We start from the raw sequence: 113631 nt of genomic DNA, 5'->3' as shown, positions 1-113631 counted from the left end.
GTGGCGCAACTGCCGCAGACGCCGGCGCGCGACGTGCAGTTCGTGTCGCTGCTCGGCGGCCTGACGCGCAAATTCGCCGCCAACCCGTTCGATGTGATCCATCGCCTGGCCGAGCGCACCGGCGCCGAAGCCTATCTGCTGCCGGTGCCGGTGTTCGCCAACTCCGTCGCCGATCGCCGCGTGCTGATGCAGCAGTTCGGCATATCGGACGTGTTCGCGCTGGCGCAGCGGGCGTCGCTGCTGTTCGTCGGCATCGGCCAGATCCATGCCGACGGCTTCCTGGTGTCGAGCGGCATGATCAAGCCGGACGAGGTCGTCGAGCTGAAGCGCGCCGGCGCCTGCGCCGATCTGCTCGGGCATTTCTTCAACGCCCAGGGCGAACTGCTCGATCTCGATCTTTCGGCGCGCGCCACCTCGATGGCCGCTGCCGATCTGAAGAAACACCGCATCGTCGCCATCGGCGGCGGCGAGGCAAAGATCACGGCCCTGCGCGCGGTGCTGCGCAGCGGCTTCCTGAACGGTCTCATCATCGATGAGGTAACCGCTCAGGCATTGGCGACCGACAAGCCGGAGAAAACATCCGGCAACTCCAAGAACAAGAGTCGGAAGGGCAGGTAACGCGAACACGTTTCTACAAAAAACAAAGGGAGGGTTGAATGTACGATCGTGAGAAGAATCTCTTTGCGGCCTATGCCGGCAAGCGCATCAGCCGGCGTGATCTGCTCGACGGCGCTGCCAAGCTCGGCATCGCCGGTGTCGCCGCCAATGCCGCCTTTGCCTCGGCGATGTCGAGGGCGATGGCCGCTGACTTCAACTGGAAGGCCCATAGCGGCAAGACCGTCAAGCTGCTCTTGAACAAGCATCCTTACGTCGATGCGATGATCGGCGACATCGAGGCGTTCAAGAGCCTCACCGGCATGAACGTCACCTACGACATCTTCCCCGAGGACGTCTATTTCGACAAGGTGACGGCGGCGCTGTCGTCGAAGTCCGATCAGTACGACGCCTTCATGACCGGCGCCTACATGACCTGGACCTACGGTCCGGCCGGCTGGATCGAGGACCTCAACGCCTACATCAAGGATCCGGCCAAGACCAATCCGGCGTTCGCCTGGGACGATGTGCTGCCGGGCCTGCGCTCCTCCACCGCCTGGGACGGCGTCGCTGGCTCCGAGCTCGGCTCCGGCAAGGCCAAGCAGTGGTGCATCCCGTGGGGCTACGAGCTCAACAACATCACCTATAACCGCAAGATCTTCGACAAGGTCGGCGTCAAGCCGCCCACCAATCTCGACGACATGCTGGAGGTCGCGGCCAAGATCACCAAGGACGCTGGCGGCCCCTATGGCGTCGGCGTGCGCGGTTCGCGCTCGTGGGCGACCATCCATCCGGGCTTCCTCTCGGCCTACGCCAATTTCGGCCAGAAGGACTTCGTGATGGAAGGCGGCAAGCTGAAGGCCGCGATGAACACCAAGGCCTCCAAGGACTTCCACGAGAAATGGGTCAAGATGATCCAGGGGGCGGGTCCGAAGAACTGGTCGACCTACACCTGGTATCAGGTCGGCACGGACCTCGGCGCCGGCGCCTCCGGCATGATCTTCGACGCCGACATTCTCGGCTACTTCATGAACGGCGGCGAGAACAAGGAGCGCGGCAATCTCGGCTACGCGCCGTTCGCGGCCAATCCGGCCGCGAAGGCACCGACGCCGAACGTCTGGATCTGGTCGCTGGCGATGTCGAGCTTCTCCAAGCAGAAGGATGCGGCCTGGACCTTCATGCAGTGGGCGGCCTCCGTCGAGCACGATCTGTTCGGTGCCCGCAAGATGGATTTCGTCAATCCGGTCCGCGCTTCCGTGTGGAAGGACGGCGAATTCCGCGACCGCATCGCCAAGTCCTATCCTGGCTATCTCGAGCAGCATGACCTGTCGGCACCAGGTGCGAAGATTTACTTCACGGCGCAGCCGCTGTTCTTCGACCTCACGACGGAGTGGGCGGCCTCGCTGCAGAAGATGGTGGCCAAGGAGATCAGCGTCGATGAGGGCCTCGACAAGCTTGCCGAGAGCATCAACCGTCAGCTGAAGCAGGCCGGCCTCGGCTGAGGCCGCGCCGCATCTCCCATGACCGCCTGCCGGCCCGGATGCTCCCCACAAGCGTCCGGGTCGGCCCCATCCCGCGCTGATGTGATCACGCCTGTCATGAGCATGGCCCAACTTGTCGAGACCAAGGCGACGCCGCGCCGCACGAAACGCTGGCGCGGCCGGCTGCTGCCGTATCTGCTGAGCCTGCCGGCGCTGCTGGTCTGCATCGCCATCCTGGTGCCGTTCGTGACCGCTGCGGTCTATTCATTGCAGCGCTACCGGCTCAATCTGCCGTATCTGCGCGGCTTCATCGGCATCGACAACTATATCGACTTCCTGTCCGATCCGGCGTTCTGGAACACGCTGCGCATCTCGCTGGTCTATACCGCGGTGACCGTCATCGCCGAGCTGCTGCTCGGCCTCGGCATCGCGCTGCTGCTGCGACGTCCCACGCGCTTCCACAACGCCGTCTCGATCATGCTGCTGCTGCCGCTGATGACGGCGCCGGCGATCGCCGCGCTGATGTGGAAGCTGATGACCAATCCGAGCTTCGGCATCCTGTCCTATCTGGTCGGGCTGCTCGGCGTGCACGACTTCAAATGGGCATCCGATCCGTCGACCGCGCTGTTCACCGTCGTCCTGGTCGACGTCTGGGTCTACACGCCGTTCATCATGATCCTGCTCCTGGCTGGTCTGCGCTCGCTGCCGCGGCAGCCGTTCGAGGCGGCGGCGCTCGACGGCGTGCCGGCGAGCTTCGTGTTCTTCCGCATCACCCTGCCGATGCTCGCGCCCTACATCATCACCGCCTCGCTGTTCCGGCTGCTCGATTCGATCCAGCAGTTCGACATCGTCTATGCGATGACGCAAGGCGGGCCAGGGGACCGGCTGATGGTGTTCCAGGTGCAGGCGTATCTCGAGTTCTTCCAGTACACCAATGTCGGACGCTCGGCGGCGCTGCTGATGATCCTGTGGCTGATCACCAACATCCTGTCGAACATCTTCATCAAGAACTGGTTGCGGCTGCGCGCGCGCGCCCACGGTCACGCCTGAGGGAGAGACATCATGGATCACTCCAGTCTGGCAGGGCGCATCTTCCGTGGCATCGCGCTTGCGTTGGTGCTTCTGTTCTTCATGTTTCCGATCGTCTGGATCCTCCTGATGTCGTTCCAGACCAATGAGCAGATCCTGCGCATCCCGCCGCGCATCCTGTTCGAGCCGACGTTCGCCAATTATGAGGCGCTGATCTCGGGCCAGCTCAAGACCGCCGCCGGCAATCTGCAGCTCACCTTCATGCGCAATCTGATGAACAGCTTCGTGCTGTCGAGCGCGTCGGTGATCCTGGCGCTGCTGCTCGGCGTCCCCGCGGCCTATGCGTTCGCGCGTTTCAAGTTCCGGCTCGGCGAGACCATCGCCTTCACGCTGCTGTCGTTCCGCTTCGCGCCGCCGCTCCTGGTGCTGCTTCCGCTGTCGCTGTACTACCAGCAGCTTGGCCTCAACGACACCTATTTTGGCATCGTCTGGGTCTACCAGCTGATCGCGCTGCCGCTGATCCTGTGGATCGTGCGCGGCTATTTCGAGGACATCAGTCCGGACATCGAGCACGCCTACCGGCTCGCGGGGCATTCCTGGCGCGAGGCGTTCACCCGCATTGCCGTGCCGCTGGCCGGGCCCGGCATCGCCGCGGCGGGCCTGCTGTCCTTCATCTTCTGCTGGAACAACTTCGTCTTTGCGCTGATCCTGGCCTCGGCCGACAAGCAGCCGGTAACGGTCGGCGCATTGGCCTTCGTGACGGCGTCCGGTATCCAATACGGCCAGATCGCCGCCGCGATCGTGCTGTCGGTCACCCCGACATTGCTGCTCGCGCTCTATGCGCAGCGCTATCTGGTCGAAGGTCTCTCGCTCGGTGCAGTGAAGGGTTGAGGATACATGGCGCGTCTCGAACTCCAATCGGTCGACAAGAGCTTCGGCGCCGCAAGCTGCGCCAAGGGCGTGTCGCTGACGGTCGAGCCCGGCGAGATCGTCGCGGTGTTCGGCCCGTCCGGCAGCGGCAAGACCGTGCTGCTGCGGATGATTGCCGGCATGTTCGAGCCTGACGGCGGCGACATCCTGGTCGGCGGCCGCTCGATCGTCGACGCGCCGCCGGAGCAGCGCGGCATCGGCATGGCGTTCCAGAATTTTGCCCTGTTTCCGCACATGAGCGCGCGCGACAACATCGCCAGCGGGCTGCGCGCGACGGGCGCGGCCGACATTGCGGTCAAGGTTGCGGCAATGAGCCGGCTGTTGAAGATCGAGCATGTGCTCGGCCACAAGCCTCGTGAACTGTCCAACGGCCAGAAGCAGCGCACCGCGCTGGCGCGCGCGCTGATCGGCAATCCCGGGGTGCTGTTGCTCGACGATCCCTTGCGCAACGTCGATGCCAAGCTGCGCTATGAGATGCGGTTGGAGCTGCCGAGCCTGCTGCGCAGGAGCTCTGCGGCGGTGCTTTACGTGACGCAGGACTATCGTGAGGCGATGGCAATCGCCGATCGCATTGCCGTGCTGATCAATGGCCGCCTGGTGCAGGTGGCGCGTCCGGAGGAGATCTATGCGCGGCCGGCGTCGGTCGCCGTGGCCCGGCTGTTCGGCGATCCCAGCATCAATCTTGCCGAGGTCACGCCGGTGGCGGAGCAGGGGCGGCTGACCGCATCTGTTGCCGGGACGCTGATCCGGCTGGATGCGGACGGCGTGCCGTCCAATATGCGTGAGCGTTGCTGGCTTGGCGTCCGGCCCGACGATGTCGTGGTGACGCGTGATGGCGGCGAGGGTGTGATCCCGGCGCGGATCGTCGCGGTCACGCCGATCCACGAGCGCGCCGTGGTGCTGCTGCGCTTCGCCGACGGATCCGAGTGGCTGGCGGCGCAGGCGCCCGAGGCGCTGGAGGCGCATGCCGACGAGGACGTGTTCGTGCGGTTCGCGCCGGAAGCGGCGTTGCTGTTCGACCACGCCACGGGCGAGCGCATCGGCCTGGCGCCGCGGCGGCAGGCGGCGTGAGGATCGGGGATGGGCATGCTCGAAATCCGCAACGTCGACAAGGTCTATCACAGCCGGGGCAAGCCGCCGGTTCATGCCGTGCGCGCGCTCGATATGGAGGTGAAGGCCGGCGAGATCGTCGCGCTGCTCGGCTCTTCCGGCTGCGGCAAGACCTCGACGCTGCGCATGATCGCCGGCTTCGAGAGCGTCAGTTCAGGGTCGATCGCGCTGGCGCAGCGGACGATCCATGATCTGGCGCCGGCGAAGCGCAAGGTGGCGATGGCGTTCGAAGGCTATTCGTTGTACCCGCCGCTCACGGTGCGTGAGAACATTGCGTTCGCGCTGAAGGCGCGGCAATTGTCGCGCGCCGAGATCGCGCAACGCGTTGTCAGCATTGCCCGCCTGGTGGAGATCGAGGACATTCTCGATCATCATCCCCACGCGCTTTCCGGCGGACAGCAGCAGCGGGTGTCGCTGGCCCGAGCGCTGGTGCGTGATGCCGACCTCTATCTGCTCGACGAGCCGATGGGCCAACTGGAGCCGCAGCTGCGTGCCGTGCTGCGCGGCCGCATCAAGGGTCTGCTCGCCGAGCGCGGCATGACGGCGATCTTCGTCACCCATGACCAGACCGAGGCGAGCGCACTTGCCGATCGCATCGCCGTCATGGAAGACGGCGTGCTTCAGCAGTTCGCCAGCGAGCGGGAGCTGAAGAACCGCCCGGCCAATCTGTTCGTCGCGAGCTTCATTGGCGAGCCGCCGATGAACCTGATGGAGACTGTGGTGACGCAGGAGGAAGGCGGGTTCCGCCTGTCTGTGGGCTCCGATGTTGCCTTTCACATCCCCGGGCAGACGTTGGACGCGGCGGGACAGCAGACGCTGGTGCGGGCCGATCGGATCAAGGTCGGCATCCGGCCGCAGCGGATCGCGATCGGCAGCGGCGAGGCGCGGCTGCGCGTGGTCTCCAACCAGTGGCTCGGCGATCAGTCGCATATTGCGGGCGAGTGCGCCGGTCATCTGCTGGTCGGCGTGACATCCAGCAAGGTCGCGGCGCGACCGGGCGACGTCGTGCCCTGCGCGCTGGAGTCACGCCATCTCCATATTTTCGGCGCCGACGGCGTTTGCGTCCGCCACGCGGAGGCGCGCTGAACATGACCTCGGCTGCGATCCGCAACGTGATCATCGGTATCGACGCCGGGACCTCGGTGATCAAGGCGGTGGCGTTTGCGCGGGATGGACGCCAGCTCGGGGATTTCGCGATTCCCAACAGCTACGCGACGTTGCCGGGCGGCCGCGTCGAGCAGGACATGGCGCGGACCTGGACCGACACCGTCGCGGCCTTGCGCGGCCTGGGCGGCACGCTGCCGGATCTGTCCCGTCGCGTCGCCGCGATCGCCGTGACCGGGCAGGGCGACGGCACCTGGCTGATCGATGCGGACGGCCATCCCGTCGCGCCCGCGCTGCTGTGGCTCGACTCGCGCGCGGCAGGGTTCGTCGAAGCCTTCCGCGGCGGCGAGCGCAATGCCGCGCACTATCAGCGCACCGGATCGGGGCTCAACGCTTGCCAGCAGGGGGCGCAACTGGCCTGGCTGCAGGCGCATGACGCAGAGATGCTGGGACGCGCGGGTACGGCGTTCCACTGCAAGGACTGGCTCTACTTCAAGCTGACCGGTGAGCGGGCCACGGACCCGTCCGAGGCGACGTTCTCCTGCGGCGACTTTCGCAAGCGCGGCTTCGACGGCGAGGCGGCGCGTCTCATCGGCATCGCTGGTTCCGCGCGCCTGTTTCCAGATGTCGTCGATGGTGTCACGACGACGCATGGCTTGACCGCGGCGGCCGCGGCGGAGACGGGCTTGCCCGAGGGCGTGCCGGTGTCGCTCGGCTATGTCGACGTGATCTGCAATGCGCTCGGTGGTGGGCTATATGATCCCACACCCGACGTCGGCTGCACGATCATCGGCTCGACCGGCATGCACATGCGGCTGGCGAACAGCGCCGACGCGGTCAAGCTGAATGCCGAGGCGACCGGCTATACGATGCCGTTCCCGGTGCCGAACCACTATGCCCAGATGCAGTCGACCATGGCTGCGACCTTGAACATCGACTGGTTGCTCGATGTCGCGCGCGGCGTGCTCGCTATGGAAGGCATCGCCCGGTCGCGCAATGATCTGATCCGGCGGCTGGACGAGCGCGTGCTCGCGGCGAAGGCGGGCGACCTGCTCTATCATCCCTTCATCTCCGATGCTGGCGAGCGCGGACCATTCGTGTCCCACGAGGCGTCTGCGCAACTGGTCGGCCTGCGCACCCGTCACGGCTACTGGGATCTGATGCGCGCCGTGATGGAGGGACTGGCCTTCGCCGCACGCGACTGCTACGCGGCGATGGGACCGCTGCCGACGGAAATTCGCCTGACCGGAGGCGCGGCACGCAGCCGCGCGCTCGGCGCAATTCTTGGCGCGGCACTCGGCAGCACGATTCGAGTCTGCCGTCGCGAGGAAGCCGGCGCGTCGGGGGCGGCGATGATCGCCACGGTCGCGACCGGACTCTACCCGGACATGATGATCTGCGCGGAGGAATGGGTGAGACCGTATCTGGATGAGCCGCAGGCGCCGGATGCGGCGCTGGCGGAGCGCTATGCGCAGCTGTTCCCGGCCTATGTCGAGGCTCGCCTCGCGGCGCGGCCGGTGTGGAAGCAGCTTGCGGCCCAGCGTGCAGGAGCCAATCATGTCTAGCTCCATCGCCATCATCGGCGACCGCTTCATGCTGCCCTCGGTGTTCGCCGAACGCATCACCGCCATCTGCGGCGACGGCGTCGACATCCGCATGCTCGAACAGCCCTGGCCGGACGAGCCGATGGAGCATGGCTATGCCGGCTCCAAGCTCGATGGTCTCAAGGAGTTCATGGGCGATCCGGATGAGCTCGCCGAATTCATCGGCGAAGCGCCGCTGCTGGTGACGCATCTCGCGCCGATCTCGCGCGCGATGCTGCAGCGGCTGCCAAGGCTCAAGTTCATCGCGGTGTCGCGCGGCGGTCCGGTCAATGTCGACATGCAGGCGGCGCGCGATCATGGCGTGCTGGTCGTCAACACGCCCGGACGAAATGCCAGCGCGGTGGCGGAGTTCACCATCGGCGCGATGCTCGCGGAGACCCGTCTGATCAGGAGCGGTCACGAGTCGATGCGGGGCGGGGAGTGGCGCGGCGATCTTTATCGCGCCGACCGGACCGGACGCGAACTCGGGGAGATGACCGTCGGCATCGTCGGCTATGGCGCGATCGGCACGCGCGTCGTGAAGCTGCTCAAGGCGTTCGGCTGCAGGATCCTTGTGACCGACCCTTACGTCCAGCTCAGCGCACAGGACCGCAACGACGGTGTCGAGCACGTCGCGCTTGCCGATCTTCTGGCGCGCGCCGACGTCATCAGCCTGCATGCCCGCGTGACGCCGGAGACCACCGGCTTCATCGATCGCGAGGCGCTGGCGAAGATCAAGCCGGGGGCGATCCTGATCAACACCGCGCGCGGTCCGCTGGTCGACTACAAGGCGCTGTTCGAGGTGCTCAGCTCGGGACGGTTGGCCGGCGCGATGCTCGACACTTTTGCGGTCGAGCCGGTGCCGCCGGACTGGCCGCTGTTGCAGCTCCCGAATGTCACGCTGACGCCGCACATCGCCGGCGCGTCCGTGCGCACCGTCACCTTTGCCGCCGACCAGGCGGCCGAAGAGGTTCGCCGCTATCTGGCCGGCGAGCCGCCGCTCAATCCCTGCTGACGACGAAAGGTTTTCGACATGAATCGCGAGGAACGGCTGATCCGCGAGAACATCATCGCCAAATGCCGATGGATGAATGCGTCGGGGCTGAACCAGGGCACTTCGGGCAACATTTCCGCCCGCTACAAGGACCGCATGCTGATCACGCCCTCGGCGACGCCCTATGACTCGATGAAGCCGGAGATGATCGCCTCGATGCCGCTCGAGGGTGAATACGGTTCCTGGGAGGGGCCGTTGAAGCCCTCGACGGAATGGCGCTTTCATCTCGACATCATGCGCGGCCGTCCGGATGTCGGCGGCGTCGTTCACACGCATTCCACCTATGCCACCGTGCTCGCCATCGCGCGCAAGCCGATCCCGGCCTGCCACTACATGATGGCGGCGTTCGGCGGCACCGACATCCGCTGCGCCGGCTATGCGCGGTTCGGCACGGCCGAATTGTCCGAGCTTGCGCTGGAGGCGCTGGAAGGCCGCAACGGCTGCCTGCTGGCCAATCACGGCATGATCGCGGTCGGCGCCAATCTCGACAAGGCGATGTGGCTTGCGGTCGAGCTCGAGACCATCGCGAAGCAATACTACCTGTCGCTCGCCCTCGGCCAGCCGCACATACTGGGTGACGCCGAGATCGCCGAGACGGCGCAGGGCTTTTCGACCTATGGCCTGCAGGAGCCGAAGGCGAAAGCGGCAAAGCCGGCCAAGGCTGCGACGAAGGCGCGTGCCGCTGCGCGCAGCAAGCCAGAGAAGAAGCGCAGCAGCAAGCGATGAATGCGACGGTCTCACGCAGCGGAACCGATCACGGTCTGTTGGACCTCGCCGTGATCGGCGGCGGCATCAATGGCGCTGGTATCGCCCGAGATGCCGCCGGCCGCGGCCTGAAGGTGCTGCTGTGCGAGAAGGACGATTTTGCGCAAGGCACCTCGTCGCGATCGGGCAAGCTGATCCATGGCGGCTTGCGCTATCTGGAGTACTACGAATTCCGCCTGGTGCGCGAAGCGCTGATCGAGCGCGAGGTGCTGTTGGCCTCGGCGCCTCACATCATCTGGCCGATGCGCTTCGTGCTGCCGCACTCGCCGGAGCAGCGTCCCGCCTGGCTGGTGCGCACAGGGCTGTTCCTCTACGACCATCTCGGCGGCCGCAAGCAGCTGCCGGCGAGCCGCAACGTCGATCTCGCGCACGAGCCGGAGGGCGCGCCGCTGCGCCCCGAGTTCCGGCGCGGCTTCGAATATTCCGACTGCTGGGTCGACGATGCCCGGCTGGTGATCCTCAATCTCGTCGATGCCGCGCAAAAGGGAGCCATCATCCTGCCGCGCACCCGCGCCGTGAGCGCACGGCGTGAGGGCGATGCCTGGCGTCTGGAGATGCGCTCCGAAGACGGCGAGGTTCAGATCGTCCGAACGAAGGCGCTGGTGAATGCCGCAGGTCCCTGGGTGCAGGACGTGGTTCAGGGTGTCGCCGGGCTCAACTCCGCGCACAATGTGCGGCTTGTCAAAGGCAGCCATCTCGTGGTGCCAAAATTCTGGAGCGGATCGCAGGCCTATCTGCTGCAGAACACCGACCGCCGCGTGATCTTCGTCAATCCTTATGAGACCGACCTGGCGCTGATCGGGACCACCGACATCGTGCATGACGGCCGCGCAGACGACGTCGCTGTCGATGGTGCCGAGATCGACTATCTGCTCGCCGTGCTCAAGCGCTATTTCCGGGCCGCGCCGGGCAAGGGGGATATCATTCACGCCTTCTCCGGGGTGCGGCCGCTCTACGATGACAACGCCGACAATCCGTCGGCGGTGACGCGCGACTACGTGTTCGAGATGCATGGTGCGCCCGGACAGCCGCCGTTGCTGTCGATCTTCGGCGGCAAGATCACGACGTTTCGCCGGCTCGCCGAGCAGGCAATGGAACGTCTCGCGCCGTGGTTTCCGCAGATGGCGCCGGCATGGACGGCGGGCGCGCGTCTTCCGGGCGGCGATTTCGGCGTGCCGTTCGATCAGTTCCTCGCCGATCTCGCAGGCGCCTATCCGGGATTGCCGCGCGATGTAGTGGCGCACTATGCGCGGCTCTACGGCACCCGTGCGCGCGATCTGCTCGGAGCGTCCCGCAACGTCGGCGATCTCGGCCGCCATTTCGGTGCCTCGTTCTATGAGCGCGAGCTCGTTTTCCTGCGCGAGCAGGAGTGGGCCGTCACGGCCGCCGACGTCCTGGACCGGCGCACCAAGCATGGCCTGCATCTGAGCCGCGCCGAGCGCGAGGCGTTCGAGCACCAGCTTTGATCGCGCCTTGACGCGTCGAGCCCCTCCGCGACCGCCGCAGCGCTTGGCGGGCGCCGATGACACGCCCCGGCAAACCGTGCTATCGAGCGCCCGCGATATGGATCGCGACGCGCCAGGAGACGCGGAATTCGGCACAATCCGGACCTTCGCCGATGCCCCCTGCGCCGATCGATTCACAATCAAACCGCCCGACGACCTCCTGAATTCGACGCCATGCCGGACCAGATCAAAGCGAGAGCCGACCATCGGCGCGGTCCGCGGCAGGAAGGCATCGTCGACGCCTGGACGAGGTTCGCGTCCGGCTCCTGGATGGACCGGCGCTGGACTCCGTGGATCATCGTGCTGAGTGGCCTCGTGCTGGCGCTGCTGTGTGATGCCTTCGTGGCCCACATGCTTTCCGTCAACTATCGGGAGACCTATCGGACCACCGAGGCGGCCAACGGAGATCTCGCCCGCGCGCTCGAAGAATACATGTTGCGCAACATCCAGGGCGTCGACGTGCTCTTGAACACGACGATCGACAGTCTCAAGCAGGACCCATCGCTGCTCACTGCCGGCAACCCGGCCCTGATCGGCGAGTTGAAGCGCAGGGTGGTGCCGTACCCCGCCGCGGGCGGCATCGTCGTGCTGGACGCGGACGGCAATCTGCTCGGCGACAGCGCCGGCAACGGAGTTCCCGGCCGTGAAAACAATTTCGCCGATCGGGCCTATTACAAGGTCCAGCGCGATGACCCCGGCCGCGGTCTCTTCATCGACGTGCCGGTGGCCTCGCGCGTGAACAGGGGTCGGTTCATCGCGGTCAGCCGCGCCTTGATGATGCCGGACGGACGATTTGCCGGCGTGATCGTCGTGGCGGTGGACTACGAGAATCTGCGGCAGTTCTTCCTGTCGCTGAACGTGGGGCAGCGCGGAACGGTGACGCTCTATCGCGACGACGGCACGATCCTGCTGCGCTCGCCGCATGCCGACGATTTCGCCGGCCGCAACGTCGGGTCCAATCGCCTGTTCAGCCTCTATCTCCCGCAGGCGCCTCACGGCAGCTTCGAGGGCAGCGGCATGACGGACGGGACGTCGCGGAGCATCAGCTATCGGCGTGTCGCCGGCCTGCCGCTGGTGGTGACCGTGGCGCGCGACCCGGTCGAGTATCTGGCCGGCTGGAAGAACAATGCGCTGTACTACAGCGCCATCGCCGCCGGCCTCAATCTGCTGATCGCCGGATTCGGCCTCGTCCTGGCGCGGCAATGGCGGCTGCGCGCGGCCTCCGAGCAGGCGCTGCGCGACAGTTTCGAGCAGCACCTGCTGGTCACGGAGAACGTGCCCGCGCTGATCGTCCAGGTCGGCGCCGATGGTGACATCCGCTATGCCAACCGTGTCGCGCGCGAATGGTATGCGCAGCCGTCCAGCGGGGTCGGTCGCAGCCGGCGGATCGACGACTACATCGACCCCGCGCGGCGAGACGAGGTGAGGCCGAAGATCGAGGCCGCGCTGGCCGGCCGAACCGCGGGCGGTGAGGAGAAGATCGCGTTTCCCGACGGCCGTGAACGCTGGTGCGAGACCATTCGCGTGCCGGATCGCAGCCAGGATGGCACGGTGCGCGGCTATTTCGTGCTGTCGGTCGACATCACCGAGCGCAAGCGCATCGAGGACGAACTGCGTCAGGCGCAGAAGATGGAGGCCATCGGCCAGTTGGCAGGAGGCATCGCGCACGACTCCAACAACATGCTGGCGGCGACGCTCGGCAATCTCGATCTGCTGCTCGACGCGCTCACGCCCGGCGAAAGCTCCCGCCGCAGCATGGTCGAGCGGGCGATCGAGGCGGCGGAGCGGGTCGCCGATCTCAACCGCCGGCTGCTCGCCTTCGCCCGCAAGCAGGCGCTGCAGCCGCAGGTCACCGACGTGAACCAGCTCGTCAACGGCATGACGACCATCCTGCAGCGGACGCTCGGCGAGAACATCGAGATCGAATTGGCGCAGGACCCGATGCTGTGGCACTGCCTGATCGATCCGACGCAATTGCAGAACGCGCTGCTCAATTTGGCGCTCAATGCGCGGGACGCAATGGACGGCGGCGGGCGCCTGACGATCGCGACGACGAATGCCGTGCTCGACCAGCCGCTCGACGACGGCGACGAGCGCATCATGCCCGGCGACTACGTGACGATCGCGGTGTCGGACCTGGGGGCCGGCATGCCGCCCGAGGTCGCGCGCCGCGCCTTCGAGCCGTTTTTCACCACCAAGGAATTCGGCAAGGGCAGCGGCCTCGGCCTCAGCATGGTCTATGGCTTTGCGCGGCAATCGGGCGGCACGGTGCTGATCGACAGCCGGGTGGCGGAAGGCACATGCGTCACGCTGTATCTGCCGAGCGCGGGGCCGGGCGCCACGGGCCGCGCGCGCGCTGGCGCAGCGCGGCTGGCGCGGCCGCAGACCGGCGAGCGGATCCTGGTGGTCGAGGACAATCCGCTGGTCGGCGCGATGGCATCGACCATGCTGACGTCGATGGGCTACAGCCCGGTCGTCGTCACCCATGCGGCAGCCGCGATCGCCGCGCTGGAGCGGCCGGACCCGTTCGCGCTGCTGCTGACCGACATTCTGCTGCCGGATGCCATGACCGGCATCGACCTGGCGCGCGAGGTGCGCCGCCGATGGCCGGAGCTGCCGATCGTCTTCATGTCCGGCTTCGCCGACCCCTCGCTGGTGCCGGAAGATTTCCGCGCGACGAGCAGGCTGCTCGCCAAGCCGTTCCGGCTCGGCCAATTGTCGGAGGCGATCGTCTCGGCCCTGGCCGGCAGGAAGGCGACGTGAGCCCTCAGCGATCATGCGGTGAGCGATCCCGTGTTCGCCCCGATCGACAGCACCGTCCGGACAAGTCGTTTCCGCCTCGCGGCGCGCAGGGCGTCCGAGCTGTGCCGGTCGTTTCGCCCTCTCGACGACGAGGGCGCGGGGAATGCCGGGTGCTGGCCGCACCCATGGCCCGCCTGCGAACAAGAATGCAGGCGGCAGGAACCACAGGTTCAGCCGAGACATCCCGGCATTCCCCGCGCGATGGTTTTCCGGCTTATACGTCCTCTCCCCGGGGACCGGCTGTCTTGCCCCCGTCACCCGCGCAACGCGAAAGCGTTGTCGCGAGCTTGGCCTCAGCATCGGGAGGCCAGGACCCTACGATTTCGCCGGCGCAACGGCTTCGTTCGTCCGCATGACCTTCGTCACGCTGCGAACCACTGCGCCCACCGCATCCCACCCCTCGTCTCGTGACGATCGCGATACGCCCCTCGTGCCGAGGCGGGACGGGGAGATACAATCATGATTTCCGATAAAGCGAAAGAGGAATATTTTCCGCGTGGGGACTGGACAAGGGTGATGTGATTGAGTCGACAGAAAAAACCGAACACTCAGCGCATCAACTTTCCCCGAGAATACCACGATGCAGAGAGCGGCCGGCCCTGAGCCGCGTGTCTGGTTCGGGCGAGACGGACGACGGCGCCAAGCTTGGGGCAGTTGACGATCTAAGGACCAATGCCCGGGCTAGAGATCCCCGTCGGACGTACTCATTGAGCCGCTCATCGATTGGCGACTTGCAAAAGCCTTGTCCAAACGCTCAGTACCATTGATCGCGTATCACAGACCCGCCTGCCAGTTGCGGACCACTTCGAGGCAGTCAGCCACGACTCGATCGAATGGTTGGTCCGCGTCGATCACGGCGTCAGCACGTAGTGGGAGTGTGTCTTGCAACTCGGCTTCGACGTGATGGGTCGACGCACGCACAAAGTCTTGACCATCCTCCCTTGATTGAACGCGGACGTTGCGCGTTCTCTCGGCGGCCCCCAGATGCAATAGGCGCGTCTTGGATGGTTTGCTCAGCTTGGCAAGTATCTCAAGAATCGCCACATGCCGGACGCCGTCGATCACAAAGTTGTCACCTGGCTGAAAGCCGCTGGCTGCAAGTACGTCGCGGCAAAATGCCACTGAATCGTCTTTGACCCGTTTCTGACCAAGGTCTTGCAACGCCTTGCGGTCGTTTGGATCGCCGCCAAGACGAGCGATCTCACTTCGCAAGTAGTCGCCAAACCCCATTCGCCCGCAGCCCAGCGCTGCGGCAACCGATGTGCTTACACTGGATTTGCCGCTACCGATCTGGCCCGAAAAACAGAGTAGCAAACTCATGCGAAGTTAAATGTCATCTGACGCGATCGCAGGGACACCCAGCCCCGCCGGTCACGTTTATCACAGCTTACCGGCAAGATTGAAGTGGGCGAATCGAGCTCAATCAATGTTGCAAAAAGAGCATCAGCACGGGAGGACCAAAATTCATCGTTCGCGCAGATACCTGCGCCAAAGCGATCTCGGATATGAACGAGCGGCTCGTGGCCGAGGTCGTAGGACCAGATACGCCTCGCAAGCGCGAGGCCGCAGATCGGCCCAGCCACCGCCTTGAGTAGAATGATGTCGCCATCGTAGATCTCTCCGTAAGGCGCGCACCGATTGCGACTGAAGCGGGACTCTATCGTCTTCTCGCCGGAGAGAACCATGGAGAGGAACGGCTCGGCAAAGATTGCAAGATGGATGCCGATCCGGCTCGTCGGCTGGACCGCGCTTGAGAGATAAGTCAGCCAGAAATGGTGGCCATCGACCTGCTCCAGGAGTTCGTTTAGCTCCACCTCCACGCTACACTCCGTTCCGTCGCATTTGTCGGCCCATTGCCCTCTTCTTGCGCCTCGATCGCCGCGAGGGCCCGCAGCTCGGTTGCGATTCGCTCAAGCGTCTCACGCTCGCGAATGGTGCCCCAGAGCCGAGGTTGGACGCCAGATCCTATTGCTTCGCCAGCGCACGAAATTGCCGCCTCAAGCACAAGCTGTGGATTATCTGTGTGAAAGATGCGATTTCCGGAGGTCCAGACTTTCGCCAGTGGACGGCGTGGATCGCGGCGGCTTACGGTTGGTAAGATATCGCCGTCGACCAACGATGTCAGACTTGCCTCGTCAGAGTTCGTCTCGTCAGCTCTCCTTATGAACAGCCGCATGCGGCCGATGCCAACTTCACGCCATTCACGACGGCCGACTGAGGATACCGGAGGCGGCCTTGTCGATGCGTAGGCCTTTCTGAACACAACGAGGTCGCCGCGGCGCCACTGCGGCGGCGGATAGATGTCGGCGGCGGCCAGGGCGTTGCGTTCGAAGAAGGGCGTTTCATAGCCGATAGCCAGCGGCGAATGGTCTATCACGACGAGTCCAAGTCGTCGGGCGAACCTCACAATGATATGCCTGTCGGTCTCCGCACTCGGCCGCGCGCCGGTGGGGGCTAGGCTGATCAGGACGACGCCTCCGGGGCGGCACGCATGCGCAGCGGCCGAAAGCATCGGACGCACGAAATCAAGGTACCAGGGTGGATCGAGAAGGACTGCATCGGCGCTCTCGCGGGGTAGGCCTCCGCTGCAGAACGCTATCGATAGCGGAGATCCAGTGGCGCGATTGAGTGCGAGGACACGATCGGTGATCCTGTTGCTCTCGGCGAGGAAGGCTAGGCGTCGGCCGATAGGCAAGGTCAACGCCTCGATGGCAAGGCCAGGCGTTCCGAACAGAAGTAAGTCGCCTTCGGCGGGCGTCAAGTCGGCCGCGCGATTGAGCAGAGAACGTGCAGCGTCAGGCGTGAATCGCCATTCGTAGTCCAATGGGTGCGGAAGCGGTAACAGCGATCGACCCTCGGCCACAGTCGTAGTGGTGATGGCCGCCTCTCGGCGAATTGAGGTCGCAACGGCAGCGTCAATTGCCTCGTCGCCTACTAGCCGCTCGACCGAAGCCAGGACCTCGGTTGGATACACACCAGGCAGCCCCCGCAAGAGCGCCGCAAAACTGATCGCGCCATCTGTGATCGCTGCCTTGGTCGCGATATCGACCCGTGATGCGAATGAGGCCTGCGACAAGGAGCGACGTGAAGCGATCATGACGGCCTCGTAAGAAGCGGCACGTCACAGATCGGCAAAGCTCGCATCTCTGGAGGAAAGCGGCGCTCAAGCTCACTGGTCCAGGCTGCAATAGCTTCCTCCTGGACAACGAGGCTTCTCTCACGAGCATCATCACGAGCGAGACGCTGTTCGACCGGCGTGAACACCTGGATCCGCAGGGGAATCACTCGGAGCGGATAGTTCGGATCAATTGCCTGGAGGCGGTCGATCAAGTCGGCGACGCAGTGAGCGACACCATCATCGTGTGGCGACGTCAACGTCACATATCCGTAGACGTCTAACCCCAGTTCCAGCACCCGCTGAAGTACCTCGAATTGGCGATTGTAATCCTGAGGCGCGGCGCGTGTATTGAAAGCGAACGAGCGGCTATCGAAGCCCTTGATGCAGCAAACGCGACCATAATTGCGGTAGCGACGCAAAAGCGCTAGGTCGTCAGGCGACAGAGCGTCGAACAGATAGGTGGTGCTAAGGTTGTCGTCCGTCCAGAGATAAGTTGTTTCGGCGAGGCCGACGTCGGCGAGCGCTCGCATCATCCAAGGCGTCCACTCGGGCACCAGGTCCGGTGATCCCCCCGAGAGGTCGATGATCCGAGGGCCATCCGGGATTTGACGATATAGGTCGACTAGTTCCGCTGCCGTGAACCACTCTGAGCGGCTGAGATCGGCTTTCAGTAGCTCCTCCGGAACGAAACAGTACCAACAGCGCCATGCACAGGCCGCGTTCTGAAACACCAGCGCGGTCATCATGTCCGGAACCGGTGCGATACCTAGCGCCCGGCAGGCCGGCGCAAGCGGGAGCGGATTCGCCGGCCAGCCCCTGGCCGTCGCCAACCGGAAATGGCGGACCCGACCGTATCCGTTGCAGTTGGCCGGAAGTGTGAGGTCGGCCTCCTGGCCCGACCCGGCGAGGCGAGAGATCAAGATTCGGCCGCCTTCGACGTCAATCGCCCGTGCGCGTAGTCGCGCTGCGAAGCGCTTGGTGTCGATGGGCTTGGCCGCGATTGTCACGGATGTGGTCCCTCCGATTCGGGCGGCAGGTCCCGGCGGCGGAGCGGCACCTTCATCGGCTCAGCCGCTAGATCGGGCAGCTTCTCATCGAGGAAGAGGTCCACGAGGGTGGCGCAATAGTCGAATTCCTCCGCTGTCAGGGGCCGACCTTTCGGAATGTTATGCCAATACTGAAGGCATGTCCGGCAGCATGTCGCAGTCGCGTGCTGCGCGTAATAGATTGCATTGCCTTCGAGGGGGGTCTGGCGACCGTCGCGAGGCGGCTCGGCGACCGCCAGATATTTTTCAAGGCGGTCGCGGGCGGCGCTCTTCAGCGCAATGCGTCCCTTTCGTTGGGCGTGGCGCATTGCTTGTTCGTCAACGGGACGATGAAAAAAGTGATGACGTATCAGCTCATGCTGAAGTGCTTCGAAGGTGTGCGCTGCGTCGCCCTTGTTACGACGGTGCAGGCGCTTCCAGTCGACTAGGTCTGCCCCGCACGCTCGGCATTTGCCGCGCTGATCAGGCGTCATCTTCTTCAGCTGCTTGAAGCAGTGCAAGTCGTTATCGCAATCGGTCGACGTGCACTTGATGTCGAGCGGCGCAGGTTTCTGAAATTCGGGCATGGCAGACCTCAATGCAGCGCTCGATCGAGCAACTGTCGATCGAGCTCGTTGTCGATGTCATAGGGGAAACGCTCGACGAAGACGTCGCGCGCAATCGTCCAGGGGTCGCTGTTATCCGCCTGCAAATTGGCTGCCGTGCCCCACCAGTTTACGCCCTGCCAGGAGAGACGGAAGGCGAGGTAGTTGGCCAACGCACCAACGCTCACTCGATTCTTCGCCGCAATCGTCGGGACGACGCTTTTCAATCGCTCCACCGAATTACGCGCAGCTTGGACACATGCCTGCGCCAACGTTTCAGCCTTACCGTCGAGCACGACTTCGCCGGCAAACTGGCTGGCGGCGATCTCCTCATTCGAATTGCGTCGTTCGGCGGAGGTCTCATCCGCCTCGATCACCTCCAGTGTAGTGGCCTCAGGGCGCTGGCCAGCATGAAAGAGTTCGTGCAGCAGATCGAACAGCCATCGTGCTTCGTGCCTAGACTTTTGTTTCAGTACAACCGCGTTGCGGCCGCCGTAGCGCCAGCAAGCGCCATGAAAAGTACCACGATCGCGAAGCGGTAGAACAACGACACCAAGATCCCAAGCGGTATGAAGCGCACTTCTAAGATCGACGGTCTTGTAGGTGTCCTGAATGCGCCGATGCATGGCTGCCGGATCAGTTGGGATTTCGGTCTTGGGCAGTGATCGTGCCCCCTTGAGCGCGACGACGACGAGATAGTTCGCGTAAGCAGCATAAAGGCTGGTTGTTGCCTGGGCGCGGTTTGCGGGCATCTTGAACCGTGCTTCGGCCGCAGCGAAGCGCGGCGCGACCAGCGCCTGCGGGCCGAAAACATTATCGCGGCTCCAACCGAAAACGCGCTCCAGGACCGTGCCTGCTCTAGCAGTCAAGGTATAGTCGTCGTCCTCGCTAGCAACCTCGCCGCTGGCACGCGCCGCATCGGCCGACGGCAACAACCGCGTCAACAGAAACTCGCGATCAAGTCCGACCTGACGCAGCTTACTGACGAGCCCACCGAAGCTATTGGGAGCCACAGGCAGAAGAATGTCGTTCGTAATGCGCACACCCAGCGCATTGGCGATCTCCCGCAGGCGCTGATAGCTGGCAGATGCGTAGCGCTCGGCCTCGTAACGCTGGATTTGCTGTTCCTTGAGTCCAAGCCGGTCCGCGAGAGCCTTCTGGCTGAGTCCGCTCGCGATTCGCGCCCGGATAAGGCCGTCGGCAAGTTCGTCGAACGAGCTTATCGAGATCACCGACAGGTCGGCGGACTTCAGGCGATCATATTCGGCAAGCTCAGCCTGCAGGTCAGCGAGCTGGCTCTCCATAGCCTCGCGTTCGGCCTGAAGCAGGCGCGGATGCACGTCCGTTCGCGACGGGCCTTTGATCATCTCGCCGATGGCCTTGCGAAAACGGTCGGCCTCGCTCCGTGTGATTTTGTACTGCCGTTCATTGGTGATCATGGCAGGCTCCCAAGGTCGATGTTGACGACGCCTTTGGGCACGCCGTTACGGTCCTTCATGAAGAAGTCGCGGTAGAGCACACCTGGGGCGGCGAGGGACGATGCCGGAAAGAGCTCACCTAGATATTTGGATTTCATAGCCGCTCGACCATTTGTGAAATCAAGCAGCACGGGGTCCAGACGATAAGGATCGACCCCTCGTGTATCCCAGGCTCCGTCATAGTCCTCCGGCAAGTCCTTCAGTGAAACGAAGCTTCCGTCGAGCAGGACCGACCGACAGCCTGCGGCGGCGAGATTTTGCAAGGCCGCCAGCAGGCCTCCGACGAGGCGGGTGCGGTGGCCATTGCAGCCGAAACGCGGCGCAACCTCGCTCCAAGGTGCATCGTGCACCCCGGGCGGCAGGTAGCCGGTCGATGAGTCGGCGTCGGGAAGCATGACACAACAATATCATTGTGTTAAATGTTCGTCAAGTGTTCTTATTCTGAGCTCGCCTTGACCTATTACGTAAGTCGACGACGGTTGCGCGGTCGCTGGGCGGACAAGCCGGAGACGCGCCTCCATGAGGATTTCAGCGTCGGACGACCAAAAGCGGGACGCCTGCCGAACGCTCGCGAGGTGCGGCCTGAAGAAAAAATTCCCTCCTAAAAAGGTCCGCGCGTGATGAGCACAGTTGATCGTGCAGCAGAGCGCTATGGGTGCGGCGAAGACCCCAATAGGAGACTCCTGGCCGTCACTCCACCGCATCCTTCCTCGCGATCCGGTGCAGCTGCTCGAACAGATCGGCCTGCTCACTCGTGCAGAGACACACGCCCTGCGCCGACTCCGCCTCGCCGGCGTTGAGGTAGGCGTGGCCCATGGTGCTGTCGAGATACATGCCGTCGCCCTCGTGCAGGATCTCCGGCGCGTAGAACTCGGTGTGGACGGCGATGGTGCCGCGGGTGACGAGGAAATACTCCTCGCCGCTGTGGCGGAGCAGGGGGCCGAACTCCTCGAGCGTGCGGGCGCGCACCTCGGCGATCATCGGCACCATGCGCTTTCCGATCAGGTCGGTGCATTGATAGGTGTAGGTGTAGAACCTGGTGTTGACGATCTGGCCCTGGCCGGCGCGGCTGACGCTGCGGCGGGCGGTCACCGGGCGACCCGCCTCGGGGCGCGGCGTCGTTGGGCTGAACAGCTCGGCGATGTCCATCTGCAGGCCCGAGGTGAGCTGCAGCAGCTTGTCATAGGTCAGCGACATCAGGCCGTTCTCGACCTTGGACAAGGTCGACAGCGCCATGCCGGTCTTTTCGGCGACCTGCTTCAGGGTCAGGCCGCGCGCCTGCCGGGCCGCCTTCAGGCACTGGCCGAGCTGGGAGTGGGGGCCTTCGGTCGACGCGCTGATGGCGGTGTCTGTCAAAGCGATCTCCGGAAAATCCGTTAGCGGATCAGGCGTGTCGAGATCCGAGCAGCCCGGACAATCTCGGCCCATAGAGCAGGAAATTCAATCGGGTGCTCCAATGTCCGAAGGTCATGCGTGGACAGCGGTGGAACAATGCGTTTTCGGGTCGTGCATTCGATTTCCTATATGCTAAATAGTTTTCCGAAACGGAAAAGAGAAGCCCCGTGGAATCGATTTGCGACAAGACCGCCGTCGAGCTGGTCAAGCTGTTGAAAACAAAGGCGATTTCGCCGGTCGCGCTGCTCGACTCGTGCCTGGAGCGGATTGCGGCGGTGAACCCGGCCGTCAACGCGGTGGTGACCCTGGACGAGGCGGCCGCCCGCGCGGCGGCCGAGGTCGCCGAGGCCGAGATCGTGAGGGGCGAGGACCGGGGGGCGCTGCACGGCCTGCCGGTGCTGATCAAGGATACCCAGGACACCGCCGGGATGCGCTCCACCTATGGCAGCCCGATCCTGGCCGACAACGTGCCGGCCGTCGACCAGGCCTCGGTGGGCCGGCTGCGCGCTGCCGGGGCAATCATCTTCGGCAAGACCAACACGCCGGAATGGGCGGCGGGCGGCAACACCCGCAATCCCGTGTTCGGCGCCACCGGCAACCCGTTCGATCCCGCGCGCTCGGCCGCCGGCTCCTCCGGCGGCTCGGCGGTCGCGCTCGCCTGCGGCATGGCCCCGCTCGCCTCGGGGTCAGACACCGGCGGCAGCTTGCGCAATCCGGCCGGCTTCTCCGGCATCGTCGGCATGCGCCCCTCCTACGGCCTCGTCGCCAGCGAGAAGCGCGCCCATGGCTGGTCGTGCCTGTCGACCGACGGGCCGATGGCGCGCGATGTCGCCGACACCGCGCTGATGCTGTCGGTGATGGCGAGCGACGATGCGCGCGATCCGCTCGCCTACACCCTGCCGGGCGAGGCCGTGCGCGGCGCGCCGTCGCGCTGGGCCGTGTCGCCGGCGGTCGAACTCAAGACGCTCAGGCTCGCCTTCACCGAGGATTTCGGCTTTGCGCCGACCGAACAACTGATCCGCCGCGCCTTCCGCGCGCGGGTGTCGCGCATCGCGCCGCTGTTTGCCGACGCGCAGGAAGGCGCACCGGATTGCAGCGGCGCCGACGAGACCTTTGCGGTGCTGCGCGCCTCGCTGTTCCTCACCCAGCACGGCAAGAATTTTCGCGAGCGGCCCGACATGCTCGGGCCGAACGTGCGCGCCAATGTCGAGGAGGGGCTCGGCTACAGCCTCGAGGATTTTTCGCGTGCGAGCGCCAACCAGACCCGCATCTATCGCGCCTATCAGGGCTTCTTCGCACGCCACGACGTGCTGATCAGCCCGACCATCACCTTGAGCCCGCGGCCGTGGGCGGAGCTGTATCCGGCGGAGATCGACGGCGTGCCGACGCGGTCGTACTTCCACTGGCTGGCGCTCGCCTACGCGGTGACCCTGGCCGGACATCCCGCGCTCAGCCTGCCGCTCGGCCTCGACGACAACGGCCTGCCGTTCGGCCTGCAGATCGTTGGTCCCCGCGGCGGCGACGCGCTGGTGCTCGGCGTTGCCGCGGCGCTGGAGGCCGCGTTCGCCGACGATGCCGAACTGCGCCGTCCCCGGCCCGATCTCGAAAGGCTCGCGTCGCTGCCGCCGCTGGCGCAGACGCCCGGCTTCATGGCGTGGGATTGAGGCGGCACTCATGATCACTACATCCTGGAGCGACTAACGATGTCCGACGCCCCCTCATGGCCGTTCTCGCTGGTGCGCCGCGCCGGCGGCCTGGTGTTCCTGTCCGGCGAGATTCCGGTCGCCGATGACGGCAGCATCCCCGAGGGCATCGCGGCGCAGACCGACCTCGTCTTCAAGCACATCGCGGAAACGCTGGCCGGCGAGGGGCTGACGCTCGACGACATCGTGTCCTGCATGGTGCACCTCGCCGACAAGGCGGATTTCGCCGCCTACAACGAGGCCTATCGCAGGCACTTCAAGGATCCGCTGCCGGTCCGCACCACGGTGCAGGCGCAGATGATCGCGGATGTGAAGATCGAGGTCACCGTCGTCGCGGCGGCGCGGACCTGAGCAGGAGTGATGACGATGCAAAGCGCGATCGTTCTCGGTGGCGGCATGGTCGGTGTCGGCACGGCGCTGCACCTGCAGAGCCGTGGCTGGTCAGTGGCGCTGGTCGACCGCAGGGAGCCGGGCCGCGAGACCAGCTACGGCAATGCCGGCATCATCCAGAGCGAGGCCGTCAGGCCCTACGCGATGCCCTATGATATCGCCGGCGTGCTCGACATCGCGCTCGCGCGCACCAACGACGTGCACTACAGCCTCGCGGCGCTGCCCTATCACGTGCGACCGCTGCTGCAATACTGGTGGAATTCGTTCCCCGCGCGCCACGAGGTGCTGACGCGCACCTATGCGCAACTGATCGCGCGCGCCGCGCCCGAGCACGAGCCCCTGATCCTCGCGGCCGGGGCCGGCAACCTCGTGCGCCGCGACGGCTTTCGCGTGCTGCACCGGACGCAGGCGCAGTTCGACAAGGAGGCGAGGGAGGCCGAAGCGGTCGGCAAGGCGTTCGGCGTCAAGTTCAAGCTGCTCAGCGCCCAGCAGCTGAAGCAGGCCGAGCCCGGGCTGATCGACAGCGGCATCGGCGGCCTGCACTGGCAGGAGCCGTGGACCGTGTCGGATCCCGGCAGCCTGGTCGCCTCCTATGCCGAGCTGTTCACGCGCCGCGGCGGCAAGCTGCTGCGCGGCGACGCGACCACGCTGGCGCAGGCGGGCAGCGGCTGGGCCGTTACCACCGCGGAGGGACGCATCGAGGCCGAGGCCGTGGTGGTCGCGCTCGGGCCATGGTCGCCGGAGTTCCTGACGCGGTTCGGCTACGACATCCCGATGGTGCGCAAGCGCGGCTATCACCGTCACTACACCGGCGGCGCGCCGCTCGATTTGCCGCTGCGCGATGCGGCGCGCGGCTATCTGATGAACCCGATGGCGCTCGGCGTGCGCATCACGACCGGTGCCGAGCTGTCATCGCCGAATGCGAAATCGACCCCGGTTCAGCTCGGCAAGGCCGAGGCTGCCGCGCGCCAGCTCATCGATCTCGGCAAGCCGGTGGAGCCCGAGCCGTGGATCGGCACGCGGCCGTGCATGCCCGACATGCTGCCGGTCGTCGGCCAGGCGGCGCGTCACAAGGGCCTGTGGCTGCATTTCGGCCACGGCCACCAGGGCTTCACGCTGGGGCCCGCGACGGGCCGCATCCTCGCCGAGCTGATGAGCGGCGAAGCGCCGAGCGTCGACGTCGCCGCCTGCGCGCCGGCACGTTTCGGCGCATAGCTGCGAGCGCCGTTGCAGCCCTGCAATTGCAGGCTGCAGCGGCGCCCGCCGGGCAGTCCCTTGTTTACCAAGCGTGGCTGTTCTGGGCCGTTCTGGCGCTGCAAAATTTCCACTTCACGAATTCGCAAGCCCGCTCTCCTAGGGTGACGCCGGTTGGACCAGGACGCGGGGGCGAAACGCGTTTCGTGAGTTCTGTCGTCGGCCAGTGATCCGAACATCATGTGGGGGAGCAGATGAACTTCACGGGCCTCATGTACCGCTTCATCTCGAATTTCGTATTTCTCGCGGCCGTCTATCTCAGCCTGAACTACGTCGAGAAGTACCAGAACCGCGCCGTCCTGGCGCTGGTGGTGCTGATCTATGCCGGCATGCGCGCCGTCACGGTGGTGCGCACCTTCCACTTCTTCGGACGGATCGAGAAGATGGAGTCGGACGTTCGCCGTCTGGCCGGCATGCTGGGCGACGGGCCGGTGGGGCAGGTGGTCTCTAGGCAGGTGGTGTCCGACGTCGGATCGCTGCGCAAGGACGGCGAGAAGAAGTCCTACATGGACCTGTTCTTCCTGGCGGCCACCGTCATCCTCTGCGTCAGCAAGCTGGTCTCGAGCTGATCGCGCGCGGCGCGGGCGAATTGTCCCGCGTCCTCACCTGCAACATCTGCGAATGTTCAGCGCCGCCTGAGGCTGGCGAGGCGCACCGGGCGCGGCGCCGGCTTGGCGGCCACAGCCTTCGGGGCCGGGCTCTCGAGCCGGGCCAGCTGGCGCCGCTGCGCCGACAGCGGCGCGACAGGCGGCCATGCGAACAGATCGGACGCCGGCGCTGCCAACGCCGGCGCCGCAAGCCGCGGCGCGAGCGGCGGACGCGGCCATGCCGGCTTCTGCACGACACGCGCGACGGCCGCCGGCACGTTGAGAATCCCGAAATCGTCCAGCCTGGCGCGGGCCCCCGTATCGGCGCCAGCGAGATCGACGGGCGCGATCTTGGGCCAATGCGCCACCGGGGTCTCGTCCGACGGGCGGTGCACCAGCCAGTCCTCGGGCTCGGTCGGCGTCGCCGGCCGGTCCGGTGTCGCCGCCACGACGTGGACGATGCGGTAGTTCTTGGCCTTGAGCTCGGCGAGGATCTTCGGCAGCGCCGTAGCGGTGCGCGCATGGATGTCGTGCAGCAGCAGGATGCCCTTGCCGCGCGCCTCCAGCCGCTTCATCGCGAGCTCATAGACCTTGGCCCCGGAGATGTTGCGCCAGTCGTCGGCGAGGAAATCGGCGCTCCAGACCTGCAGGCCGAGCGAGGCGGCGTAGCTCTCCACGGCGTCGCCGCGCAGCAGGCCGGGCACGCGGAAGAATGGCGACAGCGCCGACGGATCTGTGAGCGCCGCGGTCGTCCAGGCGATTCCCTGGTCGACCTCGGGCTTGACCTGGTCGAGCGTCATCTTGTTGAAGCTCAGCGGATGGTTCTGGCTGTGGGTGCCGATGGTGTGGCCGGCGGCCGCAAGCTTCCTCACCCCCTCGGGATCGGCCTTGGCCTGGCGGCCGATGGTGAAGAACGTCGCCTTGACGCATTGATCGGCGAGGATCTGCAGCACCTGATTGCTGTATTTCGGCAGCGGGCCGTCGTCGAAGGTGATGACGACCTCGTGATCTTTCAGCGGCAGCGTCTCTTTGTACTGCATCGCGCCGATGCGCGGATGCTCGCGCGGATCGACCACCAGGACGCGCGACGTGCCGAGCGCGTTCGGATGCCCGGGGCAATCGGCTGCCGATGCCGCCGATGATCCGACACTGGAGGCGAAGCAGGCGACGGTGCCCAACAGCACCGCGAGCCATGTTGGCCGTCCGACGCAAGCCCACCGACGATCACGCATCACGCTGCTCACATTCCCTTCACCGTCCCGACGCCTTCGGCCAGGGTCTTCGACGCTCGATGATGTGTCGCAGCCGCGCGGAAGGGGCAAGCGACCACCAAGACATAGCAGGGATGTTCGGCTGTCGCGAGATGACATCGTTCCGGGTTCCGGTTTGCCTGCGGCTGTTGCCGGATTGCAAGCGGCAGAAATCGCCGCGATCACGGCCGTCGAGCGTAGACAGCGGCCCTGAACGACGGATTAACCACCTTCGTGCGGCGGCGTCGGCGCGGGTGAAGGGCGCTCGCTACGCTGCTCGTGATGCACATCCGCCGGCTGCTTCGGAACCACATGGACCACGCGATAGCCGTGGTTCTTCAGGTAGCGCAGGAACGCGGGCAACATGGCGACCGTGCGCGGCTGCGGATCGTGCAGCAGGATGATGCCCTTGCGCGCCTGGCTCAGCCGGGCGGTCAGCAGCTTCAGCGTCTGCTGCGGTGACATCGGGTTCCAGTCGCTGGCCCAGAGATCGGCCCCGAACACGACGATGCCGCGCGACTGCAGCAGGTCGAGCGTCGCCGGTGTCGATTCGAAATAGGGGAAGCGGAAGAATGGCGTCGACGGCGTGGTCGTCTCCGCGCCGTTGAGCGCCCTCTCGTCGGCGGCGATGCCGCGATCGATCTCATCGACGGCCTGTTCCGGCGTGATGTGCGCGAGATTCGCATGCGTGAAGCTGTGATGGCCTATGGTGTGGCCTTCGGCCGCGATCTTCCGCACCCACGCGGCGCGGCGCGACGCAGGCTCGCCGACCAGGAAGAAGGTCGCGCGCACGCATTCCCTGGCGAGCGCGGCCAGCACCTTGTCGGTCATCGGCGGCGACGGGCCGTCGTCGAAGGTCAGAACCACTTCGCCGTCATGCAGCGGCAGCGTGTCCGGGAAGCTCTTCAGTCCGACGCGCGGATGTGTCGCGGCGTCGACGGTGAGAATGCGCGACGTGCCGAGCGTACCTTCGCGCGGGCATGCGGCAGGCGCGGCCGCGGTGACGTCAGCCGCGAGCAGCGCCGCCACGACGCCGGCCGCGTTTACCCATCCCGTCATCGATCGCCAAGGCTGCATCTTTTCCCGTTGCGCTCGCTGTTGCCGATTATGTAATGCGTGAAAGCACAAATCAGACCATTTGCTCTGAAATCAAGCGCGTGAGGCACGTCATGAACGAGACATCGGACGTTGCCCATGCTGATGCCACTCTACGCGATCGCGCGCCGATGCGCACCGAATCCGGCGAGATTCGCGCCGAATTCATCGCGGCCATCACGGCGGCCATCGCCGCCGAGGACGAAGCGTTCCTGCGCGCCGAGGTCGCCGAGCTGCACGAGGCCGATCTCGGCGACCTGATCGCGGCGCTCGCACCGGACGACCGTGTCCGGCTGGTCGAGCTGACCGGCACGGATTTCGACTTCTCCGCGCTGAACGAGGTCGACGACGCGGTCCGCGAGGAGATCCTCGAGGAGCTCGAGCCCGCGACCGTCGCCGAGGGCGTGCGGGAGCTCGAATCCGATGACGCCGTCGAGCTGTTGGAAAGCCTCGACGAGGAGGACAAGGAGGAGATCCTCGAACGCCTGCCGCCGTCCGAGCGCGACGCGCTCGCGCGCAGCCTCGACTATCCCGAGGGCTCGGCCGGCCGCCGCATGCAGAGGGAGTTCATCGCGGTTCCGCTGGGCTGGACGGTCGGCGAGGCCATCGACTACATGCGCGAGACGCGGGATCTGCCCGAGCGGTTCTACGAGATCTATGCGGTCGACGACGCACGGCATTGGCAGGGTGCGGTGTCGCTCGATGCGCTGCTGCGCGCCCGCCGCCCGGTTCCGCTGGCCGATCTGATCGACGAGGACCGCCGTCGCGTCACCGTCACCGACGATCTGGCCGAGGTGGCGCGGCTGTTCGGCAAGTACAATCTGGTCGCGGCGCCCGTGGTCGATGCCGAGAACCGGCTGGCCGGCGTCATCACCATCGACGACGTGGTCGATGTCATCGAGGAGGAGGCCGACGAGGATTTCAAGGCGCTCGGCGGCGTGTCGGGCGACGAGGAACTGTCCGACAGCGTCTGGACCATCGCCAAGGGTCGCTTCAACTGGCTGCTGATCAATCTCGCCACCGCGTTCCTGGCGTCATCGGTGCTCGGCCTGTTCGAGGACCAGTTGCAGCAGATGGTGGCGCTCGCCGTGCTCGCGCCGATCGTCGCCAGTCAGGGCGGCAATGCCGCGACCCAGACCATGACGGTGGCGGTGCGCGCGCTGGCGACGCGGGAGCTCGGGCCGAACAATGCGATGCGGGTGGTGATGCGCGAGGGGCTGGTCGGGCTCGTGAATGGCCTGGCCTTTGCGCTCGTCACCGGCATCGCCGCCGTGGCGTGGTTCAAGACGCCCGGGCTCGGCATCGTGATCGGGCTTGCAATGATCTCGAATCTCGTCGCGGGTGCGCTGGGCGGCATTCTGATCCCGATGGTGCTCGAACGGGTCCGGGCCGACCCCGCCGTCGCCTCCGGAACCTTCGTCACGACGGTGACCGATGTGGTCGGTTTCTTCTCGTTTCTCGGCATCGCCACGCTCTGGTTCGGCCTGAAATAACCCCGGCGCCTGAACGACTTATATCGTTAATCCGGCCTTAACGTGGTTCGGCGAGACTGTCGCTCGACACGGAGTCGGACGATGCAACGCTTGCGGCTGAAGGCAGATGGACGGATCGTGGAGCTGCGCGACGGGGAGGAGATTCCGCTGGCGCCCGCGGCTCCGCTCGAAGTGCGCGATCTCAGGCGGCGTGTGCATCTGACCCAACAGGAATTCGCCGCCAAGCTCGGTGTGCCCGTCGAGACCATCCGCAATTGGGAGCAGGGCAAGCGCATGCCGCGCGGCCCGGCGCGCGCGCTGCTCACCGTCATCGCGCACGCGCCCGAGACGGTGTTCGCGGCTTTAGCCAAGACTTAAGCCCACCACGGGCCGTGCGTTGGCAACGCCCAGCGTGTGCCTACATAATGTTGCACGCGCTTTGGAGTGCACGGCCATGCTGATGATCGAGGCCAATGGTGCCAGGATCCCCGCCTTGGGTCTCGGAACCTGGGAGCTGCGTGGCCGCGCCTGCAGCCGCATCGTCGAGCAGGCGCTCACCCTCGGCTACCGGCACATCGACACCGCGCAGGTCTATGAGAACGAGCACGAGGTCGGCGAGGGCCTGCGTGCGTCCCGCGTCCGGCGCAACGAGGTGTTCCTGACGACCAAGGTGTGGACCACGCATTTTGCGCCGCACGATCTCGAGCGCTCGGCCAAGGAGAGCCTGGTCCGGCTGCGCGTCTCCGAGGTCGACCTGTTGCTGCTGCACTGGCCCAATCCGCACGTGCCGCTGACCGAGACGCTCGGCGCGCTGGCCCATGCCAAGACGCTCGGGCTCGCACGTCATATCGGCGTGTCCAATTTCACGGTCGGTCTGCTCGACGAGGCAGTGGCGGCATCGCCGGAGCCGCTGGTGTGCAATCAGGTCGAGTATCATCCCTATCTCGATCAGACCAAGGTCCGCGAGGCCTGCGCGCGCCATGGCATCGCGCTCGTCGCCTACAGCCCGATCGCCAAGGGCAGGATCAAGAACGATCCGACCTTGACGCGGATCGGCCGCGCCCATGGCAAGAGCCCGGCGCAGATCTGCTTGCGCTGGCTGGTGCAGCAGAACGTCGTGCCGATCCCGCGGACCTCCAAGATCGAACGGCTGTCCGAGAACCTCGACGTGTTCGATTTCGAGCTCTCGGAGCAGGATATGGCCGACATCTTCGCGATGGGCAGCCCCGAAGGACGGATGACCAACTTCGCCTTTGCGCCGAAATGGGATTGAGGGCGGCGCCCGCGCATTTGTGCTACAGCCTGACATGACAGGGAGCGGCCGGCGGGCCGCACGACGGCGGCTGCCGCATTCTCTGCCGATGATCAGAGCGATGGCGCGCCCGCGCCTTCGCTCATGCGCGGGCGTAGTGAAGCAGCATGGAACGTTGGCAGTTCATCCGTTGGGGCATCGCCGCGTCCGTGCTCGCGCATCTCCTGATCGCCGGTGGGGTCGTGGTCTCGACCTCGGTCCGGCCTTACGAGCTGCCCAAGAGCGACGAGATCGAGGTCAACATCGTCGACGCTGACGAGCCGCAGAAGACGCCCGAGCCCATTGCCACGCCATCGCCATCCCCGACGCCGGATCTGGTGCTGCCGCAGCCGGACCCGAGCGCCTTGCCCGCGGCCGCCGCACCGCCACCGCCCAGTCCCCCGCAGGACGCCAGGGAGACCCCCAATCCTCCGATGCCGCCTGCGCCGGCGGCAAAACAGCCGGCGCAGGCTGCATCGCCCAAGGCGGTGAAGACGGCCGCAAAGGCGGAGAGCAAATCCGCCGTCAAGCCGGCGCCGCCCGTGCCGGCACCTGCGCCGACCTATGTGCCTCCCGAACCGGATCTCACGGTGAAGTATGGGGTCATGCTCGGTCTACCCGAGCCGCTGTCACCGTTGCCGCGTCCCGGCGGCCCGGAGGACGGCAAGGACGCCGGGCCGACCGCGACGACGAACCTCGCCGCCAATCTGGAAGCGGCCCTGCGGCAGAAGGTCAGGAGCTGCGCGCGGCTGCCGGCGTCGCTGTCGCTGTCGGACAACGTGCTCATCAGGCTGCGCTTCGGCATGACACCGGATGGACGGCTGGCGACGGAGCCGGAGGTGATAGAGGTCGTCGCAGCCTCCAAGGCGATCCAGCTCAAGGAGAGCGCGGTCCAGGCGTTGAATGCCTGCCAGCCCTACGCGATGTTGCCTCCCGATCGCTACAACGAGTGGAAGGTGATCGAGATGTCGTTCACGCCGCAGGATTTCGCCCGCTGATCTACCCTGCGGCCGGCGACGGCACGGGGGCGGGCGCGTGGTCTGGGCGTAGCGCTTGTGTGTCGACGCAACGGCCGATCATCCTGTATGCGTCGCCCATAGCATGAGCGTCGACGGCGCGGCTGCGCGGGCCGTCCACGCCCAACACGGAGACGGTGCGACATGACGCTGAAGCTGGTGATCGGCAACAAGAACTATTCCTCATGGTCGATGCGGCCGTGGCTGGCGCTGCGCGGCTGCGACATCGCCTTCGATGAGATCGTGATCCCGCTCTACACCGCCGATCCCGCCGACAAGGCGCGCATCCTTGAGCATTCCCCGGCCGGCAAGGTGCCGATCCTGATCGATGGCGCGATCAGCGTGTGGGATTCGCTCGCGATCATCGAATATCTCGCCGAGCGCTTCCCGCAGGCGGGGCTGTGGCCCGCCGATGCCGCTGCGCGCGCCCATGCCCGATCCGTCTGCGCGGAGATGCACTCCGGCTTTCCGGCCTTGCGCAACGAATGCCCGATGAACCTGCACCGGCCGGTGCGGCCGGTGGAGCTGTCTGCCGATGCCAAGGCCAACATCGCCCGGATCGAGGACATCTGGCGCGACTGCCGTGCCCGCTACGGCCATGGCGGGCCGTTCCTGTTCGGCCGCTTCGGCGCCGCCGACGCCATGTTCGCGCCGGTGGTCACGCGCTTCCACAGTTTCGCCATTCCGGTCGCCGCCGAAACCCGCGCCTACATGGACATGATGATGGCGATGCCGGCCTTCGCGGCCTGGGTGAAGGACGGCCTGGCGGAGGACTGGGTCATCGAGCGGGTCGAGAACATCTGAGCGGTCTCGTCCGTTCGCGATTGGGTCCGTGGTGGACGAGCGAACCCCGACCCGCTCGTCCAAGAATACCGTTTGCGGGCCCATCCCGTTGAAGACTCTCGCAATCTCCGCGTTTGCCATGTCGTGAGGTCGCTGGTCAGGGCGGGCGGCGGCGTGATATAAGCGCGATATTTATAAAGACACGCCGGCCCGGGCAGCGGGACCAGGGGCTCTTGCCGGCATGCGAGCAGGAGAGGGCGTTGAAACACAAGTTCCCCATTGGGGCGACCGTCTATTTCACCGCGAGCAACGTCTCGCGTCCGGCCGCCACAGGCACCTACGAGATCATCCGCCAGCTTCCGACGGAAGACGACGACTGCCAGTATCGGATCAAAAGCTCGACGGAAGCCTTCGAGCGGGTTGCCAGAGAGAGCCAATTGGCCTTGTCTTGAAGATGACGTGCCGCGTCGGCGGACGCGGCCGCCGGAGACATGGCCGAAGCGAGAGGGGGAGTTGCCACGCGTTCGGGAGCCGTGGCGCGAGGCGATGACGATTGCTGCGCGATCCCTTTGGGGATAGCGGGTAGCTCCACACCATCCGGCGCCCGCAGGCGTATGGAATCGTCTTATTGTCTTGGTGGGGCCGCAATCGATCGGGTGATCATTTGAATTTGATGATCGTTTCACGGCCGTCCCATGTAGGGACGCCATCGGGGCCGTTTTCGCTGGCCCGCGTCAGGAACAAGCGCGCATGAACTCGACCTGGCCTTCCTCGTTGGATCAGCTCTTGAACTCACCGGCGTTCCCGATGTGGCTCACCGTTGCCGCGGCGGGTTTCTTTGCACTGGTCGTGCTGATGACGCTGCTCAGGGCCGAGAAATCGGTCGCCAACGGCGCGCTGACGGTGATCACGCTGCTGGCGGTCGGGATTGCGGTGGCGTCGATGATGCGGAGCCAGGATGCGACCCCGCGTGGCGCCAATGGCGATCCTGCGGTGACCGCCTCCGTCGGCCTCTCGGTACCCGCCCTGGCCTGCGTGGATGATCTCGCCGGCGATCTGGTGCTCGCGAATTGCGAGAAGAGCCTGTTCGGATCGGCCGAGATGACCGCCGCGGCCGTCAGTTATGCGGCGGGCATGCTGAGCCGGCTGTCCCAGGTGGGCGACGTCGCCAGCGCGAACAAGGTGATGACCGCGGAGCTGCTGGCGCTGCGCCGCGCCGTCGAGCGCGATCGTTATGGCCTGATGGCCTATGTGCTGCTGACACGCGACCGCTGTACGCCTAGCGATTGCGTGATGTTCCGTGCCGTGGGTGATCGCCAGCAACTGATGAACAACATGGAAGGGCGGACCTATGAGGGGCTGGTGACGCGCTACGCCTCGCAGTGGAATGCGGCGCCGGGCCAACCGGCCGCTGGAACCTTTGCGGGATTGGCGCCTCCAGGGCTGGCGCCGTCGGCGCCGAACGGCAAGCCGACGACCGCCGAATTTCCCAGCTCGGCGAACACCCCGCCGGTCAGCATCATGAATCCCGAGCCGACGGCCTCGACGCGCTCGGTCGCCCCGGCAGCCGCCGCGCCGAAACCGCCGACGCAGCTTGCGCCGCCCGCAGCCCCACCGACCGTGGCTGCCAGCCACGCCCAGGCGCCGCCGGCGGCCAAGAAGGCCGCGCCGAAGCCGAAGCCGGCCGCTGCGGCGCCTCAAGCGGCGCCTGAGGCCGCCGAGCCGGCCGCCAACAACGAATAGATCCCGCTGGTCGAACCGCCATCATGCCTCTGCACCTGATCAAGCTCGCCGTCGGCTGCGAGTCCGTGAAAGAGCTGAAGGAGTGGATCGCCGAGCGCATGCTCGCGGCCAAGAAGAAGGGCCTGCCGCAGCAGCACGTCCATGTCACGCGGATGACGCCGAAACGGGTCGAGGACATCCTCGCCGGCGGCTCGCTGTATTGGGTGATTCGCGGTGAGGTCGCCGCGCGCGAGAAGATCGTCGGCATCGAGCCGTTCCGCGACGGCGACGGCATCGGGCGGTGCCGCATCATCATGCAGCCGAAGGTGATCGCGGTGTCGCCGCGGCCGATGCGTCCGTTCCAGGGCTGGCGCTATCTGACCGCCGAGGATGCGCCGGCCGATCTCGGAAAGTCCGGTGCGGCGGGCGTCGAAGCCATGCCCGAGCCGCTGCGCCGCGAGCTGCGCGATCTCGGCCTGCTGTAGGACTTCGATGAGCCGGTGGTGTTGCGCGTGAGCATCTCACGCGCGGCGGCCTCTGCCTTGCGGGCGAGGGCGCGCTCACGGTGTTGGCGGACGGCTGGTCTCCCGGCGGCTCACGCGGCGATATTGTCGATCAGTCGCGTGGTTCCGATCTTGGCCGCGACCAGGATGCGTTTCGGTCCTGACTCGTTCGGGGCGATGGGCGCCAGCGTCTCGGCGTGGCGGACCTCGAGATAGTCCAAGGCAAAGCCGGCTTCGGTGATCGCGGCGGCGCCATCCCCAATGGCCGCCTGCATGTCGTCGCCGGCGCGCAGCCGGGCCGCCAGCTCCTTCAGGACACGGTGCAGCGTCGGCGCCGCCCGCCGCTCGTCTGCCGTGAGGTAGACATTGCGCGACGACATCGCGAGACCGTCGCGTTCGCGCACCGTACGGGATCCGACGACACGGACGCCGAGATCGAGGTCGCGCGCCATCTGGGCGACGACGCGGAGCTGCTGATAGTCCTTCTCGCCGAAGATCGCGACGTCCGGCCGGCATTGCGTGAACAGCTTGGCGACCACGGTCGCGACCCCGCCGAAGAAATGCGGACGGAAGCGATCCTCCAGCCCGGCCAATGCCGCGCCCTCCGGCACGATCCGCGTCGCGAAGCCGTCCGGATACATCGCCTTCGCGTCGGGATGCCAGATCAGATCGACGCGCTCGGCCGCGAGTTTCGCAACATCCTCCTTCCAGGTCCGGGGGTAGGACCCGAAATCCTCCGTCGGCGCGAACTGAGTCGGGTTGACGAAGATCGAGACGACCACCTTGTCGGCGCGGCGCTTCGCCAGCCGGACCAGCGAGATGTGCCCTTCATGCAGGGCGCCCATGGTCGGCACGAGCGCGATGCTGGCTTTTCTCGCGCGCAAGCTGTCGAGCTCGCGGCGGAGGGCGGAAACGGTGCGGGCGACGCGCGGGCTTCGTGACATTTTTGCTCGATCTCACAGCGAAAAATTGCGGTTGCACTGTTCGGCCTTGACGCTCGGGCGACTGCCCTTAACAAGAACGCGACACGCCGCTCAGCATACTTGAATACGCCTGTTAGCACGTCTCCGCGTCCGATGCGGAGTTGGTAAACGCGCGCGTCAAGTAGTAGCGGAGGATGCGTCCCCCGTGGGATTCACGATGACGATGCATTTCACTTGACCGCAGACGACCGTGACTCGAAGATGATCGTAAGAGGTCGACAACATGCTGGTGCAAACTAGCCAAGGACAATCGGGCTCGGCCCACGTGGTTGTGCTTGGAAACGAGAAGGGCGGGTCGGGCAAGTCGACCACCGCCCTGCACATTGCCGTGGCACTCCTGAAGGCCGGCCAGCGTGTCGCCACGATCGATCTCGATTGCCGCCAGCAGAGCTTCACCCATTACATCAACAACCGGAGCGCCTGGGCGCGCCGCACCGGCCTGCGCCTCGAACTGCCGACGCACTACTGCATCCAGCTCGGCCGGACGTTGCAGATCGACGAGAACGAGAACACCGAGTTCCAGCAGTTCATGGAGGCCGTGAGCGCCGTCGAACGCTCGTTCGATTTCATCGTCATCGATACGCCCGGCAACGACAGCTACCTGATGCGCCTGGCGCATTCGATGGCGGATACGCTGGTCACGCCGATCAACGACAGCTTCCTCGACTTCGACGTGCTGGGAACGGTCGATCCCGCGACCTATGCCGTGACCGGCGAGAGCCACTATGCGGAGATGGTGCGTGACGTCCGGCGCAAGCGCCGCCAGGTGGACGGTGCGATGACCGACTGGATCGTGGTCCGCAACCGGCTGTCGATGCTCGGCTCCCGCAACAAGCAACTGGTCGCCGACGGCCTCAAGGACCTGTCGCTGCGGCTCGGCTTTCGCGCCATCGACGGCTTTGCCGAACGCGTCGTCTACCGTGAGTTCTTCCCGCGCGGACTGACCGCGCTCGACGACATCGACGAGGCGACCCTGGGCACCCGCCCCAATCTCGGCCACGTCACGGCCCGGGAGGAGGTCACCAGCCTGCTGCGCCAGCTCAAGCTGCCGCTGGACGAGCGCGGCCGCCGCCGCGCCGCGAACCGCGCCGAATGGTTCGCCCAGGTCGACAAGCCACTCGACCTGCACGACATCATCAGCGCCTGAATACCGTCCGCACTCGGGCGAGACCTCGCCTGAGACATTGTGCGCGTTGAACGTGCGCCCGGCTTGGTTAAACAATCTGCGGACAGCGGTGGCGGGTAACGGCGCGTCCGGCCTGTTTTGGGGGCGGACGGAGGAAGATTTGTCTCAGGTCAACGCCGCAGCCGCCAATTTCGCTAGATTGCCGTCAAATTCATGACTGATTTGAACCTGACGTTCAGGGCTCAAGTCGCAAGAGACGGGCGGCGGAACCCAGCTATGCTGCACAGCAACTAGGTGCGGCGCACAACGAACGGGCGACGGATACACAACATTTGGTCTTCCTGTCACAGCGCCGTTACATATATTAAACAGAACGGGTCGCGAGAGTCTTACAGGTTCAAAACTACCTTTGATTGTGCTCCCGAGGGACGAACATGAAGCGTGGAATAACCGTTCTTGTGTCTGTCAGCGTGCTGGCGGCGGTCGGCTACTTCACCGCGAGCAAGTGGGCTATCCGGCACGAGACCATCAGGTTCTATGACGCCTCGCGCGACAACCGGCTGGTCGAGGTCGCCGTGGCCGTCCGGCGCGACAAGGAGATGCAGGCCGAAGCCGGCATGATCAAGCTGCCGGTCGCGATCCTCAATCACGGCAACACCGTCAAGTTCACCGAGTACTCGTTCCTGGCCAACGTATTTGCTGCGCGCGGCTACATGGCGGTCAGCATCCAGCACGACCTGCCGACCGATGCGCCGATGGTGACGAAGGTCGGCGAGCCCTATGTCGGCCGGCTGCCGCAGATCCAGCGCGGTGTCGCCAACATCCGGTTCGCCGTCGAGCAGATGCACCAGGTGCAGCCGAATGCCGACTATGATCATCTGACGATGGTTGGTCATTCGATGGGCGGCGACATCTCGATGTATTTCGCCAAGCAGTATCCCGAAGACGTCCGGAAGGTCGTCACGCTCGACAACCTCCGCGTCCCGTTCGTCACCGACGGCAAGTTCAAGATCCTGTCGTTCCGCTCGAAGGACCCGCAATTCAAGACCGATCCCGGCGTGATCCCGAGCGACGACATCTGCGAGAAGGAAGGCATCACCGTCGTCAAGACGGACTTCCAGCACAACGACATGCGCGACACCGGACCTGACGACGCCAAGTCGTCGATCCAGGCCATGCTGGACAAGTTCCTCGCCGATAGCGACAGCACCAGCGACATCGGGCCGGTCGAGACCAAGACCCCGTTGCTCGATCCGGGTCCCGTCGCGCCTTATGCGCCGGTTGGCAAGACCGTGACGCCGGCCAAGCCGCTGACGCATTGAGCGCGCAAGCCGCCGGGGCGCGCGCCAGCCTCGCCTGATCGTTGCCTGCCACGACGGCGGGCAGATGAGTTGCCGTCGTTGAAGCCGTCCGTCCGCCTGCCCACATGATGCGCGTCCGAGCAAGGTGCGTGCATGGTCGATGATCGTTCGAAGCCCGGTTCTGCCCCGTTGACCTCGGCCGAAGAGGGATCGCGCCAGCACCGGTTGCCCGACAATGAGCGTTCCACGGCAGACGCCGTTGCGGCGTTCGTTGCGCAGGCCAAGGCCATGGCTCCTGCCGCTCAGGGAACCAGAGGCCGTCTCGTCTTTGCGCTTGATGCGACCCTGAGCCGCCAGCCAACCTGGGACATAGCCTGTGCCCTGCAGGCCGACATGTTTCGCGAGGCCGCCGCACTCGGCAGCCTCGATATCCGGTTGGTGTACTATCGTGGCTTCGATGAATGCCGCGCCACTGGCTGGATATCCGACAGCGCTGAGCTCGCCCGGCTGATGGGCAAGATCGATTGCCGCGGCGGCCAGACCCAGATCGGCAAGGTTCTTGCCGAGGCGCGGCGCCATGCGACAGCATCCGGAATCCGCGCCGTCGTGTTCGTTGGCGACGCGATGGAGGAGAATGTCGATGTGCTCTGCGCAAAGGCCGGCGAGCTCGGCCTGCTGAAGGTTCCGCTGTTCATGTTCCAGGAGGGCAATGAGCCCGCGGCCGAGCAGGCGTTTCGCGAGATGGCGCGGCTGTCGGGGGGAGCATGGTGCCGTTTCGATCCCGGCGCATCCGCGCAGTTGCGCGACCTTCTGCGCGCCGCCGCGGCCTACGCGGCGGGTGGCCGCGCGGCGCTGCTCCGGCTGGCCGGCTCTGAAGCGGGCGCGGCGCGCCTGATCGGGCAGATGAAGTAGAGATCGATTTCGGCGGCCGCCAACGTCAAGCCCGGCGCAGCGGCTGGAGCCTGCCGGTCGCGGACGCAGCCGATCATGCTTTTTGTCCCGGCACGCCCTATATTCGGGTCATGACACTGATCGCTGGCGCCGTCGCCGTCATCACCCTTTATCTGTTGCTGCAGATGTTCCGGAACGCGAATCCGGCGGCGCTGGCGCGCGCGATCAAGGTTGCCGGCGGTATCGGCTGCCTTGCGGTGGCAGCCTTCACCGGCCTCCGCGGCGAGCTTGTGGTGGCGATCCCGATCGGGTTGTTCGGGGCGGGGCTGCTCGGCTGGTCACCCGGTGGTCTCGGCAATGTCGGCAGCATGTTCGGGCTGGGTGGGCAGCGCTCGTCCGGTCAGAGCTCGCGAGTGCGCTCGCAATTCATCGAGATGGTGCTCGATCATGACAGCGGGCAGATGCAGGGCCGCTTTGTCGCCGGCGCCCATGCCGGCCGGTCGCTGGACGAGTTCGATCTGGCGCAGCTCGCCGCGATGACGCCGAGCCTCGATGCCGACAGCGTCGCTCTACTTGAAACTTATCTGGACCGCCGGTTTCCCGCTTGGCGTCAGCACGCGCAGGGCGATGCGGCAGGGCGGCAGGGCCGCGCGGCGTCGAGCTCCAAAATGACGGAAGAGGAGGCCTATCAGATCCTTGGCCTGCAGCCGGGCGCGGGGCGAGACGAGATCGGGCGTGCCCACCGCGCGCTCATGAAGAAACTGCATCCCGACCAAGGGGGGTCGACGTACCTCGCCGCCCGGGTGAACGAGGCCAAGGATACTCTGCTTCGTACGCATCACGGCTAACTCCGGCAACGCCACCAACGCCACAACACCGAACCCGCTTTCAACGCAACTTTGTCGACACCGGCGGCTCTCGCCCTTGCCAGGCACGATCGTTCGTCATGGTGAAAAAGTTCTAGCGGGAAATCCTTGACGAGTGGTTTGCACCCGTGCGTCCCGCCGTCGATCGCGTGGTCCGCAAACGAAAAGGCCCGCGCTGTGTCGCGCGGGCCTCATCGGAACAGGATCAGTGCCGGCGTTAGTTGTGCACGGTCATGCAGGAGATGTCGGCGCGCTTCAGCTTCTTGCAGACGGCCTCGGCCTGATCACGATCGAGCCCGGCGAAGCGGGCGCGGATCAGCTTCTTGTCGCCCTTCGCGACCGTCTCGGTGAAGGGATCGGCCTTGCTGAGGAGACCTTGTGCCGAGCTGCGGGCCGCCTCGATCCGCTTCTGGGCCTCGGCCTCGTTGTCCAGCGCTCCGACCTGGATGATCCAGCCGCTGCGCGTGACGGAAGGCTTGCTCGGAAGCTCCGGCGCAGCGCTCGCGGAGGCGATCTGCGTCGGCGCCGGCTGGGCCGGAGGCGCCGCATAGGCCATGGCCTGCGACGAGCCTGCCGGCAGGCTGGAGGCGGGCAGCACGCCGAGAATGCCGTTGCCGGTGCCATGGCCCGGCGGCTGCGGCGGCATGTCGGGACGGGGGGCCTCGGTACGGGCGATCGGCGGCGCCGGCTCGATGGCCTCGACACGCTGAGCGAAGGGTGCGGGAGCAGGGGCGGCCGGCTGCGGCGCGGCGGTCGCGAGCTTGACCGCGCCGGCCTTGACCTGGACCGTCCTGACCTTGACCGGCTTCATCGGCTCGGTCGAGCCGGGAACGATCGACATCGGCTGGCTCTGGATCACGCCGGAGGTCATCGGCGCCGGCTCGACCTTGGCCTCTCTCGGTGCCGCCGGCGGCAGGGCCGCGGTGGCTTCCGAGAGGGTTGAGATGATCTTGGAGGCGCGGCTCGGGGCCGGCGTCTCCGGCGCCGCCGAGGCGAGCTGCATCGTGCCCTGATCGGCATCGCCGCTGTCGGAGCCGCCGCGCTCGCCGATCGCCGCCACGGTGCGCCGGGTCGCGCCCTTGTCGAGATTTTCGGCGAGCAGGTTGCGCATGATGGCGTCACGCGAGCCGCCGCTGCGGCCGCCGAGTACGACGCCGATCAGATGGCGGTTGCCGCGGCGCAGCGAGGTCACGATGTTGAAGCCGGAGGCGCGGGTGTAGCCGGTCTTGATGCCGTCGATGCCCTCGACATTGCCGAGCAGATGATTGTGGTTGCGGATCGACTGGCCGCGATAATTGAACACCACCGTCGAGAAGTAGCGGTAGTACCGCGGGAAGCGGTCCTGGATCGCGCGGCCGAGGATCGACTGGTCACGCGCCGTCGTGATCTGCGCGTCGGCCGGGAGGCCGGAGGCGTTCACATAGGTGGTGCGGCTCATGCCGAGCGAGCGCGCCTTGCGCGTCATCATCTTGGCGAACTCGTCCTCGTCGCCGCCGATCGCTTCTGCGATGACCACGGCGGCGTCGTTGGCGGAGCGCGTCACCAGGCCCTTGATCGCGTCCTCGACGCGGATGCTCTGGCCGGGGCGCAGGCCGAGCTTGGTCGGCGACTGCTCGGAGGCGTGCTCGGACACCGGCATCTCGGTGTCGAGCTTCATCTTGCCGGAATCGAGCCGCTCGAACAGCAAATAGAGCGTCATGATCTTGGTGAGCGAGGCGGGGTGCCGCAGAGCGTCGGGATTGGTCGCCGTCAGCGTCGCGCCGGAATTGCCGTCGACGACGATCGACGCGAACGCCGGGCTGTAGCTGCCCTCGTCATTATGGGGGGAGTGACGCGCGTGATGCTGCCGATGGCGCCGACGCGCCTCCGCGCTGTCGACCGTGACCACTGCTGCCGTCGCGAGGGTGATCAGTCCGTAGACGCCAACTCGCAACAGGCGCGAGGAAGCCATTTTTTTGCGAAGCATGAAATCCCCGTCCAATTTCTGACGTGATCACCGGCTCGTAAGGCGAAATTGTGCCGAACGCCCCCGTAACCGTGCCTGTCGGACCTCCCGATCGCGCCGTGACGCTGCCAAGCATCGAAGGCCTCGAACTGAGGTTTTGTTAAGACGCTGTTTTAGAACAGCTTTACGGTTCGGCCGACGCTGGCCGGGACCACCGGAGAGGTTAGGACGGTCGAGTTGCCAAAGGATTAAAGAAACCTTGCGGCGATGGCTGGTATTTCTGCCGAACTGCCCCGGCTTGGGGCGTCCGACGGTGCGTCGAGACCGCAATGCCCGGGATGGTGCATTGCACAAGATTCTTGATTTTTTTGTGCGCTGCACTATATTATGAATGCGTCAGGGAGCCGGGGCTTCCCTGAGGGCGCTCAAAATCAGGGAAAGGAATGCCACATGTTTAAGGTTGAAGACTTTCAGAACTACGGCAAAGAGCAGTTCGAGACCGTCGTGAACTCCGCGACCACCGTGCAGAACGGCCTTCAGGCCATCGCCACCGCGTATGGCGACTACACCAAGAAGTCGTTCGAGGACACCAAGTCGTTCGTCGAGAAGCTCCAGGGCGTGAAGTCGCTCGACAAGGTGCTCGAGGTGCAGACCGAGTTCGCCAAGTCGGCCTACGAGACCTTCGTCGCCGATTCGCAGAAGATCGCCGGGCTGTATTCGGATCTCGCCAAGCAGGCGTTCAAGCCGCTGGAAGGCATCGCCGCGAAGTTCACCCCGCCGGCCGCGCACTGACCGTTCGCGCCTGCAGGGAGCACAAAGCCCGGCTTGCGCCGGGCTTTTTTGTTGGCTGAAGGTGGAGCGCTGTCGGTGCCCGGCGCTTCTGTTATTTGGCGACCCGCAGCTTCGACAATGCGGTGCCGATCGAGTTGAACGTGGTCACGATCTGGCTCGAGCTCGTCAGCATGTAGAACTTGTCGGGACTGCTGGCGCAGTTCTGCAGCACGGCCGAGGTCGGATCGGCGGGCGAGCTCGTGTTCACCTGGATCGTGTAGATCGTGTACATCGCGTTGCCCTTCGAATCCTTGGTGTTCTTCAGGTTCGAGCAGAGCAGCGCCTGGCGCGCGTCGATCGGGTTGCCCGAGGCTTGCGACGAGCCGTTGCCGTATTCGGGCCAGCGGTCCTCGGTGTTCAGGCCGTCCGATAGCAGGATGATGACGCGATTATAGGTGGTGTTGACGTCCTCCGCCGGCGCGCCCAGCACGCCGTTCGGAATCAGCGACTGGACGGCCCAGGCAAGTCCGATCGCCTGGTTGGTGCCGCCGGTCGGCTGCATGGCGTTGACTGCGCTCTTCAGCGAGCTCCAGTTGTAGCTGAGCGGCACGATTTCCGCGAGTTTCGTGGAGGCCGTGCTGCTGCAGTACTGGATGTTGTTCTCCATGTGCTGGTTGGCCGGGAACAGCGTCGTCACGTCGGAGGTCGCCGGTGACACGGCATTTGCGTCGTTCGGCTGGGTGCGGTCGGCGACGCATCCGGTCCAGGTGCTCTTGGTGTTGGCGACCCAGGTGTGGGTGAAGGTGTTGACCTTGCACACCGTGCTGGATCCGCTTCCCGTGCAACTACACGTGTTGTTCGGAAGATTGCTGCCGCTGGTCGGGCAACTGCAATAGCTGCCGGTGCACCAGTTCACCCGCGTGCTGGTCTGAACGCTGTTCCAGCAGCCGTTGTAATAGCTGTGCGAGGCGGAATCGTAGCCCGGGCAGATGTAGCCCGTGTAGCTCCCACTCGTCGGAATCCGCGAGGCGCTCGAACTCCCGGTCGCCGGGTCGCTGGTGCAGGAGAAGTAGGGAAAGCCGTTGCCGGACTTGAACGGACAGGAGGATCCCGGTCCCACCATGTCCCATTGCGATTGCGTGTAGCTGCCGTTCGGGATTGCGGCCTGATAGGAGCCATTGGCAGGCTGGATCGTGGGCGGATTCTGCCAGTCGGTCCAGTCGATCCAGTCCTTGGCGTAATTGCTTGCGCCGACGTTCACGACCTTGGCGAATGGAACGACCGAGATGTAGACGTCGCCCGGGGTCTTGGCCAGCGCGCTGAGCTGGTCGATCAGCCCGCCGCTGCCGGCCACGGCGTTCTGCAGCGCGGACATCTTGCCGCTGGATGCCATCGAGCCGGTATTGTCGAGCGCGAGCGCCACCCGCATCTTCACGTCGCCCCAGGTCGATGTCGTTTTGGCGCCGAAGTCCATGGTCGGAAAGCCGGCAATCTTCATGAACTGGGTGACGATCTGACCGTTGGCCGACAATTGGATGTTGGAGGCCGACGAGCTGGTCGAGGCGGTATAGCTGGCCGTCACGGTGACGTTCTGTGCGTCCGTGCTGGTGTAGAGCGCCTTGAAATAGGCGCTTGCCTTGGTTCCGATGTCGGCTGCGCTGATCGTGCCCTGCGCCAGGTCGCGCGACAGCATCAGCGAGGTGGAGTCGAGCGCCGCCTGCATCGACGACCGCGCGGCGTTCAGCCGGCTGTAGTCGACGCCTGCCCCGACGAAGGCCAGGATGGGGACGAGCGCGATGGCGAACAGCATGGAGATATTGCCACCGCGGTCGCAGGCGAACCGTCGGACGGCGCGGCGGCAGAGTCGAATGAAGGAGACATCGGTCATGTCGCTCACCAATTATGGTTTTCTGCAGGTGTTTTCGGTTCGGCTTCGTCAAGGACGGGTAAATCGAAACCGCGAAACACCGGGCCAATGCCCGCAGCGTGGCGCCGCGCCCGCAACCGGGCTGGTTCCCTGTCAATGCCCGCTGAATGGGCTTTGTAAAATGCGACCGGTTTGATTAACCTTGCGCCTCATCGCCGGGGCAGGGAATCGGTCCTGCCGGAGCGTCGGTCCGTCCCGGGCCTGCGCTTGCGGCAAACCGGGCGCTGACCCATATTCCCGGTGTCGGTCCGACCGGACCGGTCGGCTGGGACAGGCGATCTGGAAAGCAGGACCGGGTGGCGGAAAGCGGCCCGGCAGGGGACAGGTCGGGGGGCACCCCTTATTGAGAGCAACCCGCCGAGGGAAACTCTTTATTGGGAGCCTCGCAGCCATATCTAACGCGTGCAAGATGTCGCAGCCAACTTCCAGATTGAACCGATCCGCGCCCAGGATGAGCAATAACGACAACAAGTCCGGTGGCACCGGTGGCCCGGTCACGTCCGTGATCACCAAGGTCAAGCCGAAGACCAAGCGCCCCAACCTCTACCGCGTCCTGATCCTGAACGACGATTACACGCCGATGGAGTTCGTCGTTCACGTCCTGGAGAAGTTCTTCAACAAGGACGTCGAGGCCGCGACCAAGATCATGCTCCACGTGCATCATCACGGCATCGGGGAGTGCGGCGTCTTCACCTACGAGATCGCCGAGACCAAGGTGACGCAGGTGATGGACTTCGCCCGCAAGCACCAGCACCCGTTGCAGTGTGTGATGGAGAAGAAATAGCCGGCTCCCTCCGCGAAGGGAGCCGCCGACGCGCGCATCTGCTGGCCAGGGGCGGGGGCTGGGGCGCTGCCCGATTGATCACCGCGAATCGGCATCGGACGAAGGGTCATCGAAAGCCGCAAATTGCCGCAGACGAGGTCAGCGCAATCCGGGCAGGTTTCACTTCTCGTCCGAAGAATTACGGCCGCTCTGGTCCTTATCTCTCCCCGCTCGGCGGCGTGCGCCGTTCGGTTGTCGCAGCCGGATTTGCCGCAATCGGAACGGGTTTTGCATTGACGATCCGGTGAACCCGTAATCGAGCGGCTCGGCCGGTCTTTTGTCGCACTCGGTTATAACTATATTTGACGAAGGTTGTTGTTGCCTGACCGGGCGGCGGCGATCATGATGGCAAGGGGCCACAGAGGACGCGCATGCCGACTTTTTCTCAAAGCCTTGAACAATCCCTGCATCGTGCGCTGGCGATCGCCAACGAGCGTCATCATCAATACGCGACACTGGAACACCTCCTTCTGTCCTTGATCGATGACTCCGATGCAGCGGCCGTGATGCGCGCATGCAGCGTCGACCTCGACAAGCTGCGCGGCAGTCTCGTGAACTACCTCGAAACCGAGTTCGAAAATCTGGTCACGGACGGCAGCGACGACGCCAAGCCGACCGCAGGTTTCCAGCGCGTGATCCAGCGCGCCGTGATCCACGTTCAGTCGTCGGGCCGCGAAGAGGTCACCGGCGCCAACGTGCTGATCGCGATCTTCGCCGAGCGTGAGAGCCACGCCGCGTACTTCCTGCAGGAGCAGGACATGACGCGTTACGATGCCGTGAACTACATCAGCCACGGCATCGCCAAGCGCCCTGGTGTCTCCGAAGCGCGCCCCGTTCGCGGCGTCGACGAGGAGACCGAAGCCAAGGGCAACGAGGACTCCAAGAAAAAGGGCGAGGCGCTGGAAACCTATTGCGTCAATCTCAACAAGAAGGCGCGTGACGGCAAGATCGATCCGGTGATCGGCCGAAACTCCGAGATCAACCGCGCCATCCAGGTGCTGTGCCGGCGCCAGAAGAACAACCCGCTGTTCGTCGGCGAAGCCGGCGTCGGCAAGACGGCGATCGCCGAGGGCCTCGCCAAGCGCATCGTCGACAGCGAGGTTCCGGAGGTGCTGTCGGCCGCGACCGTGTTCTCGCTCGACATGGGCACCTTGCTCGCGGGCACGCGCTATCGCGGCGACTTCGAGGAGCGCCTGAAGCAGGTGCTCAAGGAACTCGAGGCGCATCCGAACGCGATCCTGTTCATCGACGAGATCCACACCGTGATCGGTGCCGGTGCGACGTCGGGCGGCGCGATGGATGCGTCCAACCTGCTCAAGCCGGCGCTGGCCTCGGGCTCGATCCGCTGCATGGGCTCGACGACCTACAAGGAGTATCGCCAGCATTTCGAGAAGGACCGCGCGCTGGTGCGCCGGTTCCAGAAGATCGACGTCAACGAGCCGTCGGTCGAGGATGCGATCGCGATCCTGAAGGGGCTGAAGCCGTACTTCGAGGACTATCACCGGCTGAAATACACCAACGAGGCCATCGAGGCCGCGGTACAGTTGTCGTCGCGCTACATCCATGACCGCAAGCTGCCGGACAAGGCGATCGACGTGATCGACGAATCCGGCGCGGCGCAGATGCTGCTGGCCGAGAACAAGCGCAAGAAGACGATCGGCATCAAGGAGATCGAGACCACGATCGCCACGATGGCGCGGATTCCGCCGAAGAGCGTGTCGAAGGACGATGCCGAGGTGCTCAAGCATCTCGAGCAGACCCTCAAGCGCGTGGTGTTCGGCCAGGACAAGGCGATCGATTCGCTGTCGGCCTCGATCAAGCTGGCCCGTGCCGGCCTGCGCGAGCCGGAGAAGCCGATCGGCTGCTATCTGTTCTCGGGTCCGACCGGCGTCGGCAAGACCGAGGTCGCCAAGCAGCTCGCCTCGACCCTGGGCGTCGAGCTGCTGCGCTTCGACATGTCGGAGTACATGGAGCGGCACACGGTGTCGCGCCTGATCGGCGCGCCTCCTGGCTATGTCGGCTTCGACCAGGGCGGCCTCCTGACCGATGGCGTCGACCAGCATCCGCACTGCGTGGTGCTGCTGGACGAGATCGAGAAGGCGCATCCGGACCTGTACAATGTGCTGTTGCAGATCATGGATCACGGCCGGCTCACCGACCACAACGGCAAGCAGGTCAACTTCCGCAACGTGATCCTGATCATGACCACGAATGCGGGCGCGGCCGACATGGCCAAGCAGGCGTTCGGCTTCCATCGCTCGAAGCGGGAAGGTGACGACCACGAGGCGATCAACAGGCAGTTCGCGCCGGAATTCCGCAATCGGCTCGACTCCATCGTCTCGTTCGCGCACCTCAACGTCGAGGTGATCGGAATGGTCGTCGAGAAGTTCGTGCTGCAGCTCGAGGCGCAGCTCGCCGACCGCGACGTCACGATCGAGCTGTCGGAACCGGCCAAGGCCTGGCTGATCCAGCACGGCTATGACGAGCAGATGGGCGCGCGGCCGATGGGCCGTGTGATCCAGGAGCACATCAAGAAGCCGCTGGCCGACGAGGTGCTGTTCGGCAAGCTGAAGGGCGGCGGTCACGTCCGTGTCGTCCTCGTCAAGGACGAATCCGGCGTCGAGGAGAAGATCGGCTTCGAGTTCGTCGAGGGCCCGGTCACGCCGAAGTCCGAAGTTCCGGCCGCGCGCAAGCGCAAGCCGAAGTCCGGCGGCGGCTCGAAGGGGCCGGCGCCGAAGGGACCGCTGGTCAAGGCGTAGGCCCTGACGCTACGAGATCACTACGAAAGGCCGGCCATCGCGCCGGCCTTTTTCGTTTGACGCGAGGTTCTTTGATGCGACGTCCGGCTCAGGCCGGCTTGACGAAGAAATACACCGTCAGGCCGCAGCCGACGGCAATGATGAAGCGGCGCACATGGGCCGGCGGGATGATCTGGCCAAGCCGCGCGCCGACGAAGCCGCCGACCATGGCAGCGCCCATCATCGTCAGCGTCTCCAGCCAATGCACGCGGCCTGAGAACGCAAAGATGGCGGAGGCCGTCATATTCATGAGCGCAGCGAGCAGCACCTTCATGCCGTTCATGGCGCGAATGTCGCGCATGCCGTAGAACACCAGGGCCGCCAGCATCAGGATGCCGATGCCGCCGCCGAAGTAGCCGCCATAGATCGCGATCACGAACTGCACCGCCTGGATGGTCCGCGGCCCGAACCAGCGCGCGCCATCCTTGGGCGTAAAGCGCATGCCGAATGCAAACACGATCGTGGCGAACAGCAACAGCCAGGGCACCAGCCGGCTGAAGGCGGCCGACGGTGTGACCAAGAGCAGCACGGCGCCGAGCGTGCCACCGAGCAGGCTGATGATCGACAGCCGCACGAGGTCGTGGCGCCAGGGCGCCTTTGCGTCGTTCAAGATCTCACGGGAGGCCCAAGCGCTGACGAACTGGCCGGGGCAGAGCGCGACGGTGCTGGAAGCGTTGGCGTCAATCGCGGGAATGCCGGCGGCGAGCAGCGTCGGGAAGGTCAGGAACGCGCCGCCGCCGGCCAGCGCATTGACGATGCCCGAGCCGAAGGCGGCGAGGGCGAGCAGGGCCAGCATCGTCCAGTCCGTCATCGCTGTCACGACTCGCCCTTCAGCCGCTGGCCGTCCTGGACGCGGACGCGCTCGGCGCCGCGCGCGCCGGCCGGCGACAGCCTGAGCATGCTCAGGAACGCGCCGACCAGCGCGAAACCGACCCCGGTCAAGAGCGACAGCCGCGTGCCGTCGGTCGCGTCGATCGCGAGAAACATCGCGACCAGGGCCGCGCCCGTGGTCTGGCCGAGCAGGCGCGCCGTGCCGAGCATGCCGCTGGCGCCGCCGGCGCGCTCGCGTGGCGCAGCGGCGATCATGGTGCGGTTGTTCGGCGTCTGGAACAGGCCGAAGCCGCAGCCCGCCAGCGCCATGCGCCAGACGACATCCCATGCCGACGGCTCGCGCGGCAGCAGGCCGAGCGCACCGAGCCCGCATGCGAAGATCACGAGACCGATGCCACCGAGCAGCCCGGCCGGCACGCGCTCGACCAGCCGCCCCGCAATCGGCGCCGTCAGGCCGACCGCGATCGGCCACGGCGTGATCAGCAGGCCCATCTGCACCGGCGAATAGCCGAAATGGCTTTCGAGATAGAAGGGGATCGCGACGAAGGCGAGCATCTGGCCGCAGAACGACGAGATCGAGGTCGCGATCGACAGGGCGAACACCGGAATGCGCAGCAGGTCGACCGGCAGCAGCGGCGAGGCCATGTGGGTCTGGCGCCAGACCAGCCACACGCCGGCCGTGACGGCGACGACGAACTCGATCGCGCAGGTCACCAGCGCCTCGCCATGGCCGAGGCTGTCCACGGCGGCGATCAGGAAGCCGAAGGCGACCGCGCTCAGCGCCGCGCTCTGCCAATCGAACATGTGCGGCGCGCGCGGCGTATGCGGCAGGAAGCGGAAGCCGAAGACGAAGGTGACGATGCCGAGCGGCACGTTGATCGCGAACAGCCACGGCCAGCTACCGACGGCGAGGATGCCGGCGGCGATGGTCGGACCGAGTGCGGCGGAGACCGCGACCACCATCGCATTGATGCCGATGCCGCGGCCGAGCAGAGCGTGCGGATAGGTGAAACGCACCAGCGCCGAGTTGACGCTGAGGATGCCGGCGGCGCCGAAGCCCTGCAGGATGCGCGCGAGCGTCAGCAGTAGCAGGCTGTCGGCCAGCGCACAGAAGGCGGAGGCAGCCGTGAACAGCATGAGGCCGGCGAGATAGACCCGCCGATAGCCGATGATCTCGCCGAGCGAGGCCAGTGGCAGCAGCGAGATCGTTACCGCGAGCTGATAGCCGTTGACGATCCAGATCGAAAAAGCAGGACTCGCATGGAGGTCGCGGGCGATCGTCGGCAGCGCCACATTGGCGATGGCGCCGTCGATCACGGCCAGCACGATGCCCAGGGCGATCGTCACGATCGCCCAGGTACGCTGCGGCAGCGGCAGTCCGTCGGCGTGCAGACCCGTGGTCGTCGGCGTCATCATGCGGGCTCCGGTCGCAGCCGGGCCGCGGACAATGAACGGGAACGGGCAACCGGGCCGTACAAGTCCCGTTCCACGCCAGCGGAGCGCGCCGGCGCGTCACCGCCGTTTGGGGCGGACCTGGATCGCCTTGAGGTAATTGACCGCGGCCTCTGCCTCGGGCCGATCGAACTGGAAGCTCGGCATGTCCTTGTGAATGGTCGACAGGCCGGCCTGCAGCCGCTGGGCGAAATCCTCGTCGTAGAGCTTGCTGTCACCGAAGGTCCTGAACGGGGGCGCGTCGGGGTGCCGGCTGGCGCCTGTGAGACCTACCGCATGGCATCGGCTGCAAAGGCTTTGCAAGAGCGCTTTTCCACGCTTCTGCTCGCTGTCCAGCGCATGGCTGGCGGTCGACGCGAACGCCAGCAGCAGGCAGGCGGACCCCATTCGTCGTCTCATGAACTCGTTCTCGCGTGTCTTGCGCCCGGCTACCAGCGGCCCTCGGCCTTGCTATAGGCATATAGGGCGATCAGCCCGATCGTCACCAGGGTCGAGCCGATCAGGACGATCCGGTCCCAGCGCAGCTGTGTCTCGTCGTCCCGCTGCAAGGTCAGCAGGGAGAACAGGGCCTTCATGGCAAAGCGGCGCATCGGATCGATCCCGGCAGCGGCCGCACATTCCGATGACGTGGGCCGGCCGCAGCTTAGCCTGCCCAATCGTTGCGCCGCCATGGCGAACATCTTGGGTCTGATGTCCGGCTTCCGGAGGGGCTCGGAAGCCGGATGCTGGAACTACCCAGCCTGTCCCATCACGACGTCTGCAACCGCCCGCGCGACTTTCGCGATCGTTGCGTTGCGATCCTCGGGAGACGCCTGTGAACCAGTCAGATAGGCCGTGACCAGAACCGGTTTGCGGCCCGGGGGCCAGAGAATGCCGATGTCGTTGGTCGTGCCGCGGTCCCCAGCGCCCGTCTTGTCGGCGACGCGCCAGTCACGCGGCACACCGGCGCGAAGCCGAGTGTCGCCGGTCTTGTTGGCGATCATCCAGTCCGTCAATCGCTGGCGCATATTCGTCGACAAGACCTCGCCAAGGAGCACGCGGCGCAGGTTCTGTAGCATGGCGGCCGGACTGGTCGTGTCGCGAGGGTCGTCGGCCAGCGCCTCGTTGAGCTCAATTTCCCAGCGGTCCAGGCGGCTGATCTCGTCGCCGATCGATCGGGCAAAACGCGTCAGACCCGCAGGACCGCCGATCTGCCGCAACAGGAGATTTCCCGCGGTGTTGTCGCTCTGGGTGAGCGCAGCTTCGCAGAGCTCGGCGAGTGTCATGCCGCGGCCGACGTGCTCCTTGGTCACCGGCGAATATGTTACGAGATCCTTCGCCTCGAACGGGACGCGCGTGTCGAGATGCAGTTCGCCGGCGTCGACGCGCTTCAGGACAGCCGCGGAAGCCAGACACTTGAACGTGCTGCACATCGGAAAGCGCTCGGCCGAGCGCAGGCCCGCCTCGAACCCGCTCTCGGAGTCGAGGACGGCGATGCCGAGCCGTCCGAGACTCTCGCGCTCGATGCGGGCGAGTTCCCCTTCCAGATGCGCCCTTCGGTCGGCCGCCGCCTTCGCCGCAGGTGATGGCAGCCCGCTCGCCGCAGCCGCCATCCCGAGGATTCCAAAACCCAGATGCCGTCTCGTCAGCATGTGCATTCTCCAGTGACTGCGCGAACCTGCCGAACGAGGTGACGACTGACAAACGATCATTTATTCGTCGAGCCATGAGCAGAACTTGGTCATCATGCCTATCCGCAGCCATCTCCCTTTGAACGCCTTGCGGGCCTTCGAAGCATCCGCCCGGCATCTGAGCTTCACCAAGGCAGGCTTGGAGCTCAGGGTCACGCAGACCGCGATCAGTCACCAGGTGAAACAGCTCGAGCAGATGTTGGGCGCTCACCTGTTCCGGCGCCTGCCGCGTGGCCTCACGTTGACTGACGAAGCCCTGGCTCTGTTTCCCGTCCTCAACGATGCGTTCAGTCGCATCAGCGGCGCGATCGATCGCATCGAAGCGAAGGGAACCCGCGAGGTCGTGACCGTCGGCTGTGTCGGCACCTTTGCAACGGGATGGCTGTTGCAACGCCTCGACGGTTTTCGAGATGCGCACCCCCATATCGACCTGCGCCTCCTCACCAACAACAACCGCATCGATATCGCCGGAGACGGGCTCGACATCGCGCTTCGCTTCGGCGACGGATCCTGGCACGGCACTGAGGCCATCCATCTGATGTCTGCCCCGCTGTCGCCCGTCTGTCATCCCGATGTCGCGAGTCGTCTGCGCGCGCCGTCGGATCTCGCGGGCGAAAATCTCCTGCGGTCGTATCGCGCCGAGGAATGGCCATTATGGTTTGCAGTCGCGGGCGCTCCATGCCCGATGATCCAGGGGCCGATCTTCGACAGCTCCGTCGCGATGGCCGAAGCGGCCGCGCGCGGCGTCGGCGTTGGCCTGGTTCCGATCGCCATGTTCAACTGCGAGCTCGAGACGGGTCGGCTGGTCCGGCCGTTTGCGGCTGGGGTCGCCGCCGGTTCTTATTGGCTGACCTGGTTGAAGTCGAAAGAACCGACGTCCGGCATGCTTGCCTTTCGTGACTGGCTGGTCGATGCCTTGCGCGCCGATCCGCCGCGCTGACGGCCGGGCGCCACCTCGCACAAGCCGAGGGCGCGAACAGCGCCACGAGGCGCGTGAGGCGGGCGCGTTGCGGCCAGCTCAGCGCTTTACGGCGCTGCGCCGCCACTCGCGTGGCGACAGGCCGAACTGCTCGCGGAACACGCGGCCGAAATGCGAGAGGTCATTGAAGCCCCAGCAAAACGCGATCTCGCTGATCTGACGATGCGCCAGCATCGGCGAGCCGAGATCGCGCCGGCACTGCTTGAGCCGCTCGGCCAGCACGAAGCGTTGGAACGACGTCTCCTCGTCCGAGAACAGATCATTGACGTAGCGCGTCGATAGCCCGAGCTCGCGTGCGATCTCCGGCAGTGAGAGGCCGGCGTCGGATAGTCGGGTGCGGATGTGCGCCTTGATCCGATAGAGCAGCGTTGCGCGATGGCTCGAGGCGGGCAGGGGTTGTGCGCGCAACCGCTCGGCCAGGGTCATGGCGAGCAGGTCGGCGGCCTGGTTGGCCAGAGGTTCGGCATGCTCGGGGCCGATGTGCTCGGCGCGTTCGCAGAGCCTCACGATGAACTCATGGGCGAGGGGCTGGAGCGGGCTGTCGGGGCCGAAGCTGATCGCCGTCACGGTCTCCGTCGGGCCGATCCGGCGCTGCAGCATCTCGCGCGGGAGCTTGAACACGATCTGCTTGAACGCGGCGTCGAACTGCAGCTCATAGGGGCGGGTCGTGTCGTAGATCGCGAACTCGCCGGGCCGGATCACGGTGTCGCGGCCATCCTGGACGACGCCGCCGATTCCCTCACGTCCGAATGCGACGAGAACGAAGTCGGCATCCGCCCGGGAGATCCGCTGCGAGGTCCGGTGCACGCGCTGCCGGTCCGAGGCAACCTCGGAGCAGACAGCCCGTCCCAACGTGGTGTGGGTCACCGAGCCGCGAAACGCGCTGCCGAGATCGGACGTGCAATCGAGCCCGACATAGACGTCGCAGACGATGTCCTGCCACCGCGCCAGCCGGCGGTGGCCCGGGCTTCCGTCGGTGGTGAACAGGATCGGCATCGCTCCGTCTCCCCCTGCACCTGTGCCGGCTTGATCTGTGGCAATGCAGCAAATTCCGGGCCGGCTGGGGTCTTCGTCTCCGCCGCAGTCGAATTTTCGTTCCCTGGCAGACGAGCGCGAAAGCCGGCTGGCGTCAATAGTCGGCCCGGTCGCGGCGCCACCGCCGCGCACGGCATCAGGGAGCAGCAGCGATGGGACTGGCACATCCGAAATACAAGGTGGCGGTGGTGCAGGCGGCACCGGCCTGGCTCGACCTGGACGCCTCGATCAAGAAGACCATCGCCCTGATCGAGGAGGCGGCCGACAAGGGCGCCAAGCTGATCGCGTTTCCGGAGGTCTTCATCCCCGGCTATCCCTGGCACATCTGGATGGACTCGCCGGCCTGGTGCATCGGTCGCGGCTTCGTGCAGCGCTATTTCGACAACTCGCTGGCCTATGACAGCCCGCAGGCCGAAGCGCTGCGGGCTGCCGTGCGCAAGGCCGGGCTGACGGCCGTACTGGGACTGTCCGAGCGCGACGGCGGCAGCCTCTACATCGCGCAATGGCTGATCGGCCCGGACGGCGAGACCATTGCCAGGCGCCGCAAGCTGCGGCCGACCCATGCCGAGCGCACCGTCTACGGTGAGGGCGACGGCAGCGACCTTGCTGTGCATGATCGTCCCGACATCGGCCGGATCGGTGCGCTGTGCTGCTGGGAGCATCTGCAGCCGCTGTCGAAATATGCGATGTACGCGCAGAACGAGCAGGTGCACGTCGCCGCGTGGCCGAGCTTCTCGCTGTACGATCCGTTCGCGCCGGCGCTCGGCGCCGAGGTCAACAACGCCGCCTCGCGCGTCTATGCGGTCGAGGGCTCGTGCTTCGTGCTGGCGCCGTGCGCCACCGTCTCGCAGGCGATGATCGACGAGCTGTGTGACCGGCCCGACAAGCACGCGCTGCTGCATGTCGGCGGCGGCCACGCCGCGATCTTTGGTCCGGATGGCTCTTCGCTCGCCGAGAAGCTGCCGCCGGAGCAGGAAGGCCTGCTGATCGCCGAGATCGATTTGGGCATGATCGGCATCGCCAAGAATGCCGCCGATCCGGCGGGACACTATTCGCGCCCCGACGTCACCCGGCTGCTGCTCAACAAGAAGCCGCTCAACCGGGTCGAGCAGTTCGCGTTGCCGGTCGACACGGTCACTCCCGGCGAGGCGCCATCGGTGGCTGGCTGACAGGCTTGGCGGGCGCTAGGTCCCGGCCTCCGGTTGTGCCGGCGGCGGGGCCGACCGCCGCGGCGGCCGCTGCGCACGGCCTGCCGGCGCCGCCATGCGCGGCTGCAAGGTGACGATCACCGGGTTCGGCTTGTGGTCGGTCGCCGCGCCCGTCGCTGCGTCCACACCCATGCCGATCAGGCCGCCCGCCAGGATGTTGCCGGCGAAGCCGGCCGCGCCGGTCGCCGGGATGTCCTTGGTCAACGGGATGATCTGGGTCTCGTAGCCCGGTTTTTCGATGGTGACGGAGATGTCGGCATTGCGCTTGGCGACGAACGAGCAGGGCGTCGTGCAGGTCATCGGCGCTTCGAGACCGGCGATCGTGGCTTCGGCCCCGGACGGCGTCGACGCGACACTGATCGTCTCGGTTGTACCCCGCGTTACGGACGCGCAGCCTCCCAGCGCGGCGCACAGCGCCACCAACGCTACAACTCTCATTTGGTACTGCCCCCTTCAAACCCGGGGGAACTCAAGCGCAACTGGAGCGGGACGGCAAGCGCAATCAGCATTATCCGAAGAAATTCCCGGGCGAGTTTCGCGCGAGTGTGGCTTTCACACCTGCTTTCCACGAACCTGCCGCGCGATCGCCTTCTGCGCATCGAACTCGGCGCGCCGCCGCGCCAGCTCGTCCGGCGCGAGCATGGCCGGATTGCTGTAGTCGCGCTTCCAGCCGTGATCGTCGCTCCAGTGCAAAGGCGATTGCACGGTCGTGCGTGCGGCTGGTGAACTCTCGAGGACACGCAAAGCCAACTCGAGCGTGAAGGCCTGTGAGGCCGCGTCGTGCGGCTTGCCGGCGGAATTGCCCAGCGGAAAATCCGAGAACAGGAAGCGCGGCGCGGCGGCGTGCTCGACGATGTCCTTGGCGCAGCCCATGACGACGGTTGCGACGCCGTTCGCTTCGAGATGCCGTGCCACCAGGCTCACGGTCTGGTGGCACACCGGACAGTTCGGCACCAGCACGACGGCGTCGATCTCGTCGGCGCGGCAGCGCGCGAGAATCTCCGGCGCATCGGTCTCGATCGTGACGCGGTGGCTGCGATTGGTCGGCGCGCCGAAGAAGCGCGGTCCGACCGCGCCGATGCGGCCTTCACCTGCCAGCCTTAGGAGCTGTGGCAGCGGAAACCAGGTGCCGGAATCCTCGGCCGAGGTGTGCGCGCGATCATAGGCGATGTGGGAAATGCGCAGGTCGTGCTGCGCCGACGTGTCGCCGTCATAGACGGCGTAGAACTTGGCGCCGCCATTATAGGGCGCGCCGGGGCCTTGATCGCCTTTGGCGGGATCGAAAGGCGCGGCCGTGGTGACGACGGTGACGCGCGACTGCGCGAGCGGCTTGCGCAAGGGATGGAACGGCGCCGACGTGTAGTGAGCCCAGCGATAGGGCGTGTCATAGCCGATCGCGAGATAGTAGTCGCGCGTGCGCGCCATGTAGGACAATGGCGCATCGCTTTCGGGCGCGAAGCCGAGTCTGTCGTCGGTCGGTGCGGTCATCCGTCGCGCTCCCTGCGGCACTCGGGGATTGCTAGCCGGCTCGTTCGCTGTGTCAAGGCGCCGCGCGGTGGAACCCCGCATGGTCCTGGGCTTTGTCTGTCGGCAGAATTCAACCATTGCACCGCGCTCACGATGCTTTCCATGGTTTCGGTTGCTCGCATTGCCTGTCTCGGCCTTGCCTTGATGCTGACCATGCCCTTGTCCGGCGTGGCGGCGGAGCAGGCCTCCGACCGTGACGCTGTCGTGCCGGCTGATCCGAAGGACGGCGCCCGGCAGGATTCGCCGCAGGAGGCTGCCAAGCCGGCAGACGCTGCGGCAGAGAGCTCGGAGAACAAGTCCGAGGAGCCCAAGGAGAGCGGTACGCGCGAGGCAATCTGCCTGATGATCGAATCCGCAGCCAAGGCGAATGATCTGCCGCTCGAATTCTTCGCTCGCGTGATCTGGCAGGAGAGCCGCTTCCAGAGCGATGCAGTCGGGCCGGTCACGCGCAACGGCCAGCGCGCGCAGGGAATCGCGCAGTTCATGCCGGGCACGGCGAACGAGCGCCAGTTGCTCGATCCGTTCGATCCGGTTCAGGCGCTGCCGAAGTCGGCGCAGTTCCTGGCCGAGCTGCGCGACCAGTTCGGCAATCTCGGGCTCGCGGCGGCGGCCTACAATGCGGGGCCGCGCCGGGTGCAGGACTGGCTCGCCGGCAAGGGGCAGATGCCCTGGGAGACCCGCAACTACGTCTCCGCCATCACGGGAGCCACGATCGATGAGTGGGCGGCCGCCGGTAACGGCGGCAAGACTCCGCCGAGCCCGCCGCCGACCTCGTGTCGCCAGCTGATGGCGATGTTGAAGCGCGCGCCGAATCCGTTCGTCACGGAGCTCGAGCAGCATGTGGCGCTGTCGGCCGCGAAACCATGGGGCGTCCAACTGGCTGCAGGCTTCGACCGCAACAAGGCGCTCGCGATGTATTCGCGGGCGATCAAGGGGCTTGGCCCGGTCATTGGCGACCGCGACCCGAGCCTGCTGTCGTCGGTGATGCGCTCGCGCGGCAACCGCGCCTTCTACCAGGTGCGGATCGGCGCCGAGACACGGGCCGAGGCCGACGCGCTCTGCAGTCGGATCCGCGAGGCCGGCGGTGCCTGCTTCGTGCTGCGCAATCGCTCCGGATAGAGCTGCCGCAGCGCGGCGTTTGGGGGATGGCTGCGCCGGACGCAGACCCGCGCGCGCCTGATGGCGGTTGACGCGAGCGGCTTTCGCCAGCCTTATCGCGGTTCGTTCCGCTGGGCCGCCCGTGACACTTCCTCCGCTCGATTCGCCGCAATGGCATGGTTCACTGCGCGCCTTCGGCTGGGGGCTGCGCGCGACGTCAGCGACCATCCTGTCACTGGTGCTGTTCGTCACCTTCATCGGCATCGGCGCGCTCGCCCACGATACCCGTTTCAGCATGCTCTGGGCGATCCTGAGCACGGTGCTGGTTTGGGCCGGTCCAGCGCAGATCATCCTGGTCTCCACGCTCGGCTCCGGCCAGACCATTCTGCAATCGGCGATCGCGGTCACGATGAGCGCGATCCGGCTGTTTCCGATGGTGGTGGCGGTGCTGCCGCTGATCCGCTCGCCGCAGACCAAGCGGCGGCACCTGGTGCTGATCGCGCATTTCACCGCCGTGACCCTGTGGGTCGAATGCTATCGCTTCCTGCCGCATGTGCCGCGCGAGCGCCGTATCGCCTTCGTGCATGGGCTCGGCACCGGCCTGATGGGGATCGCGCTGATCGCGACCATCATCGGGTATCTTCTCGCCGCCAATCTGTCGCAGACCTTCGGCGCCGCGGTGCTCTTGCTGACGCCGCTGGCCTTCCTGTTCTCGACCCTGCGCAACGCCAGGGAGCTTGCCGACGTGCTCGCGCTCGGTCTCGGCCTCGTGCTGTATCCTCTGGCCGCCCAGCTCGACAGCGGCGGGCGTGATCCCCAACCAGATCTGGCGCCTGCTCGGACTTTGGTTCGGCAGCGGGCTCGACGAGGGCTCGGACCTGCTGATGTGGGTCAAGGCGGTCGCGACCGCCATCTTGGCGGGGGTCATCGCCCAGATCCTGGTGCAGCCGCCGGGCGCGCTCGCCAGCGTGCCGTGGGGGCTGCGCTACGGTGCCGTCGTTGCCGGCCTTGCGGCCTTCATGGCGAGCCGCCGCTCGATCTTTGCCGGTGTCGTCTGCGGCGAAGCCGCGATGCTGGCCGGCAAATGGTGGCTCGGCTGAGTTGCGCGATCTTGCGCGACCGCAATTGCGGTGAGCCGAGGTTCGGATAGATTGCCGGAAAGACGCAAGGACTCCGCAATGACCACTGATACCGATCTGCGCCCGGGAGAAGTCGCCGTCGACGCGCCACAGCCGCGCGACGCCACGCTGTATTTCATCGGCCGCATCCGCACGCCCTGGACCTCACGGCTCGAGACGCCGCGGCAGGGCAGCTTCGAGGGGCCGGTCTGCCGGCTCGAGATCTTCGAGCCCTGGGTGCCGGCGCTGCAGGGCGTCGACGCCTTCAGCCACCTCCAGGTGCTGTACTGGCTCAACCGGGCGCGCCGTGATCTCGTCAAGCAGAGCCCGCGCCATCATGACGGCGACACGCGCGGCACCTTCGCGCTGCGCTCGCCGGTGCGTCCCAATCCGATCGGCGTGTCGACCGTCCGCTTCGTCGCGTTGGAAGGCAACACCGTGCTGGTGCGCGGTCTCGACTGCCTCGACGAGACGCCGCTGATCGACCTGAAGCCGGATCATTGCGCGTTCACGCCGGCGGCGGCGGGTGAGGATGACAAATAGGACCGACTGATCCGGATGTCGAATGTGAACAAGCGGCCGCAGAAGACGGTGACGGCTCTGGATGCGATCACGGCGGACCTCGTTGCCGTGCTGGTGGCGGTGACCGACGGACACCCGAAGATCATGACGATCGAGCACGCTGCGGCGCTGCCGAGCGGACCGTTTCAGTTCGCGCACCGCTCGCTGCAGATGGGGCTGCGCGCCTGGGTCGAGGCGCAGACCGGTCATCCGCTCGGCTATGTCGAGCAGCTCTACACCTTCGCCGACCGCGGTCGCGGCGGCGATCCCGACGCGCCGCACCGCATCTCCATCAGCTATCTCGGCCTGACCCGCGAGGAAGAGGGGCGTGAGGGCGCGGATGCGCAATGGTCGTCGTGGTACGACTACTTCCCGTGGGAGGATCATCGCGACGGACCGCCGACGATCCTGGCCAAGATCATCGCGCCGAAGCTGAAGGCCTGGGCGCGAGCCGCCGACGAGCCGGCGCTGCAAAAGACGAGGTGGCAGCGCGCCGCCATCACCTTCGGTCTCGATGGCCGCGAGTGGAACGAGGAGCTGACGCTGCAGCGCTATGAGCTGCTGTATGAGGCGGCGATGATCCCCGAGAGCGTGCGCGAGAAGGGGGCCAGCCAGCCGATGCTGCCCGGGCGCGCCATGATCGGTGATCACCGTCGGATTCTCGCCACCGGCATTGCCCGCCTGCGCGCCAAGATCAAATACCGGCCGGTCGTGTTCGAGTTGATGCCGGAAGAATTTACACTGCTGCAATTGCAGCGCAGCGTCGAGGCTCTCGCCGGCCGGCTCGTGCACAAGCAGAACTTCCGCCGCCTCATCGAGCAGCAGGAACTGGTTGAAGAGACAGGCGCAATTGCTGCCGACACGATTGGCCGGCCGGCCAAGCTGTTCCGCTTCCGGCAGGGCGTGCTGGCCGAGCGGGCGGTGGTCGGAACCAAGTTGCCGCTCTCGCGATCTTGATCTCCCGCTCTTGACACAGCTTATGCTCAGGATAAGTATAAGCCATCTTATGCTCATGGGGAGTATAAATGGTCGATCTTGTCCTGCCCGCCGTCGCGCCGAATGCATCGCTTGCTGAGCGTCTGAGCCGGGTGATCCCGCCGCCGGAATGGGCTGTCTTCGAGGACGATGTCGAAGCCATTCTGGCGCTGAAGCGCCGGCGCAATGCCGTGGTGCTGGCGCACAACTATCAGACGCCCGAAATCTATCACGGCGTCGCCGACATCGTCGGCGACAGCCTGCTGCTGGCGCGCGAAGCGACCAAGGTCGATGCCGAGGTGATCGTGCTCGCCGGCGTCCACTTCATGGCCGAGACCGCCAAGCTGCTCAATCCCGACAAGACGGTGTTGATTCCCGACGTAGAGGCGGGCTGCTCATTGGCGGAGTCGATCACCGCCGACGACGTGCGGCTGATGCGCGCGCGCCACCCGGGCGTGCCCGTGGTCGCCTATGTCAACACGTCGGTGGCGGTGAAGGCCGAGTCCGACGTCTGCTGCACCTCCGGCAACGCGCGCGCGGTGGTCGAGTCGCTCGGTGTCGATCACGTCATCATGCTGCCGGATGAATATCTCGCGCGGAACGTCGCCGCACAGACGAACGTGAGGATCACGGCCTGGAAAGGGCATTGCGAGGTACATGAGCGCTTCAGCGCCGAGGACGTCCGCACGCTGCGCGACAACCATCCTGGTGTCACCGTGCTCGCCCATCCGGAATGTCCTCCAGAGGTCGTGGCGGAGGCGGACTTCGCCGGCTCCACCGCGGCGATGTCGGACTTCGTCGGAGCAAGAAGGCCGGCCCGGGTGGTGCTGCTGACAGAATGTTCGATGAGCGACAATGTCGCCGTGCTCCATCCCGACATCGAGTTCATCCGCCCCTGCAATCTGTGCCCGCACATGAAGCGGATCACCCTGAAGAACATCCGCCATGCGCTCGAGACCAACACGCACGAGGTCACGATCGATCCCGCGATGGCCGAGCGCGCGCGGCGCGCAGTGGAAAGGATGCTGGCATCATGAGCATCGATGTTTCGAAGTTGATCGGCCGTCCCGTGATCATCGGCGGCGGTGCCGCGGGTCTGATGACGGCGCTGCAGCTTGCGCCCGAGCCGGTCGTGCTGTTGTCGAAGTCGCCGCTCGGCGCGGAGGCGTCGAGCATGTGGGCGCAGGGTGGCCTCGCCGCGGCGGTTGGCGATGACGATGATCCGGGGCTGCATCTGAAGGACACGCTCGCCGCCGGAGCCGGATTGTGCGACGAGCCCGCCGCGCGCCGCATCATCGATGCGGCGCCGGCCGCGGTCGAGCGCCTCGCGCAGCTTGGCGTTGCGTTCGACCGAGGTGCGGATGGACGTTGGCGTCTGGGCCTGGAGGCCGCACACAGCCGCAACCGGATCGTGCATGCGACGGGCGACGGCACGGGACGCGAGATCATGCGCGCGCTGATCGCGGCTGTCAGGCGCTGTGCTTCGGTGACCTTGCTCGAAGGCGTCGAGGCGCGCCGGCTGATCGTCAATGACAACGCGATCCAGGGCGTGGCTGCGGCGCGCGGCGACGAAGCTCTGATCCTCGCCACGACACGCGTCGTGATCGCAACCGGCGGCATCGGCGGCTTGTTCCTCGACAGCACCAATCCGGCCGGTTGTTTCGGCCAGGGCCTCGCGCTGGCGGCGCGGGCCGGGGCCGTGCTGTCCGATCTCGAATTCGTGCAGTTTCACCCCACCGCGTTCGACGGACCGTCGCGGCCGCTGCCGCTGCTCACCGAGGCGATCCGCGGCGATGGCGCCGTCCTGATCGACGACACCGGTACGCGCTTCATGGCCGACGAGCCCGGCGCTGAGCTGGCGCCGCGCGACGTGGTGGCGCGGGCGGTATGGCGCCGCCGTGCGCAAGGCCGCCGCGTGTTCCTCGATGCGCGCGACAAGCCGGGCAAGGATTTCGCCGCGCGCTATCCCGTGATCAGCGCGTTCTGCCGCATGGCGGGCATCGATCCCGCGTGCGATCCGATCCCGGTGCGGCCGGCCGTGCACTATCATATGGGCGGCATCGCTGTTGACACGATGGGACGCAGCACGGTCGAGGGCTTGTGGGCCTGTGGCGAGGCCAGCCGCACCGGCCTGCACGGCGCCAACAGGCTCGCCAGCAACTCGCTGATGGAAGCGATCGTCTGCGCGCAATGGGTGGCCGAAAGCGTGGCCGGCGCGCCGCAGCGTGCGGGCAAGCTGTGCGAGGTGGCGGCAATTCCGCCGGCGTCTGATCCGTCGGCCGTACGGCCGCTGCTGTCGCATGCGCTCGGGGTGATGCGCGAGCGCGGCGCGATCGCGGCTGCCGTCAGCAGCCTGCTTCCGCTGGCAGAGCAGGCCGGGCCCACGGCTGACCCGGCGCTGGTCGGCCTGATGCTTGCGGTCGCGGCCCATGCCCGTGAGGAGAGCCGCGGCGCGCATTTCCGCAGCGATCGTCCGGGCACGCTGCCCGTCGCGCAGCCATCCAGCCTCACTCTGCCCGAGGCGATCGCGGTTGCCCGCGACATTGTCGAGGCGGAGCAGACGCCGTCCAGGAGCGCAGTGCCATGACTCTCAATCCTCTCTCGCCTTTGCTCTACGAGCCGCTGGTGCGCATGGCTCTGCTCGAGGATCTCGGCCGCGCCGGCGACATCACCACCGATGCCATCGTCCCCGCCGAGCAGCGCGCATCGCTGAAGCTGCGGGCGCGCCAGCACGGGGTGATCGCGGGCCTCGATGTGGCGCGCTGCGCCTTCCAGACCGTCTCGCCGGACGTGCGCATGGAGATCGTGCGACCGGACGGCAGCGTCGTGACGCCGGGAGACGCGATCGCGACCATCAGCGGCCCGGCACGGGCGCTCCTGACCGGCGAGCGCGTGGCGCTCAACTTCCTCTGCCGCTTGAGCGGGGTCGCCAGCGCGACGGCGTCCCTGGTATCAGCGGTGAAGGGGACGAAGGCGCAGATCGTCTGCACCCGCAAGACCACGCCGGGCCTGCGCGCGCTGGAGAAATATGCGGTGCGCGCGGGGGGCGGCGGCAATCACCGGTTCGGGCTCGATGACGCCGTCCTGATCAAGGACAACCACATCGCCATCGCCGGCGGCATCAAGGCTGCCATCACGCGCGCAAAGGCCCATGCCGGCCATCTCGTCAAGATCGAGGTCGAGGTCGACACTCTGGCTCAGCTCGAGCAGGCGCTGACGCTGGGCGTCGATGCGGTGCTGCTCGACAACATGACGCCGGCGGAGCTCGAAACCGCGGTCGGCATGATCAGCGGCAAGGCCATCTCCGAAGCCTCGGGCCGGATCACCGTGGAGACCGCGCCCGCGATCGCCGCGGCCGGCGTCGACCTGATCTCGGTCGGCTGGATCACGCATTCGTCGGCCGCGCTCGACATCGGGCTCGACGAGGCCTGATCAGCCCTTCAGCGCCGCAATCAGCTTGGCGGCGTTCTCCTCCAGCACCTTCGGATCTTCCTTGCGGCTCGCCGGCGGCAGCAGGGAATCGCCGTTGCGGCGAGGCATGATGTGGACGTGCAGGTGGAACACCATCTGGCCGCCGGCATGCTCGTTGAACTGCTGCACCGTGATGCCGTCGGCGGCGAACGCGGTCTTGGCGGCGCGGGCGATGGTGCGCACGGCACGGCCGACGTGGAGATAGTCCTCCTCGGTGATGTCGAGGATGTTGCGTGCGGCGGCCTTCGGGATCACCAGGGTGTGGCCGGGCACGCGCGGCATGATGTCGAGGAACGCCAGCACGTGGTCGTTCTCATAGACCTTGGTGCAGGGGAGTTCGCCGCGCAGGATCTTCGCGAACGGATTGTTGGGATCGTAGGCGGTCATGGGCAGTCCCTTAAGCGGTTCCTCTTGGTGCGCCTTACTCTCACCGGCGCGTGTCGCCGGTCAAGACGGCTCGTCCATGCCTTTCCGGAACGGGGCGGATTCGGCGAGCTCGCGGCCGGCTTCCTCGACATAGGCGCGCTCGCGCTTGAGATAGTCGTCAATGGCCCGGCGCAGGCCGCGGTCGGCGATGTAGTGCGCGGAGTAGGTGGTCTGCGGCAGGTAGCCGCGCGCGATCTTGTGCTCGCCCTGAGCGCCAGCTTCGACGACTTGGAGCTTGTGCTGGATCGCAAAGTCGATCGCCTGGTAGTAGCAGACCTCGAAATGCAGGAACGGGTGGTGCTCGATGGCGCCCCAGTTGCGCCCGAACAGCGTGTCCGAGCCGATGAAGTTGATCGCGCCGGCGATCCAGCGGCTCTCGCGCTTGGCCATGACCAGCAGCACGTCGTCGGCCATGCTCTCGCCGATCAGCGAGAAGAACTTGCGGTTGAGATACGGCCGGCCCCACTTGCGTGAGCCGGTCTCCATGTAGAATTCGAAGAATGCGTCCCAGGCGTCCTCGGTGATGTCCTTGCCGGTCAGCCAATGGATGGTGATGCCGGCGGCCAATGCGTCGCGCCGCTCGCGCTTGATCGCCTTGCGGTGGCGCGAATTCATCGTCGCCAGTAAATCGTCGAAGTTGGAAAAACCCTGATTGTGCCAGTGGAACTGCTGGTCGGTGCGTTGCAGGAAGCCCTGCGCGGCGAGCAGCTCCCATTCGGCCTGCCGGGCGAAGGTGACGTGGACCGAGGACGCCTCGCTGATCCCGCACAGCGCCTTCAGTCCCTGGGCGAGGGCATTGCCGATCATGTCCCGGTCCTGGTCGGCGCGGATCAGCAGCCGCGGCCCTGTGGCCGGCGTGAACGGCACCGAGACCTGCAGCTTCGGATAGTAGCGCCCGCCGGCCCGCTCATAGGCATCGGCCCAGCCGCGGTCGAAGACATATTCGCCCTGGGAGTGGGACTTGAGGTAGCACGGCACGACGCCGAGGACCTCGTCACCCATCTTCGCCACCAGATGGCGCGGCGCCCAGCCGGTGCGCAGGGTGGCCGAGCCGGAGGCTTCGAGCGCCGAGAAAAACGCGTGTGAGATGAACGGATTGTAGCCGCGCCCGCAGGCGGAAGATGAGCCGGGACTGACGCGGCCCTCGGGATTGGCACAGGCGTCCCATGCTGCGGCCGGGACCTCGTTGATCCCGGGAACGGCTTCGAGCGTGATCTCAGGCGATGCCATCGAATCCTTGTCAAACGGGCCGGCACGGCACGCCCCGGCCGGGACGCCCCAGATGCCACGCCCTGAAGATCGTGCATCGCAGCAGCGAGTTCAAGGCCGGCGTCACGTCTCCGGCGTAAACCCCTCGAAGATCATCTGATCCGCATAGCGGGCTGCGGCGGCGCGCTGCTCGGGGGTGCGGACGGTCCAAGTCAGCAGCGGGCAGCCGAACACGTTGCGCGCGATCCAGGGGGCAGGCGCAGGCAGCTGCTCGACCCAATAGGCGACGAAATGCGGCTGGCTGCTGAAGCCATGCTTGAGATGCAGCATGCTGTCGCGCTGCGCCTGGGTCAGCTTGGCCCAGTAGCCGTCCTCGTAGCTGCGCTGCGCGACGATGCCGCGCGTCAGCGTCGGCATGGTCTCGCGCAAGGCGCGGACCTGGTCCGGATCGAACGACATCCCGACCACCGGGCCGGAGTAGGACGCCAGCACCTCGGCCATGCGCCGGACCAGCCGGCGATCGCCCTGGAACGTGCTCTTGACCTCGATGACCAGCGGCACGCGCCCGGCGATCAGGTTGCAGAGGTCGCCGAGCGTCATCATCTGCTCGTCGGTCTGCTTGAACTTGATCGCTTTCAGCTCTGCCGCGGTCTTCTCGATCAGCGGGCCGGTGCCCTCGGTGAGGCGGCCGAGATCATAGTCGTGATGCACCATGGCCTCGCCATCGGCCGACAGCTGGATGTCGCATTCGATGGCGAAGTTGCCGGCCACGGCGCCGCGTGCGGCGGCCGGCATGTTCTCGATGATGCCGCGATCAGCATCGTGCAGGCCGCGATGGGCGACGGGGCGGGCCGTCAGCCAGTCAGGTGCGCGCATTCGCCCCGTCCGTTTTGCTGGCGCATGATCTCGTCGGAAAACCGCCGCGCACTATTCCGGATCATGCGCTCTCTCTCACTCAACCTCGAACACGCCTTCGACTTCCACTGCCGCGTCCGACGGCAGCGCCGACACGCCGACGGTGGTGCGGGCGTGCCGGCCCTTGTCGCCGAACGCTGCAACCATCAGGTCGGAGGCGCCGTTGAGCACCTTGGGCCCGTCGAGGAAATCGGGCGCCGAATTGACGAAGCCGCCGAGCCGGACCACGCGCACGACCTTGTCGAGATCGCCGACCGCCGCCTTGACCTGGGCGAGCAGGTTGATCCCGCAGCCCTTCGCGGCCGCATAGCCGTTCTCGATCGACACGCCGCCGCCGAGCTTGCCGGAGGCGATCATCTTGCCGTCGGCGCCGAGGCAGACCTGGCCCGACACGAACAGCAGGTTGCCGGTGCGCACGAACGGGACGTAATTGGCCACCGGCGCCTTTGGTGCCGGCAGTGTGATGCCCTGTGCCGCCAGATTCTGTTCAACCGTACCCGCCATCTCGAATCCCCGTTCTGTCGCCTGAAAGCCGGTCCCGTGCCGGACCGCGGCCCTGTTTGGCGCAGTTGCCAGTGACATGCAAGCAGCCAGCACCGACGCGATTCCGGCGCTTTAAGCGCACGTTTCCGTGAGACAGCCGCAGTTGCGACGCAATGCAGCGATCTCTAATGTGACGGTTCAGCGATACGTCCTCCGAGGAAAACTCATGGCTCATTCGTTCCGACTGTCGATGGGAGCGCTCGCCGTCGCGGCGATCACGTTCGGTCCGGCGCAGGCCGGGGCGGCTGTGCCGTTCCTGCCGCATCAGGCGCTCTATGACCTGAGCCTGGTCAAGTCGCGCGGCTCGAGCCCCGTCAACAGCGCGCGCGGTCGCATCCTCTACAATTTCTCTGGCAACGCCTGCAACGGCTACACTTCGGAATTCCGCCAGGTCTCGGAGCTCGATCTCGGTGAGGGCAAGGTGACCCTGAGCGACCTGCGCTCCACCGCGTGGGAGGACGGCGCCGGCAAGAGCTACCGCTTCAAGATCGACTCGCGCATGAACGAGCAGGCCTCCAGCCCGGTCGACGGTATCGCCGAGCGCACCGGCGATCACATCACCGTCAAGCTCAAGCAGCCCGAGGCGAAGACCTTCACGCTCGACGGCTCGACCGTGTTTCCGACCGAGCAGATTCATCGCATCATCGCCGCCGCGCGCGAGGGCAAGTCGCTGCTCGAGCTGACGGTCTATGACGGCTCGGACAATGGCGAGAAGGTCTACAACACGCTGACCGTGATCGGTGCGCCCGTGCCGGCCGACAAGGCGGCCGCCAAGCCCGACGCCTCGACCGACAATGACGAGATGAAGAAGATGACGCGCTGGCCGGTGACGGTCAGCTATTATGACCGCGACGCCAAGCGGGCCGAGGGCGAGCAGACGCCAGTCTACGCGATGTCGTTCGAGCTCTACGAGAACGGCGTCTCGCGCGCGCTCGTGCTCGACTACAATGATTTCGTCATCGCCGGCGCGCTCGGCAAGTTCGACGTCAAGGACGTGAAGGACGGCAAGCCTTGCAGCAATTGACCGGGGCATCATTCCGTCTGCTCCGGGCCGTCATAGGCGATGCCGCGGATGACCGCGGCCTGACCGAACTTCTTGCGTAGCGCATCGATCGCGCGCTCGGCCGAGGCCGAGCGGCGGTCGAGCATGTCGGTGTCGGAGGCCTCCGAGCCCGGGCGCAGCGCGCTGACGCCTGCGCCCATCAGCCGGAACGCCGTGCCGTCGGTCTCGCGCGCCAGCATCTCCTTGCAGATTGCGAAGATCTTGCCGGCGAGCTGCGTCGGCGCCGCGATCGATTGCGAGCGCGTTCGTTGGCGGAAGTCCGCGGTTTTAAGCTTCAGCGTTATGGTCGACCCGGCGAGCTGGCTCGCCTTCAGCCGTGCCGACACCTTCTCCGACAGCCGCCACAGGGTCTTTTCCAGGGTCGCGTAGTCGCGGATGTCGGTGTCGAAGGTGGTCTCGCTGGAGATCGTCTTGGCGCCGCGATCAGCGACGACCTTGCGGTCGTCGATGCCGCGCGCCAGCCGCCACAGTCTGCGGCCGTCACCGCCGAACTGCTTCATCAGCTCGATCTCGTCGGCACGCTGCAGGTCGGCGATGGTGCGGAAGCCCTGGTTCGCCAGCCGCTGCTGCGTGGCGGGGCCGACGCCGAAGATGAAGCCGACGGGCTTGTCGGCCAGCATCGCCGGCGCCTCGTCCTGGCCGAGCGCGGCGAAGCCGCGGGGCTTGTCGAGATCGGAGGCGATCTTGGCGAGGAACTTGTTGCAGGACAGCCCGACCGAGACGGTGATCCCGATGCGCTGCTCGATCTCGCGGGCGAAGCGCGCCAGCACCTTTGCCGGGATCATGCCGTGGACGCGCTCGGTCCCGGACAGGTCCAGGAACGCCTCGTCGATCGACAGCGGCTCGACCAGCGGCGTCAGCGCCTGCATGGCCTGCCGGACCTCGCGGCCGACGCGGACATATTTCGCCATGTCCGGGGGAATCACGACCGCCGCGGGACACAGCTCCAGTGCCTTGAACATCGGCATCGCCGAGCGCACGCCATAGGTGCGGGCGATGTAGCAGGCGGCCGACACCACGCCGCGCTTGCCGCCGCCGATGATGACGGGCCGGTCGGCGACCTCGGGATTGTCGCGCTTCTCGACGGTCGCATAGAACGCGTCGCAGTCGATATGGGCCAGCGTCAGCGCGGGCAGGGCGCGATGGCGGACGAGGCGCGGCGAGCCGCAGACCGTACAGCGGCGCGCGCCATCATCGAGGTCCGTCAGGCAGTCGCGGCAGAAGCAGGCCGGCCCGGCGACCGCGCGCGACCCGCTCGCTGGCGCCCGCTCGGTCACGGCACGTCGCGCTCCCACTGCCGGTCGCCCAATACCTGCCGTGCTGCCATGATATTGGTCGGATGTAACTTGGAGTGGGCGGCAAAAGCCTTTACCGTCTCGTCGTCGCGCAGCATGAAATCGAGCACGCTGACCAGGAAATTGGGGTCGGCCGCCGAGGATCGCAGCGTCTCCGGCCCAATCCCGGTCTCGGCCAGGAAGCGGCCCAGCCGCTCCGGTTCGCCGGCCAGGAAGCCGAGGGCCTGAACTGCAACGATTTCAGCGACTTCGCGCGGATTTCGAACGGGCTTTTTCAACGGCGGATTTGCCTTTCCGTTAACTTGTCGGCTCTACTTTGCGCCCATCATGCCCGAGTCTTCGGAATGGGTTCAAGCAAGTGGAAACCATCTCGGGGAAAGATCGAATACCGACTTAACGGCTTAGAACGAATCTGGGGCTAGTTTGAATTAGATGAGTAGCGGTGGACAGGCGTCCGCCAGAGGACATGCCGGTGTCAGTGATTCGGAGGGGCGGATGGGCAAGACCGTCCTGATCGTGGAAGACAATGAGCTCAACATGAAGCTCTTCCGCGATCTGTTGGAAGCCCACGGGTACCAGACGTCCGGTACGTCCAGCGGCGTGGAGGCGCTCGACATCGTGCGCCGGACCCGCCCCGATCTGATCCTGATGGACATCCAGCTGCCGCAGGTCTCGGGCCTGGAAGTGACGAAATGGATCAAGGACGATCCGGATTTGCGTGCCATCCCGGTGGTGGCGGTGACGGCCTTTGCCATGAAGGGCGACGAGGAGCGCATCCGCGAGGGTGGCTGCGAAGCCTATCTTTCCAAGCCGATCTCGGTCGGAAAATTCATTGAAACGGTACGCCGCTTTATCGGCTAAGGAGTTTCTGCAGTGTCCGCGCGTATCCTCGTCGTCGACGACGTCCCGGCCAACGTCAAGCTGTTGGAGGCGCGGCTGTCGGCCGAATATTTCGACGTGCTGACCGCCGCGAACGGCGCCGAGGCGCTGCAGATCTGCCAGCGCGCCGAATGCGACATCATCCTGCTCGACGTCATGATGCCGGACATGGACGGCTTCGAGGTCTGCCGCCGGCTGAAGTCGAATCCGGCCACGCATTTCATTCCGGTTGTCATGGTGACGGCGCTCGACAGCCCGTCCGACCGCGTGCGCGGCCTGGAGGCCGGTGCCGACGACTTCCTGACCAAGCCCGTCTCCGACGTCGTGCTGATCGCGCGCGTGCGCTCGCTGACGCGGCTGAAGATGATGACGGACGAGCTGCGCATGCGCGCGCTGACCTCGCTCGAGATCGGCGTGCAGGCGCCCGAGCGCAACGCGGTTGCCGACGCCGGCAAGGGCGGGCGGGTGCTGCTGGTCGACGACCGGCCGTCGTCCTACGAGCGGCTCGGGCCGATGCTGGCGACCGAGCATGCCATCGACGTCGAGACCAATCCCGCCGAGGCCGTGTTCAACGCCGCCGAAGGCAATTACGACCTCGTCATCGTCTCGCTCGACCTGAACGATTACGACGGCCTGCGGCTGTGCAGCCAGCTGCGCTCGCTGGAACGCACCCGGCAGGTGCCGATCCTCGCGATTGCGGAAGCCGAGAACAATTCGCGGCTGCTGCGCGGCCTGGAGATCGGCGTCAACGATTATCTGCTGCGTCCCGTCGACAAGAACGAGCTGCTGGCGCGCGCCCGCACCCAGATCCGCAAGCGCCGCTACACCGACCATCTGCGCGACAACGTCCAGAACTCGATCGAGATGGCGATCACCGACGCGCTGACGGGCCTGCACAATCGCCGCTACATGGAGACGCATCTTTCGACGCTCGCCGACCAGGCCGCGAGCCGTGGCAAGCCGCTGGCGCTGATGATGCTCGACATCGACTACTTCAAGTCGATCAACGACAATTATGGCCATGATGCCGGCGATGACGTGCTGCGCGAGTTCGCCATGCGCGTGCGCAAGTCGATCCGCGGCATCGATCTCGCCTGCCGCTATGGCGGCGAGGAGTTCGTCATCGTGATGCCCGAAACCGACCTGCACGTCGCCGGCATGGTCGCCGAGCGCTTGCGGCGCTCGGTCGCCAACGAGCCGTTCTCGGTGCACAAGGGCGAGAAGCGCATCGAGGTCACGACCTCGATCGGGCTGTCGACCCTGGAGCAGAAGGGCGAGCCGATCGCCGACGTCATGAAGCGCGCCGACAATGCGCTCTACCGCGCCAAGAACGAGGGCCGCAACCGCGCGGTGGCGATCGCCCCCGTGCATCAGCCGGCGCCGTTCCTGCCGCAAGCCGCCGGCCGCGGCCGCTAGAGAGGGGCAGGGCGGCGGTCCCGTGTGACCGCCGCTGAGCATCCGTTGCTGGCGAATAGCGTCATCTTTCTCCACATCGTCATTCCGGGGCGCGCGGAGCGCGAGCCCGGAATCCATAACCACGATCGGGAGTATGGATTCCGGGCTCGCCCTACGGGCGCCCCGGAATGACGGCGAGTGCGGAGCCGATTGTTTCCACACATCACTCTTCATCCTCGCCGCGCATTCCGCGCCCGAGCTGTGCCAATCAAAGCCCTCTTCGATAACAGAGGGCGCAGGGAAGGCCGGGTGCTGGTCGCACCCATGGTCCGCGTGCAGAAAGAAAGCACGCGGCAGAACCACAGGTACGAGCCGGACATCCGGCCCTCCCTGCGCGATGGCTTTACGGCTTACTCCGCGCTCTCCCCGGGGACCGGCGTTCTTGCCCCCGTCGCGAGCGCGCTTCGTCGCAGCGCCCGCTTGGCCTCAGCATCGGGAGGCCAGGACCACACGGCTTCACCGTGCGCATCAGGATGTTCGTCGGCGCGGACAAGCCACGCTGCAACCCGACACGCCCACCGCAGCCCACCTCACGCTCGTGACGATCGCGATGCGCCCCTCTTGGCGAGGTGGGATGTGCAGGGGGATAGCATGAATTCTGGAAAAGCGAAAGTAAAAAATTGCGATCTGGATAGCCGGCGAGAGCGATCTCGTTGAAAGCGTTCGAAAAGTTAGTCTTCGGCGCAGGACCGTCTCGGGGGCGCTCGATGGGGAGATCGCTTCCTCATCTCAATGCTTCAGGATGGACCCCTGATGATCAGGCCGACGCTGATCGGCCCTACGAACTTCAGGCGTCTCATGTTAGCTTGGTTGCGGCGTTGCTCTCTTGTTAGGGAAAAGGCATGAAGCCATGCTTCGCATGGGTGTTTTGGCCGGCGTGCTGATGTTGTGTGGAGTCTTGGTCCTCGAAGCGCTCGGTGTGCAGACCAACCTTTTGGTTTTCATGGTCTTGGGAGGCGTTTCGGGCTCGCTGGCTGACATCTTGGATCGGTTCATGGCGGGGCGCGGTACGTAGCGCTGGTCAGCGCGCAAGGCCGGATGGTTGTGGACTCATTCCGACGTATCTCGGACGAGAGAGCGTCTGATGTTTGTGGAGTGTGCCCGATGTGGACATTTCAGCTGGTAGTCCGCACTCCGTAGGGCGGATCAGCGCGCCGCTTCACGTTCGCCGCAAATCGGCAGATTGAGCTGACGCCAATCCGCCCGCCGTGCTCGCGCGGTCGATCTACAACAACTCGCCGCCAGGATGTGGGGCGCCCAAATATCCCTTGATGTTGCGTGCGTGCCATGATACCTTATGTGACATGAGCAAATCGGTCCGCATCGTCAACTTCTATCACATGACCCGCTTCGGCTGGGCCGTGGAAGGAGTCGCGCGCTAGGAATTGGACGTTGCGATCGTTTCACCAGGCCCCGCCGGCATCGGACGGGGCCTTTTGTTTGGCCACGCTCCCTGCCGGCATAACAGCAGGAGCAGAGGATGCCACCCCATCAGACCAACGCGACGATCGACGCTGCGCACGTGTCGGCGCTCAACGTCGATCTCTCGATCGCGTCAATCACCGACGCGATCGACAGCGTGCAGCCATCGATGCAGTCCGAAGCGTCGATCGCAGCGTTGCGAGACGTGTCGCCAGAAAAGGACGCGGCCGGTCCGCCGGCAACGCCGACCTGGCCGATCATCCGCTTGATCGGCTGGTGCTGGCGCGCGATCCAAGAATGGCAACGCCGCGAGAGCGTGCGGGACTGCCTGCATGACCTGAGCGAACGCGAGCTCACAGATATCGGCATCACGCGCGCCGAGATCGAGCACATCGCCGCGCTGCGGACGCTCGACAGGTTGAGGGATGATCCATATCCGGGCGGCGTCTCGCGTCGGGGAATGTAGTTGGTCGTTGAAAGTGGCGACGCAGGGATAACCGACCAACAGCGCGAGATGGTCGCCGCGACGTCATTGCGAGCGTCAGCGAAGCAATCCAGGGTCCCGCACACGACTCTGGATTGCTTCGCTGCGCTCGCAACGACGGAGGTGAGATCGCGCTTATCTATGGACACTATCCTGCCGGAGACGTCGTCTGCGGGAGTTCGGCAGAACACAAGCCTCGCATAGGTGCTCATCTGCGAGCGCAGGAACTACATGCCTTGATCTGGCGCAATCATCGTGGTACCGACAAACCATGATCAACGTCGTGCGCAACTCCAACCGCAAACATGCGGCCCGCCGCAGCTGGGCCGTGGGAGGAGTCGTGCGCTAGGATTTCGACGACACGATCATTCCACCAGGCCCCGCCGGCATCGGACGGGGCCTTTTGTTTGGCCACGCTCCCTGCCGGCATCACGCAGCAGGAGCGACCGATGCCACCTCAGACCCATCTCACAGACGAGATCGCGCGCAATGCCGCCACGCGCGATCGCCCCCTCTCATTGGTGAAGAACGCGGTGCACCAGGCGCCAGCCGCGCCGCGACCCAACGCATCCGTCACGGTGCTGCGTGACGCGTTGTCGGAAAAGAATGCGGCCGGGCCGCCGGGCATCTCGGCTCCGGGGCTGTTCGGCCTGCTCGCGGGCTATTGGCTGGTGTTTCAGGAAGGCCGTCGGCTCAGGCGGATGAGAGTCCAGCTATGCGACCTGAGCGAGGCGCAACTGGTGGATATCGGCCTGACGCAAGGCGATCTCGACCATATCGCAGCCCACCGCGCGCTCGAGCGCCTGAGATTCGACATAGCGAACGCCATGATGTCCCGCGGCGTGATGTAGCTGCGAACAGGCCAGTGCGAACAAATGTCTCGGCAGGGCGGATCAGCGTGTGATCGGCCCTGGCGATGTCGTGCGCGCGATCTGTTGCAACCGCGTCATTGCGAGCACAGCGAAGCAAGCCAGGGCTCAGCAAGGACTCTGGATTGCTTCGCTGTGCGCGCAATGGCAGAGGATGGTGCGCGGTGGGGTGATGTTCACCCTCGGCCGCTTTTCGCGCTATCATCGTCGGCAACGTTGATGGAATGGAACGACGAATGGCAAAACATATCGGTATCGTCGGCTGCTCCGCCGAGGGCGCGGCGCTCTGCTATCGCACGATCTGCAAGGAGGGCGCCGACCTGCTCGGGCCGCATGCCCATCCCGAGGTGTCGATGCACACGCCGTCGCTCGCCGACTACGTGGCCTGCCTCGATCGCGGCGATCTCGCTGGAGTCGCCGAGCTGATGCTGACCTCGGCGCGCAAGCTCGCCGCGGCCGGCGCGGATTTCCTGATCTGCCCGGACAACACCATCCACCAGGCCCTGCCGCTGGTGCTGCCGCGCTCTCCGCTGCCGTGGCTGCACATCGCCGACGTGGTCGCGACGGAAGCGGTCAGGAGAGGCTACGGGCGTATCGGCATCACCGGCACCAAATGGCTCGTCGACAGCAATGTCTATCCGGATAGCTTGACCGCACACGGGCTGGCGTTCGCGCGTCCGGAAGAAGCCGATCGCATCGAAGCCAACCGCATCATCATGGATGAGCTGGTCTACGGGCGGTTCGAGCCGCCCTCCGTCGCCGCGTTTCAGGCGATCATCACGCGGCTGAAGGAGGAAGGTTGCGATGCCGTCGCGCTCGGCTGCACCGAGATTCCGCTGATCATCGACGATGCCAACTCGCCTCTGCCGACGTTGGATTCGACGCGTCTGCTCGCGCGTGCTGCGCTGGCGCGGGCCACGTCCTGCGCCGGCTGAGAATTGCGGCAAGGCGCTGACCGTTCAGAGCGGGAGGTGCAGGCAGCATTGGCTGCGACGCTCGCCATCCGGCCTTCGGACGCGCAGTTCCGTCGGAACCCCCTTGGGCGGGAAACGTTTTGTTTCAGCCCAAGGAGGAGCGCCCAATGAAGAAGCTGATGTTCGCGGTTGCCGTGTCGCTGTCCGTTCTGCCGTCGTTCGCCATGGCTCAGGGCCATATGGGGACGCCGCAGGAGCAGAAGGCGTGCGCGCCCGACGCCAAGCGTTTCTGCCGCGCTCAGCTCGGCGACGACTTCGGGGTCCAGAATTGTCTGACGCAGAACCGGGCCAAGCTGAGCAAGCGCTGCTCGGCGGTGTTCCAGAGCCACGGGATGTAAGCCGGCGCGCAGCGTCTCGACGTCGCAGGGCGGACGGCCAACGCCGATCCGCCCTTCTTTGTAGTCAGGCCGCACGGACCCTGCGCAAGAATTTCTCCAGCTCATCCTTGAGGTGATCGCTCTCGCGCGACAGCGAGTGCGCGGATGACAGCACCTGCGCGGAGGCGGTGCCGGTGGCGCTGGCGCCCTTGCTGACGTCGCCGATGTTGCCGACGACGCGCGCGGTGCCGCCGGCGACCTCCTGCACGTTGCGCGAGATCTGCCCCGTCGCGGCGCCTTGCTGCTCGACGGCGGCGGCGATGCCGGCGGCGATCTCCGAGATCTGCTGGATGGTGCCGCCGATCTGCTTGATCGAGGCGACCGAGGACTGCGTCGCGCTCTGAATGCCTTCGATCTGCTGGCCGATCTCCTCGGTGGCCTTGGCGGTCTGCGACGCCAGCGCCTTGACCTCGGAGGCCACCACCGCGAAACCGCGGCCGGCGTCGCCGGCGCGCGCCGCCTCGATGGTCGCGTTCAGCGCAAGCAGGTTGGTCTGGGCGGCGATCGAGGTGATCAGCTTGAGCACGTCGCCGATGCGCTCGGCGGTGCGCGACAGCTCGCTGATGCCGACATCGGTCTGCTCGATCTGGCGAACGGCCTCCTTGGCAATGGTGGTCGATTCCCTGACCTGCCGCCCGATCTCATGGACCGAGGAGGTCATCTCCTCGGCGGCCGAGGCGACCGACTGCACGTTGGTCGAGACCTGGCCCGAGGCCGAGGCCGCGCTGGCCGACAGGTGCTGGGTCTGCTCGGCGGTCTTGCTCAGCGTGTTGGCCGAGACCTCGAGCGTGCGCGCGTCCGCATGGACCTTGTTGATGATCTGGCCGACGGTGGCTTCGAACTCGTCGGCCATGCGTTGCATGGCGACGTGCTGCTCGGTCTTGGCCGCATCGAGATAGACCGAGATGGCGAGATCCATGTCGATCATTGCCGCCTTGGTGATCGCAGCCTGCAGCGCGGCCTTCTTCTCGCGGGCCGCCTGGCCGCCGAACCAGCCGTCCGCGATCTCCGTCTCGATCGCCTTCTGCAGCCCGGTCACGATCAGCGAATAGCCGGCGATGTACCAGCGCGGCTCCAGCCCCATCCGGTTGTGCGCCTGGCCGATCCTCGTCACGGACTTCACATAGGCATCGTCGAACTTCGCGGTCGCCAGCGACATCCAATGGTCGAGCTGGGCCTTCGAGGCGTGCCGCATCGCGGCCTGGCTGGAGAACATCTTGGCGAGATGCGGGACCTTGCCGACATGGGCGTAGAACTGCTCCAGCAGGCCGGGCAGCACCTTGCCGATCAGCGGCCGGAGCTCCCGCAGCGCCTCTCGGGTCGCATTGTCGATGCCGATGAAATCGAGACGGGACTGCAAAGTCTGAGGATCGGTCATCGCTGGTCTGCCGGTAAGATAAGGAGGGAGACGCTACGGGGGTGCGCCGCTACCCCAAATCGCACGGGTTTGGTTGATGGCTCCTTAAGTCGGGAACCAGATTCAGCCGCAGCCAATGGACCGATCAGAAGCGGACGGCCCGTGCCGCAGCAGTGGGAGCATCGCGCGCAATAAAAAACGGGGCCGAAACGGCCCCGTTGAAGTCGCAGCAGACCGCGATCTTACTTGATCTTGGCTTCGCGGAATTCGACGTGCTTGCGCGCGACCGGGTCATACTTCTTCTTGACCATCTTGTCGGTCATGGTGCGCGAGTTCTTCTTGGCAACGTAATAGAAGCCGGTGTCGGCGGTCGACACGAGCTTGACCTTGATGGTGACCGCTTTGGCCATGTCTTGAACCTCTGGAATCGGGATCGGGGGTGGGCACCGGCCAAAGAGGGGGCGCCGTTGGCGGGCAACCTACCCAGCCAGCCCCCAAAGTCAAGGTTTGAGGGCCAGATTCTGGGGTCCCTAGGCCGCGAAGAAGCGGTTTTTCGGTCGGGGCAGGCCGAGATTGTCCCGCAGGGTCGGCCCCTCATACTCCGTCCGGAAGATCCCGCGGCGCTGCAGCTCGGGAATCACCTTGTCGACGACGTCGTCGAGCCCTGCGGGGAGGAACGGGAACATGATGTTGAAACCGTCCGACCCACGGCTTTCCAGCCACTCCTGCATCTGGTCGGCGATCGTCTTGGCTGTGCCGACGAAGGACAGACCGCCGTAGCCGCCGACCCGCTGCGCCAGTTGCCGCACCGTGAGCTGGTCGCGCGCGGCGACATCGACCAGGCGCTGGCGGCCGCTCTTGGAGGCGTTGGTCTCGGGGATATCAGGCAGCGGACCGTCGGGATCGAAGCCGGAAGCGTCGGTGCCGAGGATGACCGAGAGCGAGGCGATGGCGCTGTCGTAATGCACCATGCTGTCGAGCAGCGCGCGCTTCTCCTTCGCCTCGTCGACGCTGTCGCCGACCACCACGAAGGCGCCGGGCAGGATCTTCAGATGCTCAGGATCACGGCCGATCTTGTCCATGCGGCCCTTGATGTCGGCATAGAGCTTCTGCCCATCGGCGAGGCTGCCGCCGCCTGTGAACACGGCCTCCGCGGTCTCCGCCGCGAGCTGCTTGCCATCCTCCGAGGCGCCGGCCTGTACGATCACCGGCCAGCCCTGCACGGGGCGGGCGATGTTGAGCGGGCCGCGGACTTTCAGATATTTGCCCTTGTGGTCGAGCACGTGCATCTTGTCGGGATCGAAGAACAGCCCGCTCTCGACGTCGCGCACGAAGGCATCGTCGGCAAACGAATCCCACAGGCCGGTGACGACGTCGTAGAACTCGCGGGCGCGCTTGTAGCGCTCGGCATGCTCCATGTGGTCGTCGAGCCCGAAATTCAGCGCGGCATCTGGATTCGACGTGGTGACGATGTTCCAGCCGGCGCGGCCGCCGGAGATGTGGTCGAGGGAAGCGAAGCGGCGGGCGAGGTGATAGGGCTCGTCGAAGGTGGTCGATCCGGTCGCGATCAGGCCGATATTCTCGGTCACCGCCGACAGCGCCGAGAGCAGCGTGAACGGTTCGAACGACGTCACGGTGTGGCTGCGCTTGAGCGCATTGATCGGCATGTTCAGCACGGCCAGATGATCGGCCATGAAGAAGGCGTCGAACTTGCCGGCCTCCAATTTCCGGATGAGCCGCTTGAGATGCGCGAAGTTGAAATTGGCGTCCGGCCAGGCGCCGGGATAGCGCCACGCGCCGGTGTGGATGGAGACCGGACGCATGAAGGCGCCGAGCTTGAGTTGACGTGGGGCCATGGGGTGTCCGCGATGATTGCTATCTTGAGCAGATAGGAACGCGGCCCATGCGTGTCAGCAACCCGCCGCAGAACACGATTTCGTTTTTGCTGGCGGACGTAGCACGCTCATTCCATGAAGTGCCGAGCAAGCGATCCAAACAATTGTGTCATCCCCGCGTTCGCCGGGACGACACCATTGTCCGCTCGCTGCTCGAAATCGAGGCGACCGCTATCATCGACGATGGATGATCGAATACGCGGCGATCACCCGCCCAGCACGTCCTTCTGCATCTTGCCGCCGTAGAAGTGGAAGAACGGCACCGGGGCGTCGTGGCGCAGCGGGCCGGTGGCGAGGCGGCGGTCGAGCTCGTGGAGCACGTTCTTGGTCATCGGGTGCAGATCGGCGAGCGGCTTGGAGCCGAGCTCGACCCAGACCAGCTCGACCAGCTCCGCATCGGCGTGGATCACGCCGTCGACGCGATGGGTGATGGCGGAGGCATCGGCGGTGAAGAAGCGCGTGTCGAAGCGCTTGATGCGGCCGGGCGGGGTGATGGCGCGGGCGATCAGGAACAGGCCGGAGGGATCGGGCAGCAGGCCGGCGTCAGCGAACGGCGCCCATGGCCCGTCCAGTTTCGGCGCGGAGCCGCCGACCTTGCGTCCGAGACAGAGACCGGTTTCCTCACAGGCCTCGCGGATCGCGGCGACGGCGAGCGACTTCGCGCGCGAGGCCGTCGTCTGCGGCTTGCCCTTGAACAGATTGGCTTCGAGCTCGGCCGGCATCGGCGCTGCGACGGGGATGCGATGATCTGACTTGTCGACGCGGCCGCCCGGGAAGACGAACTTGCCGGGCATGAACACGACCTTGTCGTGGCGCTTGCCGACCAGCACCTTCGGCACCGTGCCGCTGCGATCCACCAGGATCAACGTCGCAGCATCCTTCGGCTTGGTGTAGGGATGATGGTCGGCTTCCTTCTCGGCCGGCTTGCCCGCCGCTGCGCCCGTGGCCTGTGCCGTCTCGCTCATGTCCTCCCCGCTTTTTCTTATTCGTTGATTGTCTGGTCGCTCAGACCGGCGGAATGCCTTCCACCGGATTGTCGTCGAAGCCGTGCATGCGGAACGCCCATTGCAGCCCGACGACGGCGCCCTTGACCGGCTGAATCAAGGCGAGCGCGGCGACCAAGGTCACCGGCAGATAGATCGCGAGCTGCAGCGCCACCGGCGGCGCGTAGTTGGTCTCGATCGAGAGCACCAGCGGCACGATGATGTGGCCGACGATGACGATCACGAGATAGGCTGGAAGATCGTCGGCGCGATGCCCGGAGAAATCCTGGCCGCAGCGGTCGCAGTTGTCCGCGACCTTCAGGAAGGCGCGGAACAGCTTGCCCTCGCCGCAGCGCGGGCAGCGGCCGCGCAGGCCGCGCTTCATCGCTGTCCAGACGTCGCGCTTCTCGGCGAGGCCGGTGTCGCGCGTCCACGTCTGCGGGGGCAATGTGCTGGGCGTTGAGGTCATGGCGTCCACGATCTGCCTTTCTTCGATGTGCCGGGCTTGCGTTTTGCCCCTGCCGTTTGACTTTCCTTGCGGTTCTTTTCTTTGTGCTTCGGCCGCGCCTCGGCCTTGGCGCGCTTCGTTGCCTTGCTCTTGGCCCTTGCCTTGATCCCGGCCTTGCCCTTCGGCCGCTCGCGGCGGCCGTGGCGCGAGACAAGCACGTCGGCCTGCGTCAAGAGTTCGAAGCGCAGCGCGCCGGCCACCGGCTGAGCTTCTACCAGACGCACGTCGACGACGTCACCCAGCCGGTGCATGGCACCGCTGCGCTGGCCGATCAGCGCATGCCGCGTCTCATCATAGTCGAAATATTCCGTGCCGAGGGTCCGGATCGGAACCAGGCCGTCGGCGCCGGTATCGTCGAGCTTGATGAAGAGGCCGGCGCGGGTGACGCCGGAAATGCGGCCCTGGAACGTCGCGCCGATGCGGTCGGCGAGGTGGTGGGCGATCAGGCGGTCGGCTGTCTCGCGCTCGGCCTTCATCGCCCGCCGCTCGGTGACCGAGATCTGCGCCGCGACCTCGGTGAGATGATCCGGCGTCTCGCTGTCGGGCAGGGCGCCGTCACCGAGGCCCAGCGCGCGCAGCAGGCCGCGATGCACGACGAGGTCGGCGTAGCGGCGGATCGGCGAGGTGAAATGCGCGTAGCGGCGGAGGTTCAGGCCGAAATGTCCGTAATTGTCGGTCGAATATTCCGCCTGCGCCTGCGAGCGCAGCACGACCTCGTTGACGAGATGCTCGTAGTCCTGGCCGGCCACCAGCGTCAGCACGCGGTTGAACAGCGATGGCCTGAGCGCGCCGCTCTTGGCAAAGGGCACGTCGAGCGTCTTCAGGAATTCCTGCAGCGCATGGATCTTCTCCACCGTCGGCTCGTCATGCACGCGGTAGATCAGCGGCAGCGCCTTCTTCTCCAGCAGTTCGGCCGCGGCGACGTTGGCCGAGATCATGAACTCCTCGATCAGTCTATGGGCGTCGAGGCGCTCCGGCACGACGACGCGGTCGACCGTGCCGTCTTTCTTGAGCAGGATCTTGCGCTCGGGAATGTCGAGGTCGAGCGGATCGCGCGCGTCCCGGCCGCGCTTGGCGACCTCATAGGCCGCATAGAGCGGCTTCAGGATCGGCTCGAGCAGGGGACCGGTGACGTCGTCCGGCTTGCCATCGATGGCGGCCTGCGCCTGTGCGTAGGACAGTTTGGCGGCCGAGCGCATCAGCACGCGGTGGAACGAGTGCGAGCGCTTGCGGCCGTCGGCCCCGAGCACCATGCGCACGGCGAGCGCGCCGCGCGCTTCGCCCGGCACCAGCGAGCACAGATTGTTGGAGATGCGCTCCGGCAGCATCGGCACGACGCGGTCGGGGAAATACACCGAGTTGCCGCGGATCAGCGCGTCGCGGTCGAGCGCCGATCCCGGCCGCACATAGTAGGCGACGTCGGCGATGGCGACATGGACAATGAAGCCGCCGACATTGTTCGGATCGGGATCCGGCTCGGCATGAACCGCGTCGTCGTGGTCCTTGGCATCGGGCGGATCGATCGTGACCAGCGGCAGCTCGCGCCAGTCCTCGCGGCCCTTCAAGGTCGCGGGCTGCGCGGCTTCGGCCTCAGCGACGGCTGCGGCCGAGAAGTCCATCGGGATCTCGTGGGCATGGATGGCGATCAGGCTGATCGCCTTCTCGGTCGCGACCGAGCCGTAGCGCTCCTTCACCCGGCCCGAGGGCAGGCCGTAGCCGCGGCCGCGCAGCAGGTCGACGCTGATGAGATCGCCGTCCTTGGCGTCCTTGGTGTCGGCGGGGGCGATGGAGAGCTCCCGTCCGGCCTGCTTCTTGTCGACCGGAATCAGGCGGCCGCCGCCGCCTGGATTGCTGCGGAAAATGCCGAGCACGCGCGGCCGCGCCTGATCCAGCACCTTGAGGACGCGGCCGCGATAGGACACGCCGCCATCATCCTTGATCGGCTCGACCCGCAGCAGCGCGCGGTCGCCGACGCCGGCCACCGAACCTGGCCCGGCATGACGCGGCGTGTGGATGCGGATGCGCGGCGGCTCGGACTGCTCGGCCTCGTCCCACTCGGCCGGCTTGGCGATCAATTCGCCGTCGCTGTCGCGCCCGGTGATGTCGGCGACCAGCGTGGCCGGCAGGGACGCGGTCTCGACGACCTTCTTGCGGCCGCTCTTCTTCACCGTGCCGTCGGCGACGAGTTCGCGCAGCAACTGCTTGAGCGCGACGCGATCGGCGTTCTTCAGGCCGAACGCGCGGGCGATGTCCTTGGTGCCAACCTTGCCCGGATTGGCGCGGATGAAGGCGACGATGGCCTCCCGCGAAGGGAAGCCGATGTCGCGCTTTTGGGTCATTTTCTCATCCGCGGGCCTTGCCGGCGCTTTTCTTGGGCGTCGCCTTGGTCGCAGGCTTGGCCGAGGTCTTGGCGGCCTTGGCGACCGGCGCACGCGCCTTGCTGGTGGAGTCTGATTTCGGTTTGGCGGCCGCCTTCTTCGCCGCGGCCTTTTTCGCCGGCTTCGGCGTGTCGTCGTCGCCGCCGGTCTTCGGCTTGGCCTTGCTGGCAGCCGCTTTGCTGGCAGCCTTGGCCGGCTTCGCCGCAGCCTTGCCCTTGGCCTTCTTGCCGCCGCCCTTGGCGGCGCGCTCGTCGAGCAGGGCGATCGCCTCGGCGAGCGTGATCGTATCCTTTTCCTTGTCGCCGGGAATGGTGGCGTTGACGCCGCCGGCGGTGACATAGGCGCCGTAGCGGCCGGCCTTGACGGCGACAGGGCCGAGCGAGGGATGGTCGCCGAGCGCCTTGCCGGGATCGGCGCCGAACCGCTTGCTCGGGCCCTTGGCGATCTTCTCGGCGATCAGGGTGACGGCGCGGTTGAGGCCGATGTCGAACACCTCGTCGCCGGCCTCCAGGCTCGCATACGTCTTGTCGTGCTTCACGAACGGCCCGAAGCGGCCGAGATTGGCGATGATCGGCAGACCCGTCTCCGGATGGATGCCCACCTCACGCGGCAGCGACAGCAGCTTCAGCGCGTAGTCGAGCTCGAGGCTCGCGGGCGACGTCCCTTTCGGGATGCCGGCGCGCTTCGGCTTCTCGCCCTCGGCGTAATCCTTCTGCTCGCCGAGCTGGATGTAGGGGCCGAAGCGGCCGGCCTTGACGACGACGTCGAGGCCGGTGTCCGGATCCTGGCCGAGCACGCGGTCGGCCGCGGCCTCGCTGTCGGCGGCGAGCGGGCGGGTGTAGCGGCATTCCGGATAGTTCGAGCAGCCGACGAAGGCGCCGAACTTGCCGGCCTTGAGGTTGAGCCGTCCGGTGCCGCAGGTCGGGCACTGCCGGACATCGCCGCCATCGTCGCGCGGCGGGTAGATGTGCGGCCCCAGCATCTCGTCGAGCGCGTCGAGCACCTGCGCCACGCGCAGATCCTTGATGTCGTCGACGGCGCCGATGAAGCCGGTCCAGAAATCCTTCAGCACCTGCTGCCAGGCGATCTCGTTGTTGGAGATGCGGTCGAGCTGCTCCTCGAGATCCGCCGTGAAATCGTACTCGACGTAGCGGCGGAAGAAGTTCTCCAGGAAGGCGATGACGACGCGGCCCTTGTCCTCGCCGTGCAGCCGCTTCTTTTCGAGCTTCACATAGCCGCGGTCCTTCAGCACCTGCAGGATCGAGGCATAGGTCGAGGGCCGGCCGATGCCGAGCTCCTCCATGCGCTTGACCAGCGAGGCCTCCGAGAAGCGCGGCGGCGGCTCGGTGAAATGCTGGGTGACGGCGAGATTCTGCCGCTTCAGCGGCTCGTTCGGGCTCATCTGCGGCAGGCGGCGGCCGTCCTCGTCCTCCTCGTCGTCGCGGCCTTCCTGATACAGCGCGAGGAAGCCGTCGAACTTGATGACCTGGCCGGTGGCGCGCAGCTCCAGGGTGCGGGCGCCGGCCTTGGCGATGATGTCGACGGTGGTGCGCTCCAGCTCGGCGGATTCCATCTGGCTCGCGATGGTGCGGGTCCAGATCAGCTCGTAGAGCTTGGCCTGGTCGTCATCGAGCCGCTTGCGTAGCTCGGCCGGCTTGCGCGACAGGTCGGTCGGGCGGATCGCTTCGTGCGCTTCCTGGGCGTTCTTGGCCTTGGCCTGGTACTGGCGCGGGCTCTCCGGCACATATTTGTTGCCGTAGATCTCGCCGATCACCTTGCGGGCCTGGGTGATCGCCGAGCCGTCGATCTGCACGCCGTCGGTTCGCATATAGGTAATGAGACCGGTGGTCTCGCCGCCGATGTCGATGCCTTCATAGAGACGCTGCGCGATGCGCATCGTGTGCGCCGGTGCGAAGCCGAGCTTGCGGCTCGCCTCCTGCTGCAGGGTCGACGTCGTGAAGGGCGCCTGCGGGTTGCGGCGCGCCGGCTTGGCGTCGACGGTCGCGACCGTGTAGCTCGCCGCGTTGAGCGCGGTCTTGAAATCCTCGGCCTCCGCGCCGGTGCCGATGTCGAGCCGCTGGATCTTCTTGCCATCGGCGCCGACGAGACGCGCCTCGAAGGTGTCGCCGCGCGGCGTCGCCAAGGTTGCGATCAGCGACCAGTATTCGCGCGGCACGAACTTCTCGATCTCCAGCTCGCGATCGCAGACGAGGCGCAGCGCGACCGACTGCACGCGTCCGGCCGAGCGGGCGCCCGGCAGCTTGCGCCACAGCACGGGAGAGAGAGTGAAGCCCACGAGGTAATCAAGTGCGCGGCGCGCCATGTAGGCGTCGACCAGCGCACCGTCGATCTGGCGCGGGTGCTTCATCGCCTCAGAGACGGCCTGCTTGGTAATGGCGTTGAAGACGACGCGCTCGATCTTCTGATCCTTGAGCGCGCGCTTCTCCTTCAACACCTCCAGCACATGCCAGGAAATCGCTTCGCCCTCGCGATCAGGGTCGGTGGCGAGAATCAGCCGGTCAGCGCCCTTCAGCGATTTGGCGATGTCGTTGAGTCGGCCCGCCGCCTTGGGATCGACCTCCCAGATCATGCGGAAATTCTCGTCCGGATCGACGGAACCGTTCTTGGCCGGAAGGTCGCGGACATGACCGAAAGAGGCCAGAACCTCGTAGGAGGAGCCCAGATACTTGTTGATCGTCTTGGCCTTGGCAGGCGACTCCACGATGACGATATTCATGTATTTCCAATGGCTTAGTGGAAGGATTGAAGCTGGCTTCGCGGGATTCGCGCCGGCTGCGTTGACCCGAACATGGGTGGTGAGGGGGTTCCTGTCAAATCGAGGGATGTTGAAAGGCGATTGCGTTGGACCGGCGAAGTACCTATCAGGTTGTACGGAGCACGATGAGAACCGCGCTCTCTTGAGGTTGTTTTTCGTCAAATTCCTTATGCTGGGTGACGGTTGTTGGCCAAGGCAGCGGACAAAAGCGACCCGGACGTCGAGGCGATGGTGGAGGATCCCGACGCCGCGGCGGCGCTGATCGCCGAGGTGACGGCCAGCCTGTCGCATCTGGCGCAGCGCCATCGTCTCGACATGCTCGATTACCTGCTGCGCATGGCGAACCTTGAGGCCGAGGAGCATCTGAGGCTGCGCAGCCGCCGCAGGCTCTGCTGACGGCCGCCCGCGCTCACCGCGGGGCGAGGGCGGTTTCCTCCGGCGCCGGCATCCGGCCGTCCTCCGCGGTCAGCAGCGCTTGCGAACCGGCCTGCGGTTCGCGCGGTCGACGAGCGCGGTGGCGATCTCGTCGGGGTGCTCGTCGAATTCCTCGCTCCACTGCCGCAGTGCGACCAGGATCGGAAACAGGCCGCGGCCCTTCGGCGATGGCGGTGCCACGAGCTCGCCGGCCGGAGCGCCGATCTTTCGGGGCTAACCGGCCGGGTCGGTGGCGGTTTGAGACCTGCCCCCGGGATTGAAAGCGGTGGCTGCCGGCGGCAGCCACCGAGGGACTCAAGCGGCGAGACCGCCGGCCGTCTGAATCGCCTTCGCCAGCGCCTGCTCGCGATGCTCCGGGCCGATCTGGACACCGTCGGCCGCAACGAATTCGAGATCCGTGACGCCGATGAAGCTGAAGACACTGCGCAAATAGGTCTCCAGGTGTTCGAATGCCGCCATCGGCGTGTCCGCGCCGTAATGGCCGCCGCGCGAGACCGCCACGATAATACGCTTGCCACCGGCCAGGCCTTGCGGGCCGTTCGGGCCATAGGTGAAAGTCTTGCCCTTGACAGCGATGCGGTCGACCCAGGCCTTGAGCTGGCTCGGGATGGAGAAGTTGTACATAGGGGCGCCGATCACGACGATATCGGCGGCCAGGAACTCCTCCAGGACGGCCTGTCCGGCCGCGACATCAGCTTTCACTGCGGGATCCTCAACGGGCGCACCGTATGCGACGGCGACATGCGTTCCGGACAGATGCGACAGCGGCTCGGCTGCGACATCTCGGTAAGTCACCTCCAGCCCCGGCGTTATCTGGCGCAACCGTGCGACGATCGCGGCGGACACCTGACGGCTGACGGAGTTGGGGCCGAGCACGCTGGAGTCGATGTGGAGGAGTTGAGTCATGGGTCAGTTACCTCGGTATTGGTTTGTAACTGGCGCACTATGAGTGACTGTGCTGTAACCCCACAAGAACGCACATTCTTGAAACCCGGGCACAGCCATGACCCCTGCTGACAGCGATGATCCCGACCTCCCGACGCAGCCAAATCATAATGATTGCCGGGGTGTGGCCTCGATCCTGGCGCGTGTCGGCGACAAATGGAGCGTGTTCGTCATCATGATGCTTCAGGACGGGCCGAAGCGCTTCAATGAGCTGAAGCGGCTCGTCGGCGGCATCTCCCAGCGAATGCTGACCTTGACCCTGCGCGGCCTCGAGCGCGACGGGCTGGTGACGCGGACGGTGTTTCCGACCATCCCGCCGCGGGTGGATTATGAGCTGACCGATCTCGGCCGCGGGCTGTCGCAGCCGGTGCAGGCGCTCGGACAGTGGGCCATGCAGCACCAGGAGCTGATCGAGCAGGCGCGCTCGCGCTTCGACGCGCGCAGGGATGCTGACTGAGAGTCAGGTCAGCGACACCATCCCGCCGCCGTGGCGCTCCAGGCGGCCGGCCAGCTCGAGCTCAAGCAGCACCATGCGCAGCACGGCGGGTGACAGGCCGCTGATCCGGATCAGGTCGTCGATCGACACCGGGGTCGGGCCGAGCAGGGCTGTGATCTGCGCGCGGTCGTGGCTTTCGGGATCGGGGGCGAACAACTCCTCCTCCGGCTCGCGCAGCGAAAAGGGCAGCGGCCGCTCCATGATCGGGCCGACGGCCTGGATGATGTCTGCGGCTTCGGTGACGAGCGCGGCGCCCTGCTTGATGAGATCATTGGTGCCCGCGCAGCGGGGATCGAGCGGCGAGCCCGGGACGGCGAAGACCTCGCGGCCCTGTTCGCCGGCCATGCGCGCCGTGATCAGCGAGCCCGATCGATGCGCGGCCTCGACGACGACGACGCCGAGCGAGGCGCCTGATATCAGCCGGTTGCGGCGGGGAAAGTCGCGGGCGCGCGGCTCGTGTCCGAGCGGCATCTCGGAGATTGCGGCGCCGCTGCCACTGATGATGGCGCCGAGAAGGTCGACGTGCTCCGGCGGATAGATCCGGTCATGGCCGCCGGCGAGCACCGCGACCGTGCCGCTGCCGAGGCTCGCGCGATGCGCAGCCTGATCGATGCCGCGGGCGAGGCCGGAGATGACGACGAAGCCGGCCTGGCCGAGCTCATGGGCGATCTGGCCGGCGAATTTCAGCCCGGCGGCGGAGGCGTTGCGCGAGCCGACGATGGCGATCATCGGGCGCATCAACGTCTCGCGGGCGCCACGCACCGCGAGCAGCGGAGGCGCATCCTCGCAGGTGCCGAGGCGGGGCGGATAGCCGTCCTCGTCCGGCGCCCGCAGTTCGACGCCTTGCCGTTTGCAGGCTTCGAGTTCGGCCTCGGCTTCGCCGACCGTGCAGATCCGGCCGGCTCCGGCCGCGCCGCCGCGGCGTGCCAGATCGGGCAGCCGGTCGAGCGCTACGCGCGCGGTGCCGAAATGGTCGAGCAGCGAGCGGAAGGTGCGCGGGCCGACATTGTCGGACCGGATCAGGCGCAGCCGGTCGCGCCGCTCGGTGTCGCTCAGCTCGATCGTCGTGTTGATGGCATCCACGCAAAGCCCCCTTTACCGGGGACTAGAATGGAGCAACCCGAGGACGCAGGGAAGAGGGCGCGCTACGCCGGCGCGACGTCGCGCACATCCTCGGACTCGGACACCGGAGACGATAGCACCGGCTGATCGCCCTGGATGGCTGGCGTGGTGCCGACCGGAGCTTCGCGCAGCCAGCGCTCGGCTGCGTCGCGTCCGCGCTGGTACAGCAGCTCGACGAAGTCGCTGCCGAGATCGGTCGCATCGCGCTGTGCCAGGGCTTCGATCTCGTCCTCGGCCGCAAGCCGATGGACGCGCGGCGGATGCAGGCCGTCGCTGCGCGCCCATTCGAGCGCCGCGAGCTCGGCGTTCAGGACCGCATTGCCGGCGATCTGGTCGAGGCGGCGATCGATCGCGGCCGAGGTCATCGGGACATGGCCGTCGCGCGCGGGCGTGACCTGAACGACCAGCAGGTCGGCGGCGCTGGACTCATGCGCGATCTGGATCAGCGGCGGATTGGTGACGTAGCCGCCGTCCCAATACGCTTCGCCCTCGATGTCGACGGCGGCGTGCAGTTGCGCGGGACAGGTGGAGGCGAGCAGTGCATCTGGCGTGATGCCGGCATTGCGGAAGATCTGCGGCAGGCCGTCACGGGCCCGGGTCGCCGCAACCAGCAGGCGGGGCGCGGCCGGGCCCTGCACGGCGTCGAAATCGATCGTCTCGCGGAGGATGTCGCGGAGCGGATCGAGATCGAGCGGGTCGGCGCGTCCGCCGCGCAGCCCCGCACCGAACGACACCGAGCTGCTCGCCGGCGAGTACGCGCCGATCACCAGCAGCGATCGGAACGACGCCTCCTCCATCAGCCGGGTCCAGAACAAAGCGAGCCGGTTGCGCGCCTCGTCGCGGCCGCCCTTGGCGAGCCCGCTTGCGAGCAGCGCGGCGTTGACCGCACCGGCGCTGGCGCCGCTGATGGTGTCGAAGTCGCAACCGGGTTCCTCGAGCAGGCGATCGAGCACGCCCCAGGTGAAGGCCGAGAACGTTCCGCCGCCCTGCAGGGCCAGCGACAGCTTGCGCGGCGGCCATGTCCGGGGCGGCGGCGGCAGCGTAACCGTTGCGATCGTCTCCGCGAGCGTTCGCTCGGGCGCCTCTGCGGTCTTGGTCTCGCTGACCACGGGCGTGCTCGTGGCCGCCATGATCATCTCGGCGACGGCCGGCGCGCCATCGGCTCGTTCCGGCTCAGGGCTGGGCTCGGATATTTCGGCGGGGAGCGCGACGTCCGACATGACCGGCCCGGCAGGCGTCTCGGGCGTCTGCGCCGGTTCTGCAGCGGCCGTGATGCCGGTCGACCAGATCTCAGCGGCCGATAGCAGCAGGCTGGCGTTCGACCGGGCCGGGGCCGCCTTCTGCTGCGCCGGAGCCTGATCAGTACGGTCATCGTGCGTGGCCGACGAACCGCTGGAGTTGGTCTTGCGTAACCACATGCAGGAATCATGACAGGCAATCATGATTCACGCCAGAGTCCCGCGTTAACTTATGAGCTGATGAATCGCCGGTGTTGCTGCGCAGCCGCTGTGAAATCAGGGCGCAACACAGGTTTTCCGTATTTGCTCCGTATTTGTCCGGAGCGACTACTTCTTCGCCCCGATCTTGCTCTCGGTGCCCAACTGCAATCGCTTGATGTTTTCGCGATGCATGTAAATGAGCAACAGTGTGAGCAGGGCGAACAAGGCCGCCAGCGCGGTGTGGCCGAATGCCCACAACACGATGGGTGTCAGCACGCTGGCGACGAGTGCCGCGAGTGATGAGTAGCGGAGCGCGAATGCGGTGGCGAGCCAGACCAGGCAGAAGAAGATCGCGCCCGGCCAGAACAGACCGATCAAAACACCGATGTAAACGGCGACACCTTTGCCGCCGCGGAACTTCAGCCACACCGGGAACAAGTGACCGAGGAAGGCGCCGAGGCCCGCGATCATCGCGGCATTCGGGCCGCCGAGATAGCCCGAGATGATGACCGCCGCCGTACCCTTCAGCGCGTCGCCGAGCAGGGTTGCTGCCGCGAGCCCCTTGCGTCCGGTGCGCAGCACGTTGGTGGCGCCGATATTGCCGGAGCCGATGCTGCGCAGATCCTGCGTGCCGGCCAGCTTGGTCAGGATCAGGCCGAACGGGATCGACCCCAGGAGATAGCCGATGATGAGAGCGACCGGCAGGAAGGCTTCGGAACCCATCACACCACTCCTTCCAAGCTTCGCCTTGCGTCAGACATGTTCGAACACGGTGCGGCCGCCGACGATGGTGCGGACCACGCGGCCGGTGAAGCGGGCTTCGTCGAACGGCGTGTTCTTGCATAGCGATTTCAGGTCGGCCGGATCGAGGATCCAGGGCACGTCCGGATCGATCACGATGATGTCGGCCGGCGCGCCTGCCCGCAAGCTGCCGCCGGGCAGGCCGAGCAGCTCGGCGGGCCGCGTCGACATCGCGCGGATCAGGGTCGTCCAGCTGAGCTCGCCATTGTGCACGAGCCGCAACGCCGCCGGCAGCATGGTCTCGAGCCCGACCGCGCCGCTCGCAGCCTCCGCGAACGGCAGCCGCTTGACCTCGACGTCCTGCGGCGTGTGGTCCGACATGATGACGTCGATGAGGCCCGAGGCCAGCGCTTCGACCAATGCGCGGCGGTCGGCCTCGGTGCGCAGCGGCGGCGTCAGCTTGAGGAAGGTGCGGTAGGGGCCGATGTCGTTCTCGTTCAGCGTCACGTGGTTGATCGAGACCGACGCGCTCACGGTGAGGCCGGCTTCGCGCGCGCGCCTGAGAATGTCGAGCGAGTCCACCGAGCTCAGCGCGGCGGCGTGATAGCGGCCCTTGCTGAGCGCCACCAGGCGCATGTCGCGTTCGAGTACCACGGCTTCCGCTGCGGGCGGGATGCCGTAGAGGCCGAGCCGCGAGGCGAACTCGCCTTCGTTCATGACGCCTTCGCCGACGAGATTGGGATCTTCGGTGTGATGCACGATCAGGGCGTCGAAATCCCGCGCATAGGTCAGTGCGCGGCGCATCACCTGCGCGTTCATCACGCTGGTGTGGCCGTTGGAGAAGGCGACGGCGCCGGCGGCGCGCAACAGCCCGATCTCGGTCATCTCCTCGCCGCGCAGGCCCTTGGTCAGCGCCGCCATCGGCTGGATGTTGACGATCGCGGTGTCGCGGGCGCGGCGCAGCACGAAGTCGACGGTCGCCGAATTGTCGATCACCGGCTCGGTGCCGGGCTGGCAGATGATGGTGGTGATGCCGCCGGTGGCGGCGGCCTGGCTGGCGCTGGCGAAGGTCTCGCGATGGCCCAGACCCGGCTCGCCGACGAAGGCGCACATGTCGATCAGGCCGGGGGCCACGATCTTGCCTGCGCAGTTGACGACATCGGTGCCCTCCGGCACGCCCGCGGCGCCGATGCCGCGCTTGAGGTCGCGGATCACGCCGTCGGCGATCAGCACGTCGCCGGGGCCGTCGAAGTCGCGGGAGGGATCGATCACGCGCGCATTGGCAAGCAGGATCGGGCGGCGGTCGGTCAGCATGGCGTTTGGTCCCGACTTCTGTATCACGCGTTGGGCAGGTTGCGGGCCAGAGCCTCGAGCACGGCCATGCGCACGGCCACGCCCATTTCGACCTGCTCCCGGATCAGCGATTGCGCGCCGTCGGCGACGATGGATTCGATCTCGACGCCGCGGTTCATCGGTCCCGGATGCATGACCAGCGCGTCCGGCTTGGCGTAGGCGAGCTTCTTCTGGTCGAGCCCGAAATACTGGAAATATTCCGACGAGGACGGCACGAACGAGCCGTTCATGCGCTCGCGCTGCAGCCGCAGCATCATGACGATGTCGGCGCCGTTGAGCCCTTCGCGCATGTCGCGCGCGACCTCGACGCCCATGCGCTCGATGCCCGGCGGCAGCAAAGTGGAGGGCGCGACGATGCGGACGCGGGCGCCCATCGTATTCAGCAGCAGGATGTTGGAGCGCGCGACGCGCGAATGCAGCACGTCGCCGCAGATCGCGATGACCAGCCCCTCGATGCGACCCTTGTTGCGGCGGATGGTCAGCGCATCGAGCAGCGCCTGGGTCGGATGCTCGTGCGCGCCGTCACCGGCATTGATCACGGAGCCGTCGACCTTGCGCGCCAGCAGCTCCACCGCGCCGGAGGCGTGGTGACGGACGACCAGGATGTCCGGATGCATCGCGTTCAGGGTGACCGCGGTGTCCATCAGGGTCTCGCCCTTGCGCATGGACGAGGACGACACCGACATGTTCATGACGTCGGCGCCGAGCCGCTTGCCAGCGATCTCGAACGACGACTGGGTCCGCGTCGAGGCCTCGAAGAACAGGTTGACCTGGGTGCGGCCGCGCAGCACGGTGCGCTTCTTGTCGACCTGACGATTCAGTTCGACATACTCCTCGGACAGATCGAGGAGGCCGGTGATGTCGTGGGCGGAAAGGCCCTCGATTCCCAGCAAATGCCGGTGCCCGAGGACGAAAGTCGATTTCGGAGAGGTTGCCATTAAAGCCAGAGCTATAGGCGCGGTTTCCATGGGGGGCAAGGCCGAAAGCCGGGGTTCCGAGTTTTCCCCCGTTCCGTCTTCCGAGCCTCTCGGGGGGCTCCAAACCGGGGACTGGCGGGCCATCGCCGGAAGAGGTCCGCTCCGATACGCCCTGATCTTGCTGGCGGCGATCGTGCCGGCCGGCGCGGCCGCGTTGCCGTTCGATTTCGTCTATCTCCGCGACATCGACCCGACGATCCTCCAGGACATCCGTTATGCCGGCAGCAACAATTTCGTCGGCCGACCCTTGCCGGGCTACGAGGCGGCCGAATGCGTCGTGACGCGTGACGTGGCGCGGCGGCTGCAGGCGGCTCAGGCCGAGCTGCGGCCGCGCGGCCTGTCGCTGAAGATGCTCGACTGCTACCGGCCGGTGCGTGCGGTCGCAGAGATGCTGGCCTGGTCGCAGGACGGCGTCGAGACCACGGCCGGCCGCCGCTACAGTCCGCGCATTGCCAAGCAGGACCTGTTCCGTCTCGGCTACATCGCCGTGCGTTCGAGCCATTCGACCGGTGCGGCGCTCGATCTCACGCTGGTCGAGCTCGCGGCCGACAATTCCGCGGCGTTCGACCCGGCCAAGGACTACGCGGACTGCACCGCGCCCGCAGCGCTACGCGCGCCCGAGGGCGGCGTCGACATGGGAACCGGCTACGATTGTTCCGACGTGAAGGCTCATACCGCCGCGCAGAACCTGACACCGGAGCAGCGCCGCTGGCGCAACGAACTGGTCGCGGTGATGGCGCGGCAAGGTTTTGTGAACTATGCCAAGGAGTGGTGGCACTTTTCGCTGCCGGGCGCTGGCGCGACGACTTATGTTTTTCCCATTCGGCCGCGCCGATGATCGATCTCTGTAGGGCACGGCCATGACGCAGTCTTCCTTCGCGACCCATGAGGTCTTCAACCAGTCGCCGCCGTTCGAGGACGTCAATCTGTTCACGGCGGACCGGCCGTTGATGGATGCCTTGAAGGCCAATGATGGTGCCGGAGCCGAGCAGGAGCTGACAGCTTTCGGCAAGCTATGGGGCTCGGCCGAGATGGCCGAGCAGGGCCGGCTCGCCAATGAGAACACGCCGAAGCTGCGCAGCTTCGACGCCAAGGGCTTTCGGCGAGACGTCGTCGAATTTCATCCGGCCTACCATGCGATGATGACGCGCTCAGCTGCGGCCGGCCTGCACAATTCGACATGGACGGCAGAAGGCCAGCCCGTCGGCGGCTGCTCGGAGGTGGTGCGCGCCGCGAAGTTCTATATCGCCTCGCAGGTCGAGAGCGGCCATCTCTGCCCGATTACCATGACGCGGGCCTCGGTGGCGGCGCTGGCCGCCCAGCCTGATCTGCTGGCAAGAGCGATGCCGGTCATCGCGACCGATGACTACGATCCGGCGTTTGCGCCGTGGTGGCAAAAACGCGGCATGACACTCGGCATGGGCATGACCGAGAAGCAGGGCGGGACCGACGTGCGCGCCAACCTGACGCGCGCTGAGCGTACGACCGATGGCTATCGCATCACGGGGCATAAATGGTTCATGTCGGCGCCGATGTGCGACGCCTTCCTGGTGCTGGCGCAGGCCGATGCCGGCCTGACCTGCTTCTTCATGCCGCGCTTCAAGCCGGATGGCTCGGTGAACGCGATCCAGTTCCAGCGCTTGAAGGACAAGCTCGGCAACCGCTCCAATGCCTCGTCGGAGGTGGAGTTCGTCGGCGCCTATGCCGAGCGGGTCGGCGACGAGGGCAGGGGCATCAGCACCATCATCCAGATGGTGCAACTGACGCGGCAGGATTGCGCGATCTCGTCTGCCGGCCTGATGCGCTCGGGGCTCGCGCACGCGCTGCATCATGCGCGCCATCGCAGCGTGTTCCAGAAGCATCTCGCCGACCAGCCGCTGATGCAGGCGGTGCTCGCCGACATGGCTCTCCATGTCGAGGCGACGGTGGCGCTGGTGATGCGGCTGTGTCAGGCGTTCGATCGCGCGCCTCTGTCGCCGCGGGAGGCGAACTACGTGCGGCTGCTGACACCGGCGATCAAATACTGGGTCTGCAAGAGCGCGCCGCCGTTCCTGTATGAGGCGATGGAATGCCTGGGCGGCAACGGCTATGTCGAGGACGGCATCCTCGCCCGCCATTTCCGGGAGTCGCCGGTCAATGCGATCTGGGAAGGCTCGGGCAACGTCATGTGCCTGGACGTGCTGCGGGCGCTGGCGCGCGAGGCGGAGGCGGCCGCGCACGTCCTGATGCATCTGAAAGCAGAGACCAGCGGGTTGCCCGGCGCGGCGGATTCGCTCGCCTTCATCGAGACCAGCTTCCGCCGGCCGGATTCCGAGCGCGTCGCGCGCCTCGCAGTCGAGAAGTTGGCGCTGCTCGCAGCCGCCGCCGCGCTCAACCTCGTTATGCCCGCTCATGCGGAGCTTTTCGCCGCTACGCGGCTCGCCAATGTTCACCCGAGCATGTATGGCGCGGTCGATCTCGATCGCTCAGACATCCGTAGCTTGCTGGAGCGCGCGCTGCCTTGACCGACACTCCCGAAGCCGCCGTGATGGATTCGCTCGATCCGGGCAACCCGCCGCAGCAGGTCGTTCCGGCGCATCATCAGCCGCGCACGCTCGGCTTCTGGCGCACCTTGCTGTGGGGCCTCCTCATCATCGTCGTGTTCTTCATCGGCCAGCTGACTCCGATCGTCTATTTCCTGCTGCGCCATGAGGGTCCAATCGACAGCATGGCCGCGTTTCAGTTGGCCATGATCCAGATCGCGAGCCGGTCGCTCACGGTCTCGCTGTCGGCGATCATGGGCGTCCCGGCCATTTTGATCCCGATCTATTTTGCCGTCCGCCACACCCGCATGTCGTTCGTCGACTATCTCGGCCTGCGCTGGACCGGCTGGAAAAATTTCGTCTTTGGCGTTGTCGGGATGGTCGTGATCCTGGGATGCTGGGAGCTGGCGGCACAGCTGACGGGACGCGAAGAGAAGTCGGCGAGCTTCATGGTGGACATCATGAAGACCGCCAGAGGCGACGGCGTGGTCTGGCTGATGGTCATCGCCTTCTGCGTCGCCGCACCGGTGTCGGAAGAGCTGATGGCGCGCGGCTTTCTCTACCGCGGCTGGTCGGACTCCTTCCTGCGCGTGCCCGGCGCCATCGTGCTGTCGTCCTTGTTGTGGACCGTCCTGCATCTCCAGTACGACTGGTTCGCCCTGCTCAACGTGTTTTCCCTCGGCGTGTGGTTCGGCTATCTGCGCTCTCGTACCCACTCCACCTATCTGACCATGGTGCTGCACGGCCTCAACAACCTCGCCGCCACGGTGCAGACCATGTGGCTGGCCAGCGGTTCTTCCTGAACGGACGCGTTCAGCTCGCCCAGGCGATCGCGAGCGGCATGGTCAGCGCCGCCAGCACCGTTTGCAGCGAGATGATCTGCGCCAGCAGCGGCGCGTCGCCGCCCATCTGCTTGGCCAGCACATAGGCGCTCGGCGAGGTCGGCACCGCCGCGCAGATCGCGACGACGACGAGGCTCGGGCCGGTGACGCCGAACCATCCGGCGAGCCCGATCGCGAGGAGGGGCATCAAGACCAGCTTGAGCACGACGCCGAGCGCAGCGGCCGGGCCAGCGCGGCGCAAGCCTTCGAAGTGCAGGCCGGCGCCGGTCACCAGCAGGCCGATCGGCAGCGAGGCCTGTCCGAGCGCATCGGCGGCATCGTGCCAGAGCTTTGGCAGCGGCATATGCGCCACGTTCAGCGCGAGCCCGGCGATGCAGGCCCAGATCAGCGGATTGCGCACGATGGTGGCAAGGATCTCACGCATCGAGCGGCGGGTCGGCGAGGCGTAGTGGGCGAGCACGGCGACGCTGAACACGTTGACCATTGGGATGATCGCGATCATCGCCACCGACGCCGCCGCAAGCCCGGACGCGCCGAACAGGCTGCCGGCGACGCTGAGCGCGACGTAGGTCTGCCAGCGGGTTGCCCCTTGGAAGATCGAGGTGAAGGCCGGACCATCGATGCCGGAGCGGGTGAGCAGCGGCCGCAGCACGAGGCACAGCGCCGACATCGCCAGCATCGCCAGGAACAAGGCGCCGCCGATGCCGGCGACCGGCACCTTGCCGAGATCGGCCTTCACCAGGCTCTGCATCAGCAGCGCCGGAAACAGCACATAATAAGTCAGCCGCTCGAGCCCGTGCCATTGCGTATCCAGCCGGATCAGGCTGCGCCGCAGGCCGAAGCCGACCACGATCAGCAGGAATACCGGCGCGAGCGCCGCGGCGACGGGGCTCATGGGCTAGCGACCGGACTGGCGCAAGGTCGCAAGCCGATCGAGCGCTCCCTGCAGGATGAAGATCGCCGCATGCGTGTCGATCACCTCGGCGCGCCTGGCGCGGCTGACATCCATGCCGATCAGCTCGCGCTCGACCGCCGCCGTCGACAGCCGCTCGTCCCACAGGCCGATCGGCAGGTCGGTGAGGCCGGCGAGATTGCGCGCGAACGCCCGGGTCGATTGCGCCCGCGGCCCCTCGCTGCCATCCATGTTGATGGGCAGGCCCAGCACCAAGCCGACCACCTTGCGCTCGGTGCAAATCGCCAGCAGTCGCGCCGCGTCGGCCTTGAAGGCCTTGCGCTGGATCGTCTCGACGCCGGTGGCGAGCCGCCGGTCCGGATCGGACACGGCGACGCCGATGGTCTTGGTGCCGAGATCGAGGCCGACGAGCGCGCCGCGCTCGGGCCAGCGGCCAGCGGCTTCGATGAGGGGGAGGATGGGGGCGGGCATGGCAATGCGCTTAACACGCAGGTGCGTGGCGGGCCAGCAGGTGAGGACGTGCATCGCTTCGCCGCCCCGATGAAGCTCACGCACGCGAGTCGACCGGCCCAGATGTCGAGCGTTGCAGTCTTTCCCGGATGCGCCGGCTTTGGATCATCAAGCGAAGCTGGTGGAGCGCGAGAGCTTGTTCCAGGCACTCACTTCGGCTTTCATGCCCTCGATCTTCTGCTCGACCAGGGCCAGCGCGTCCTCACCGAGGAACAGCCGCACAGGCGGTTTTTCGGCTTCCACGAGGGCAAGCAATGCCTGTGCGGCCTTCGCGGGATCGCCGGGTTGGTTTCCGCTCTTGGCCAATCGGGCGGCGCGAATCGGATCCATGACGGCGTCGTAGTCCGAGATGCTGCGCGGCGTGCGATCCATGGACCGTCCTGCCCAATCGGTACGAAACTGACCGGGCGCAAGTGCAATGACGCGGATGCCGAAGGGGGCCACTTCCTTGCCGAGCGACTCCGAGATGCCCTCCAGCGCGAACTTGCTGCCGCAATAGAAGCTGATCCCGGGCATGGTGATGAAGCCGCCCATGGAGGTCACGTTGACGATATGGCCGCGCCGCCTCGCGCGCATCCCCGGCAACACGGCCTTCATCATCGCGACAGGGCCGAACACGTTGGCGGCGAACTGCCGCTGCAGATCGTCGAGCGAGGACTCCTCCAGCGTGCCCTCGTGACCGTAGCCGGCATTGTTCACCAGGACGTCGATCGCGCCAATCTGCTTCTCGGCCTCTGCCACAGCAGCCGGGATTGCATCGAAATCGGTAACATCGATCACGAGAGGATGAGCCTTGCCCGCTGCAAGCGCGGCAAAAGCCTCGGCATCCCCGACCCTTCGCACGGTCCCGATCACCCGATGGCCGGCGGCCAGCGCGCCCTTTGCGAACGCTCGGCCCAAGCCCGAACTGACGCCAGTGACGAGGAAAATCTTCGATTCGGCAGCCGCCATCGTACAACTCCGCATGACAGGGTTATCTATATCATGATATAGATATTGCATGGCACCTCGCAAGACCGAACATTCATCCATTGGCATGAGAGGCGAGCCGCTTCGTCGGCACGTCCTCGATGCGGCAGAGCGGCTTCTCCGTCAGGGCAGGGCCGATTTCTCGATGCGAGACCTTGCCGCTGAGGCGGGGGTCAGCTTCGCGACGCCATTCAATCAGTTTGGCAACAAGGCTGCGATCATGCAGGCTCTCTCCATACGTCGGATCGACACCATGGAGACGCGGTACACCGCCGCGCCACCATCGAGAGATACGAAGACACGCGTGCTATTGGCTATTGATACGGCGGTGGCGGTGATGTTGGAGAATCCAGACGTGAACCGGACCGTGATGGGATGGCTGGGTGCCGCCCAGGCTTCGCCCGGTCAGACGCTTTCCCGATCCACTGCCTTCTGGGCACTGGCCTTGGGAAAGGGAGAGGGACTGACGGCCAGCCGGCGAGAACAAGCGCTGTGCTGCCTTCCAGAGCAACTCGCCTTCAGTTTCCGCGGCGTGTTGTCCTTCTGGACTGCGGGCGAATTGTCGGACGCGGCGCTCGCCCCGCGTGCGCGAGACATGGCGAGTGCCTTGTTGCTCGCCTACCTCCATTAACGTCCGATAGGGGCGGCTTGGTCGACTGACCGACCGGTCCCAGGTCTGTGTCGGCCGGCTCGCTCCAGGCGCGCCTGCGGCGGACTCCTTGTCCAAGGCTTGCTTTCGCAGGACGATTCCAGACTCCTCGTGAGGACGCGGCGCTCCCGGGATGCCCTCACGAGGAGATCGGCGGAGCTTAACGGATCGCGATCGGGTTGATCATGCCCTGGACGCCGCCGCGCCAGCGCGGCTGACCCAGCACGAACAGGAACTCGTAGCCCTTGTCCTTGGCGAGGTCGGCCGTGTTCATGTTCTCCAGGATGTAGGTCCCGTTCATGGCGAGCAGGATCTGGTGCACCTCGAACAGGTTCGGCGACTCGAACGGGATCGCCTCCACCGCCCAGTTGTCGGCCCCGACCGCGACCACGCCCTTCGAGGTCAGGTATTTGGCGCCCTCGACGCCGAGACCGGGCTCGCCGGCGCCGTAACGCTTATCGTCCTTGCCGATCAAACCAAGCCAGCCGGTGTGGAAGATCACGATGTCGCCCTGGCGGATCTCGACGCCCTGCTTCTTGGCAGCTTCCTCGATCTCCTTGACGTTGAACGCGGTGCCTTCCTTGACCACGTCGGTGTTGTAATAAGCCGCCATGTCGAGCAGCACGCCGCGCGCCACCAAGGGCGGCACCTTCTCGATGCCGAGCTTCTTCAGGCCGGTCGGATCGGCGAAGTCGAGCAGCTTGTTGCCGTTGTAATAGACGTGCTCGATGCCGAGATGGCCGAGCCCGTCGATCTGGCTGCCGACGCCGACCCAGCCTTCGACGATGTCGTCATTGTAGGTCGCCTTGTTCGGGCCGAGGCCGGGAATTCCGGTCTGGCCCGGCTGCACCACGGTGATCTTGAACGAACGCGGCGGATAGGCCGGCGTCTTGGAATCGACGATCATGCCGAGCGGGTAGGTCTTGCCGGTCTTCACCAGCGAGGCGGCTTTGACCACGAGCTCCGGCGTGATGTAGTTGGCCGCGCCGATCTCGTCCTGTGGGCCCCATTTCGATTTCGTCCAATCCGGGGTCTTGTCCTGGGCATTCGCCGTCCCGATCGCACCCATCATGGCAATCGAGCAGCACAACACGAACGCGTTGCGCATCGCATTTCCTCCGACATGTTGACGTTTGTTCTGTTTCGCGCTGGGCCAGCGCTGCATCCTAACGTAGTAGAGGATGGCCAGACAAAGCTATTTCGCGCGCGTGCGCTGCACAGCGCCCGAAAGTCGCATCGGTCGAAATGGCTGTTTTTCCCTGCGCGAAAACGTCATTTCGCGCAATGGAATGCGCCGTTCGCTGGCGATGCTCAGCACAATCTTTGAATGAATCGCGTCAGGCTGCGATGTCGTGGTCCCGGCCGGCGAGTCCGGCCATGAAGGCCGAGAGGCCGCTGCTGCGATGCGCCGCGCGGCGGTGGATGAACAGGGTTTCGACGCGTCCATGACTTGGATCGAGCGTGTGCAGGCTGACGCTGCCGATCATCTCGTTTCGCGTCACCACAGCGCGTGGCAGCAGCGCGACGCCCATGCCAGCGGCGACGCAGCCGATCATGCCGTCGAGCGTACCGAGCTCGATGCGCGCGGCCGCGGGCCAGCCGAAATCGTTGAAGACCTGCTCCAGCCGCTGCCGGTAGGTGCAGCCGGCCCTGAACACCAGCGCCGTCGGGCCGGAGGCAGCCGTGGCCGCACGCAAGGCTGACAGGCTTTCAAAGCGCCGGGCCGTCACCAGCACCAGCTCTTCCTCGAAGGCGATGATACCCGAGAGCTCGGGATGTTCGATCGGGCCGGCCACGAAAGCGCCCTCGAGCGTCCCGTCGAGTACGGCGGCCACCAGCTCGGCGGTTGGCGCCGTGCGCAGACCGAGGGCGACAGCCGGGAAGCGCCGATGAAAATCCGCGAGCAGCGTCGGCAGGCGCACGGCGGCGGTCGTCTCCATCGAGCCGATCGTCAGCGGTCCTCTCGGCTCGCCGTCATCGCGCGCGGCGAGCAGCGCTTCGCGCGACAGCGCCGCCATCCGGTCGGCGTAAGGCAGAAGTCGCAGCCCGGCATGGGTCAGGGTCATGCCGCGGCTGTGCCGCTCGAACAGTGCGGTGCCGATCTCGCCTTCCAGCGCCTTGATCCGCTGGGTCACGTTGGACTGCACCGTGTTGAGGGCCTCAGCAGCGCGGGTGATGCCGCCGCTGCGCGCCACGGCTGCAAAGGTTTCGAGGTCGCTCAGTTCCACGCCGATCTCCGTTTTGAATCTGCGATGGCAGAGTTCTCAAGTATTCATTTTGAGAGAATGCTAGCCGCGCCTAAAGTCGCCGTCCAGAGTTGAGGAGACTTTCATGGCACTGCGGACGGCGTTGACGGAGAAGCTCGGCATCAGCCAGCCGATCCTGCTGGCGCCGATGGATCTGATTGCCGATGCGCGCCTCGTGCGCGCGGTCAGCGACGCCGGGGGATTCGGTATTCTCGGTGGCGGCTATGGCAACCGAACCTGGCTCGCGCAAGAGACCGCAAAGCTTGAAGGCTTGCCTGCGCCGTTCGGTATCGGTTTCATCACCTGGTCGCTGGCGAAGCAACCCGATCTGCTCGACGTGGCGCTCGCCGCCAGGCCCGCGGCGATCATGCTGTCATTCGGCGATCCCGCGCGGTTCGCGCCGGCTATCAAGCGGGCCGGTGCGTTGCTGATCTGCCAGGTGCAGGACGAAGCGATGGCAGAGCAGGCGATCGCGGCGGGTGCCGACATCCTGGTTGCACAAGGAACCGAGGCGGGCGGTCATGGCGCGTCGCGGACCACGCTCGATATCGTGCCGGCGATCGTCGACCTCGCCGCGGGGCGAGTGCCGGTGGCGGCGGCCGGCGGTCTTGCCGATGGCCGCGGCCTTGCGGCGATGCTGATGCTGGGGGCGGAGGGCGTGCTGCTCGGCACGCGCTTCTATGCCAGCCGGGAGGCTGCCGGCGCCGACGAGGCCAAGCGGCGCATCTGCGCTGCGAAAGCCGGCGAGACCGTGCGCGGCATCATCTTCGACCTGTCCCGCAACAATGTCTGGCCGGCGCCGTTTACCGGACGCTGCCTGGTCAACGACCATGCGCGCCGCTGGAAGGGGCGCGAGGTCGAGCTGCTGCAGCAGGTCGAGAACGTGTCGGCGGACTATGTGAAGGCACGGACCGAAGGCAATTTCGACATCGCCGCCGTCATTGCCGGCGAGGCCGTCGGCCTGATCCATGATATCCCGCCGGCCGCCGAGATCGTCGCGCGCATCGTCGATGAGGCCGAGCAGATCCTGCAAGGGCGGCGCAACTCGTCCGCCGTCTTCGCCAAGCAATAGGAGCAGCCCATGTGGCCCGATCGCCGCTTCCTGGATCTCGTCAAGACCGAGCACCCGATCGTGCTCGCGCCGATGGCCGGCGTGATGGATGCCGATCTCGTCATCGCGGTGGCGCAAGGCGGCGGGCTCGGCTCGCTTCCCTGTGCCATGCTCTCCGCAGACAAGGCGCGCGAGCAGGTCAACATCATCCGCCAGCGCGTGTCGGCGCCGATCAACGTGAACTTCTTCTGCCACACGCCGGTCGAGGCCGATGCGGCACGTGAGGCCGCATGGAAGCAGAGGCTCGGCGCCTATTACCAGGAGTATGGCGTGGATCCGGCGGCTCCGGTGACGGCCGCGAACCGCGCTCCGTTCGATGCCGCGATGTGCGCCGTCGTCGAGGAACTGGGGCCGGAGGTCATCAGCTTCCATTTCGGCCTGCCTGAGCCGTCGCTGTTGGCGCGCGTGAAGGCGACAGGCGCGGTCGTGATGGCGTCCGCGACCGTGGTGCGGGAGGCGGTGTGGCTGGAGCGGAACGGCGTCGACGTCATCATCGCGCAAGGTGCGGAGGCGGGCGGTCATCGCGGCACGTTCCTGACCGACAAGCTTGCCGAGCAGGTCGGTACGTTCGCGCTGGTGCCGCAGATCGTGGATGCGGTGAAGCTGCCTGTCATCGCCGCTGGCGGCATCGCCGATGCGCGCGGCATCGCCGCGGCGTTCGCGCTCGGCGCCAGCGGCGTGCAGATCGGCAGCGCGTTTCTGCGCTGCCCCGAGTCCAAGGTCAGCGCGATGGCCCGCGCCGCGCTTGCCGCCGCCGATGACGAATCCACCGTCATCACCAACGTGATGACCGGCCGGCTCGCCCGCGGCGTCGCCAACCGGGTGATGCGCGAGGTCGGGCCGATCTCGCCGGATGCGCCGGCGTTTCCGCATGCCGCCACCGCGCTCGGTCCGCTCAAGGCCGCCGCGGAGAAGCAGGGAAGGGTCGATTTCACCAATCTCTGGGCCGGGCAGGCGCTGCCGCTCGGGCGCGCGCTACCGGCCGCCGAATTGACGCGGACACTGGCCGAACAGGCCCAGGCGCGCTTGCGGCGGATGGCGGGCTGACGCTGCGGGCAGGGCGCTGCCCCAGAAAGTCCGGAGGCTGCCGGTTGCGGCGCGAAAGCGGGCTCTGCTATAGGGCGGGTTCACCTTGTCCCGTGAGGCCCTATATAATGTCGGTCGATGCCGCCACCGTCCGCCGGATCGCGCAATTGGCGCGGATCGCTGTCACTGACGCCGAGGTCCCGCATCTGCAGGGCGAGCTCAATGCGATGCTTAACTTCGTCGAGCAACTGTCGGAGGTCAATGTCGAGGGCGTCGAGCCGATGACCTCGGTGACACCGATGGCGATGAAAAAGCGCCAGGACGTCGTCACTGACGGCGAGATCGCCGACGACATCGTCAAGAACGCGCCCATGACCGAGAACAACTTCTTTCTCGTGCCGAAGGTCGTGGAATAGCCAGGGCAGGTCCGCGCTTATCGCGCGTGATCCGCTCCTTCAAACCGACAAGCGAGCCAACGCCATGTGCCTGCTCTGCGACGATGAAGCGGCCTACAAGGCCTATATGGACTATCTCGACGCCATGGAGCGGCAGGGCAAGGCCGCCGATCCGGACAAGACCGTCAACGAGATCCTCGACCAGCTCGAAGCGGCCGCCAATACCAAGAAAGCCTCCCCTGCGAAGAACAAGTTCTTCGCGGACGACGCGGCCGACGACAAGACGCTTTCCCCTTTCTTCTGCAGCCCGATCAACAAATGACCGATTTGACGTCCCTGACGCTCGCCGAGGCCCGCAAGGGTCTCGCGAGCAAGACCTTCACGTCGCTGGAACTCACCGACGCCCATCTCAAGGCGATCGAGGAGGCGCGGGCGCTCAATGCCTTCGTGATGGAGACGCCGGACCAGGCGCGCGCGATGGCGCGCGACGCCGACGCCAAGATCAATAGAGGCGAGGGTGGGCCGCTGGCCGGCATTCCGCTCGGGATCAAGGACCTGTTCGCGACCAAGGACGTCCGCACCACGGCCTGCTCGAAGATCCTCGGTAATTTCGTGCCGACCTACGAGTCGACAGTGACCTCGCAGCTCTGGCGCGATGGCGCGGTGATGCTCGGCAAGCTCAACAATGACGAGTTCGCGATGGGCTCGTCGAACGAGACCTCGTACTTCGGCCCGGTCGGCAACCCCTGGCGCCGCGAGGGCTCCAACACCACGCTGGTGCCGGGCGGCTCGTCCGGCGGCTCGGCGTCGGCGGTGGCGGCGCTGCTCTGCATGGGCGCGACCGCAACCGATACCGGCGGCTCGATCCGCCAGCCGGCCGCGTTCACCGCCACCGTCGGCATCAAGCCGACCTATGGCCGCTGCTCGCGCTGGGGCGTCGTCGCCTTCGCTTCCTCGCTCGACCAGGCCGGGCCGATCGCGCGCTCGACCCGCGATGCGGCCATCCTGCTGCGCTCGATGGCCGGCCACGACCCGAAGGACACGACCTCGGTCGACATCCCCGTGCCGGACTACGAGGCTGCGATCGGGAAGTCCGTGAAGGGCATGAAGATCGGCATTCCCAAGGAGTATCGGCTCGACGGCATGCCGGCCGAAATCGAGAAGCTCTGGAGTGAGGGTCGCAAGTGGCTGGAAGCCGCCGGCGCAGAAACCGTCGAGGTGTCGCTGCCGCACACCAAATACGCTCTGCCGGCCTATTACATCGTGGCGCCGGCGGAGGCGTCCTCCAACCTCGCCCGCTACGACGGCGTCCGCTACGGCCTGCGCGTGCCCGGCAAGTCGATCGGCGAGCTGTACGAGAACACCCGCGCCGAAGGTTTCGGGCCCGAGGTGCGGCGCCGCGTCATGATCGGGACCTATGTGCTGTCGGCCGGCTATTACGACGCCTATTACATCCGGGCGCAGAAGGTCCGCACCCTCATCAAGAAGGATTTCGAGGACTGCTTTGCGAGGGGCGTGAACGCGATCCTGACGCCGGCGACGCCGTCGGCCGCGTTCGGCATCGGCGAGAAGGGCGGCGCCGATCCGGTCGAGATGTATCTCAACGACATCTTCACGGTGACGGTGAACATGGCGGGCCTGCCGGGCATCGCGGTGCCGGCCGGCAAGGACGGACAGGGGCTGCCGCTCGGGCTGCAACTGATCGGCCGTCCGTTCGACGAGGAGACGCTGTTCTCGCTCGGCGAGGTCATCGAGCAGGCGGCGGGACGCTTCACGCCGGTCCGGTGGTGGTAAGCGTCGCCGAGTTCAAGACGAGCCTCGCGGGCGACGCGCCCGCGGCCGGACTGACGCCGGTGCTTACCGGCCTGTGGTGGCTGGCGAAGGGCGACTGGGACCGGGCGCACAAGATCATTCAGGACGAGACCGGCCGCGACGCGGCCTGGGTGCACGCGCATCTGCATCGCGTCGAAGGCGATCTCGGCAATGCCGCCTACTGGTATCGGCAGGCCGGGCAGCCCGTCGCCAAGGATGCATTGGATATCGAATTTGAGCGGATCGTCTCCGCGCTGATGGGGAGTTGAGGGCCATGACGGCAACCAGCGGCAAGCTGATGAAGGGCGCCACCGGCGACTGGGAGGTCGTGATCGGCATGGAGATCCACGCCCAGGTCACCTCGAAGTCGAAGCTGTTCTCGGGCGCCTCGACCGCGTTCGGCGGCGATCCCAACAGCCACGTCTCGCTGGTCGACGTGGCGATGCCGGGCATGCTGCCGGTCATCAACGAGGAGTGCGTGCGCCAGGCCGTGCGCACCGGGCTTGGTCTGAACGCCAAGATCAACCTGCGCTCGGTGTTCGACCGCAAGAACTATTTCTATCCCGACCTGCCGCAGGGCTACCAGATCAGCCAGTACAAGGACCCGATCGTGGGCGAGGGCGAGGTCACGGTCGAGCTCGACGGCGGCAAGACCGCCACTGTTGGCATCGAGCGCCTGCACATCGAGCAGGATCCCGGGAAGATGCTGCACGACCAGTCGCCGTCGCTGTCCTATATCGACTTCAACCGCTGCGGCGTGGCGCTGATGGAGATCGTCTCCAAGCCGGATATCCGCGATGCCGAGCAGGCCAAGGCCTACGTCACCAAGCTGCGGTCGATCATGCGCTATCTCGGCACCTGCGACGGCGACATGGAGAAGGGAAGCCTGCGCGCCGACGTCAACGTCTCCGTGCGCAAGCCGGGCGGCCCGCTCGGCACCCGCTGCGAGATCAAGAACATCAACTCGATCAATTTCATCGGCCAGGCGGTCGAGGCCGAGGCGCGGCGCCAGATCGAGATCATCGAGGACGGCGGCGTGATCGAGCAGGAAACCCGCCGCTTCGATCCCGACAAGGGCGAGACGCGCTCGATGCGCTCCAAGGAGGAGGCGCACGATTACCGTTACTTCCCGGATCCGGACCTGCTGCCGCTCGAATTCAGCCAGGCCTTCGTCGACGAGCTGAAGGCTGCGCTGCCGGAGCTGCCGGACCAGAAGAAGGCGCGCTTCATCGCGGATTTCGGCCTGTCGCCCTATGACGCCTCCGTGCTGGTGGCCGAGCGCGAGAGCGCTGCGTTCTACGAGGCCGTCCTGGAGGCGCTGTCCGAGCGGGCGCGCGACGGCAAGCTCGCCGCCAACTGGGTGATCAACGAGCTGTTCGGCCGGCTCAACAAGGAGGGCCGCGACATCGCGTCCTCGCCGGTGTCGGCTTCCCAGCTCGCGGCGATCGTCGCGCTGATCGGCGAAGGCACCATCTCCGGCAAGATCGCCAAGGACCTGTTCGAGATCGTCTGGAGCGAGGGCGGCGACCCCCGCGAGCTGGTCGAGAGCCGCGGCATGAAGCAGGTCACCGACCTCGGCGCGATCGAGAAGGTGGTCGACGAGATCATCGCCGCCAATCCGGACAAGGTCGCGCAGGCGAAGGCCAAGCCGCAGCTCGCCGGCTGGTTCGTCGGTCAGGTGATGAAGTCGTCGGGCGGCAAGGCCAACCCGCAGGCGGTGAACGATCTCCTGAAGAGCAAGCTCGGCATCTGAACGACGATCGCCCGTCTTCGTTTCCAGCGGCGCGCACATGGTGCGCGCCGTTTGTCTTGGCGTCGCGGTCCGGCGAATCGCCGCACGCGATTCGCAAAAAAGCCACCATTGCCGAGCGTTCGAACGCACACGAGGGCGTGTGCAATGAAAATTTTTTCATTGCCAAAATTTACGACTCAGAGTCCGCGCGTTGCTCTCACCATGCGAGTCTGCACGCCGACACGCCGGCGTCGTCGCGTGCGCCGTGCCGTTCAGCCGTTCAGAAAAATACTTGCAGCACAGGCTTTTTGCGCAATCTCGATTAGTTGCGATCGCGGCCTTGCGCGGGGAGACGTTTGTATTTTCTCGATCGATCGACGCGCTGCTTCGCGCGTTTCGTCAGCCGCACACGCGCGCGCCTGTCAACACTTCCTTAAGCCGGAAGCTGTTTTTTTTCACTCGTTGGTGTATCGATGAGGAGTGCAGCTCGATTCCCGAGTGCACGCATCGACTAAGCCATCTCACATCGGAGGGCAACATGGCCAAGAAAGCGAAGAAGGCGAAGAAGGCAGTGAAGAAGGTCGCGAAGACCGCGGCGAAGAAGACTGCCAAGAAGACCAAGAAGGTCGCCAAGAAGAAGTAACTCTCGCAGTCCTCTGCGAGATGAGTCCGGCAACTGATGCCGGCACGTCGTTGGAACGCAGGTCGGCATAGCTCCTCGAGAGCCGGGCGGATCTCCTGAAGCTCCAACAGACGATAGAGGGTGTCGGCGAGACATCAGGTCAACGGTCGGATCGAACTCGAGGGCGGCTTCGCTCGCGGTACGGTCCGGCAGAAGAAACAGGATTTCTTCGTTCGGTGCAGATCGCGTTTCCGGTCTGCAATCTCACGAGCGGCTATCAGCCAGAGTGGGATCTGATCCTGACGTGTTCGCCGACGCCCTCGATCCTTGAGCACTGCGCCTTTGGCGACTGTGTGCCTCCAACCTTCCCATAGACGAACGGCATCATCATCAGCAGCTCGGCGCAGCCGTGCTCGTACCGCGCTGCGCAATCCCCCGCACGTGCTGTCGAGACGTGTCCAGTCCCGGTGCGGCTGTTGACCAACGGCGTGGTGCGCTCCGCGCCAGCGCGGTGAGGCGCTTTCGCGGATGGTTATGAGTTTGCCAAACAGAACGGTAAACCGCTCTTTGCCGAGTTGAAGAATCCATTTCGAATCAATGCATTGAAGCCGGCCCGGGAAAATGCGGGGCTCCGCGTTCAGGGCTCGTTCAGCACGATGTTTAAACTGCCTTTCAAACTTGATCGGTCATCCTTCGCGCATAAGCCGCGAGACGGCATGGGGATAACCAGGCGTTGAACAGTTGGACGGGGGCGTGCTCGGGTGACCGGCCGCCTCCTCGAGCGAAGGAGAGCGACGATGTTTCAGGGACAACTCAATTTTGATGACGTGACCACCGCGGAGCAGGGCGCCAGCGGCGATGTGCTGTTCGAGCTCGGCATGCTCTATGCGAGCGGTCGCGACGGTATGGTCGATCTGATCGCTGCGCACAAATGGTTCAATCTCGCCGCCCTCAGGGGGCGCGTCGACGCCGTGGCAATGCGCCGCGAGGTCGCCGAGCAGATGTCGGATGCCGAGATCGCGACCGCGCAGCGCGAGGCGCGCGCCTGGATGACCGCGCACTGAGCGAGCTAAGCCGCGGCTTGGCGGATCTCGCTTTCGGCGTGAGCATGCCGCACGCGCCAGTGTTGCCGGCCGCGAACCGGGGTGCTGGGGTGGCCACCCGCGCCCGATCGTTCATTCTCGTCGGAAGCGGGCCTCGTCGCGCGCCGATAAATCTCCTATCTGTCGTTCGGTGTGACGCAGACAAGCGGGATTGACGGCATGGGCCAGGCACGGCGACAGGCGCGGCGGCAAGAGCTGTACGACTGCCATGACTGCGGCAGCGGTGTCTCCTTCAGCGCAGTGGCGTGCCCGCATTGTGGATCGACCGAGCCGGCCGGGCCTGCGGTGCAGAGCCGGCGCGAGTTGAAGCGTCTGCGGGTCGAGGCTCATAATGACCGCCGCCTCGTCGTGGTGACCGCCCTCTGTGCGGGTCTCGGCGCCATCTATGGTGCCGTGATGGGAGCAGGAGGCGCAGCGTCATGGTGGGCTGCGCTCGGCTATGGGTTCGTCGGCACCATCATCGGCGTGCCCGCCGCCTTCGTGATCAACATCAGCCGTGGCTTGTTCGATTGAACCGCGCGTGATTGAGCGGCAACCGTGATCACGACGGCCACGGTCCGTTGCGATCCGGCAGGTGCGTGAACGGCTCGGCGTTGAGGCGGATGATCAGGGGGAGGGGCTGTTGACCGCGCAGGGGCGGCTGGCGGAGACGGAGGGATTCGAACCCTCGATAGGGCTTTACAACCCTATAACGGTTTAGCAAACCGCCGCCTTCAGCCACTCGGCCACGTCTCCGGCGAGGGTCGGTATGCCCGACGCCGCGCTGAGCCGCAAGCGGCAGATTGCATGCGGTTTCGAAATCCTCACAGGGCCGCGGCTTCGCTGGACCGGTGCGGACGGTGCTCTTCACCTTCGGCCATCGATGCGAGCTGAGCCTGCCGTTGATCGGCGGCGGCACGGCGTGGAAGTCGACGGGCGGCGCCGGCCCTCTCGACGGTCCCTGACACGGAGGACCCCTAATATAGAGGGTCGTCTGCAAAGGCGGCCGGTGGTAGGGGCGCAGACGGCATCGTCCTCCAGCCCGATTCTCGTTCAGCGCGTGGGCTGGATTCGTGGTCCCAGACGCCTGACTTGGGGCGGGTTCCTGGCGGGCGAGTGCTCGCGGCCTTGAGCACCCCAAATTGCGTTGTCACAAAACGACAACATAAACAGCCACTTAGGTGTTCCCGCAGAACCACGGTTCCGTGCCTTTTGTGCAACACCGGTCCGAAAAGGCGCCGCTCGAGCGCCGCAATGATGGTTCCTTTGTTGCGTGTGCAAAGGCCTTCGGTAATTCTGCTCGCACGACGAAGGGGGGCATCCCAACGTCGTCCCGTTTAGGTCGTTCGCTCAAGTCCCTCGCGTTCATGCGGGTGTGTCCGATAGCGCGAAGCGGCTGAGCGACGGGTCGAAGAGGGATAACGGGTCCAACCCCAAGGGTGTCTCTCACCCAGCGGAGGCGGAACCTTCCCTGACTGAGCAACTTGGAGGTTTAACATTATGAACACGATCAAGAGCCTTGTCCTGGGCTCGGCGGCCGCTCTCGTCGCCATGTCTGGGGCTCAGGCAGCTGACCTTCCGATCAAGGCCAAGGCGGTTGAATATGTGAAGGTCTGCTCGCTTTACGGCGCCGGCTTCTACTACATCCCCGGCACCGACACCTGCATCAAGCTGGGCGGCTACCTGCGTGCTGAAACGTCGTTCGCCAGCAACGGCCAGTACAACAACGCCGTCAACGGCGTTGCCGGCGGCATGAACCGTAACAGCAACTACTACTACAGCCGCGCTCGTCAGGACCTCAACATCGACACGCGCACCGCGACCGAGTACGGCGTGGTCCGCACCTTTGCTGACCTGACGTTCACCTGGACCAGCGGCACCTACGCTGGCTCGGGCTCCGCGACCGGCGCGACCGCCTACTCGACGGCTGGCGCTCCTGGCGCTCAGGCCGACGGCAACATCGCCCAGGGCGGCATCGGCGTGTACTACGCCTTCATCCAGTTCGCTGGCTTCACGATGGGTAAGGCCGTGTCGCAGTTCGACGCGCCCTGGACCAACTACCCGGGCAACAACTTCGACGGCCTGTGGGGCGGCGGCGGCACCGTGACCGGTGTCAACCAGTTCACCTACACCGCCGACTTCGGCTCGGGCATCACTGCGGCGATCTCGGCGCAGGACGCGACCCAGTACTACACCACCAACATGTGGAACGTGTCGGGCATCACCGCGGCCGGCATCATCGGCGGCTCGTATGGCACCAACAACTTCGGTGGCAACGTTTCTCCGGACATCGTCGGCATGGTTCGTGTCGACCAGGCTTGGGGTCTGTTCCAGGCGTCGTTCGCGGCGCATGACAACCACACCGGCTACTACGGCGCCACCGAGCTCACCGGTCACCCGGCTGACAAGTGGGGCTGGGCTGCTCAGCTGGCCTTGTCGATCAAGAACATCCCGACCGGCCCCGGCGACACCATCAACATCCAGGGCGTCTACACCAACGGTGCGAGCCGCTACAACGCTCAGAGCCTGGTGCCGACCACCTACGCGATGTACGGCGGCAGCAGCACGGCTGGTGTCTACGGCACGCTCGGCTTCGCTGGCGTCAGCGATTCGGTCTTCGTGACCGGCGGTGAGCAGCAGCTGACCACGACCTACGGCTTCCGTGGCGCCTACACCCACAACTGGAGCCCGACCTGGAACTCGGCGATCTACGGTTCGTGGGCTGCCGTGAGCTACAACAACACTGCCAAGGGCCTGATCTGCGGCAGCGCGGCGATGGGTGCGATCGCGGGCGCAGGCTTCACCTGCAACCCCGACTTCAACATCTCCTCGCTCGGCTTGATCACCCGTTGGACCCCGGTCAAGAACCTGACCTTCTCGGCCGACGTGGCCTGGACCAACCTGGACCAGAAGTACTCGGGCAACATCGTTTCTCCGGCCACGACCACGACCTCCAAGCCGGCTGCGGTCTATCAGCTCAAGGACCAGAACTCGGTGTCCTTGCTGCTCCGCGCTCAGCGCAACTTCTGATCCTGATCGTCTGATCGGGTTCAAGAGCCCCCGGCAGGAAACTGCCGGGGGTTTTTGCTTGTGTGCGGGCGCCCATTCCGGCGCGGCACCGGGTCTGGTTCGCTCAAGCAGCGATCGATGCCAAATCGGCGGATCGAGGCAATTGAGCAAGGGATCCGATTGCCTGTGGCTCGAAAATCGCATTCGTTTCAGTAGTTTGGCTGCGTGTTGGCATTTTTTTAAAAATGGTGTTGAAAACAGATGAGTTGATAAGCTAATTTTGTCATGCCTGAGTAATCATTCACCACCGACGCAAGACGACGATCATACGATGTTAGACCCCAGGAAGCCTCTGGCGATGCCCCGCCGGAGGCTTCTTCATGTCGGGATCTCCTCGCCGCCCAGCATCTGACGTTGCGTCTCGATTGCAGTGCCTCGGCGTGATCTCCGCAGGCCGTGCCGTCAGCGCAAACATCGATCGTCTCTCCAAAAATCGTTGCGCATCGGCTTGACCGGGAAATGCCGGATGGTCACCATGACCGCCAGATGACGGGGCCACACCGTCACGCCAGTGAGGAATGAGTCCAAAGATGAGTTCGGAAGGCTCTGTGGGAGTGCTGCGTCCGTGGTCCGACCAAGACGATCTGGCGGGCGCCATCACGCGGCTGCTGGAAGCGCGGCCCGAGGGCCGGGCCGAGCTTGCGGAATGTCTGGCGGTTGCGCAGCGGATCGAGGCCAGCGACGACGAGTCCTGGTATCGCGAGTGGATGCAATGCGCGGATGCGATGAAGGCTGCCGCCGCCGACGCCGTGAGCAGCGGCCGTCCCGAGCTGGCGTTTCGCAAATGGTCGCGCGCGATCGATTGTTATGAGGCT

The 113631-nt window shown here is 65.9% G+C and carries 109 protein-coding genes, 1 tRNA gene and 2 pseudogenes (2 of these 112 only partly in view); 65 read left to right on the top strand and 47 right to left on the bottom strand.

Annotated features, from left to right (window positions below; genetic code table 11):
- The 11 genes from QX073_RS21305 to QX073_RS21255 form a co-directional block, all read left to right on the top strand.
- Positions 1 to 618, top strand: the 3' portion of a protein-coding gene (locus QX073_RS21305) for a sugar-binding transcriptional regulator (RefSeq protein WP_315718398.1). It extends 372 nt beyond the left edge of the window; the window shows 618 of its 990 coding nt (coding positions 373–990); its start codon lies off the left edge, out of view; it ends in the stop codon at positions 616 to 618.
- Positions 619 to 656: 38 nt separating this feature from the next.
- On the top strand, positions 657 to 2096 hold the full coding sequence (locus tag QX073_RS21300) for an extracellular solute-binding protein (protein ID WP_316202714.1): 1440 nt from the start codon (positions 657 to 659) through the stop codon (positions 2094 to 2096).
- Positions 2097 to 2198: 102 nt separating this feature from the next.
- Positions 2199 to 3125, top strand: a complete 927-nt coding sequence (locus QX073_RS21295; protein ID WP_315753025.1) for a sugar ABC transporter permease — start codon at positions 2199 to 2201, stop codon at positions 3123 to 3125.
- Positions 3126 to 3137: 12 nt separating this feature from the next.
- Positions 3138 to 3995, top strand: a complete 858-nt coding sequence (locus QX073_RS21290; protein WP_315718345.1) for a carbohydrate ABC transporter permease — start codon at positions 3138 to 3140, stop codon at positions 3993 to 3995.
- A 6-nt stretch (positions 3996 to 4001) separates the two neighbouring features.
- Positions 4002 to 5105 carry an ABC transporter ATP-binding protein gene (locus QX073_RS21285; protein WP_315827286.1) on the top strand — a complete coding sequence of 368 codons (1104 nt, stop codon included), beginning with the start codon at positions 4002 to 4004 and terminating at the stop codon, positions 5103 to 5105.
- A 15-nt stretch (positions 5106 to 5120) separates the two neighbouring features.
- The gene (locus QX073_RS21280) at positions 5121 to 6230 is read left to right on the top strand and encodes an ABC transporter ATP-binding protein (RefSeq protein WP_315753024.1); all 1110 of its coding nucleotides are present in this window, start codon (positions 5121 to 5123) and stop codon (positions 6228 to 6230) included.
- A 2-nt stretch (positions 6231 to 6232) separates the two neighbouring features.
- A complete protein-coding gene (locus QX073_RS21275; RefSeq protein WP_315753012.1) occupies positions 6233 to 7813 on the top strand; it encodes an FGGY-family carbohydrate kinase in 1581 nt (526 codons plus the stop codon).
- Positions 7806 to 8846, top strand: coding sequence for a 2-hydroxyacid dehydrogenase (locus QX073_RS21270; RefSeq protein WP_315718348.1), 1041 nt, complete (start codon positions 7806 to 7808; stop codon positions 8844 to 8846). The genes QX073_RS21275 and QX073_RS21270 overlap by 8 nt, the downstream gene beginning before the upstream one ends.
- A gap of 18 nt (positions 8847 to 8864) precedes the next feature.
- Positions 8865 to 9611, top strand: coding sequence for a class II aldolase/adducin family protein (locus tag QX073_RS21265; protein ID WP_315827284.1), 747 nt, complete (start codon positions 8865 to 8867; stop codon positions 9609 to 9611).
- Positions 9608 to 11116 (top strand): glycerol-3-phosphate dehydrogenase, encoded by a 1509-nt coding sequence (locus QX073_RS21260; protein WP_315827283.1) that lies wholly within the window; start codon positions 9608 to 9610, stop codon positions 11114 to 11116. Before QX073_RS21265 ends, QX073_RS21260 begins: the two co-directional genes overlap by 4 nt.
- A gap of 213 nt (positions 11117 to 11329) precedes the next feature.
- The gene (locus tag QX073_RS21255; protein ID WP_316193091.1) at positions 11330 to 13918 is read left to right on the top strand and encodes an ATP-binding protein; all 2589 of its coding nucleotides are present in this window, start codon (positions 11330 to 11332) and stop codon (positions 13916 to 13918) included.
- 813 nt (positions 13919 to 14731) lie between these two features.
- Here the strand turns inward: QX073_RS21255 and QX073_RS21250 are convergent.
- From QX073_RS21250 to QX073_RS21215, 8 genes are all read right to left on the bottom strand, one after another.
- Complete coding sequence (locus tag QX073_RS21250) at positions 14732 to 15277, bottom strand: AAA family ATPase (protein WP_316226309.1); 546 nt, start codon at positions 15275 to 15277, stop codon at positions 14732 to 14734.
- The gene (locus QX073_RS21245; RefSeq protein WP_316226308.1) at positions 15274 to 15777 is read right to left on the bottom strand and encodes a hypothetical protein; all 504 of its coding nucleotides are present in this window, start codon (positions 15775 to 15777) and stop codon (positions 15274 to 15276) included. Before QX073_RS21245 ends, QX073_RS21250 begins: the two co-directional genes overlap by 4 nt.
- Entirely contained in the window at positions 15762 to 17054 is a 1293-nt protein-coding gene (locus QX073_RS21240; RefSeq protein ID WP_316226307.1) for a hypothetical protein, read from the bottom strand. Before QX073_RS21240 ends, QX073_RS21245 begins: the two co-directional genes overlap by 16 nt.
- Positions 17051 to 18082 (bottom strand): radical SAM protein, encoded by a 1032-nt coding sequence (locus tag QX073_RS21235; protein ID WP_316226306.1) that lies wholly within the window; start codon positions 18080 to 18082, stop codon positions 17051 to 17053. The genes QX073_RS21240 and QX073_RS21235 overlap by 4 nt, the downstream gene beginning before the upstream one ends.
- A complete protein-coding gene (locus QX073_RS21230) occupies positions 18079 to 18687 on the bottom strand; it encodes a DUF4186 family protein (protein WP_316226305.1) in 609 nt (202 codons plus the stop codon). Before QX073_RS21230 ends, QX073_RS21235 begins: the two co-directional genes overlap by 4 nt.
- Before the next feature lie 8 nt (positions 18688 to 18695).
- Positions 18696 to 20144 carry a helix-turn-helix transcriptional regulator gene (locus QX073_RS21225; RefSeq protein WP_316226304.1) on the bottom strand — a complete coding sequence of 483 codons (1449 nt, stop codon included), beginning with the start codon at positions 20142 to 20144 and terminating at the stop codon, positions 18696 to 18698.
- Positions 20141 to 20578 carry a DUF6932 family protein gene (locus QX073_RS21220; RefSeq protein ID WP_316226303.1) on the bottom strand — a complete coding sequence of 146 codons (438 nt, stop codon included), beginning with the start codon at positions 20576 to 20578 and terminating at the stop codon, positions 20141 to 20143. Before QX073_RS21220 ends, QX073_RS21225 begins: the two co-directional genes overlap by 4 nt.
- A gap of 295 nt (positions 20579 to 20873) precedes the next feature.
- On the bottom strand, positions 20874 to 21539 hold the full coding sequence (locus QX073_RS21215) for an XRE family transcriptional regulator (RefSeq protein ID WP_316193090.1): 666 nt from the start codon (positions 21537 to 21539) through the stop codon (positions 20874 to 20876).
- Between the two features lie 206 nt (positions 21540 to 21745).
- On the opposite strand from QX073_RS21215, the gene QX073_RS21210 reads away from it, so the two are divergent.
- From QX073_RS21210 to QX073_RS21195, 4 genes are all read left to right on the top strand, one after another.
- Complete coding sequence (locus tag QX073_RS21210) at positions 21746 to 23242, top strand: amidase (protein WP_316226302.1); 1497 nt, start codon at positions 21746 to 21748, stop codon at positions 23240 to 23242.
- A 39-nt stretch (positions 23243 to 23281) separates the two neighbouring features.
- Positions 23282 to 23632 (top strand): RidA family protein, encoded by a 351-nt coding sequence (locus QX073_RS21205; RefSeq protein WP_315718354.1) that lies wholly within the window; start codon positions 23282 to 23284, stop codon positions 23630 to 23632.
- 15 nt (positions 23633 to 23647) lie between these two features.
- Complete coding sequence (locus QX073_RS21200) at positions 23648 to 24886, top strand: FAD-binding oxidoreductase (protein WP_316175130.1); 1239 nt, start codon at positions 23648 to 23650, stop codon at positions 24884 to 24886.
- 233 nt (positions 24887 to 25119) lie between these two features.
- On the top strand, positions 25120 to 25494 hold the full coding sequence (locus QX073_RS21195; RefSeq protein WP_315718356.1) for a hypothetical protein: 375 nt from the start codon (positions 25120 to 25122) through the stop codon (positions 25492 to 25494).
- Positions 25495 to 25550: 56 nt separating this feature from the next.
- Here QX073_RS21195 and QX073_RS21190 read toward each other — a convergent pair whose 3' ends face one another.
- The gene (locus QX073_RS21190) at positions 25551 to 26744 is read right to left on the bottom strand and encodes a polysaccharide deacetylase family protein (RefSeq protein WP_315718357.1); all 1194 of its coding nucleotides are present in this window, start codon (positions 26742 to 26744) and stop codon (positions 25551 to 25553) included.
- A 240-nt stretch (positions 26745 to 26984) separates the two neighbouring features.
- Complete coding sequence (locus QX073_RS21185; RefSeq protein WP_316226301.1) at positions 26985 to 27821, bottom strand: polysaccharide deacetylase family protein; 837 nt, start codon at positions 27819 to 27821, stop codon at positions 26985 to 26987.
- Between the two features lie 110 nt (positions 27822 to 27931).
- Between QX073_RS21185 and mgtE the strand changes: the two genes are divergently transcribed.
- The 8 genes from mgtE (at position 27932) to QX073_RS21145 (ending at position 34626) form a co-directional block, all read left to right on the top strand.
- Entirely contained in the window at positions 27932 to 29350 is a 1419-nt protein-coding gene (mgtE, locus tag QX073_RS21180; RefSeq protein WP_316226300.1) for a magnesium transporter, read from the top strand.
- Between the two features lie 81 nt (positions 29351 to 29431).
- Positions 29432 to 29707: a helix-turn-helix domain-containing protein gene (locus QX073_RS21175; RefSeq protein WP_315718360.1), complete on the top strand. Its 276-nt coding sequence runs from the start codon at positions 29432 to 29434 to the stop codon at positions 29705 to 29707.
- 76 nt (positions 29708 to 29783) lie between these two features.
- Complete coding sequence (locus tag QX073_RS21170; RefSeq protein ID WP_316226299.1) at positions 29784 to 30602, top strand: aldo/keto reductase; 819 nt, start codon at positions 29784 to 29786, stop codon at positions 30600 to 30602.
- A gap of 146 nt (positions 30603 to 30748) precedes the next feature.
- Positions 30749 to 31618: a hypothetical protein gene (locus QX073_RS21165; RefSeq protein WP_316226298.1), complete on the top strand. Its 870-nt coding sequence runs from the start codon at positions 30749 to 30751 to the stop codon at positions 31616 to 31618.
- A 162-nt stretch (positions 31619 to 31780) separates the two neighbouring features.
- Entirely contained in the window at positions 31781 to 32440 is a 660-nt protein-coding gene (locus tag QX073_RS21160; protein WP_316171452.1) for a glutathione S-transferase family protein, read from the top strand.
- A gap of 239 nt (positions 32441 to 32679) precedes the next feature.
- Entirely contained in the window at positions 32680 to 32871 is a 192-nt protein-coding gene (locus tag QX073_RS21155) for a hypothetical protein (RefSeq protein WP_315718364.1), read from the top strand.
- Positions 32872 to 33169: 298 nt separating this feature from the next.
- Complete coding sequence (locus tag QX073_RS21150; protein ID WP_315718365.1) at positions 33170 to 34162, top strand: hypothetical protein; 993 nt, start codon at positions 33170 to 33172, stop codon at positions 34160 to 34162.
- A 23-nt stretch (positions 34163 to 34185) separates the two neighbouring features.
- The gene (locus QX073_RS21145) at positions 34186 to 34626 is read left to right on the top strand and encodes a DUF1489 domain-containing protein (protein ID WP_315718366.1); all 441 of its coding nucleotides are present in this window, start codon (positions 34186 to 34188) and stop codon (positions 34624 to 34626) included.
- A gap of 110 nt (positions 34627 to 34736) precedes the next feature.
- Here the strand turns inward: QX073_RS21145 and panC are convergent, their stop codons facing one another.
- Complete coding sequence (panC, locus tag QX073_RS21140; protein ID WP_315753003.1) at positions 34737 to 35588, bottom strand: pantoate--beta-alanine ligase; 852 nt, start codon at positions 35586 to 35588, stop codon at positions 34737 to 34739.
- Positions 35589 to 35850: 262 nt separating this feature from the next.
- On the opposite strand from panC, the gene QX073_RS21135 reads away from it, so the two are divergent.
- The 4 genes from QX073_RS21135 (at position 35851) to QX073_RS21120 (ending at position 39793) form a co-directional block, all read left to right on the top strand.
- Positions 35851 to 36774 carry a division plane positioning ATPase MipZ gene (locus QX073_RS21135; protein ID WP_315718368.1) on the top strand — a complete coding sequence of 308 codons (924 nt, stop codon included), beginning with the start codon at positions 35851 to 35853 and terminating at the stop codon, positions 36772 to 36774.
- 413 nt (positions 36775 to 37187) lie between these two features.
- Complete coding sequence (locus QX073_RS21130; RefSeq protein ID WP_315753002.1) at positions 37188 to 38075, top strand: alpha/beta fold hydrolase; 888 nt, start codon at positions 37188 to 37190, stop codon at positions 38073 to 38075.
- 132 nt (positions 38076 to 38207) lie between these two features.
- Positions 38208 to 38966: a VWA domain-containing protein gene (locus QX073_RS21125; protein WP_315753001.1), complete on the top strand. Its 759-nt coding sequence runs from the start codon at positions 38208 to 38210 to the stop codon at positions 38964 to 38966.
- Between the two features lie 110 nt (positions 38967 to 39076).
- Positions 39077 to 39793 (top strand): DnaJ domain-containing protein, encoded by a 717-nt coding sequence (locus QX073_RS21120; protein ID WP_315718401.1) that lies wholly within the window; start codon positions 39077 to 39079, stop codon positions 39791 to 39793.
- Between the two features lie 235 nt (positions 39794 to 40028).
- Here the strand turns inward: QX073_RS21120 and QX073_RS21115 are convergent, their stop codons facing one another.
- The gene (locus QX073_RS21115; RefSeq protein ID WP_315718371.1) at positions 40029 to 41777 is read right to left on the bottom strand and encodes a D-alanyl-D-alanine carboxypeptidase; all 1749 of its coding nucleotides are present in this window, start codon (positions 41775 to 41777) and stop codon (positions 40029 to 40031) included.
- Between the two features lie 429 nt (positions 41778 to 42206).
- On the opposite strand from QX073_RS21115, the gene QX073_RS21110 reads away from it, so the two are divergent.
- Positions 42207 to 42548, top strand: a complete 342-nt coding sequence (locus QX073_RS21110) for a phasin family protein (RefSeq protein ID WP_315718372.1) — start codon at positions 42207 to 42209, stop codon at positions 42546 to 42548.
- Between the two features lie 91 nt (positions 42549 to 42639).
- Here the strand turns inward: QX073_RS21110 and QX073_RS21105 are convergent, their stop codons facing one another.
- Positions 42640 to 44415: a pilus assembly protein gene (locus QX073_RS21105; protein ID WP_315718373.1), complete on the bottom strand. Its 1776-nt coding sequence runs from the start codon at positions 44413 to 44415 to the stop codon at positions 42640 to 42642.
- Between the two features lie 490 nt (positions 44416 to 44905).
- On the opposite strand from QX073_RS21105, the gene clpS reads away from it, so the two are divergent.
- Complete coding sequence (gene clpS, locus QX073_RS21100; protein WP_008960690.1) at positions 44906 to 45238, top strand: ATP-dependent Clp protease adapter ClpS; 333 nt, start codon at positions 44906 to 44908, stop codon at positions 45236 to 45238.
- Positions 45239 to 45648: 410 nt separating this feature from the next.
- Entirely contained in the window at positions 45649 to 48036 is a 2388-nt protein-coding gene (gene clpA / locus QX073_RS21095) for an ATP-dependent Clp protease ATP-binding subunit ClpA (RefSeq protein WP_315718374.1), read from the top strand.
- Between the two features lie 88 nt (positions 48037 to 48124).
- Here the strand turns inward: clpA and QX073_RS21090 are convergent, their stop codons facing one another.
- From QX073_RS21090 to bla, 5 genes are all read right to left on the bottom strand, one after another.
- A complete protein-coding gene (locus QX073_RS21090) occupies positions 48125 to 48886 on the bottom strand; it encodes a sulfite exporter TauE/SafE family protein (protein WP_315827299.1) in 762 nt (253 codons plus the stop codon).
- A gap of 5 nt (positions 48887 to 48891) precedes the next feature.
- Positions 48892 to 50319 carry an MFS transporter gene (locus QX073_RS21085; protein ID WP_315827298.1) on the bottom strand — a complete coding sequence of 476 codons (1428 nt, stop codon included), beginning with the start codon at positions 50317 to 50319 and terminating at the stop codon, positions 48892 to 48894.
- A gap of 99 nt (positions 50320 to 50418) precedes the next feature.
- Complete coding sequence (locus tag QX073_RS21080) at positions 50419 to 50745, bottom strand: cytochrome c (protein ID WP_315718375.1); 327 nt, start codon at positions 50743 to 50745, stop codon at positions 50419 to 50421.
- A gap of 41 nt (positions 50746 to 50786) precedes the next feature.
- Complete coding sequence (locus QX073_RS21075; protein ID WP_315718376.1) at positions 50787 to 50948, bottom strand: hypothetical protein; 162 nt, start codon at positions 50946 to 50948, stop codon at positions 50787 to 50789.
- Between the two features lie 141 nt (positions 50949 to 51089).
- Positions 51090 to 51989, bottom strand: coding sequence for a class A beta-lactamase (gene bla / locus QX073_RS21070; protein WP_316202707.1), 900 nt, complete (start codon positions 51987 to 51989; stop codon positions 51090 to 51092).
- A 94-nt stretch (positions 51990 to 52083) separates the two neighbouring features.
- Here bla and QX073_RS21065 point away from each other — a divergent pair, with 94 nt between their 5' ends.
- Complete coding sequence (locus QX073_RS21065) at positions 52084 to 52968, top strand: LysR family transcriptional regulator (protein WP_315718404.1); 885 nt, start codon at positions 52084 to 52086, stop codon at positions 52966 to 52968.
- 78 nt (positions 52969 to 53046) lie between these two features.
- Here QX073_RS21065 and QX073_RS21060 read toward each other — a convergent pair whose 3' ends face one another.
- Positions 53047 to 54003, bottom strand: coding sequence for a helix-turn-helix domain-containing protein (locus QX073_RS21060; RefSeq protein WP_316171447.1), 957 nt, complete (start codon positions 54001 to 54003; stop codon positions 53047 to 53049).
- Between the two features lie 191 nt (positions 54004 to 54194).
- Here QX073_RS21060 and QX073_RS21055 point away from each other — a divergent pair, with 191 nt between their 5' ends.
- Positions 54195 to 55211 carry a carbon-nitrogen hydrolase family protein gene (locus QX073_RS21055; protein WP_316226297.1) on the top strand — a complete coding sequence of 339 codons (1017 nt, stop codon included), beginning with the start codon at positions 54195 to 54197 and terminating at the stop codon, positions 55209 to 55211.
- Positions 55212 to 55226: 15 nt separating this feature from the next.
- Here the strand turns inward: QX073_RS21055 and QX073_RS21050 are convergent, their stop codons facing one another.
- Both QX073_RS21050 and QX073_RS21045 read right to left on the bottom strand, forming a co-directional pair.
- The gene (locus QX073_RS21050) at positions 55227 to 55688 is read right to left on the bottom strand and encodes a PEGA domain-containing protein (RefSeq protein ID WP_316226296.1); all 462 of its coding nucleotides are present in this window, start codon (positions 55686 to 55688) and stop codon (positions 55227 to 55229) included.
- Between the two features lie 114 nt (positions 55689 to 55802).
- A complete protein-coding gene (locus QX073_RS21045) occupies positions 55803 to 56738 on the bottom strand; it encodes a glycine reductase (protein ID WP_315827271.1) in 936 nt (311 codons plus the stop codon).
- Positions 56739 to 56879: 141 nt separating this feature from the next.
- Here QX073_RS21045 and QX073_RS21040 point away from each other — a divergent pair, with 141 nt between their 5' ends.
- The 8 genes and pseudogenes from QX073_RS21040 (at position 56880) to nadC (ending at position 63961) form a co-directional block, all read left to right on the top strand.
- Positions 56880 to 57896, top strand: a complete 1017-nt coding sequence (locus QX073_RS21040; protein WP_410052381.1) for a transglycosylase SLT domain-containing protein — start codon at positions 56880 to 56882, stop codon at positions 57894 to 57896.
- A 121-nt stretch (positions 57897 to 58017) separates the two neighbouring features.
- Positions 58018 to 58680 (top strand): annotated as a pseudogene (locus tag QX073_RS21035) (AzlC family ABC transporter permease); the annotation flags it as partial.
- On the top strand, positions 58652 to 58975 hold the full coding sequence (locus QX073_RS21030) for an AzlD domain-containing protein (protein ID WP_316226315.1): 324 nt from the start codon (positions 58652 to 58654) through the stop codon (positions 58973 to 58975). The pseudogene QX073_RS21035 and the gene QX073_RS21030, both read left to right, overlap by 29 nt.
- 78 nt (positions 58976 to 59053) lie before the next feature.
- Positions 59054 to 59536 carry a tRNA (N6-threonylcarbamoyladenosine(37)-N6)-methyltransferase TrmO gene (tsaA, locus tag QX073_RS21025; protein WP_316226294.1) on the top strand — a complete coding sequence of 161 codons (483 nt, stop codon included), beginning with the start codon at positions 59054 to 59056 and terminating at the stop codon, positions 59534 to 59536.
- 15 nt (positions 59537 to 59551) lie between these two features.
- Positions 59552 to 60511, top strand: coding sequence for an NrtR DNA-binding winged helix domain-containing protein (locus QX073_RS21020; protein ID WP_316226293.1), 960 nt, complete (start codon positions 59552 to 59554; stop codon positions 60509 to 60511).
- Positions 60512 to 60579: 68 nt separating this feature from the next.
- On the top strand, positions 60580 to 61566 hold the full coding sequence (gene nadA / locus QX073_RS21015; RefSeq protein ID WP_316226292.1) for a quinolinate synthase NadA: 987 nt from the start codon (positions 60580 to 60582) through the stop codon (positions 61564 to 61566).
- Complete coding sequence (locus QX073_RS21010; protein WP_316226291.1) at positions 61563 to 63116, top strand: L-aspartate oxidase; 1554 nt, start codon at positions 61563 to 61565, stop codon at positions 63114 to 63116. The genes nadA and QX073_RS21010 overlap by 4 nt, the downstream gene beginning before the upstream one ends.
- Positions 63113 to 63961, top strand: a complete 849-nt coding sequence (nadC, locus tag QX073_RS21005) for a carboxylating nicotinate-nucleotide diphosphorylase (protein WP_315718388.1) — start codon at positions 63113 to 63115, stop codon at positions 63959 to 63961. Before QX073_RS21010 ends, nadC begins: the two co-directional genes overlap by 4 nt.
- On the opposite strand, the gene QX073_RS21000 is transcribed toward nadC, so the two are convergent.
- From QX073_RS21000 to QX073_RS20985, 4 genes are all read right to left on the bottom strand, one after another.
- Entirely contained in the window at positions 63962 to 64387 is a 426-nt protein-coding gene (locus QX073_RS21000) for an HIT family protein (protein WP_316187313.1), read from the bottom strand.
- A 60-nt stretch (positions 64388 to 64447) separates the two neighbouring features.
- Complete coding sequence (locus tag QX073_RS20995) at positions 64448 to 65656, bottom strand: GNAT family N-acetyltransferase (RefSeq protein ID WP_316226290.1); 1209 nt, start codon at positions 65654 to 65656, stop codon at positions 64448 to 64450.
- A gap of 102 nt (positions 65657 to 65758) precedes the next feature.
- Positions 65759 to 66511 (bottom strand): glycerophosphodiester phosphodiesterase, encoded by a 753-nt coding sequence (locus QX073_RS20990; RefSeq protein ID WP_315827262.1) that lies wholly within the window; start codon positions 66509 to 66511, stop codon positions 65759 to 65761.
- A gap of 75 nt (positions 66512 to 66586) precedes the next feature.
- Complete coding sequence (locus QX073_RS20985; protein ID WP_315784532.1) at positions 66587 to 67054, bottom strand: RidA family protein; 468 nt, start codon at positions 67052 to 67054, stop codon at positions 66587 to 66589.
- Positions 67055 to 67259: 205 nt separating this feature from the next.
- On the opposite strand from QX073_RS20985, the gene QX073_RS20980 reads away from it, so the two are divergent.
- On the top strand, positions 67260 to 68117 hold the full coding sequence (locus QX073_RS20980) for a cell envelope integrity EipB family protein (protein WP_315718393.1): 858 nt from the start codon (positions 67260 to 67262) through the stop codon (positions 68115 to 68117).
- 8 nt (positions 68118 to 68125) lie between these two features.
- Here QX073_RS20980 and QX073_RS20975 read toward each other — a convergent pair whose 3' ends face one another.
- A complete protein-coding gene (locus QX073_RS20975; RefSeq protein ID WP_316226289.1) occupies positions 68126 to 69433 on the bottom strand; it encodes a DNA polymerase IV in 1308 nt (435 codons plus the stop codon).
- Positions 69430 to 69729, bottom strand: coding sequence for a DUF3572 domain-containing protein (locus QX073_RS20970; RefSeq protein ID WP_316165120.1), 300 nt, complete (start codon positions 69727 to 69729; stop codon positions 69430 to 69432). The genes QX073_RS20975 and QX073_RS20970 overlap by 4 nt, the downstream gene beginning before the upstream one ends.
- A 217-nt stretch (positions 69730 to 69946) precedes the next feature.
- Between QX073_RS20970 and QX073_RS20965 the strand changes: the two genes are divergently transcribed.
- The 6 genes from QX073_RS20965 (at position 69947) to QX073_RS20940 (ending at position 75872) form a co-directional block, all read left to right on the top strand.
- Entirely contained in the window at positions 69947 to 70312 is a 366-nt protein-coding gene (locus tag QX073_RS20965) for a response regulator (RefSeq protein ID WP_008964019.1), read from the top strand.
- A 12-nt stretch (positions 70313 to 70324) separates the two neighbouring features.
- The gene (locus tag QX073_RS20960; RefSeq protein WP_315718396.1) at positions 70325 to 71746 is read left to right on the top strand and encodes a PleD family two-component system response regulator; all 1422 of its coding nucleotides are present in this window, start codon (positions 70325 to 70327) and stop codon (positions 71744 to 71746) included.
- A 1519-nt stretch (positions 71747 to 73265) separates the two neighbouring features.
- On the top strand, positions 73266 to 73673 hold the full coding sequence (locus tag QX073_RS20955; protein ID WP_315752977.1) for a DUF1127 domain-containing protein: 408 nt from the start codon (positions 73266 to 73268) through the stop codon (positions 73671 to 73673).
- A 467-nt stretch (positions 73674 to 74140) separates the two neighbouring features.
- The gene (locus QX073_RS20950; RefSeq protein WP_316226288.1) at positions 74141 to 74542 is read left to right on the top strand and encodes a DUF1127 domain-containing protein; all 402 of its coding nucleotides are present in this window, start codon (positions 74141 to 74143) and stop codon (positions 74540 to 74542) included.
- A gap of 254 nt (positions 74543 to 74796) precedes the next feature.
- Entirely contained in the window at positions 74797 to 75495 is a 699-nt protein-coding gene (locus QX073_RS20945) for an aspartate/glutamate racemase family protein (RefSeq protein ID WP_316165122.1), read from the top strand.
- Between the two features lie 146 nt (positions 75496 to 75641).
- Entirely contained in the window at positions 75642 to 75872 is a 231-nt protein-coding gene (locus tag QX073_RS20940) for a hypothetical protein (protein ID WP_316165124.1), read from the top strand.
- Between the two features lie 64 nt (positions 75873 to 75936).
- On the opposite strand, the gene QX073_RS20935 is transcribed toward QX073_RS20940, so the two are convergent.
- From QX073_RS20935 to QX073_RS20925, 3 genes are all read right to left on the bottom strand, one after another.
- The gene (locus QX073_RS20935; RefSeq protein WP_316194856.1) at positions 75937 to 77289 is read right to left on the bottom strand and encodes a globin-coupled sensor protein; all 1353 of its coding nucleotides are present in this window, start codon (positions 77287 to 77289) and stop codon (positions 75937 to 75939) included.
- Between the two features lie 221 nt (positions 77290 to 77510).
- Positions 77511 to 77678: a 50S ribosomal protein L33 gene (gene rpmG / locus QX073_RS20930; RefSeq protein ID WP_015666342.1), complete on the bottom strand. Its 168-nt coding sequence runs from the start codon at positions 77676 to 77678 to the stop codon at positions 77511 to 77513.
- A 120-nt stretch (positions 77679 to 77798) separates the two neighbouring features.
- Entirely contained in the window at positions 77799 to 79124 is a 1326-nt protein-coding gene (locus QX073_RS20925) for an LLM class flavin-dependent oxidoreductase (protein ID WP_316187308.1), read from the bottom strand.
- 47 nt (positions 79125 to 79171) lie between these two features.
- Here QX073_RS20925 and QX073_RS20920 point away from each other — a divergent pair, with 47 nt between their 5' ends.
- The gene (locus QX073_RS20920) at positions 79172 to 79354 is read left to right on the top strand and encodes a hypothetical protein (RefSeq protein ID WP_315752973.1); all 183 of its coding nucleotides are present in this window, start codon (positions 79172 to 79174) and stop codon (positions 79352 to 79354) included.
- A gap of 15 nt (positions 79355 to 79369) precedes the next feature.
- On the opposite strand, the gene QX073_RS20915 is transcribed toward QX073_RS20920, so the two are convergent.
- From QX073_RS20915 to topA, 4 genes are read right to left on the bottom strand one after another with little or no spacing between them, the layout of a single operon-like run.
- Entirely contained in the window at positions 79370 to 80128 is a 759-nt protein-coding gene (locus QX073_RS20915; RefSeq protein ID WP_315711343.1) for an NUDIX hydrolase, read from the bottom strand.
- A gap of 40 nt (positions 80129 to 80168) precedes the next feature.
- Positions 80169 to 80615 (bottom strand): DUF983 domain-containing protein, encoded by a 447-nt coding sequence (locus QX073_RS20910; protein ID WP_315711344.1) that lies wholly within the window; start codon positions 80613 to 80615, stop codon positions 80169 to 80171.
- Positions 80612 to 82993 (bottom strand): ribonuclease R, encoded by a 2382-nt coding sequence (gene rnr, locus QX073_RS20905; RefSeq protein WP_315752971.1) that lies wholly within the window; start codon positions 82991 to 82993, stop codon positions 80612 to 80614. Before rnr ends, QX073_RS20910 begins: the two co-directional genes overlap by 4 nt.
- A gap of 4 nt (positions 82994 to 82997) precedes the next feature.
- Entirely contained in the window at positions 82998 to 85769 is a 2772-nt protein-coding gene (gene topA / locus QX073_RS20900) for a type I DNA topoisomerase (protein ID WP_316226287.1), read from the bottom strand.
- A gap of 225 nt (positions 85770 to 85994) precedes the next feature.
- Here topA and QX073_RS20895 point away from each other — a divergent pair, with 225 nt between their 5' ends.
- Complete coding sequence (locus tag QX073_RS20895; RefSeq protein ID WP_315712655.1) at positions 85995 to 86204, top strand: hypothetical protein; 210 nt, start codon at positions 85995 to 85997, stop codon at positions 86202 to 86204.
- Between the two features lie 13 nt (positions 86205 to 86217).
- On the opposite strand, the pseudogene QX073_RS20890 reads toward QX073_RS20895, so the two are convergent.
- Together QX073_RS20890 and QX073_RS20885 are read right to left on the bottom strand one after the other, a co-directional pair.
- Positions 86218 to 86411 (bottom strand): annotated as a pseudogene (locus QX073_RS20890) (transcriptional regulator); the annotation flags it as partial.
- A gap of 126 nt (positions 86412 to 86537) precedes the next feature.
- Positions 86538 to 87149 carry an FMN-dependent NADH-azoreductase gene (locus QX073_RS20885; RefSeq protein ID WP_316165131.1) on the bottom strand — a complete coding sequence of 204 codons (612 nt, stop codon included), beginning with the start codon at positions 87147 to 87149 and terminating at the stop codon, positions 86538 to 86540.
- 97 nt (positions 87150 to 87246) lie between these two features.
- Here QX073_RS20885 and QX073_RS20880 point away from each other — a divergent pair, with 97 nt between their 5' ends.
- Positions 87247 to 87645 carry a helix-turn-helix domain-containing protein gene (locus QX073_RS20880; protein WP_315711348.1) on the top strand — a complete coding sequence of 133 codons (399 nt, stop codon included), beginning with the start codon at positions 87247 to 87249 and terminating at the stop codon, positions 87643 to 87645.
- Between the two features lie 3 nt (positions 87646 to 87648).
- On the opposite strand, the gene dprA is transcribed toward QX073_RS20880, so the two are convergent.
- The 5 genes from dprA to QX073_RS20855 all read right to left on the bottom strand — a co-directional run bounded on the left by dprA (position 87649) and on the right by QX073_RS20855 (position 93277).
- Positions 87649 to 88767, bottom strand: coding sequence for a DNA-processing protein DprA (dprA, locus tag QX073_RS20875; RefSeq protein WP_316226286.1), 1119 nt, complete (start codon positions 88765 to 88767; stop codon positions 87649 to 87651).
- A 62-nt stretch (positions 88768 to 88829) separates the two neighbouring features.
- Positions 88830 to 90224 carry a patatin-like phospholipase family protein gene (locus QX073_RS20870; RefSeq protein WP_316226285.1) on the bottom strand — a complete coding sequence of 465 codons (1395 nt, stop codon included), beginning with the start codon at positions 90222 to 90224 and terminating at the stop codon, positions 88830 to 88832.
- 147 nt (positions 90225 to 90371) lie between these two features.
- Positions 90372 to 90968, bottom strand: coding sequence for a glycerol-3-phosphate 1-O-acyltransferase PlsY (gene plsY / locus QX073_RS20865; protein ID WP_316226284.1), 597 nt, complete (start codon positions 90966 to 90968; stop codon positions 90372 to 90374).
- A gap of 30 nt (positions 90969 to 90998) precedes the next feature.
- The gene (locus QX073_RS20860) at positions 90999 to 92300 is read right to left on the bottom strand and encodes a dihydroorotase (protein WP_316202701.1); all 1302 of its coding nucleotides are present in this window, start codon (positions 92298 to 92300) and stop codon (positions 90999 to 91001) included.
- Positions 92301 to 92323: 23 nt separating this feature from the next.
- On the bottom strand, positions 92324 to 93277 hold the full coding sequence (locus tag QX073_RS20855; protein WP_315740287.1) for an aspartate carbamoyltransferase catalytic subunit: 954 nt from the start codon (positions 93275 to 93277) through the stop codon (positions 92324 to 92326).
- A gap of 154 nt (positions 93278 to 93431) precedes the next feature.
- On the opposite strand from QX073_RS20855, the gene QX073_RS20850 reads away from it, so the two are divergent.
- The 3 genes from QX073_RS20850 to QX073_RS20840 are packed head-to-tail and all read left to right on the top strand — an operon-like array spanning position 93432 to position 96641.
- Entirely contained in the window at positions 93432 to 94154 is a 723-nt protein-coding gene (locus QX073_RS20850) for a M15 family metallopeptidase (protein WP_316171464.1), read from the top strand.
- 22 nt (positions 94155 to 94176) lie between these two features.
- The gene (locus tag QX073_RS20845) at positions 94177 to 95820 is read left to right on the top strand and encodes an acyl-CoA dehydrogenase family protein (protein WP_316226283.1); all 1644 of its coding nucleotides are present in this window, start codon (positions 94177 to 94179) and stop codon (positions 95818 to 95820) included.
- Positions 95817 to 96641, top strand: a complete 825-nt coding sequence (locus QX073_RS20840) for a CPBP family intramembrane glutamic endopeptidase (protein WP_316226282.1) — start codon at positions 95817 to 95819, stop codon at positions 96639 to 96641. Before QX073_RS20845 ends, QX073_RS20840 begins: the two co-directional genes overlap by 4 nt.
- A 10-nt stretch (positions 96642 to 96651) precedes the next feature.
- Here QX073_RS20840 and QX073_RS20835 read toward each other — a convergent pair whose 3' ends face one another.
- The 3 genes from QX073_RS20835 to QX073_RS20825 all read right to left on the bottom strand — a co-directional run bounded on the left by QX073_RS20835 (position 96652) and on the right by QX073_RS20825 (position 99054).
- Positions 96652 to 97575: an AEC family transporter gene (locus QX073_RS20835; protein WP_315752963.1), complete on the bottom strand. Its 924-nt coding sequence runs from the start codon at positions 97573 to 97575 to the stop codon at positions 96652 to 96654.
- 3 nt (positions 97576 to 97578) lie between these two features.
- The gene (gene ruvX / locus QX073_RS20830) at positions 97579 to 98064 is read right to left on the bottom strand and encodes a Holliday junction resolvase RuvX (protein ID WP_315711358.1); all 486 of its coding nucleotides are present in this window, start codon (positions 98062 to 98064) and stop codon (positions 97579 to 97581) included.
- Between the two features lie 147 nt (positions 98065 to 98211).
- Positions 98212 to 99054 carry an oxidoreductase gene (locus tag QX073_RS20825; protein ID WP_315711360.1) on the bottom strand — a complete coding sequence of 281 codons (843 nt, stop codon included), beginning with the start codon at positions 99052 to 99054 and terminating at the stop codon, positions 98212 to 98214.
- Between the two features lie 49 nt (positions 99055 to 99103).
- Between QX073_RS20825 and QX073_RS20820 the strand changes: the two genes are divergently transcribed.
- Positions 99104 to 99703 carry a helix-turn-helix domain-containing protein gene (locus QX073_RS20820; RefSeq protein WP_316175158.1) on the top strand — a complete coding sequence of 200 codons (600 nt, stop codon included), beginning with the start codon at positions 99104 to 99106 and terminating at the stop codon, positions 99701 to 99703.
- Between the two features lie 178 nt (positions 99704 to 99881).
- On the opposite strand, the gene QX073_RS20815 is transcribed toward QX073_RS20820, so the two are convergent.
- On the bottom strand, positions 99882 to 100829 hold the full coding sequence (locus QX073_RS20815) for a cyclase family protein (RefSeq protein ID WP_316226281.1): 948 nt from the start codon (positions 100827 to 100829) through the stop codon (positions 99882 to 99884).
- 229 nt (positions 100830 to 101058) lie between these two features.
- A complete protein-coding gene (locus tag QX073_RS20810; protein WP_315827239.1) occupies positions 101059 to 101949 on the bottom strand; it encodes a LysR family transcriptional regulator in 891 nt (296 codons plus the stop codon).
- Between the two features lie 103 nt (positions 101950 to 102052).
- Between QX073_RS20810 and QX073_RS20805 the strand changes: the two genes are divergently transcribed.
- The 9 genes from QX073_RS20805 (at position 102053) to QX073_RS20765 (ending at position 110281) form a co-directional block, all read left to right on the top strand.
- On the top strand, positions 102053 to 103039 hold the full coding sequence (locus QX073_RS20805; protein WP_316171409.1) for a nitronate monooxygenase: 987 nt from the start codon (positions 102053 to 102055) through the stop codon (positions 103037 to 103039).
- A 9-nt stretch (positions 103040 to 103048) separates the two neighbouring features.
- Positions 103049 to 104125, top strand: a complete 1077-nt coding sequence (locus QX073_RS20800; RefSeq protein WP_315752957.1) for a nitronate monooxygenase family protein — start codon at positions 103049 to 103051, stop codon at positions 104123 to 104125.
- Positions 104126 to 104232: 107 nt separating this feature from the next.
- On the top strand, positions 104233 to 104520 hold the full coding sequence (gene gatC / locus QX073_RS20795) for an Asp-tRNA(Asn)/Glu-tRNA(Gln) amidotransferase subunit GatC (RefSeq protein WP_315711367.1): 288 nt from the start codon (positions 104233 to 104235) through the stop codon (positions 104518 to 104520).
- A 64-nt stretch (positions 104521 to 104584) separates the two neighbouring features.
- On the top strand, positions 104585 to 104821 hold the full coding sequence (locus QX073_RS20790; RefSeq protein ID WP_315711368.1) for a hypothetical protein: 237 nt from the start codon (positions 104585 to 104587) through the stop codon (positions 104819 to 104821).
- Positions 104818 to 106293, top strand: coding sequence for an Asp-tRNA(Asn)/Glu-tRNA(Gln) amidotransferase subunit GatA (gatA, locus tag QX073_RS20785; RefSeq protein ID WP_315752955.1), 1476 nt, complete (start codon positions 104818 to 104820; stop codon positions 106291 to 106293). Before QX073_RS20790 ends, gatA begins: the two co-directional genes overlap by 4 nt.
- The gene (locus QX073_RS20780) at positions 106284 to 106580 is read left to right on the top strand and encodes a hypothetical protein (protein ID WP_316194871.1); all 297 of its coding nucleotides are present in this window, start codon (positions 106284 to 106286) and stop codon (positions 106578 to 106580) included. The genes gatA and QX073_RS20780 overlap by 10 nt, the downstream gene beginning before the upstream one ends.
- Positions 106581 to 106585: 5 nt before the next feature.
- A complete protein-coding gene (gene gatB, locus QX073_RS20775; protein WP_315752953.1) occupies positions 106586 to 108064 on the top strand; it encodes an Asp-tRNA(Asn)/Glu-tRNA(Gln) amidotransferase subunit GatB in 1479 nt (492 codons plus the stop codon).
- Between the two features lie 1398 nt (positions 108065 to 109462).
- The gene (locus tag QX073_RS20770) at positions 109463 to 109729 is read left to right on the top strand and encodes a hypothetical protein (protein ID WP_315711373.1); all 267 of its coding nucleotides are present in this window, start codon (positions 109463 to 109465) and stop codon (positions 109727 to 109729) included.
- A gap of 198 nt (positions 109730 to 109927) precedes the next feature.
- Positions 109928 to 110281 carry a hypothetical protein gene (locus tag QX073_RS20765; RefSeq protein ID WP_316171404.1) on the top strand — a complete coding sequence of 118 codons (354 nt, stop codon included), beginning with the start codon at positions 109928 to 109930 and terminating at the stop codon, positions 110279 to 110281.
- 128 nt (positions 110282 to 110409) lie between these two features.
- Here QX073_RS20765 and QX073_RS20760 read toward each other — a convergent pair.
- Positions 110410 to 110503, bottom strand: a tRNA-Ser gene (locus tag QX073_RS20760).
- 744 nt (positions 110504 to 111247) lie between these two features.
- Here QX073_RS20760 and QX073_RS20755 point away from each other — a divergent pair.
- Complete coding sequence (locus QX073_RS20755; RefSeq protein WP_315711375.1) at positions 111248 to 112777, top strand: porin; 1530 nt, start codon at positions 111248 to 111250, stop codon at positions 112775 to 112777.
- Between the two features lie 569 nt (positions 112778 to 113346).
- Positions 113347 to 113631, top strand: partial view of a hypothetical protein gene (locus QX073_RS20750; RefSeq protein WP_315752950.1) — the beginning only. It continues 810 nt past the right edge of the window; 285 of the gene's 1095 nt are visible here — the first part of the coding sequence; it begins with the start codon at positions 113347 to 113349; its stop codon lies off the right edge, out of view.

The organism is Bradyrhizobium sp. SZCCHNS3052, from assembly GCF_032484495.1.
In the GTDB taxonomy this organism is placed as follows: Bacteria; Pseudomonadota; Alphaproteobacteria; order Rhizobiales; family Xanthobacteraceae; genus Bradyrhizobium.
Note: the sequence above shows the minus strand (reverse complement) of the source record. Positions and strands in the feature narration are given on the sequence as shown.

Coding starts and splice junctions, on each gene's coding strand:
- QX073_RS21300 (WP_316202714.1), top strand. CDS start 657: ATGTACGATCGTGAGAAGAATCTCTTTGCGGCCTATGCCGGCAAGCGC.
- QX073_RS21295 (WP_315753025.1), top strand. CDS start 2,199: ATGGCCCAACTTGTCGAGACCAAGGCGACGCCGCGCCGCACGAAACGC.
- QX073_RS21290 (WP_315718345.1), top strand. CDS start 3,138: ATGGATCACTCCAGTCTGGCAGGGCGCATCTTCCGTGGCATCGCGCTT.
- QX073_RS21285 (WP_315827286.1), top strand. CDS start 4,002: ATGGCGCGTCTCGAACTCCAATCGGTCGACAAGAGCTTCGGCGCCGCA.
- QX073_RS21280 (WP_315753024.1), top strand. CDS start 5,121: ATGCTCGAAATCCGCAACGTCGACAAGGTCTATCACAGCCGGGGCAAG.
- QX073_RS21275 (WP_315753012.1), top strand. CDS start 6,233: ATGACCTCGGCTGCGATCCGCAACGTGATCATCGGTATCGACGCCGGG.
- QX073_RS21270 (WP_315718348.1), top strand. CDS start 7,806: ATGTCTAGCTCCATCGCCATCATCGGCGACCGCTTCATGCTGCCCTCG.
- QX073_RS21265 (WP_315827284.1), top strand. CDS start 8,865: ATGAATCGCGAGGAACGGCTGATCCGCGAGAACATCATCGCCAAATGC.
- QX073_RS21260 (WP_315827283.1), top strand. CDS start 9,608: ATGAATGCGACGGTCTCACGCAGCGGAACCGATCACGGTCTGTTGGAC.
- QX073_RS21255 (WP_316193091.1), top strand. CDS start 11,330: ATGCCGGACCAGATCAAAGCGAGAGCCGACCATCGGCGCGGTCCGCGG.
- QX073_RS21250 (WP_316226309.1), bottom strand. CDS start 15,277: ATGAGTTTGCTACTCTGTTTTTCGGGCCAGATCGGTAGCGGCAAATCC.
- QX073_RS21240 (WP_316226307.1), bottom strand. CDS start 17,054: ATGATCGCTTCACGTCGCTCCTTGTCGCAGGCCTCATTCGCATCACGG.
- QX073_RS21230 (WP_316226305.1), bottom strand. CDS start 18,687: ATGCCCGAATTTCAGAAACCTGCGCCGCTCGACATCAAGTGCACGTCG.
- QX073_RS21225 (WP_316226304.1), bottom strand. CDS start 20,144: ATGATCACCAATGAACGGCAGTACAAAATCACACGGAGCGAGGCCGAC.
- QX073_RS21220 (WP_316226303.1), bottom strand. CDS start 20,578: ATGCTTCCCGACGCCGACTCATCGACCGGCTACCTGCCGCCCGGGGTG.
- QX073_RS21205 (WP_315718354.1), top strand. CDS start 23,282: ATGTCCGACGCCCCCTCATGGCCGTTCTCGCTGGTGCGCCGCGCCGGC.
- QX073_RS21200 (WP_316175130.1), top strand. CDS start 23,648: ATGCAAAGCGCGATCGTTCTCGGTGGCGGCATGGTCGGTGTCGGCACG.
- QX073_RS21195 (WP_315718356.1), top strand. CDS start 25,120: ATGAACTTCACGGGCCTCATGTACCGCTTCATCTCGAATTTCGTATTT.
- QX073_RS21190 (WP_315718357.1), bottom strand. CDS start 26,744: ATGCGTGATCGTCGGTGGGCTTGCGTCGGACGGCCAACATGGCTCGCG.
- QX073_RS21185 (WP_316226301.1), bottom strand. CDS start 27,821: ATGACGGGATGGGTAAACGCGGCCGGCGTCGTGGCGGCGCTGCTCGCG.
- mgtE (WP_316226300.1), top strand. CDS start 27,932: ATGAACGAGACATCGGACGTTGCCCATGCTGATGCCACTCTACGCGAT.
- QX073_RS21175 (WP_315718360.1), top strand. CDS start 29,432: ATGCAACGCTTGCGGCTGAAGGCAGATGGACGGATCGTGGAGCTGCGC.
- QX073_RS21170 (WP_316226299.1), top strand. CDS start 29,784: ATGCTGATGATCGAGGCCAATGGTGCCAGGATCCCCGCCTTGGGTCTC.
- QX073_RS21165 (WP_316226298.1), top strand. CDS start 30,749: ATGGAACGTTGGCAGTTCATCCGTTGGGGCATCGCCGCGTCCGTGCTC.
- QX073_RS21160 (WP_316171452.1), top strand. CDS start 31,781: ATGACGCTGAAGCTGGTGATCGGCAACAAGAACTATTCCTCATGGTCG.
- QX073_RS21150 (WP_315718365.1), top strand. CDS start 33,170: ATGAACTCGACCTGGCCTTCCTCGTTGGATCAGCTCTTGAACTCACCG.
- QX073_RS21145 (WP_315718366.1), top strand. CDS start 34,186: ATGCCTCTGCACCTGATCAAGCTCGCCGTCGGCTGCGAGTCCGTGAAA.
- panC (WP_315753003.1), bottom strand. CDS start 35,588: ATGTCACGAAGCCCGCGCGTCGCCCGCACCGTTTCCGCCCTCCGCCGC.
- QX073_RS21135 (WP_315718368.1), top strand. CDS start 35,851: ATGCTGGTGCAAACTAGCCAAGGACAATCGGGCTCGGCCCACGTGGTT.
- QX073_RS21130 (WP_315753002.1), top strand. CDS start 37,188: ATGAAGCGTGGAATAACCGTTCTTGTGTCTGTCAGCGTGCTGGCGGCG.
- QX073_RS21125 (WP_315753001.1), top strand. CDS start 38,208: ATGGTCGATGATCGTTCGAAGCCCGGTTCTGCCCCGTTGACCTCGGCC.
- QX073_RS21120 (WP_315718401.1), top strand. CDS start 39,077: ATGACACTGATCGCTGGCGCCGTCGCCGTCATCACCCTTTATCTGTTG.
- QX073_RS21115 (WP_315718371.1), bottom strand. CDS start 41,777: ATGCTTCGCAAAAAAATGGCTTCCTCGCGCCTGTTGCGAGTTGGCGTC.
- QX073_RS21110 (WP_315718372.1), top strand. CDS start 42,207: ATGTTTAAGGTTGAAGACTTTCAGAACTACGGCAAAGAGCAGTTCGAG.
- QX073_RS21105 (WP_315718373.1), bottom strand. CDS start 44,415: ATGACCGATGTCTCCTTCATTCGACTCTGCCGCCGCGCCGTCCGACGG.
- clpS (WP_008960690.1), top strand. CDS start 44,906: ATGAGCAATAACGACAACAAGTCCGGTGGCACCGGTGGCCCGGTCACG.
- clpA (WP_315718374.1), top strand. CDS start 45,649: ATGCCGACTTTTTCTCAAAGCCTTGAACAATCCCTGCATCGTGCGCTG.
- QX073_RS21090 (WP_315827299.1), bottom strand. CDS start 48,886: ATGACGGACTGGACGATGCTGGCCCTGCTCGCCCTCGCCGCCTTCGGC.
- QX073_RS21085 (WP_315827298.1), bottom strand. CDS start 50,319: ATGACGCCGACGACCACGGGTCTGCACGCCGACGGACTGCCGCTGCCG.
- QX073_RS21080 (WP_315718375.1), bottom strand. CDS start 50,745: ATGGGGTCCGCCTGCCTGCTGCTGGCGTTCGCGTCGACCGCCAGCCAT.
- QX073_RS21075 (WP_315718376.1), bottom strand. CDS start 50,948: ATGCGCCGCTTTGCCATGAAGGCCCTGTTCTCCCTGCTGACCTTGCAG.
- bla (WP_316202707.1), bottom strand. CDS start 51,989: ATGCTGACGAGACGGCATCTGGGTTTTGGAATCCTCGGGATGGCGGCT.
- QX073_RS21065 (WP_315718404.1), top strand. CDS start 52,084: ATGCCTATCCGCAGCCATCTCCCTTTGAACGCCTTGCGGGCCTTCGAA.
- QX073_RS21060 (WP_316171447.1), bottom strand. CDS start 54,003: ATGCCGATCCTGTTCACCACCGACGGAAGCCCGGGCCACCGCCGGCTG.
- QX073_RS21055 (WP_316226297.1), top strand. CDS start 54,195: ATGGGACTGGCACATCCGAAATACAAGGTGGCGGTGGTGCAGGCGGCA.
- QX073_RS21050 (WP_316226296.1), bottom strand. CDS start 55,688: ATGAGAGTTGTAGCGTTGGTGGCGCTGTGCGCCGCGCTGGGAGGCTGC.
- QX073_RS21045 (WP_315827271.1), bottom strand. CDS start 56,738: ATGACCGCACCGACCGACGACAGACTCGGCTTCGCGCCCGAAAGCGAT.
- QX073_RS21040 (WP_410052381.1), top strand. CDS start 56,880: ATGGTTTCGGTTGCTCGCATTGCCTGTCTCGGCCTTGCCTTGATGCTG.
- tsaA (WP_316226294.1), top strand. CDS start 59,054: ATGACCACTGATACCGATCTGCGCCCGGGAGAAGTCGCCGTCGACGCG.
- QX073_RS21020 (WP_316226293.1), top strand. CDS start 59,552: ATGTCGAATGTGAACAAGCGGCCGCAGAAGACGGTGACGGCTCTGGAT.
- nadA (WP_316226292.1), top strand. CDS start 60,580: ATGGTCGATCTTGTCCTGCCCGCCGTCGCGCCGAATGCATCGCTTGCT.
- QX073_RS21010 (WP_316226291.1), top strand. CDS start 61,563: ATGAGCATCGATGTTTCGAAGTTGATCGGCCGTCCCGTGATCATCGGC.
- nadC (WP_315718388.1), top strand. CDS start 63,113: ATGACTCTCAATCCTCTCTCGCCTTTGCTCTACGAGCCGCTGGTGCGC.
- QX073_RS21000 (WP_316187313.1), bottom strand. CDS start 64,387: ATGACCGCCTACGATCCCAACAATCCGTTCGCGAAGATCCTGCGCGGC.
- QX073_RS20995 (WP_316226290.1), bottom strand. CDS start 65,656: ATGGCATCGCCTGAGATCACGCTCGAAGCCGTTCCCGGGATCAACGAG.
- QX073_RS20990 (WP_315827262.1), bottom strand. CDS start 66,511: ATGCGCGCACCTGACTGGCTGACGGCCCGCCCCGTCGCCCATCGCGGC.
- QX073_RS20985 (WP_315784532.1), bottom strand. CDS start 67,054: ATGGCGGGTACGGTTGAACAGAATCTGGCGGCACAGGGCATCACACTG.
- QX073_RS20980 (WP_315718393.1), top strand. CDS start 67,260: ATGGCTCATTCGTTCCGACTGTCGATGGGAGCGCTCGCCGTCGCGGCG.
- QX073_RS20965 (WP_008964019.1), top strand. CDS start 69,947: ATGGGCAAGACCGTCCTGATCGTGGAAGACAATGAGCTCAACATGAAG.
- QX073_RS20955 (WP_315752977.1), top strand. CDS start 73,266: ATGCCACCCCATCAGACCAACGCGACGATCGACGCTGCGCACGTGTCG.
- QX073_RS20950 (WP_316226288.1), top strand. CDS start 74,141: ATGCCACCTCAGACCCATCTCACAGACGAGATCGCGCGCAATGCCGCC.
- QX073_RS20945 (WP_316165122.1), top strand. CDS start 74,797: ATGGCAAAACATATCGGTATCGTCGGCTGCTCCGCCGAGGGCGCGGCG.
- QX073_RS20940 (WP_316165124.1), top strand. CDS start 75,642: ATGAAGAAGCTGATGTTCGCGGTTGCCGTGTCGCTGTCCGTTCTGCCG.
- QX073_RS20935 (WP_316194856.1), bottom strand. CDS start 77,289: ATGACCGATCCTCAGACTTTGCAGTCCCGTCTCGATTTCATCGGCATC.
- rpmG (WP_015666342.1), bottom strand. CDS start 77,678: ATGGCCAAAGCGGTCACCATCAAGGTCAAGCTCGTGTCGACCGCCGAC.
- QX073_RS20925 (WP_316187308.1), bottom strand. CDS start 79,124: ATGGCCCCACGTCAACTCAAGCTCGGCGCCTTCATGCGTCCGGTCTCC.
- QX073_RS20920 (WP_315752973.1), top strand. CDS start 79,172: ATGCGTGTCAGCAACCCGCCGCAGAACACGATTTCGTTTTTGCTGGCG.
- QX073_RS20915 (WP_315711343.1), bottom strand. CDS start 80,128: ATGAGCGAGACGGCACAGGCCACGGGCGCAGCGGCGGGCAAGCCGGCC.
- QX073_RS20910 (WP_315711344.1), bottom strand. CDS start 80,615: ATGACCTCAACGCCCAGCACATTGCCCCCGCAGACGTGGACGCGCGAC.
- rnr (WP_315752971.1), bottom strand. CDS start 82,993: ATGACCCAAAAGCGCGACATCGGCTTCCCTTCGCGGGAGGCCATCGTC.
- topA (WP_316226287.1), bottom strand. CDS start 85,769: ATGAATATCGTCATCGTGGAGTCGCCTGCCAAGGCCAAGACGATCAAC.
- QX073_RS20885 (WP_316165131.1), bottom strand. CDS start 87,149: ATGACTCAACTCCTCCACATCGACTCCAGCGTGCTCGGCCCCAACTCC.
- QX073_RS20880 (WP_315711348.1), top strand. CDS start 87,247: ATGACCCCTGCTGACAGCGATGATCCCGACCTCCCGACGCAGCCAAAT.
- QX073_RS20870 (WP_316226285.1), bottom strand. CDS start 90,224: ATGTGGTTACGCAAGACCAACTCCAGCGGTTCGTCGGCCACGCACGAT.
- plsY (WP_316226284.1), bottom strand. CDS start 90,968: ATGGGTTCCGAAGCCTTCCTGCCGGTCGCTCTCATCATCGGCTATCTC.
- QX073_RS20860 (WP_316202701.1), bottom strand. CDS start 92,300: ATGCTGACCGACCGCCGCCCGATCCTGCTTGCCAATGCGCGCGTGATC.
- QX073_RS20855 (WP_315740287.1), bottom strand. CDS start 93,277: ATGGCAACCTCTCCGAAATCGACTTTCGTCCTCGGGCACCGGCATTTG.
- QX073_RS20845 (WP_316226283.1), top strand. CDS start 94,177: ATGACGCAGTCTTCCTTCGCGACCCATGAGGTCTTCAACCAGTCGCCG.
- QX073_RS20835 (WP_315752963.1), bottom strand. CDS start 97,575: ATGAGCCCCGTCGCCGCGGCGCTCGCGCCGGTATTCCTGCTGATCGTG.
- ruvX (WP_315711358.1), bottom strand. CDS start 98,064: ATGCCCGCCCCCATCCTCCCCCTCATCGAAGCCGCTGGCCGCTGGCCC.
- QX073_RS20825 (WP_315711360.1), bottom strand. CDS start 99,054: ATGGCGGCTGCCGAATCGAAGATTTTCCTCGTCACTGGCGTCAGTTCG.
- QX073_RS20820 (WP_316175158.1), top strand. CDS start 99,104: ATGGCACCTCGCAAGACCGAACATTCATCCATTGGCATGAGAGGCGAG.
- QX073_RS20815 (WP_316226281.1), bottom strand. CDS start 100,829: ATGCGCAACGCGTTCGTGTTGTGCTGCTCGATTGCCATGATGGGTGCG.
- QX073_RS20805 (WP_316171409.1), top strand. CDS start 102,053: ATGGCACTGCGGACGGCGTTGACGGAGAAGCTCGGCATCAGCCAGCCG.
- QX073_RS20800 (WP_315752957.1), top strand. CDS start 103,049: ATGTGGCCCGATCGCCGCTTCCTGGATCTCGTCAAGACCGAGCACCCG.
- gatC (WP_315711367.1), top strand. CDS start 104,233: ATGTCGGTCGATGCCGCCACCGTCCGCCGGATCGCGCAATTGGCGCGG.
- QX073_RS20790 (WP_315711368.1), top strand. CDS start 104,585: ATGTGCCTGCTCTGCGACGATGAAGCGGCCTACAAGGCCTATATGGAC.
- gatA (WP_315752955.1), top strand. CDS start 104,818: ATGACCGATTTGACGTCCCTGACGCTCGCCGAGGCCCGCAAGGGTCTC.
- gatB (WP_315752953.1), top strand. CDS start 106,586: ATGACGGCAACCAGCGGCAAGCTGATGAAGGGCGCCACCGGCGACTGG.
- QX073_RS20770 (WP_315711373.1), top strand. CDS start 109,463: ATGTTTCAGGGACAACTCAATTTTGATGACGTGACCACCGCGGAGCAG.
- QX073_RS20765 (WP_316171404.1), top strand. CDS start 109,928: ATGGGCCAGGCACGGCGACAGGCGCGGCGGCAAGAGCTGTACGACTGC.
- QX073_RS20755 (WP_315711375.1), top strand. CDS start 111,248: ATGAACACGATCAAGAGCCTTGTCCTGGGCTCGGCGGCCGCTCTCGTC.